Source organism: Streptomyces sp. SPB162 (assembly GCF_029504575.1).
Lineage (GTDB): Bacteria > Actinomycetota > Actinomycetes > Streptomycetales > Streptomycetaceae > Actinacidiphila.
Map to the genome: position 1 here is coordinate 4,707,977 of NZ_JAQFII010000001.1, position 115,343 is coordinate 4,823,319.

Sequence of the window (115,343 nt, forward strand, 5' to 3'; positions counted from 1 at the left end):
ACCGTGCCGCGGACAGCGGCCCCCAGCCCCTCGCCGTCCACGAGCAAGGCCCCGCCGCCGGTCCCGAAGAACTACCGGCTGGTCACGGAGGCCGCCAAGGGCTACTCCGTGCCCGTGCCGAAGGGTTGGCGGCGCTCGGTGGCGGACGGTGAGATCAACTACATCGATCCGACCGGGCTCGTGGGGCTCAAGGTCAGCGTCCTGGACTACGCCGGACCCGACCACCTGGCGCACTTCAAGTCCCTGGAGACCAAGGTGCGCGAGACCCTGGGCGGCTACCACCAGGAACGTATGCAGCCGACGGCCGTATTCGGACAGAACGCCGCCATATGGCAGTTCACGTTCAAAGGCAGTAAACGCGACTATCGGGCCATAGATCTGGGTTTTGGGAAGGAAGGCGAACGCGAGTACGCCATCTACCTCTCCGCTCCCAAGTCCCAATGGGACGAGTACAAGCCGGTGTTCGACAACGCGGTGGCCGGTTTCAGGCCGTCCGCGCAGTAAGCCGGGTTCGCTTCGAAGGCCTCCGGTCGGCGATGATGGGACTCACATCACCAGTGACCGCAGGGGAATTCATGGGCCAGGCGCAAGGCACCGACGGACGTCTCCTCGCCGACCGGTACCGGCTCGGCGAGGTCCTCGGCAAGGGCGGCATGGGAACAGTCTGGCGCGCGGAGGACGAAACCCTCGGCCGAACCGTCGCCGTCAAGGAGTTGCGCTTCCCCGGAAATGTCGACGAGGACGAGAAGCGCCGGCTGATCACCCGCACCCTGCGCGAGGCGAAGGCCACCGCGCGGATCCGCGGCACCGGCGCGGTCACCGTGTTCGATGTCGTCGAGGAGGACGACCGGCCGTGGATCGTCATGGAACTGGTCGAGGGCCGCTCGCTGTCCGACGCCATCCGTGAGGACGGCCCGCTGACTCCCCAGCGCGCGGCCGAGGTCGGCCTGGTGGTGCTGGACGTGCTGAAGGCCGCGCACAAGGAGGGCATCCTCCACCGCGACGTCAAGCCGTCCAACGTCCTCATCGCGGACGACGGCCGCGTGGTGCTCAGCGACTTCGGCATCGCGCAGATCGACGGCGACCCCTCCGTCACCTCGACCGGCATGCTCGTCGGTGCCCCCTCGTACATCTCGCCGGAACGCGCCCGCGGTCAGAAGCCGGGCCCGCCGGCGGACCTGTGGTCGCTCGGCGCCCTGCTGTACGCCTCGGTCGAGGGCCGGCCGCCCTACGACAAGGGCTCGGCCATCGCCACCCTGACCGCGGTCATGACCGAGCCGGTCGGCCCCATGGAGAACGCCGGCCCGCTCGCCGACGCCATCAACGGCCTGCTCATCAAGGACCCGGCGGAGCGGCTGGACGACGCGGGCGTACGCACCCTGCTCACCCGCGTCGTCGACGCGCCGCTGCGGCCGGTCGCCCCGGCGTCCGAAGACCTGGGGAACTCCGCGACGCGCGTCGTCACGCTGCCGCCGGACCCGCAGCCGACCCCGACCGACGCGCCCCCCGCCGCCCGCAAGGCCGCCGCCGACCAGGCCCGGGTCCGCAACGCCCTGCGCTCGATGCGCGGCGCGGCCGCGGCCGCCGGCTCCGCCACCGCGGCCACCGCCGCCAAGGCGGCGAAGGCGGCGAAGCCGAGACCGGCGGCCGAGCCGGGCGAGCCCGACACCGGGCCGAAGGCGCCGCGAGCGCCGATCACCGACGTCGTACCGCGCCGGGTACTGATCATCGCCGCCATCGCCGTCGCACTCGCCGTCCTCGGCACCGTGATCGGTTTCGCACTGGCCAACGCGGGCGACGGGGACCAGACGCCCGACTCCAAGCCCGGTGCCACGTCCTCCACTCCGGGCAAGGTGGGCGACGGCAAGGCGTCGCCCACCCCGTCGAAGGGCAGCACCGGCACGCCGAGCGGGCCGGCCTCGAGCAATCCGGGCGGCACCGGGGGGACGAGCACGGGCACCAGCGCGGGGACGAGCTCGGGCACCTCCGGGAACCCGCCGGCGGGCACGGGGAACAACGTGCCGGCCGGCTACAGGGTCGTGACCGCGGGCCACTTCTCCATAGCCCTTCCCGCGGGCTGGCACCAGACCGGCAGCGCGGGCAAGGACAGCCTCATATTCAGCGCTGACGGCGGCTTCCCGCGGGTCCAGATCGACTTCACCGACCAGCCGGGCAAGGACGCGGCCGCCGCCTGGTACGACATCGAGCCCTCGGTGGGCTCCAGCAGCAGCGGCTACCGCCTGCTGGGGATCGAGAAGGTCGACTTCAACGGCTACCGCACCGCGGCCGACTGGAACTTCCTGCGGACGGAGAAGGGCGGCCTCAAGGCCCGTGTCCTGAACCGCGGGTTCGTCGTCAACGACCACCAGGGTTTCGCCATCATGTTCTCCGCGCCCGCCGATCAGTGGGACTCGGCGGCCATCCAGCAGATGCGCGAGACGTTCTTCAACACCTTCAAACCGGGTAACTGATCTGCGCAGAGCGGGTCACGGGGCATGCCTCCGGCACGTATCGTGAAAACCGGCGGACTCTCCGCATCCAGATTGCATCCGGACCGGACCGGATCTGACGCTTTTGGGGAGGCGTCGTGGACGAATACGCGGGTCGCGTACTCGCCGACCGCTACCGCCTGCCCCGGCCGCCCGCGGACGAGTACGAACTGGTCGAGACGCGCGCCTTCGACACGTACAGCGGCCAGGAGGTACTGGTCCGCCAGGTGTTGCTGCCGGAGGTCGTCAGCGCGGAACTGATCAGTCCTGGACAGCATGAGGGCGACCTGGGCCACGGTGCCGACCGTATGAGCGACAGCGCCCAGCGGGCGCTGGACGCCGCGCGCGCCGCCGCCGCGATACCCGACCACCCACGCCTGGTGCAGGTCTTCGACATCTTCGTCGAGGACGGCAGCCTGTGGATCGCCAGCGAGCTGGTCAACGCGCGGCCGCTCGCGTCCTTACTCGTCGACAAGCGGCTCGGCCACTACCGCGCCGCCGAGATCGCCTCGGACGTGCTCGTCGCGCTGCGCGTCCTGCACGCCTACGGCTGGACCCACCGCAACGTCACCGCCGGCACCGTCCTGGTCTGCGACGACGGCCGCGCCATGCTGTCGGGGCTGGCGGCCGGCGCCGCGCAGGAGGCGCTGTGCGGCTACGACCCGGTCCCGGCGGAAGTGATGGCCGGAGGGAACAGCGCCGGCTGGGGCGGACCCGACTCCACGCTGGAGCAGGAGCGGGCCCGGCAGGCCCGTATCACCGTCGTCGGGCCGGTCACCGAGCGCTGGGCGCCGGAACAGGCCACCCCGGTCCATGAGAACTGGCAGCTCGCGCCGCCCGTCGGCCCCGCGGTCGACCTGTGGGCGCTGGGCACGCTGCTCTTCCGCAGCGTCCAGGGCCACCCGCCCTACCCCGAGGAGAGCGCCCCGGAGCTCGTCCAGATGGTCTGCGCGGAGCCGCCCGCCTTCGCCGAGGAGAGCGGGCCGCTGCGGCCCATCGTCGAGTCGCTGCTGCGCCCCGACCCCGAGGAGCGTCCGGAGTTCGACGAACTGGAGGGCTGGCTCCGCTCCTTGATCCGGTCCGCGCCCGAGCCCGACCTGGGGCTGCGTACGGTGCCGGTCCCGACGGATCCCCGCAAGCTGCCGATCGTCCGGCGCAGGGGCGAGCTGGTCCGCCGCCGCAGGTCCGCCGCGGCCGCCTCGGCCGACGGGCTGTCCGGTACGACCCACCGGCGCCACGCACGGGTCGCCCCGGCGCGGCAGGGCCGGACGAAGGAGCCGAAGGCTGCGAAACAGAAGGCGGCGAGGCAGCGCGGTCCGCGCAGCCTGGGCGCGCGGCTGCTCATCCTGGTGCTGCTCCTGCTGGTCGCGGTGATCGCGTACGCGCTGGTGATGATGCCCCGCAACACCACCGACGACGGCAGCGGGGGCGGTTCGGCCAACCGGACGGTCCCGGCCCGGATGCCGGGCTCCGGCTCGGACGACAAGACCGCCACCAAGGCCCCCACCACCGCGCCGAGCACGGCCCCGACGTCCGCGAAGCCGACACCCGGCAAGCAGCCCCCGGCGACGAGCCCCCAGCCGGACACGGACCTCGGCGGCGACTTCGCGCTGCGCACGGACGAGGCGGGATTCACGGTCGCCGTGCACACCGGCTGGCAGCGTCAGGGCAAGAACGCCCAGGACCAGGTCCGGTACACCGGCGGCGACTTCCAGCTGATCGTGGTCCCCGGCCGCGACACGGCCTCCGACGCGGGCAGCGACCCCATGGCGTACCAGGGGAACGAACCCGAGCTGGCGCCGTTCCGCGCCTCGCAGTGGGCCTCGGCCGGCGCGCTGCGGACGCTCGACGTGAACGGATCGCCCGCCGCCGAGGGCGAGTACAGCTGGCGGGACGCCAACGGCCACCAGGTCTACGCCCGCAATCTCGCGCTGCTCCAGGACGGCAAGTACCACCTGGTCCTGGTGATCGGCCCGGACGCCCAGCGGGCCGACGTCCAGCGCATCTTCGACAAGGCGGCGGAGACGTACCGCACCGACTGAGACCCGCCGCCGCCCGGTGCCGCGACAGGGCATGATGGGACCCATGGCGAGCGACGGGGGACATGGCGTGTCCCCCTACACGTCCGGCCTGCCGGGACCTGTCGCCGGCCGGTACCGGATCACCGGGCGGCTGGGCCGCGGCGGTATGGGCACCGTGTGGCGGGCGACCGACGAGCTGCTGGACCGGCAGGTCGCGGTCAAGGAGCTGCATTTCAACGAGGGCCTGTCCGACGGCGAGCAGCAGCTGTACCGGGACCGCGCGCTGCGCGAGGCCCGCAGCGTGGCGCAGATCCGGCACCCGCACGTGGTGGTCCTGCACGATGTGATCGAGCAGGACGGCCGTCCGTGGATCGTGATGGAGCTGATCGACGGCCACTCGCTCGCCGACGTGTTGGCCAAGGACGGTCCGGTGGAGCCACGCGAGGCGGCCCGGATCGGCGCCGCGGTGGCGGGCGCGCTGCACGCCGCGCACGAACGCGGGGTGCTGCACCGGGACATCAAGCCCGCCAACGTCCTGATCGAGCGGGAGACCGGACGGGTCGTGCTCACCGACTTCGGGATCGCGCGGGTGTCGGGATCGGTGACGCTGACCGAGACCGGGGTGTTCGTCGGTTCGCCCGAGTACACCTCGCCGGAGCGGATGTCGGGGGCGACGGCGGGCCCGGAGTCCGACCTGTGGTCGGTGGGCGTGCTGCTGTGCGCGTCCGTCGACGGGCACTCGCCGTTCCGCCGCGATTCGATCGGCGGCGTGCTGCACGCCGTCGTCTACGACGACATCCGCCCGCCCGCCAGCGCCGGCCCGCTGCTGCCGGTGGTCTCCGCCCTGCTGGAGCGCGACACCGGCCGCCGGATGGGCGCGGTGGCGGCGGAGCTGTGGCTGCGCACGTACGCCGAGACCGGCGAGGCGACCGGGACGGGACACGTCCCGACCGTCATCCGGGACACGGTGATACCGCCGGACCCCGGCCCCGAACCGGCTCAGGACCCGACCCCGCCGCTGACCCCCTCCCCGTTCCCCGTGGGCGCCCCCCGCGAGCGCGGGAAGTCCCGTAGGGGAGTGCTGGTGGGCGCGCTGCTCGCCCTGGTCCTGGGGGCCGGCGTGACCGCCGCCGTGCTGGCGATGAACGGTGACGACGGCAGCGCGGGCACCGCGGCGACGCCGCGACCGTCCTCGTCCTCGCCCGCTCCGTCGGCCGCGCACACCACGCGGACCGCCGCCCCGGTCCCGGCCGGATTCCGGACCGTCACCGACGCGTCGGGCTTCTCGGTGGTGCTCCCCAGCGGCTATGACCGGTCCGTCGATCCGCCGCGGATCTTCTACTACTCGCCCGGCAAGGAGTTCCGGTTCGGCGTCCGCAACGAGGTGCCGGACCCGAACGGCCCGGTGGCGGTGATGACGGCGCAGCACCGCGGGGGCGCGGCCGCGTACAAGGGGTATCGGGACGGCTTCGTCACCGAGACGACGAAGGACGGTGGGCCGGCCGCGCTCTGGGAGTTCACCTGGGACGGCTATCCGGGCGGCGGCGCGCGCCGCACGTTCGACCTGTGCTGGACGGAGAACGGGCGGCAGTACGACATCTGGGTCTCGTCGCCCGTGGAGAAGTCGGAGCAGGGCCGGCGCACCTTCGACACGGCACGGGACACGTTCACCCCGCGCTGAAGCAGCTGAGCAGTCGCTGAGCTGCGCAAATCAAGATCATGCCAGCGATTACTGGCTTAATTGTGCTCGTCAGGTGAAAAGTAGCTACTGATGGGTACCCAGCGGCGCGCATCAGCCGTAATCTCGCCGCTATGACGGACTCGCTCGGCACCACGCGCCCCACCGACGGCAACCCGGCGGCACCCACCACCGCCAGGGGAGCCCAGGACGTCGTCACCCCCGACCTCGTCGCGCGGTTGACGCGCGGCGTCATCGGCAGCGGCCGCACCAGCAACCACACCCCGCTCACCGGCGAGAAGCTCGCCGACCTCCCGGAGGCCACTCCCGACGAGGTCGCCACCGCCTTCGAGCGGGCCCGCGCCGCCCAGAGCGCCTGGGCGGCCACGCCGGTCCGGCAGCGTGCCGCCGTGCTGCTGCGCTTCCACGACCTGGTGCTCAGCCGGCAGAGCGAGGTCCTCGACCTCATCCAACTGGAGACCGGCAAGGCCAGGCTGCACGCCCACGAAGAGGTTCAGGCCGTCGTCATGTCCGCCCGCCACTACGGGCGCCGGGCCCCCGCGTACCTCAAGCCGAAGGGTCACGGCGGCGCCGTCCCCGTCCTGACCAAGGTGGTCGAGCTGCGCCAGCCCGCGCGGCGTCGTCGGTCAGATTGCCCCCTGGAACTACCCCTTCGAGCTGTCGGTCGGCGACGCGCTCCCCGCCTTCGCCGCGGGCAACGCCGTCGTCATGAAGCCCGACACCGAGACCGCGCTGACCGCCCTGTGGGCGCGCGAGCAGCTCATCGAGGCCGGGCTGCCGGCCGACGTGTGGCAGATCGTGATCGGCGAGGGCCCGGTCGTCGGCCCGGCCCTCGTCGAGCACGCCGACTACGTCTCCTTCACCGGCTCCACCCGCACGGGCCGCGAGGTCGCCCAGCGCGCCGCCGCCCGGCTGATCGGCGCCTCCCTCGAACTCGGCGGCAAGAACGCCATGCTCGTGCTGCGCGACGCCGACCTCGACAAGGCCGCCGAAGGCGCCGTACGCGCCTGCTTCGCCTCCGCGGGACAGCTCTGCGTCTCCATCGAGCGGCTCTTCGTCCACGAGTCCGTCGCCGACGCCTTCGTCGAGAAGTTCACCGCCCGCACCAAGGCGCTCAAGCTCGGCACGGCCCTCGCCTTCGGGGCCGGCATGGGATCGCTGGCCGGTGAACGCCAGTTGGAGACCGTCAGCCGGCACGTCGACGAGGCCCGCTCCAAGGGCGCCACCGTCCTCACCGGCGGCCAGGCCCGCCCGGACATCGGCCCCTACGTCTACGAGCCGACGATCCTGGACGGGGTCGAGGCGCCGATGTCGGTCTGCACCGAGGAGACCTTCGGTCCCGTCGTCTCCGTCTACCGCTTCCGTGACGAGGACGAGGCCGTGGAGCGCGCCAACGCGACCCCGTACGGGCTGAACTCCAGTGTCTGGACCAAGGACACCCGCCGCGGCGGACGCATCGCCGCGCGGCTGCGCTCCGGGACCGTCAACGTCAACGAGGGGTACGCCCCCGCGTACGGCAGCGTCCGGGCCCCGATGGGCGGCATGAAGGACTCGGGACTCGGCCGCCGGCACGGATCCGAGGGCATCCTCAAGTTCACCGAGGCGCAGACCGTCGCGACGCAGCGGCTGCTGCCGATGGCGCCGTCGTTGGGCATGGACGACGAGAAGTACGCCGCCCTCATGAGCCGTTCGCTGCGCGCGATGAAGGTGTTCCGGCTGCGCTGATCCAACCAGTACGGCCTGCGTGAGTGACGGCAGCTCGAAGGCAACATCCGCTACGGAGGAACCTGTGTCGCGTGACCTGCCCGGCTACGACTACGACGTCATCGTCATCGGCTCCGGCTTCGGCGGATCGGTGTCCGCCCTGCGCCTGACCGAGAAGGGGTACCGCGTCGGGGTACTCGAAGCCGGGCGCCGGTTCACGCGCGAGACGCTGCCCAAGAACTCCTGGGACGTCCGCAACTTCCTCTGGGCGCCCTCGCTCGGCCTCTACGGCATCCAGCGCATCCACCTGCTGAACAACGTCCTGGTGCTGGCGGGCGCGGGCGTCGGCGGCGGATCGCTGAACTACGCCAACACCCTCTACGTGCCGCCGAAGGCCTTCTTCGAGGACCGCCAGTGGGGCCACATCACCGACTGGCAGGCGGAACTCAAGCCGTACTACGACCAGGCCCAGCGCATGCTCGGCGTCCGGCTCAACCCCACGCTCACCCCCTCGGACGTGCACCTGAAGGCCGCCGCGGAGAAGATGGGCGTCGGGGACACCTTCCACATGGCGCCGGTCGGCGTCTTCTTCGGGGACGGCCAGGACGCCGACGGTGAGGCGAAGGCCGCGCCCGGCGGCGAGGTCGCCGACCCGTACTTCGGCGGCGCCGGACCGTCGCGGCGCGCCTGCACCGAGTGCGGTGAGTGCATGACCGGCTGCCGGCACGGCGCCAAGAACACCCTGAACGAGAACTACCTGCACCTCGCCGAGAAGGCCGGCGCCGTCATCCACCCCATGACGACCGTCGTCGGCCTCTCCGAGGACCCCGCGGGCGGCTACCGCGTCGCGACCGCGCCCACCGACAAGAAGCGCAAGGGCAAGCGGCGGGTGCTGCGCGCCCGGCAGATCGTCGTCGCCGCCGGCACGTACGGCACGCAGACGCTGCTGCACTCCATGCGCGACACGGGTGAGCTGCCCGGCATCTCGGCGAAGCTCGGTGAGCTGACCCGTACCAACTCCGAGGCCCTGGTCGGCGCCCAGACCGACAACCGCCGCTACCGCAAGGCGCACGGCGCGGCCAAGGTCGACTTCACCCGGGGCGTCGCGATCACGTCCTCGATCCACCCCGACGCCAACACCCACATCGAGCCGGTCCGTTACGGCAAGGGCTCCAACTCCATGGGCGCCCTCACGATCCTCCAGGTCCCGCACGGCACCCGTGCCCCCAAGGCGCTCGCCTACGCCGCGGCCTGCGTACGCCACCCGCTGCTCACGTTCCGCTCGCTGTCCAACCGCCGCTGGTCGGAGCGCACCATCATCGGCCTGGTCATGCAGTCGCTGGACAACTCGCTGACCACGTACCGCAAGCCCAAGGGTCTGGGCAAGGGCCTGCTCACCGCCAAGCAGGGCCACGGGGCGCCCAACCCCGTCTACCTTCCCGAGGGCGCCGAGGCCGCGCGGCTCATAGCCGAGGAGATCAACGGCTTCGCGGGCAGCAACGTGGGTGAGTTGATGGGGACGCCGCTGACCGCGCACTTCCTCGGCGGCTGCGCCATCGGCGAGGACGCCGAGCACGGCGTGATCGACCCGTACCACCGGCTCTACGGACACCCGGGCATCCACGTCGTGGACGGTGCCGCCGTCTCCGCCAACCTCGGGGTGAACCCCTCGCTGACGATCACCGCCCAGGCGGAGCGGGCGATGTCCTTCTGGCCCAACAACGGGGACGAGGACGTACGCCCCGCCCAGGGCGAGGCGTACGTGCGCCTGCCGGCGGTGGAGCCGCGGACCCCGGCCGTCCCGGAGAACGCCTTCGCGGCGCTGCGGCTGCCGCTGCTGCCCGTGCCGCCGATCCCGCCGAAGGCGATCTGAGCGGTTCGAGTGATGTGAGCGGTGTTATGACGTATGTCACGCCCGCTGCACTAAAGTTTCGCTGAGCGGTTCTCGCAGGAGTGATCTCGCAGAGCGGCCGGCTCCCAGCGTCCTGGGGGCCGACCGCCTCTTTGGAGTTGCGACCGGGTGGCTGTCCCCTGCCCTCCGGTCACGGAGCGCGGAGCGAGGTCCCACGGCCTGCCGCACGAACGGGCAGGCCTCATCGCTCCGCAGTGGCACCCCGCCCAGCTGCGTCTGGGCGGCATTCTGTCTGTCCACGCGTGGTTGTGGTCGACCGCCCCTGGCTGGCACGGACACCCCTTCCAACGAAAGGGTCCCGGGCCGGTCACGTGCCGTACGGGTGACGCCGCCCGAACGGGGGATCCGCGGGACCGTCCGCCGGGCTGTCCGCCGAGCCGCCGAGCGGACGTCACACGCGGCCGCGGCAGAGCTCCAGCAGGGTCATCGCGAGGGTCGTCCCGGGCCTGCCCAGCTCCTCGCTGAAGTGATGCAGCACCTCCATCTCGCGGGACAGGCTCACCCGCCGGCCGCCCGACGCGATACGGGCCCGCTGGATCTCCGCCGAGACGGCCATCCGCTCGGTGACCAGCGCGATGATCCGCGTGTCGAGATCGTCGATCCGGCCGCGCGCCCCCGTGATGAGGGCCACCGCCTCGTCCGTGCGCGCTCCGGTCTCGGCGGGTGCGGGGGCCGTGGCGGGTGCGGGTGCGGGTGCGGGGGCCGTGACGGGTGCGGAAGCCGTGACGGGTGCGAGGGCCGTGACGGGTGCGGAAGCCGTAACGGGTCCGGAAGCCGTAACGGGTGCGGGAGCCGTGAGGACTGCTGTCGCCGCCGCTGTGGTGTTGCTCATGGCCATGTCTCCTGTGGTGTGACGGGCCCCGCACCGGCTCGGAGACGACAGACGCCCCGGACCGAGAGGTCCGGGGCGCCTGGGGAAGTCGCTTGTCAGTAGCTCAAGCAGCACGACCATGGCAGCCGGACCAGCCGGTGCCATAGGTAAACGCGAAGATCGCGTAGTGCGTGTTCGAGGACATGCGGCCCAGTATGGCCACGGCCACGCCCGGTAGCCAGTCGGCGACCGGATGGTGAGACGGGGGAGCGTCCTCGGAGGAACGGTAGAATCGAGGTCCGACCCCTCGTACATAACGCCGGAAGGCCGCCCGTGGCATCAGCGACCCCAGCCGCCCCCGACCACACCCCGGACGCCGTCCTGGTTGTGGACTTCGGAGCGCAGTACGCCCAGCTCATCGCCCGACGCGTCCGGGAGGCCCGGGTCTACAGCGAGATCGTCCCCAGCACCATGCCGGTGGACGAGATGCTCGCGAAGAACCCGAAGGCGATCATCCTCTCCGGCGGCCCCTCGTCGGTCTACGCCGAGGGCGCCCCGTCGCTGGACAAGGCGATCTTCGAGGCCGGGGTCCCGGTCTTCGGCATGTGCTACGGCTTCCAGCTGATGGCGGTCGCGCTCGGTGGCACCGTCGACGACAACGGTGCCCGTGAGTACGGCCGGACCGCGCTGTCCGTCAGCAAGCCCGGTTCGACGCTCTTCGAGGGCACCCCCACCGAGCAGTCGGTGTGGATGTCACACGGCGACGCGTGCTCGGCGGCGCCCACCGGCTTCGCCGTCACCGCCTCCACCGACGTGGTCCCGGTCGCCGCCTTCGAGGACGACGAGCGCAAGCTGTACGGCGTCCAGTACCACCCCGAGGTGCTGCACTCCACGTACGGCCAGCAGATCCTGGAGCACTTCCTGTACCGCGGCGCGGGCATCGCGCCGGACTGGACGACGACGAACGTCGTCGAGGAGCAGGTCGCGGCGATCCGCGCCCAGGTCGGCACCAAGCGCGCGATCTGCGGGCTCTCGGGCGGCGTGGACTCCTCGGTGGCCGCGGCCATCGTGCAGAAGGCCATCGGCTCCCAGCTGACCTGCGTGTACGTCGACCACGGGCTGCAGCGCAAGGGCGAGTCGGAGCAGGTGGAGAAGGACTTCGTCGCGGCCACCGGCGTCCAGCTGAAGGTCGTCGACGCGGAGGAGCGCTTCCTGACCGCGCTCGCCGGCGTCAGCGACCCGGAGACCAAGCGGAAGATCATCGGCCGCGAGTTCATCCGCGTCTTCGAGCAGGCTCAGGCCGAGCTCGTCGCCGAGGCGGGCGCGGCCGGCGAGGACGTCGCTTTCCTGGTGCAGGGCACCCTGTACCCGGACATCGTCGAGTCCGGCGGCGGCACCGGCACCGCCAACATCAAGTCGCACCACAACGTGGGCGGTCTCCCGGACGACATCGAGTTCGAGCTGATCGAGCCGCTGCGCCAGCTGTTCAAGGACGAGGTCCGGATGGTCGGCCAGGAGCTGGGCCTGCCGGAGGAGATCGTCCAGCGCCAGCCGTTCCCCGGCCCCGGCCTCGGCATCCGCATCGTCGGCGAGGTCACCAAGGAGCGCCTGGACCTGCTGCGCGAGGCGGACTTCATCGCCCGCGAGGAACTGACCGCGGCCGGTCTCGACCGGGAGATCTGGCAGTGCCCGGTCGTCCTGCTCGCCGACGTCCGCTCGGTTGGCGTCCAGGGCGACGGCCGCACGTACGGTCACCCGATCGTGCTGCGCCCGGTCTCCTCGGAGGACGCGATGACCGCCGACTGGTCGCGCCTGCCGTACGACGTCCTCGCCAAGATCTCCACCCGCATCACGAACGAGGTCGCCGACGTCAACCGCGTCGTCCTGGACGTGACGAGCAAGCCCCCGGGCACCATCGAATGGGAGTGACACCCTCCCGGCGCACTTCGTGATCGCCAACGCCGCCGCTCATGACATCGAGCGGCGGCGTTGCCGTTCCCGCTGAGGGCCGCAGCGGTCTGTTCTTCTGGGCTACCGCGCGGTAGCTTCCGCTGCATGGCCGATTTCCTCCCGCAGCCCGCGCAAGGGCGCACGCCGCCGCAGCCGATACCCACCGAGCAGCTGCACTTCGCGCTGCCGCAGACGTTCGCCAGTACCGACGAGGAGCGGCAGCACCGTAAGGAGCGGCTGGTGGCCGCGCTCCGGCTGTTCGGGCGGTTCGGGTTCGAGGAGGGTGTGGCCGGGCACATCACCGCCCGCGACCCGGAGTTCACCGACCACTTCTGGGTCAACCCGTTCGGCATGAGCTTCAAGCTCATCACCGTCAGCGACCTGATCCTGGTCAACCACGCGGGCCAGGTCGTGGAGGGCCGCTACCACGTGAACCAGGCGGCCTTCGCGATCCACTCGCAGGTGCACCAGGCGCGCCCCGACGTGATCGCCGCCGCGCACAGCCACTCGACGTACGGGCGGGCGCTGTCCTCGCTCGGCGAACTGCTGGACCCGATCACCCAGGACGTCTGCGCGTTCTACGAGGACCACGCCCTGTTCGACGACTACACGGGCGTCGTGGTCGACGAGGAGGAGGGCCGCCGCATCGCGGAGGCCCTCGGCCCGCACAAGGCCGTCATCCTGCGCAACCACGGACTGCTGACGGTCGGCGACTCGGTCGACGCGGCGGCCTGGTGGTTCATCACGATGGAGCGCTCCTGCCAGGTCCAGCTGACGGCCCGGGCGGCCGGGAAGCCGGTGCTGATCGACCACGAGAGCGCCGTCCACACCCGTGGCCAGCTCGGCAACGACCTCGTCGCATGGATCAACTATCAGCCGCTCTACCAACAGATCTCCCGCAGCGAGCCCGAACTCTTCAACTGACCGCAGCCGCCCCACGCACTGGCCCGCCGGACCGACGTCCCGGCGGGCCAGTCGTATGTCGCCGCCCGGGGCGCCCTACCGCCCGGGGCGCGGAAGTGATCGGATGAAGGCTTATGCCTATTTGGGCAACGACGCCTGATTCGTGGACGGTTCGCATGATGCGCAGCCGACCCGACGGGCGCGGTCACGCAACGGGGGAAGCAGCGGATGGGCGAGTTCTCGGGGATCGACTCTCGGGCATTGAACGGCATGACCAGTTCGTTCACGACGGACAAGGACCGGCTGCGGGAGAGCGCGACGTGGATCAAGGCCGGCTTCGAGAAGCACGGTCTCGACGCCCAGCCGCTGATCGAGCTGCTGGCCATCTGCGGCTGGCTCGACGACCAGGTGCCGATGCTGACCCGGCGGTTCCATCTGGCCGTGGCGGCGGAACGCCCGTACCCGGGCGCCAAGAACGCTGCCGGTGTGCCGCTGGTGATGATTGACGAGAGCAGGGTCGGCGCGGCGGCCGAGGCGGTGAAGAACGGCAAGGCACTGGGCGAGAACGTCAAGAAGGCGCTGGGTGACGGTGACGCCATCCCCGCCGATCTGATGGCCGCCCTGGACCAGAACGCCGCCGACGGCGACTACGTCAAGGCGTTCTACACGGCGCTCGGCCCCGACAAGCTGGCCCTGCTCTCCAACAAACTGGGCGCCCCCTTCGGCGGCTACTACCACGACCACCCGAAGGAGCAGCGCCACGACCAGGACATCCTGGCGAAGACGCTCGGCACGTTCACCCAGCTCGCCTTCGACGGCCAGAGCGAGAAGGCCAAACAGTCCTCCTGGAACAAATGGCTCGACGGCTTCACCCCGGACTCCCTGCGTCCCGTCAGCCGCCTCGACTTCCTGATGCCCCTGCTCAAGGGCGGCACCCACGACAAGGACTTCCTGGTCACCCTCGGCAACCGGGTCTTCGACAAGAGCCGCAGCCCGGGGGAAACGGAGTTCATGCAGGGCCTGGGCACCACGGGCCCGGCAGGATCAGACCACTACACCCAACTCTTCGACGCCCTCGCCAAAAGCCCCGAAGCCGCAGGCGAATGGTTCGACCAGAACCACGACGCCATCCAGAAGATGATCTACAAGACCAGCGGCCGCGGCTTCCGTCTGAACGAGACGAAAAGCAGGGCCGAATCCTTCTTCAAGGTCGCTCACGTAGCCACCATCGAGTTGCGTACCACGAACGAGACCCTCGCGGAAAAGAACACCGCACGGCTACTCCTGGACAACTACCTGCACACGCAGGGCGCCAAGACGCAGGACAGCCATCCGATCTTCGGGACGGACCGGTTGTATTCGGAGATCATCGCTTCCTACTGGGAAGACCTTCGGTACGGCGTGACTTCTCTGTCTCAAGACGGATTCTGGCCGGACGATCTGGAAGCGAAAGACACGGACCACGGTAAGGACGGTTCTTCGTGGGACGCCGGCAAGTTCGCGGCGAGCCAGGATGCGAATCGCAAGGGGATTGAGGTCTCCCCGGATCTGTGGACAGCGCTCCTCGCGCAGAGCATCCGGGACCCTGTTGCCGCTGGCAGCGTTAGCGCTCTGTTCGATACCTATCACAACCAAGCCGCTGAAAAAATTACGCTAGCGGGAATTGAAGACGGCGGTCATAGCTTTGAAGTGATGAATCTTCAAGTGGGTATCATGGACAACGTGTACACCAAAGCCTTCAATGATGTAGCCGAAAGCCTGGAGGGTGCGTGCGACGCCTGGGCCGAAAAGGTTAATGAGGCCAGGAGCCAGATGATTGATGAAGCCACCGCAATCGGCACTAGCGGAGGGGGTGCCGTAGGGGCGATGGATGCCGCAAGGGGAGTCGGTCAGGATAGGGTGATCGGAATTCTGACGGATTGGTTTAAGGCGAGCGTCTCAGTCAAGCCGAGGAAAGCGCCCAGCAGCTCAGATCAGCCGGATGGCGGCCTGCTGGCGTCCATTAAGGGCGTTGACAACGCCAGGTTGAGATACAATTGGGTGTCCGCGTACAGGGACCGTTCGGGACTTCTTCTGCGGGATGGATTCGATCCGACCTTCGTTAAGAAGGTGACGATCACCTATGATGGAAAACCTCCGAAAGTGTATACAGGTAATCCGGCGGATTACATCAAGAGTCCAGCTCAGGACTTCCGTGCTGCTCTCAAAAAGAATGACTGGCACGCCAACGACGACTTCGTGAAGGCGTTGAGCCCGAGCCAGCGGGCAGCATTCGCCCAATGGGTGGAGGATCCCGCTATCGTTGATACGCTAGGGAGGAGTGGTTCCTTGGCGGAGATTGTGGGACAGAATGTCGTGCCGCGTTAGTATTGCGGACACTGCGGGCTGGCAGATCTGCGGATGGCAGAAATGAATCTGTCTAATTTGAAGAGATCTGTAGTATCTGCCAGGCAATCATGGCGACCTTGGTGTCGCTGCTTCGCATCAGCTGAACTTCCTGTAGATCACCGCCTGTGACCGGTAGCTTCAGAATGCTGCCCGTGCATTTCACTGAAGGTGCGACTCCTCCTGTATGCGCGCTATGGGTTGTTCGATAGACCCCGATTATCCCTGACCCCGCGCACGTCACTTCCAAGGTGTATTGGATTCCGTCAACCAACTGGGGCGTAATCAGGACGCCCGCTCCGGGGAGTGCCGGGCTGCTGCCGTGCGCTCTCTGGGCGCCCTTGGGTGCAGGCGTCAATGCATGCTCAGCGCGTTGGAGGAGCTCCTCCTGGGATTCCTTGGGCGTGGACGGGCTGGGCGCCGCCGTGGGATCCCGATCGTTGTCGGTGCCTGATGTGCAAGCTGCGGCGGAAAGGATGATCGTGGCGCCGAGCAAAGCTGCGATCAACCGCCGCCGGCACAGAATGCTCGGGCGGCGGCTTGTGGGAGAAACGGCGCTCATGTCAGTCCAATGCATTCTTGCGTCGGTCGAGCTGCTGCCACCGCAGGCGGTGGGGCGCCGTGCGGGCGCGAGGGCGGCACGCGTGGGGGCGGCTGGCTTCCGGTTCGAGGGCGGGCCCCCTGGGTGGAGGAACGTTCGACGGTATCGGAGTCGGGGGCCCCGATCGAGGGTGCCTGGGCGCGGTGCGTCGCGCGGCCGTTGCTGACGGTGAGGGAAATCCGGCTGCCGGCCGGTGAGTCGGAACGCTGGGGTGTACGTATCTGTCAGTGAGACAGTCGTCTGAGCAGAATCGTTTTTGGGAGAGGGTGGGGCATCATGCTGCGAACCTGGCGGGAGGCCGCGTCGCGCTATGCGCTCGTGCCGCTGCGGATCTTTCTCGGCGGTGACCTTCGTCTACGCGGCGCTCGACAAGCTCACCAGCTCGACGTTCCTGGACGCTTCCGCGCCGGGGTCGCTGGTCGGCACCTTGCACGCGGTGCGCGACAGTGCGGCGATCCCGGCGATGGTCGATCTCGCGCTCAAGGCGCCGCAGGGCTTCGGCTACGCCATCGCCTTCGGTGAGCTGGCCGTCGGCATCGGCACGCTCGTCGGTCTGTTCGGCAGGATCGCCGCGCTCGGCGGCGCGGCGATCTCGCTCAGCCTGTGGCTGACGGTCAGTTGGGCCACCGACCCGTACTACTACGGCAACGACCTGGTGTACCTGATGGCCTGGCTGCCGCTGATCCTCGCCGGGACCCCGCTGCTGTCCCTCGACGGTCTCATCGCCTCACGCCGCCGGCCCGCCGTCGTTCCGGCGCCCCCGGCGGACCACCCGAGTGACCACCGACGTCACCGCGGCGAAAGCCAGACCGCCCGCCGCTAGGGACACCGTCAGCTGGCGGGAGGGGTCCCAGCCGCCGGCGGCGTCCAGCAGGAACGCCGCCGCGATGCCCAACAGGACCAGTCCCATCACGAGGGACGCGGGCTCGAATCCATGCCGCTTCATCGGACCACCCTCAACTGACCCGCGCCCACCTCGACGTCGAGTTCGATCGTGCCCGTCGACGGGATGCCCGCGTCCGGTGCGAAGACCACCTGGCTGTGCGCGTCCGAGCTGATGTCCACGCCGTGGTTGACCTTGCCCGGCAGCTGCACCTCACCGAAGCCCATCGTGTAGTCGAGCCGCACGGTGGCGTTCCTCGGCAGCCGGATCTCCGCCCGGCCCGCGCCGACCTCCAGCCGGGTCGTGACGGTCCTGCCGCCGAGCGGCAGCGCGGTCAGATCGAGCAGGCCGTGCCCGCTGCCCTGCTCGTAGTCCGCCTGGAGATCGGAGGCGGCCACCGGCCGCCACTGCGTCGTCGCCCAGTCGGTGGACATCGTCTTGGGGACCGCGGCGGCCCCCACCAGCAGCGCGATCGTCAGTACGGCCCAGGTGGCCGTACCGCCCCTGGCCCGGCCGGTCCAGGCGCCGATGAAGAAGGCCAGGCCGAAGACGGCCAGCGCGCACGCCAGCCCGACCTCCAGGGCAGTGCCGAGCGGGTGCCCGTGCCAGGCCGCCGCCGTACCGACCGCCCCGGCCAGCAGCGCCCCGAAGAACGCCAGCACGCCCAGCCAGGACGGCTCCCGCCGGGTCGCGACCTTCCGGGCCCGCCAGGCCTTGCGGTCCTGCTTCTCGTACGGGCCGTCGTCCGGCCCCCACAGGTAACCCGTGGAGCTGCTCACGCCGGCTGAGAAGTCCTTCGTCAGCGGATCGCGCCACCACGACGGGGTCACGGGGCTCGGGGGCGCCTGCGCGGCGGGCGGGGCGTCGGCGGCCGGTCCGGCCGCCACCGCGCTCGCCTCGCCGTCGAGCTGGGCCCGGCGGCGCTGCTGCGACCAGTAGACGGCGCCCACCACGGCGGCCAGCAGCAGGATCGAGAACCCCTGGTCCGTGCCGTTGCCGAGCATCGACGCGTACAGCCCGCAGCCGACCAGCGCCACGAGCACGGCGGTCAGCGCCGTTCCCTCGACCCGGCCCGACAGCAGCCGGTGCGCCTCGCTCTGGTCCTCGCCCTCCTGCGGAATGACCAGCCAGGCCATGCCGTAGACGATGAGACCGATGCCGCCGGTGAGCGCCAGCACGGCGAGCACGATCCGGAAGATCACCGGGTCGAGGTCGAAGTAGCGGCCCGCGCCGTCGCACACGCCCGCGACCACCCGGCGGCGGCTGCGGACGATGCGGCGCCGGGCCGGCGGTTCCGGTGAGTCCGGAAGGTCCGGGGTGGTGGCCTCGGCCTCGAAGGCCGGCCTGCTGTCCTGCGTCATGCCCCCATGGTGGCGGTCCCGGCCGCCGTCCGGCACCGGGCGCAACCCTGGCCGATCCCTGAGCCTCCCCCCAGGGGACCGGCGGACCAGGGGACCGGGGGACCAGGGCCCTGGGGCCCGCCGGACGGGATTCCCGTCAGGGTGACCTCCGGGAGGAACCCTGATGCCCCCGGGCGCCCCGGCGTGTGACGATCGGGGTATGCCAGCCACCACCCCCGCTCCCGCGACGGGCGCGTCGTACCTCAAGCCGCCCGACCCGGCTGATCCGCCGGCGCGCAAGCTCTACCGCAGCTCCGAGGGCCGGATGATCGGCGGAGTGGCGCGCGGGCTCGCCGGGCACCTCGGGCTGCCGGTGTCGTGGGTGCGGGTGGTCTTCGTGGTCCTCGCGACGTTCAACGGCCTCGGCATCCTCCTCTACGCGCTCTTCTGGTTCTTCGTGCCGCTCGGCGTCGGCGGGGTGAGCGAGGCGAAGGAGCCGCGTGACGCCAAGTCCTGGCTGGCCGGACGGCGGCCCGACAAGGGCCAGATCCTCGCGCTCATCGCACTGTTCGTCGGTCTCGGCGTCCTCGTCAGCAACCTGAACCTCGGCGCCGCCAACGCCGCGATCTGGCCGCTGCTCGTCATCGGCCTGGGCGTCGCCCTGGTCTGGCGGCAGGCCGACAACGCCCGCCGCAGCCGCTGGGTCGAGATGAGCCAGGGCAAACGATTCTGGCCGATCGCCCGTGGCGCGGCCGGCGTGCTGCTCGTCGGGGCCGGGGTCACCGGCTTCCTCGTGGTGCGCAGTTCCGGCAGCCACCTCGGCGGCATCCTGCAGGCGGCGCTCGCCGTGCTGGTCGGTGTGGCACTGATCGCCGGACCGTACCTCGTGCGCCTGACCCAGGACCTGTCCGCCGAGCGGCTGATGCGCATCCGGGCCCAGGAGCGTGCCGAAGTCGCCGCGCACGTCCACGACTCCGTGCTGCACACCCTCACCCTCATCCAGCGCAACGCCGAGGACCCGCGCGAGGTGGCCCGCCTCGCCCGCGCCCAGGAACGCGAGCTGCGGGCCTGGCTGTACCGGCCGGAGGGCACCGGCAAGGAGGACGAGCCGACGAACCTCGCCGACGCCGTGCGCCAGGCCGCCGCCGAGGTCGAGGACGCCCACGGGGTGCCCGTCGAGGTCGTCTGCGTCGGTGACTGCCCGCTGGACGACAATCTGGTGGCGCAGATGGCAGCCGCACGCGAGGCAATGGTGAACGCGGCCAAGTACGGTGGCGACGAAGCGGTTCAGGTGTACGCCGAGGTCGAGGAGCGCAAGGTCTTCGTATCCGTCAGGGACCGGGGGCCCGGATTCGACCTCGACCAGGTGCCGGACGACCGCATGGGCGTGCGGCAGTCGATCATCGGCCGCATGCAGCGGAACGGCGGCGAGGCGCGTCTGCGCAGCGCACCGGGCGGGGGCACGGAAGTGGAACTCGAAATGGAGAGGGTGGCGTCATGACTGAGGACCGACGCGTAAGGGTCGTGCTCGTCGACGACCACCGGATGTTCAGGACCGGTGTGCAGGCCGAGATCGGTGAGACCGAACAAACGGGGGTCGAGGTCGTCGGCGAAGCCGCCGACGTGGACCAGGCCGTCACGGTGATCACCGCGACCCGCCCCGAGGTCGTCCTCCTGGACGTGCACCTCCCCGGCGGCGGCGGCGTCGAAGTGCTGCGCCGCTGCGCACCGCTCATGGGCGACGCGGAGCAGCCCGTCCGCTTCCTGGCGTTGTCGGTCTCCGACGCCGCCGACGACGTCATCGGCGTCATCCGGGGCGGCGCGCGCGGCTACGTCACCAAGACCATCACCGGCCCCGACCTGGTCAACTCCATCTTCCGGGTCTCCGACGGCGACGCCGTCTTCTCCCCGCGGCTGGCCGGCTTCGTCCTCGACGCCTTCGCCTCGACGGACGCCCCGCCGGTCGACGAGGACCTGGACCGCCTCACCCAGCGCGAACGCGAGGTGCTGCGGCTCATCGCGCGCGGCTACGCGTACAAGGAGATCGCCAAGCAGCTCTTCATCTCCGTGAAGACCGTGGAGTCCCATGTCTCGGCGGTCCTGAGGAAGCTGCAGCTCTCCAACCGGCACGAGCTCACGAGGTGGGCGACGGCACGGCGCCTGGTCTGAGGCTGCCCCCCGCTGAGGTCACGACGGCCGGCTCGCGCCCGAGAAGGGCATCTGGCTGATCGGGGCGATGCGGATCGGGGCGCCCGGGTGGGGGGCGTGGATCATCTGGCCGTTGCCGATGTAGAGGCCGACGTGGCTGATGCCGGAGTAGAAGAAGACCAGGTCGCCGGGTTGGAGTTGGGACTCGGAGACGCGTTGGCCGACGTTGATCTGGGTGTACGTGGTGCGGGGGAGTGAGACGCCCGCGGCTTTCCAGGCGGCTTGGGTGAGGCCGGAGCAGTCGTAGGAGGACGGTCCGGTGGCGCCCCAGACGTACGGGAGGCCGAGCGCGGTGTAGGCGAAGGCGACGGCCCGGGCGGCGCGGGCCGAGGGGGCGTGGATCTCGCCGGGGGCGATCGGGACGCGCGCGGTGGAGCGGTCCGCGTGTGCGGAGTTCGTCGATCCGGCGCCGTCGGTGCCGCCGGCGCCGGCGGTGCCGCTGTCGTCCACCGCGGCCCGCTGGGTGGCCGTGAGGCGGTCCAGCAGGGCCTGGGCGGCGTGCAGCTTGGTCTCGATGGTGCGCTTGTGCTCCGCGAGCTTCGTCTGGGCGTCGCTGAGGGCGGCGAGTTTGGCGTCGGCCGCCTCGTGCGTCGTGTTGATCTCCCGCTGCTGCTGCCCGAGGGTGCGCAGGATGACTGCCTCGCGGCCGCTCACCTGGTCGACGAGGGCGGCACGTTCGAGGTACGTGTCGGGGGTGGAGTCCAGCGCCAGCTGCATGGCCGGGTCGATGCCTCCTGAGCGGTACTGCGCGGCGGCGATGGCGCCGATCTGGTCGCGGGTCCTGTTGAGCCGGGCGGTCCTGCGCGCCATCTCGTCCTGCAGCTTGCTCACGTCGGCGCGGGCGTTGTCGGCCGCTTCCTTGGCGCCGTTGTACTGCTCGGTGGCCTGTTCCGCCTGTTCGTAAAGAGCGTCGACCTGGCTCTTCACCTCGCCGGGGCTGAGCTGCGGGTCGGCGTGGCCGGTCTCGCCGAAGGCGGTGACCGACGCGGCTCCCGCCATGGCGAGCGTGGCCGCGGTCCGTGCGGTGGTTCCGGTGAGTGAGCGCTGCTTGGGCTTTCTGTGCGACGCCACGCGGCCGTCACTCCTCTTTCGCCTTGGCTGGTACCCGCCTCCTGGGACCTCGATCCGGCGGCGTCCGCACGGGGAAGCGGAACGCCGCCGGACCTTCGGCGGGGGTGGCCGTGCTGTCGTGGTCCGACGGCAGTGGGGTTCGGCCACCTGGAGGAGGACGCTAAACCGGGGAAACGGTGGAGAACGGCGTAGAGCGGGACTGGTCTCAATCGGCCGTTGGGTGTGCGTCGTTGACCGGTGTTCGAGGGGTTACTTGGTCACTTGCGGAAGGGCCCTGATCGATGGGGCGGTTGCTACCGCTCGGGCGTCTCGGGCCTGCTACGAAGCGGGCGGGGCGTCCGGGGCTCGCGCGGCCACAGGGCCGTTCCGACCGCGTAGGCCACGGCGCACACGGCGGCGGCCCGCGACCGCCGGGCCCCAGGAGCTGCCGTCGGAGGGAGCGAACGCCGCGAACAGGACCAGGGCGCTCGCGCCGTACGCGGTCAACGGGATGTGGCGCGAACGCAGCTGGCGCAGGCCCGCCGGGCCCGCGGCGCAGGCGTCGACGATGAGGAGGTAGGTCAGCAGCAGGGCCGCGACGCACGACGCCAGCCAGACGGGCGGCGTGCTGAACGCGGCCAGGACGACGCAGCTGACGGCGAAGACCGTGTTGCGGTGCTGGGACAGCAGCACGGCCTTCCTGGCCGAGTACCGGACCGGGCGCCGGACCAGCGGCGGAGCCGCCCACCAGGCCAACGCGACGGCGGCGAGCGGCGGCAGCACGTGGCCCGGGGTGGGGGAAGCGGTGACGGCCGGATCGCAGGCCGCGAGGGCGAGGGCGATCCCGAGGCCGCGCACCGGCCAGACCGGGACCCGCGGGAGGGACGTGGCAGTGGTCTGTGTCGACGTGGCCGTGGTCTGCGTCATCGGGTCCTGCCCTGGATTCGGGTGCGGAGCAGCGGCGCGAGGGCCAGGTCGAGGCTCTTGCCCGCCGACTGTGCGACGACCGGGATCCCGCGTTCCCGCAGCGCGAACCGCATCGCCGCCCGGTCGGCGAGCCAGAGCCGCCGGGCGAGGTGCCCGACGGTGTCGCCGGGCGCGATGTACGGGGCGCCGGTCGGGATCTCGATGACGACCAGCGGGTTGCCGCGTTGCGCCAGATCGCCCAGCACCTCCAGGATCCGCTCGTCGGCGAGCTGGGTGATCGCGTAGACCAGGGCGCCGCGGGGCAGCGCGGGCGGCGGCAGCCGCCGGAGGGCGGGGACGTTGTAGCCGAGGTCCTTGCGGACCTCCAGCACGCTCTCGACGATGCGGTAGAAGTAGCCCCCGCCGGAGCCCGGTTGCAGCCAGCGCAGCGTGCCGCCGATCGACACCAGGCCGACCCGGTCGTGGCTGCGCAGATAGGCGCGGGTGAGGCCGGCCGCGGCGCGCACCGTCTCGTCGAGCCCCGAAGCCCCGGTCGCGGGGTCGATGAAGTCGACGAGCGCGTCGACCAGCACGACTGTGTCGGCGGTGCGTTCCGCGGCGAACTGGTTGATCTGGATGCTGCCGCGCCGGGTGGTCGAGGGCCAGTGGATGCGGCGCTGCCGTTCGCCCCAGATGTGCGGGCGCACCCCGACGACCTCGATGCCGTCGCCGTTCTGCCGGGCCGTGTGCTCCCCGATGCGGTCCGGCAGCCGGACCGGGATGGGCGTGAGGGAGGCCTGTGTGGGCACGGGGAAGACCTGGATCTCACCGAGTTCGGCCCGCACGGTGCGGCGCGCGAGGCCGCCGGTGTCGTAGAGGTCCACGTCGACGGTGCCCAGGCTCCAGCGGCCCCAGCGGCGGGCGGTGAGGGCGAGTTCGACGACCGGGCCGGTCACGGGTGAGCGAGGTCAGCTCGATGCCCGGTCCGAGGGTGATACCGGGGTCGAGCCAGCCCGCGGCGCCGTCGAAGTCGAGCCGGACGCGGACGACGATGTCCTCGTTCTCGAAGCAGCGGTCGGGTCCGGTCTCCACGGCGGCGGTCAGCCGGGTCGGACGGCCTTCCGCCGTCCCCCTCGTCGCCGCTCCCGGGCCGGCCAGCACGAGCAGGACGACCGGGCCGCACGCCAGTGCCAGCAGCCACGCGTGGCCGGTGAGCAGCGCGGCGGCTGCCGCGACGGCGGCCACCGTGAGCAGTCGCAGGGCGCGCTCGCCGACCCGCCAGCCGGGCGGCGGCGGGGCCGGCGGCTCGGCCGGTTCGGCGGCCTCGTCGGAGGTGGCGTCGGGCGGGCCGCCCAGCGCCCGCGCGATGTGCGCGGGGACGGCGGCCGGCCGGGCGACGGGCCGGCCCGCCGGCTGTCGGCCCGCGGTCACGGCCGCGCTGCCGGCCGCCGGAACGCGCTGTGCGTGCCGTCGGAGGCCCCGCCGTCGGCGCGCTTGTCGGCGGGCAGGGTCTGCGGCGCCGCCACCGACCGCGCGACTTCGGCGATGACGTCGTCGGCGTTGATCTGCCGCACCCACAACTCGGGCCGCAGCGTGACGCGGTGCGCGAGGGCGGGCACGACCAGGGCCTTCACGTCCTCGGGGGTGACGTAGTCGCGGCCGTCGAGTACCGCGCGGGCGCGGGCCAGCTGCACCAGCGCGAGACCGCCGCGCGGTGAGGCGCCGACCTGGATCTGCGGATGGGCGCGGGTCGCGCCGATGAGGGCGACGACGTACGCGATCAGATCGTCGTCGACCTCGACGCTCTCCAGGCTGGCCCGCATGGCGAGCACCTCGGCGGGCGTGCTGAGGGTGTCCAGCACGGCCTCGGGGGTGGCCCGGTCGAGGCGGGTGCGGAGCATCGACGCCTCGTCCGCGGGCGGGAGGTAGCCCATCCTGACGCGCAGCAGGAAGCGGTCCAGTTGGGCCTCGGGCAGGCTGTACGTGCCCTCGTACTCGATGGGGTTGGCGGTCGCGATGACGACGAACGGTTCGGGCAGCCGCCGGGTGACGCCGTCGACCGAGACCTGCGCCTCGGCCATCGCCTCCAGCAGCGCCGCCTGGGTTTTGGGGGGTGTGCGGTTGATCTCGTCGGCGAGCAGCAGGTGCGTGAAGAGCGGGCCGGGCCGGAAGACCATCTCGCCGCTGCGCTGGTCGTAGAAGGGCGCGCCCGACACGTCGGAGGGGAGGAGGTCGGGGGTGAACTGGATCCGGCGGAAGTCGAGTCCGAGCGCGGTGGCGAAGGAGCGGGCGAGCAGCGTCTTGCCGAGTCCCGGCAGGTCCTCGATGAGGATGTGGCCGCCGGCGAGGACACCCAGCATGACCAGTTCGAGGGAGTCGGGCTTGCCGACCACGGCGCGTTCGATCTCGCCGAGCACCCGGCGGGCACGCGCGCCGGCCTCGCGCGGGGTCAGGGACGGGGTTCCGGTGCCGGCGGCAGGAGCGACGGACCCGGCGCCGGCGGGATGGGTGTCGGCGGGCTGGGCGGGGAGTTGGGCGGCGGGGGGCTGAGCGGCGGTGGGTTGAGCAGTGGGCTGGGCCGGCTGAATGGTCGTCACGGTGCTCCTGGGAGGACGTTCGGCGGTTCAGTGGTTCCGATGGCGCGCGGTCCCCGTTACAGCTCGTCGAGGCGGTCGACGACGGCCCGCAGGACCTGCGGCGGAATGGTGCCCTGAGGGGCGGGATGACGGGGATCGATCCAGGGCCACAGCTCGGGGCCGACCACGACGGCGGCCCGTTCGGGCTGGGCGAGCAGCGAGATCCCGTGCCGTTCGGCGAGCCGGGCCGCGTACAGCCGCTGGATGCCGGGTCGCAGGGTGGCGGTGTAGCCGTTCTCGGCGGACATCCCCTGCGCCACCGCGCGGCCCCAGTCGCCCAGCCGGGGCGTCCTGCTGCCCAGCAGCCGGACCGGTTTGCGGTAGCCCTGGTCCTGGGAGTCGAAGCCGGTCGCGTAGCGGGCGGTGAGCAGGGCGACGGCCGTGAGGAGCACCGCGCCGGTGCCCGCGGCGGCGACCCCGCCGGCCAGGGCGAGGGCGGCCTCGGTGCCGGCCGCGAACGCGCCGAGCACCAGCAGTGTGTGGCGCGTGGAGCCGGGGGTCACCGGTCGCCCGCCGGGGCGCCTGCCGCAGTGCGGTCCGCGGCCGCGGCGGCCTGCTCCGCGGCGGCCAGTTGGGCCGCGATCGTGTCGAGGGCGGCGCCGGCCCGGCGCAGATGGCCGTCGTCCATCGGGTGGCTGGAGTAGCGCGCCTCCCGGAACAGCCGGGTCAGCTCCCCTGCCGCGGTCCCGGTCAGCGTTCCGCCGGCCACCGCGCGGAGCAGCAGGTCCGTCGGGCTGTCCGACGCGAGCCGGGCGATCCCGGACCGGCCGAGGGTGGTCTCCATCGCCGCGTAGCAGGCGATCACGGCGGCGCGCGCGTCCTCGCCGTGCAGGGCCCGTCGGCCGGAGTCGACGGCGCCGGCGAGCGCGCTCTCGGCCGGGTCGGGGCTGCCGGGGATCAGTCGGAGGCCGGGTCCGGCCTCGCGCGCCAGGTACCAGCGCAGCCAGCGGACGAGCGCGACGACGATGACGACCGCGGCCAGTACCGCGCCGACGACGAGCAGCAGATGGAACAGGTCGAAGGACGATCCGGTCGTCGCCCGTCCCGTGGAGGCCGAGGGCACCGGCGGCTGCTCGGTGACGGGCGGCCCGCTCGGCGCCGCGGTGGGGGACGGATCGTTCCGCGGATCGGCGCCGCTCGGATCGCTCCGATGGCTGAGCAGCACGGCGACCGGCACCAGCGCGGTGGCAGCGGTCAGCAGCGGAAGCGCCGCGTCCCTGAGCCGTTCGGCCAGCGGGTCGGGGCTGTCGACGTGCTGCACGGCCCGGCGGTAGCGCGCGGCGAGCAGCGCGCCGCCCACCACGCACGCCAGGGCCAGCAGTAGGAGGTAACCGCCGTGGTACGAGAGCGGGCCCGATCCCTCCTGCCCGTCGAACACCGATCGGCCGCCACCCGCTCGCAGCGCTCCGGCCGCGAGGACGAGACCGCCCACCACGGCGGTCGTGAGCAGGAGGACCGGCCGACCGGGGATTCGGGCCAAGGTGTCAGGCGAGACGCACGGCGCCGGCGAACGGCATCCAGCTCATCTTGCCGACCTCGACGACGGCACCTGTGTGCGGGGCGTGCACGATCTCGCCGTTGCCCAGGTAGATGGCCACGTGGCTGATGCCGGAGTAGAAGAACACCAGGTCACCGGGGCGCAGCTCGGACTGCGAGACGCGCTGGCCGTCGTTGATCTGGGTGTACGTGGTGCGGCTGATGCTGATGCCGGCCGAGCGGTACGCGGCCTGGGTGAGGCCCGAGCAGTCGTACGCGTTCGGGCCGGTGGCGCCGGAGACGTACGGCTTGCCGCGCTGGGCGAGGGCGAAGTTGATGGCCTGCGCGGCGCGGCCGCTGGCGGGGCCGTTGTACGTGTAGGACGCGCTGTTGCCGCTGCCGGACTGCTGGGTGTCCAGCTGCTTGACCTTCTTCTGCTCCTCGGCGGTGAGGCTGCTGAGCAGTTTCTGCGCGTCCGCGAGCTTGGCCGAGGCGTTCTTCTTCTCGGCGGCCAGCTTGGTCTGCGCGGCGGCGAGGTCGGCGACACTGGCGGCGGCCTTGGTGCGCTCGGTCGTCGCGGCCAGCTGCTGGGTGCGGAATTCCTTGATGGCCTCTTCCTGCGTGGCCGACACACGGTCCACGAGGTGGGACTGCTCGAGGAACTTCTCCGGGTTGTCGGAGAGCAGCAGGGCGGTGGTCTGGTCGACGCCGCCTTCGCGGTACTGGGCGGCGGCGAACTGGCCCAGGGTCTCGCGAGCCTCGTTCAGCTTCTGCGTCTTCTTCGCGACCTCGGCCAGCGCAAGATCGGCCTTCGCGCGCTGCTGGTCGGTCTTCTCCTTCGCCGCGTTGGCGTGCTCCGTGGCGACTTCGGCCTTTTCGCGAAGGTCGTCGATCTGCGCCTTGACCTCCGTGATGGAGGGCTTCGCGGGCGCGGCGCTCGCGGACTCGCTCAGCAGAGTCACAGTGGCCAGCGCCACCGTCGTCAGGCCCACCATGGCGCGGGGGCCGGTGGAGGCAAGTATTCGGGGGCGCGGTTTGCGGTGCGACGCCAAGGCAGACAATCCTTCCGTGGACCGCTTACCGGGTTAGCTGACGGGTTCGGGCTGTGGAAGGCTGCCCTACGGTGCTGGCGTCCGTTGTGCGGACGTTCGCCCCGATTCACCCCAAGTCTTGCGTGTGGGTCCCCGGTTCCGACCTCGTGGCCGGATTCAGCGGAGGCAGCTCGCCGTCGGCACGGCGCCGGCTTGGGAACGATCTGCCTAGCGGGTCACCGTAGCCAACTAGGGCGACTCTTGGGAAGTTTCCTTCGGAAGGTGAGCGAAATCGCTTCGGTACCTTACCTATTGTGACCGCCGACCCGGTGTCGGGCCGACGGTCCGCTTGACCGAGGGCCCGACGATCCCACCGATACGGGGAGAACGGATCATTCAGGACGAGAGCGTCAGGACGGGCGTGAGGCGCCATAAAAGGGCATCTGGGTGATCGGGGCGATCTTGACCACGGTGCCGGTGTGCGGAGCGTGGATCATGTTGCCGTCGCCTATGTAGAGGCCGACATGGCTGATGTCGTCGTAGAAGAAGATCAGGTCGCCGGGGCGCAGGTCTGACATCGCGACGCGGTCGCCCGTCTTCACCTGGTCCCACGTGGTGCGCGGCAGGGTGACGCCGGCCGCGTCCCAGGCCGCCTGGGTGAGCCCCGAGCAGTCGAACGAGTTCGGACCCGTCGCACCCCACACGTAGGGCTTGCCGAGCTGCTTGCGGGCGAAGGCGATGGCCTTCTCCGCCGCGGACGAGCTGGTGCTCGAACCGGATCCCCCGGTCCCGGTCCCGGTCCCGGTCCCGGTCCCCGAGCCCGCCCCGGTCTTCGCCTTCTCCTTGGCGGCGGCTTCCCTTGTGGCCTTCTCCTTGGCGGCGATCGCCGCGGCACGCTTGCGGTCGTCCTCCGCCTTCTTGGCCGCCGCTGCCGCCAGCCGCGCCTTCTCCTGCTCGGTGAGGGTGTTGAGGAGCTGCTGCGCCGCCGTCAGCTTCTCCTTGACGGTCTGCTTCTCCGTCTCCAGCTTCGTCCGTGACGCGTTCAGCGCGTCGAGGCCCTTCACCGCCTCGCTGCGCTTCGTCGTCGTCGTGGCCTGCTGGACACGGAAGTTCTCGACGGCTTCCTTCTGGTTGCTCGTCATCCGCTTCATCTGGTGCGTCTGGTCGAAGAACTCCTGCGGCGTGTCGGACAGCAGGAAGGTGCTCGTCGCGTCGACGCCGCCGCTGCGGTACTGGGCGGCCGCGTACTGGCCCAGGACGCGCCGCGCGTCGTTGAGCGACGCGGTCCGCTGCGCGACCTGGTTCAGCAGCGACTCGACCTTGGAGCTCTGCAGGTCGGCCTGCTCCTTCGCGCCGTTGTAGCGCTCGGTGGCGACCTCGGCGTCGTGGTTGAGCGCGTCGACCTTCGCCTGGACCTCTTCTATGGAGGGCGGCTGCGGCTGCATGGGCGCCGCGCTCGCGGTCTCGCCGAGCAGGGTGACGGTGGCCAGAGCCGCGGCCGTGAGGCCGACGGCCGCGCGGGGGCCGGCCGTGGTGAGCAGCCCCGCACGTATGCCGGGGCGGGGTTTGCGATGCGACGCCAAGGCAGGAAGCCCTTCCGTGAACCGCTTACCGGGTTAGCTGTCGGGTTCGGGCTGTCGGAAGGTCGCCCTACGGTCCTTGCGGGACGTCCCTCGTGGGATATCCCGTGCGGACCGATTCACCCCAGTGGTGCTCGTGGGTCCCCGGCTGCGGCCTCGCGGCCGCACTCAGCGGAGACGGTCCGTGACGGCGTGTTGCCGAAGGGGAGGACGGACCGTCTGGTCCGGCACGGTAGCCAACTCTCCTGTCCTGTGGGAAGAGCGGTGTCCGATAGGCCCGAAACCATTTCGTGATGTGCGCGCAAAGACCGGATGCGACAGCGGAGAGTGACGAAACTGTCGGAGTCGGTCAAGCGCGGTCCCCGCCCGTGGCGGACTCTCGCCAGCCGAGTACGAGGTGTCAGTGGGGGCGCCTAGACTCGGGAGGCGATGAGCAGCCTCTTTGACGACAGCTTCCTGGCCGACCTCCAGGCCCCCGACCACGCGTCGGAATCCGCCCCGCCGCCCCCGGAGCACGGCTCCGCGCACGGGCCGGACGACGCGGCGGACGACCTCTTCGGCGGGCGCTTCCACGAGCCCCCGCAAGGCGGCCGGGACGCGTACTACCGGGACGGGGCGGCCCGCCCCGTGGTCGACCCCGCCCAGCTCCTGGAGGGGCTGAACGAGCAGCAGCGCGCCGCCGTCGTGCACGCGGGCGGCCCGCTGCTCATCGTCGCGGGCGCCGGATCGGGCAATGACGCGGGTGCTGACGCACCGCATCGCGCACCTGCTGGGTACCCGGGGGGCACACCCGGGCGAGATCCTCGCGATCACCTTCACGAACAAGGCCGCGGGCGAGATGAAGGAACGCGTCGGCGATCTCGTCGGCGCGCGCGCCAACGCGATGTGGGTCATGACCTTCCACAGCGCGTGCGTGCGCATCCTGCGCCGCGAGAGCAAGAAGCTCGGCTTCACCTCCAGCTTCTCGATCTACGACGCCGCCGACTCCAAGCGGCTCATGGCGCTCGTCTGCCGGGACCTGGACCTCGACCCCAAGCAGTTCCCGCCGAAGGCGTTCAGCGCCAAGGTCTCGAACCTCAAGAACGAGCTGATCGACGAGGAGGACTACGCCCGGCAGGCGGAGAACCCCTTCGAGAAGCACGTCGCCGAGGCGTACGCGCTCTACCAGGCGAGGCTGCGCGAGGCCAACGCCCTGGACTTCGACGACATCATCATGACCACGGTGCACCTGCTCCAGGCGTTCCCGGACGTCTCCGAGCACTACCGGCGCCGCTTCCGCCACGTCCTCGTGGACGAGTACCAGGACACCAACCACGCCCAGTACACCCTGGTGCGCGAGCTGGTCGGTACCGGCGACCACACCGCCGAGCTGTGCGTGGTGGGTGACGCGGACCAGAGCATCTATGCCTTCCGCGGCGCGACCATCCGCAACATCCTCCAGTTCGAGGAGGACTACCCGCAGGCGACGACGATCCTGCTGGAGCAGAACTACCGCTCCACCCAGACGATCCTCACGGCCGCCAACGCCGTCATCGAGCGCAACGCGGGCCGCCGCGCCAAGAACCTGTGGACCGACGCCGGCGACGGCCCCGTCATCACGGGCTACGTCGCCGACCACGAGCACGACGAGGCGCAGTACATCGCCGAGGAGATCGACCGGCTGACGGACGCGGGCGACTCCCGCCCCGGAGACGTCGCCGTCTTCTACCGGACCAACGCCCAGTCGCGTGTCTTCGAAGAGGTCTTCATCCGCGTCGGGCTGCCCTACAAGGTCGTCGGCGGGGTGCGGTTCTACGAGCGCAAGGAGGTCCGCGACATCCTCGCGTACCTGCGCGTCCTGTCGAACCCCGAGGACACCGTCCCGCTCCGGCGGATCCTGAACGTGCCCAAGCGCGGCATCGGCGACCGGGCCGAGGCGATGATCGACGCTCTGTCGCTGCGCGAGAAGATCTCCTTCTCGCAGGCGCTGCGCCGGGTCGACGAGGCGTACGGCATGGCCGCCCGCTCCTCCAACGCGGTGAAGAAGTTCAACACGCTGCTGGAGGAGTTGCGCACCATCGTCGAGTCGGGCGCCGGTCCCGCGGTCGTTCTCGAAGCGGTGATGGAGCGGACGGGGTACCTGGCGGAGCTCCAGGCCTCCACGGACCCGCAGGACGAGACCCGCATCGAGAACCTGCAGGAACTCGCCGCCGTCGCCCTGGAGTTCGAGCAGGAGCGGGCGGCGGCGGAGGACGCGGAGCCCGGAACCCTCTCCGAGTTCCTGGAGCGTGTCGCGCTGGTCGCCGACTCGGACCAGATCCCGGACGACGAGGAGGGGGGCGGCGTCATAACGCTGATGACGCTGCACACCGCGAAGGGTCTGGAGTTTCCGGTGGTCTTCCTCACCGGCATGGAGGACGGGGTCTTCCCGCACATGCGGGCCCTGGGACAGGCCAAGGAGCTGGAGGAGGAACGGCGACTGGCGTACGTCGGCATCACGCGGGCGCGCGAGCGGCTCTACGTGACGCGGTCGACGATGCGCAGCGCCTGGGGCCAGCCCTCGTACAACCCGGCCTCGCGCTTCCTGGAGGAGATCCCGCCCACGCTGATCAACTGGAAGCGGACCGGCCCGCCGGCCGGTCCGGGTGCGGCGATGTCCGCGGCCGCGTCGTCGTTGTCGTCCTCGCGCGCGAAGGCGGGCCCGAAGGGCTTCGCGACGCGGCGTGCGACCGACCGTCCGGTGATCGCCCTGACGGTGGGGGACCGGGTGACGCACGACCAGTTCGGGCTCGGGACGGTCGTCGGGGTCAGCGGCAGCGGATCCGAGGCACAGGCGACCGTCGACTTCGGCGAGGAGAAGCCGAAGCGGCTGCTGCTGAGGTACGCGCCCGTCCAGAAGCTCTGACGCCCGGCGTGTCGGTCGGCCGGGCGGCTTCGCCGTCCCGGCCTTCCGCCTCAGCCGTCGGTGAGCTGGGTCAGCGGGGGTCGAGGCCGTGCGCGAGCAGCCACGGCAGCGGGTCGATCGGCGTCCCGCCGTGCGGCCGGACCTCCAGGTGCAGGTGCGGGCCCGTGGTGTTGCCGGTGTTGCCCGAGTACGCGATGACCTGGCCGGCCTTGACCTTGCCGGAGCGGATCTTGGTGCTGCTGAGGTGGCAGTACCAGGTCTCGGTGCCGTCGGCGGCGGTCACTATGGCCATGTTGCCGTAGGAGCTGTTCCACTGCGTGCGGATCGTGCCGTCGGTCACGGCCGACACGGGAGTTCCGGGATCGACCGGGAAGTCGATGCCGGTGTGCAGCGCCATCCAGTTCACACCGGACTGGCCGTAGTACGCGCTCAGTCCGCGCTGCGAGACCGGCAGCAGGAACTTCGGCCGCAGGGCCTCCTTGCGCGCCACCGCGTCGGCCTTCGCCTTCTTCGCGGCGGCCTCGCGGTCCTTGAGGTCGATCCGTTCCTGCGTACGGCTGGCGCGGGTGGCGAAGTCGTCCGCGTCGGAGGTGACTCCGGCGAGCTGCGTGTCGAGTTTCGAGACGGGCGCGTTGCCGGGCGCCTTGCCCGACGCTTCGGTCTTGGTCGACGCATGGGCGCCGGGCACGTCGGTGATGGCCGCGGCGGCGCAGGCCGCCACACCCATGACGGCGACGGACGGCACCGCGATGGTGAGCAGCGCGGAGCGCTTCGCAGGCCGCTTGCGGCGGCTGCCGGCGCCGCGCGGGGCCGACGGGACGAAGGCCACGTCGTCGGACTCGGGCACGGACTCGGGCACGGAGTCGTCGAGTTCGGCTTCGGCCTCGGGCTCGTGCCCGGGTGTGGAGTCGGGCTCGGGGTCGGGCTCCGGCTGCTCCGGCTCGTACGCGTACTCGGGGGTGTATGCGGCGGCCGCCTCGGCCGCCTCGTTCGTGTAACCGGTGCCGTACGTGTTCCCGTACGTGTCTCCGTACGAGTTCTCGTAGGCGTCCGTGTAGTGCGGTGCCACGGGCTCCGGCGCGTAACCGTGCTCGACGCCGCCGGTGTCCCACGAGGTCGTGTCGTAGGACGTCGTGTCGTACGTGCCGGTCGGATAGCTACCGGTGTCCTGACCTGGGGCGTTGTAGCCGTACGCCGGGTACTGGCCGGAGTCCCACTCCTGCTGCGGCTGCTGCGCCTGCGGCTGGGACTGCTCCGGGTACGTCGGATAGCTGCCCGTCTGCGCCTGCCAGAAGCCGCTCGCGTCGTAGCTGCCCGTCTCGAAGGCGGACGCGTCGTAGCCGTGCTGCGCCGGCTGCGGGACAAACGCGTAGCTGCCCGTGGCGCCCTGGTCCGGGGTGCCGGCCATCGCTCCGAAGAGCGCATCGCCGTCGGCGAAGGTAGTGCCGATGTTCTGGTACGAGCCCGTTGTATAGGGGTCGTAGCCGTAAGCACCGTAGTCGGGGGCGTACCCCGACGGGTGACGATCGTTCACCGCCTACTTCTCTTTCGCTTCGGCAGCAGGAGAATTAGCGGTGACTGTAGCCCCCTACCCCCGACGGCGACAATCTTCAGCGGGTTCGGGATCCGCACAATGCGTTGTGTTCGAATTGAATTCGACGGCTATGCCGCGTTCTCCACGCCCATCGCACGCTCCTCGCCGATCAGCGCCTGCCGGATCCCGGCCGCCACGGCGGCGTGCGCCGGCAGTGCGAGATGCCCGATTCCCGTGACTTGCACATTGTGTACCGCCAGGTCGGGGTGGTCGATGCGGGCGGTTTCCGCCGGGATCATCAATTGGTCCAGGTCGCTCCAGAAGGCGACGAAATGCGTGCGGCAGCCGGGGGCCGGTTCGGTCAATTCGCGCAGGAGGCCGGAACCCGGACGCATTTGCCGAACGATCGGGTGCGGCGCCAGCAGCGGAGCGATCCGTGTGCCGGAGTGCGGGGTTCCCAGCGTCACCAGCGTGCGGACCCGGGCGTCGCCGCCGAGCCGCTGTACGTAGTAGCGGGCGATCAGACCGCCCAGGCTGTGGCCGACGATGTCCAGCCGGCGCTGCCCCGTCTGTTCGCAGATCTGTTCGACGTGGCGGCCGAGCATCGCGGCGGCCGTACGGACGTCGCAGCTCAGCGGGGAGTAGTTCAGCGCCCGGACGTGCGTCCAGCCGTGCCTCCCCAGGGAGCGGCGCAGGAGGGTGAAGACCGAGCGGTTGTCGGCGAAGCCGTGCAGCAGGAGGACCGGAGGGTGCGCGGGGCCGGCGGTCCGCAGCCGCGTCGCGGCGGAACCCGCGGCGGTCCCCGCCGGCGGGTTCGCGAGGGACTCCGTGGGCGGGCCCGTGTCGGGGCCCGTCCCCGAGGCCGTCCCCGTCCCCGAGCCCGTCCCCGTCCCCGAGCCCGTAACCGGGTCCGGGCCCGTGTCCCTGGAGGGTCCGGTGCCGGGGCCGGAGGGGGGACGCTCGGGGAGGATGCCCGTTGGATAGAGCAGGAGATGGCCGGTCAGGATGACGAGCTCCAGCACGGCGGCCCGAACGACGGCTGTACTGCGTAGCCAGCGGCCCGTGGCGACGGATCCGAACGACTGGGCGCTCATGGCCCACCTCCCGTGCGGCACGACGGGAGACAGCTCCGTCCCCCGTGCGCCCTAGTCCCCCATGTCCGGAGAGCCGTCTTCCCAGCTCCCGCCTCTCCGGGTATGCATCGGGCCCGCGGGTCGACCTCCGGCGGAACGGAGGACGGCGGCAGGCCCAACGTGTTGCGAACGTGTCCCTTCGTGTGATTTCCCCCTCGCTCAGCACCGCGAAACTGTCAGGTACGGGATGCTGGAGATAACGTTCGTTCACACTCGGTCCCGCTTGTGGTCCCGCTCGGTCGGCGATGGCGCCGGCAATGTCATGGAGGCAGTGATGGGAGTGTCCGGTCCGATCCGCGTGGTGGTGGCCAAGCCGGGTCTCGACGGTCATGATCGCGGAGCCAAGGTCATCGCCAGGGCGCTGCGCGACGCCGGCATGGAGGTCATCTACACGGGCCTGCACCAGACGCCGGAGCAGGTGGTCGACACGGCGATCCAGGAGGACGCCGACGCGATCGGGCTCTCCATCCTCTCGGGAGCGCACATGACGCTCTTCGCGAAGGTCCTCGACCTGTTGAAGGATCGCGACGCCCTGGACATCAAGGTCTTCGGCGGCGGCATCATCCCCGAGGCGGACATCGCCCCGCTCAAGGAGCTCGGCGTCGCGGAGATCTTCACCCCCGGCACGCCGACCACCGACGCCGTCGCCTGGGTCCGGGCCAATGTCCGCCAGGGCGCCGAGGCCTGAACCGGTCGGAACCGGCCTGATCGGCGGCCCCGGCCGGCTCATCAGGCCGGTGGGGACGGGGCCTGCGGGTCCAGTTCCGCCAGCATCACGCACCGTAGGTGCAACGTGCTGACCAGCCGCTGGAACGCCTCCGCCCAGTAGCCGGCCGCGCCGGGCGATCCGTCGTCAGGCTCTTCCGTCACGGCGGTCAGGGCGGTGAGTCGATCGGCCTCCGCCGGGTCGAGACACCGTTCGGCCAGGCCCATCACCCCGCTGAAGCTCCACGGATAACTCCCGGCGTCCCGGGCGATGTCGAGAGCGTCGACCACGGCCCGGCCCAGCGGCCCGGCCCAGGGGACGGCGCAGACACCGAGCATCTGGAACGCCTCGGACAGGCCGTGGGTGGCGATGAAGCGGGCCACCCAGTCCGCGCGCTCCTCCTCCGGCAGGATCGACAGCAGCTTGGCCGGGTCGCCCACCGCGGCCACCGGTGACGCGGGCGCGGGCGGGGGTCCGAGCAGGGCGCGGGCCCACGCGGGGTCGCGCTGGCGCACCGCGGCCCGGCACCAGGCGGCGTGCAGATCGGGCTGCCAGTCGTCCGCCACGGGCAACGCGATGATCTCCTCGGGGCCGCGGCCGCCGAACCGGGCGGTCCAGGTGGCCAGCGGCGCCGCTTCCACCAGCTGACCGAACCACCAGGCGCGCTCTCCGCGGCCGTTCGGGGGATGCGGGGCGACACCGTCCCGTTCCATCGCGGCGTCGCACTCGTACGGCGCCTCCACCAGAACGCCGATTCCCGCCATGTTCTCCCCGGAACCCAGCGAGACGCAGCTGCGGGCCCGCTCGGCCATCCGGCCGGCCAGCGCGGAGCCGGGCAGCGCGGAGAGCAGCTCGGCCGCGGTCGCCCGGACGTTGCGGCTGCGGTCGGTCAGCGCCTGTTCCAGGAACGGCTCGTCGGCGGGCGACAGTCCCGCGCGCAGCGAGTCGAGGAACATCAACCGGTCTTCGGCCCGCTCGTCGCTCCAGGTCGACCGCAGCAGCGCGAGCGCGCCCTGCGCGTCCTGGCCGCGCAGCCGGGTCAGCAGGGCGACCCGCTCGGCGAACAGCCCCTCGTCCCACAGCCGCCGGATCGCCGCCGTGTCCCCGGCCGCCGGCTCCAGGCCCCTGACCCCGGCCCGCAGCGCGAACCGCCAGTCCGGGTTCAGCTCGGCCAGCCACAGCGCGCGGGGGCCTGCCAGCGCCAGGGCGTCGGTCCGCAGGTCGGTTCTGGCGCGGGCGGCGTCCAACAGGTCGGGCAGGACCGCGGGCGGTGCGGCGTAGCCGTGCCGGCCGGCCGCGGCGAGCCACTGCGGGAGCAGCTCGGCGAGGTTGGGGGCGGTGCCGCGCCTGCCGGACGAGCCACCGCCCGCCGAACGGTCCGCCAGCAGCAGTCCCAGCCGCCGGCGGGCCGCCTCGGGCAGCACCGGCCGCCCGTCCGGGGCGGCGGCCACCGGCCGCTCCCGCGCCGTGGCCGGCCGCAGGCCCGCACGGCGGCGCAGGGTGCCGATCGCCGCCGCGTCGAGCAGCTCGACCGCCGGGTCCAGGCCGGGGTGCCCGTCCACGGCCAGGGGCGGTCTGCGGCGGTCCGTGCCGAGCAGCGCGCTCCCGACCAAGTCGCTCCAGCCGGCGTTCATCATGGCTCCGCCTTTCCTCCTCGATCGGGTGCGGACGCGGCTCCACGTCCGCGTCCGGGACGGCCTACAACGGGACGGGGACGGCATCCGGGCCCCAGGCCGTGAGGGGGCGGACGCCGGTGTGGCCGAGCTCGGCGAAGAGCGTGACCGGGTAGCCGCCGGAGACGGCGGCGAGCCGCCAGGGGCCGCGCCCGGCGATCGGCAGCGCGTCCCGGCCGTCGGCGTCGGCGAGCTGCCAGCCGCCGGAATCGGTGCCCGGTATGGGGACGACGCCGGACAGGACGACCGGCCAGGCGTCGAGCCACGGATCGTCCGCGAGGGCGGCCCCGTACGCGGCGAGGGCCGTCCCGACCGGGACACCGGCGGGGACCGCGCCGGGTGCGGCCGGCCCGTGGCTCTCGCCGAGCACGGCGCGCAGCGGCCGGGCCGCGGGGTAGAAGGCGACCTCGGCGTCCAGGCTCAGGCCGACCGGGAGTGCCTGCTCCGGCGCCCGGCCCGCCGCGCCGAAGGCGAGGAGCATCGCGACCCGGCCCGATCCGGCGCCGTGCAGCCAGATCCGACGGGTGATCAGCCGGTCGTCCGACGTGTCGAGTTGCGAGAGCACCAGCCAGCGGTCGCGGACGGTGGGCCCGGCCAGCAGCTCCGCCGCGTCCGTGGTGAAGCCGACGCGGGAGCGCACCGTGGCGGCCAGCGGACCGGGCAGCCGTTCCTCGGCGAGGTAGCCCCGGGTGAGCAGATGGAGCAGCGAGGACTCCTCCAGCAGCCGCGAGGGCCAGTCACCGCCCCCCGCGGCGACCGCGCCCAACTCCCGCACGCGGGTGGCCAGCCCCGGCGCCTGCGCGTCCACCATCCGGGCCGCGATCTCGTCCCACCGCTGGTAGCCCTCCCGGTCGGCGCCCGCCAAACCGCCGCGCAGCAGGTCGGTCAGCCGCTGCTCCAACTCCGTCACACCCGCCGTCACGCGTTGGGCGCGCCGCTCGGCACGCCGCCGCGCGGCCTCCGGATCGGCGGGCTTCGCGGGCCCGGCCGCGGCGGCCCTGGTCCGTTCCTGCCGGCTGTCGAGCCACTCGGCCACCCACTCCGGCGCCTCCGCCGGCCCGACGGCCCCGCCTGATGACTCGGACCACAGGAGCAGCAGCCCGAGCGCGTGTTTGCAGGGGAACTTGCGACTCGGACAACTGCACTTGTAGCCGGGCCCTTTCGTGTCCACGACCGTCTGGTACGGCTTGCTGCCGCTGCCCGCGCACAGACCCCAGACCGCCGCCCGTGCCGTGCCCGTACCGGACCAGGACGCGGGCAGGGCGAGCCTGGTCCCGGCCTTCCGTGAGGCAGCGTCAGGAGCCAACGCCAGCACCTGATCCGTACTCCACCGTTCCTCCATGCCACGACCGTAGGTGCCGCCACTGACAACGCGTCCGACCTGCGGCTTCACCCGTTGTCAGTGGTGTGGTGCATGGTGGAAACAGCTGCGGGACCGAGGGGTTCCGCGGTAGTCGACAGGGGGATTCATGGCAGTCGTGCCCACCGACATCGAGGACGCTCCGGGTGCTCTGCGGCCGCACGCGGAGGAGGCCTTCGCCCACGAGCTGAAGGCCCTCGCGGCGGCCGACGACCGTCCGCGTCCCTACGGTTGGAATCTCTCGCCGTGGGCGGTGGCCCTGTACCTGCTGGGTGGGACCGTGCCCGGCGGAGGGACCGTCATCACGCCCAAGTACGTCGGTCCCCGGCGCATCGTCGAGGTCGCCGTCACCACCCTCGCCACCGATCGGGCGCTGCTGCTGCTCGGCGTGCCGGGCACCGCCAAGACCTGGGTGTCGGAACACCTCGCCGCCGCCGTCAGCGGCGACTCCACCCTCCTGGTCCAGGGCACGGCGGGCACGCCGGAGGAGGCCATCCGCTACGGCTGGAACTATGCGGAGCTGCTCACGAACGGGCCGAGTCGCAGGGCCCTGGTGGCCGGCCCCGTCATGCGGGCGATGGCCGAGGGCCGGATCGCCCGGGTCGAGGAGCTGACCCGGATACCGGCCGACGTGCAGGACAGCCTCATCACGATCCTGTCCGAGAAGACGCTGCCGATACCGGAGTTGGGCTCGGAGACCCAGGCCGTCCGCGGCTTCAACCTGATCGCCACCGCCAACGACCGCGACCGCGGTGTCAACGAGCTGTCCAGCGCGCTGCGCCGCCGGTTCAACACCGTCGTGCTGCCGCTGCCCGCCTCGGCGGAGGACGAGATCGACATCGTCACCCGCCGGGTCGACCAGCTCGGCCGCGGGCTCGACCTCCCGGCCGTCCCCGAGGGCGCCGACGAGATTCGCCGGGTCGTCACCGTCTTCCGCGAACTGCGCGGCGGCGTGACCGCCGACGGCCGGACGAAGGTGAAGTCGCCGTCGGGCACGCTGTCGACGGCCGAGGCGATCTCGGTGGTGACCAACGGCCTGGCGCTCGCGGCGCACTTCGGCGACGGCGTGCTGCGGGCGGGGGACATCGCGGCCGGGATCCTGGGCGCGGTCGTCCGTGATCCGGCCGCCGACCGGGTGATCTGGCAGGAGTACCTGGAGACGGTCGTGCGGGAGCGCGAGGGATGGAAGGACTTCTACCGGGCCTGCCGGGAGGCGAGCGCATGAGTGCGCCGACCGTCGTGGCACCTGTCGTGTCGTCCGCTGTGCCTCCAGCCGCCGGTCCTTCGGGGGTCGCGCTGCTGGGGGTGCGGCACCACGGGCCGGGCTCCGCGCGGGCGGTGCGCGCCGCACTCGACGCGTACCGGCCGCGAGCGGTGCTGATAGAGGGCCCGCCGGAGGCCGACGTGCTCGTCGGGCTCGCGGGCGAGGAGGGGATGCGGCCGCCCGTCGCACTGCTCGCGCACGTCCTGGACGACCCGGCGCGGGCCGCCTTCTGGCCCTTCGCGGAGTTCTCGCCGGAATGGGTGGCGATCCGGTGGGCCGCCGGGCACGGCGTACCGGTCACCTTCATCGACCTGCCCGCCGCCCACTCCCTCGCGCTCCGCACGGCGACGGATCAGCAGGGCGGAGGAGAGGAGGACGAGAAGGCCCAGGCGCTGCGCATCGACCCGCTGGCCGTCCTCGCCGAGGCCGCCGGGTACGACGACCCCGAGCGCTGGTGGGAGGACGCCGTCGAGCACCGGAGCAGCAGCGGCGAGGACCCGCTGGCGCCGTTCGCGGCGCTCGCCGAGGCGATGGGCGCGCTGCGCGAGCTGTACGGCGACGGCGGCGGCCAGGAGGACGACCCGGCGCGCGAGGCCCATATGCGGCTGCGTGTCCGGGACGCCCGGCGGACGCACGACCGCGTCGCGGTGGTCTGCGGGGCCTGGCACGTCCCGGCGCTGGCCCGGCCGGTGACCGTCACCGCCGACCGGCAGCTGCTGAAGGGGCTGCCCAAGGTGAGGGTCGAGATGACGTGGGTGCCGTGGACGCACCGCAGGCTCTCCCGGCACAGCGGCTACGGCGCGGGAATCGACTCGCCCGGCTGGTACGGCCATCTGTTCGCGGCGCGGGACCGGCCCGTCACCCGCTGGATGACCAAGGTCGCCGGGCTGCTCCGCGCCGAGGACCTGCCGGTGTCCTCCGCGCACGTCATCGAGGCCGTGCGGCTCGCGGACAGCCTCGCGTCCCTGCGCGGCCGCCCGCTCGCCGGGCTGAGCGAGACGACGGACGCGATACGGGCGGTGATGTGCGACGGCTCGGACGCACCGCTCGCCCTCATCAGGGACCGTCTCGTCGTCGGCGACGTCCTGGGCGAGGTCCCGGACGGCGCGCCCGCCGTGCCGCTGGCCAGGGACCTGGTCCGGGAGCAGCGCAGGCTCCGGCTGAAGCCCGAGGCGCTGGAACGCGACCTGGAACTGGACCTGCGCAAGGAGACCGACGCGGGCCGCAGCCGGCTGCTGCACCGGCTCCGGCTGCTGGGCGTCGACTGGGGTGAGCAGGTCAGTTCGCGTGGCGGGACGGGGACGTTCAAGGAGAGCTGGCGGCTGCGCTGGGAGCCGGAACTGGCGATCCGGGTCGCCGAGGCCGGGATCTGGGGCACGACGCTGCTCTCGGCGGCGACGGCGAAGGCCGAGGAAGCGGCGGTGCGTGCCACCGCGCTCGCCGACGTGACCGCGCTCGCCGAGCGCTGCCTGGTCGCGGGCCTTCCGGACGCACTGCCGGTGGTGATGCGGGTGCTGGCGGACCGGGGCCGCGCTGGAGACCGACGTCGGCCATCTCGCCCGGGCGCTGCCCGCTCTCGTCCGGTCCGCCCGCTACGGCGATGTGCGCGGTACGGACTCCGCGGCGCTCCACAAGGTCGCCGAGGGTCTGGCGGAACGGGTCTGCGTCGGGCTGCCGCCCGCCTGCGCGGGGCTGGACGCGGACGGCGCCGCCGAGATGCGCGGCCACGCCGAGGCGGCGCACCGGGCGATCGGCCTCCTGGGGGCCGACAGCCTCCTCGACCGGTGGGCGGTGATGCTGCGGGGCATCGCCGAGCGGGACGGGGCGATACCGGGGCTGCTGCGCGGCAGCGCCGCCCGCCTGCTGATGGACGACGGACGGCTCGACGAGGCGGCCGCCGCCCGGTTGATGGGGCTCGCCCTGTCGCCGGGGACACCGTCGGCCGAGGCCGCGGCGTGGCTGGAGGGCTTCCTCGCGGGCAGCGGCATGCTCCTCGTCCACGACGAGCGGCTGCTCGCCCTGGTCGACGGCTGGCTCGCGGCGGTCCCGGCCGCCGCGTTCGACGACGTGCTGCCGCTTCTGCGGCGCACGTTCAGCGAGTTCGAAAGCGGCGTCCGCCGCACCGTCGGCGAGTTGGTCGGCCGCGGTGCGGCGGGCCGGCCCGCGGTCTCCGCCGGGGACCGCGGTGCCGGGCTTCGGCCCGGACATCGACGAGGAGCGGGCGGCGGCGACGCTGCCGGTGCTGCGGCTTCTGCTGGGGCGCACGGAGGGACACACCCGCGATACAGGGCGGCAGACGACGGGGGAGAACGGATGACCGAGGACACGACTGCCGGCGGCACGCGGCAGGCGGGCCCCGCCGATGAGCGGACGCGCCGCTGGCGGCTGGTGCTCGGGGGAGGGGCCGCCGACGGTACGGGCCGCGAGCTCGCCGGACGGGACGCGGCGATGGACCGCACGCTCGGCGCGCTCTACGGGGGAGGCGGCGGCGCGGACGGCAAGGCCGGCCGGGCGGCAGGTCTCGGCGGCTCCGCACCGCAGGTCGCCCGCTGGCTCGGCGACATCCGCACGTACTTCCCGTCCTCCGTCGTCCAGGTGATGCAGCGGGACGCGATCGACCGGCTCGGGCTGTCGGCGATGCTGCTGGAGCCGGAGATGCTGGAGGCCGTGGAGGCCGACGTCCACCTGGTGGGCACGCTGCTGTCGCTGAACAAGGTGATGCCGGAGACGACGAAGGAGACGGCGCGGGCCGTGGTCCGCAAGGTCGTCGAGGACCTGGAGAAGAAGCTCGCCACCCGCACCCGCGCGACCCTGACCGGCGCCCTCGACCGGTCCGCGCGGATCAGCCGCCCCCGCCACCGCGACATCGACTGGAACCGCACCATCCGCGCCAATCTGCGGCACTACCTCCCCGAGCACGGCACGATCGTGCCCGAACGGCTGATCGGGTACGGCCGGGCGTCACAGGCGGTGAAGAAGGACGTGGTGCTCTGCATCGACCAGTCCGGGTCGATGGCCGCGTCCGTCGTCTACGCCTCCGTCTTCGGGGCGGTGCTGGCCTCGATGCGGAGCATCGACACCAAGCTGGTCGTCTTCGACACCGCGGTGGTCGACCTGACGGACCAGCTGGACGATCCGGTGGATGTGCTCTTCGGCACACAGCTCGGCGGCGGCACCGATATATCAACCGCGCCCTGGCGTACTGCCAGTCCTTGATCACCCGGCCGGCGGAGACCGTGGTCGTCCTCATCAGTGATCTCTACGAGGGCGGGATCCGCGACGAGATGCTCAAACGGGTGGCGGCCATGAAGAGCGCGGGAGTCCAATTCGTGGCCCTGCTGGCGCTGTCGGACGAGGGTGCGCCCTCCTACGACCGCGAGCACGCGGTCGCGCTGGCCGCGCTCGGAGCCCCCGCTTTCGCCTGCACACCCGACCTGTTCCCCGAGGTGATGGCCGCCGCGCTGGAGAAGCGGCCGCTCCCCGTACCAGAAGCCTGACGCGAGCCTGCCAATGCGCTCTGTGACCGTTCTCACCGCTGACATGTGACCTGCGATTTAGGGACCTACCGTCCACGGGGATAACCTGCGAGACGGACATGCCGCGTACTTCGGTGACCGTGTGCGCCCTCCTTGTGACCGCGTAGTCACGCTTCCCGTATCGGCACGTTCGCGTAGAAAACAAACCGCGATCACCAAGGACGGACGCGCGTGGACCTGTTCGAGTACCAGGCGAGGGATCTCTTCGCCAAGCACGGTGTACCGGTGCTGGCCGGTGAAGTCATCGAGACGCCCGAGGCGGCTCGTGAGGTGACCGAACGTCTGGGTGGCCGCGCGGTCGTCAAGGCGCAGGTCAAGGTCGGTGGCCGAGGCAAGGCCGGCGGCGTGAAGCTGGCCTCCGACCCCGCGGACGCGGTGGCGAAGGCCGACGCGATCCTCGGCATGGACATCAAGGGCCACACGGTCCACAAGGTGATGCTTGCCGAGACCGCGGACATCGCGGAGGAGTACTACGTCTCCTTCCTGCTGGACCGCACCAACCGCACCTTCCTCGCCATGGCGTCCGTGGAGGGCGGCGTGGAGATCGAGATCGTCGCGGAGGAGAACCCCGACGCGCTGGCCAAGATTCCGGTCGACGCCAACGAGGGCTGCACCCCGGAGAAGGCCGCCGAAATCGTCGCCGCGGCCAAGTTCCCGGCCGAGATCGCCGACCAGGTGGCCGACGTCCTGCAGAAGCTGTGGACCGTCTTCATCAAGGAGGACGCCCTCCTCGTCGAGGTCAACCCGCTGATCAAGTCCGGCGACGGCAAGATCATCGCGCTGGACGGCAAGGTCTCGCTGGACGAGAACGCCGAGTTCCGCCAGCCGGACCACGCGGCCCTTGAGGACAAGGACGCCGCCAACCCGCTGGAGGCCGCGGCCAAGGCGAAGAACCTCAACTACGTCAAGCTCGACGGTGAGGTCGGCATCATCGGCAACGGCGCGGGACTCGTCATGAGCACCCTCGACGTCGTCGCGTACGCCGGTGAGAAGCACGGCGGCGTCAAGCCCGCCAACTTCCTCGACATCGGTGGCGGCGCCTCCGCCGAGGTCATGGCGAACGGCCTGGAGATCATCCTCGGCGACCCGGACGTCAAGTCCGTGTTCGTCAACGTCTTCGGTGGCATCACCGCGTGCGACGAGGTCGCCAACGGCATCGTCCAGGCCCTGGAGCTGCTCAAGTCCAAGGGCGAGGTCGTCAGCAAGCCGCTCGTCGTCCGGCTGGACGGCAACAACGCGGAGCTGGGTCGCAAGATCCTGACCGACGCCAACCACCCGCTCGTGCAGCGTGTGGACACCATGGACGGCGCGGCCGACAAGGCCGCCGAGCTCGCGGCTGCGAAGTAAGGGACAAGGTCACCACACCATGGCTATTTTCCTGACCAAGGAAAGCAAGGTCATCGTCCAGGGGATGACCGGCGCCACGGGCATGAAGCACACCAAGCTCATGCTTGCGGACGGCACCAACATCGTTGGCGGCGTCAACCCGCGCAAGGCCGGCACGAACGTCGAGTTCGACGGCACCGAGGTGCCCGTGTTCGGTTCCGTCGCCGAGGCGATCGAGAAGACCGGTGCCGATGTCACCGTCATCTTCGTGCCGCCGAAGTTCGCGAAGGACGCCGTCGTCGAGGCGATCGACGCCGAGATCCCGCTGGCCGTCGTGATCACCGAGGGCATCACGGTGCACGACTCCGCCTCGTTCTGGGCGCACGCCGGCGCCAAGGGCAACAAGACCCGCATCATCGGCCCGAACTGCCCCGGTCTCATCACCCCGGGCCAGTCCAACGCCGGCATCATCCCGGGCGACATCACGAAGCCGGGCCGCATCGGCCTGGTCTCGAAGTCCGGCACGCTCACGTACCAGATGATGTACGAGCTGCGTGACCTCGGCTTCTCGTCCGCCGTCGGCATCGGTGGCGACCCGATCATCGGCACCACCCACATCGACGCGCTGGCCGCGTTCGAGGCGGACGCCGACACCGACCTGATCGTCATGATCGGTGAGATCGGTGGCGACGCCGAGGAGCGCGCCGCGGACTACATCAAGGCCCACGTGACGAAGCCGGTCGTCGGCTACGTCGCGGGCTTCACCGCCCCCGAGGGCAAGACCATGGGCCACGCGGGCGCCATCGTCTCCGGTTCGTCGGGCACCGCCCAGGCGAAGAAGGAGGCCCTGGAGGCCGCGGGCGTCCAGGTCGGCAAGACCCCGTCGGAGACGGCTCGCCTGGCGCGCGCCATCCTCGCCGGCTGACGTTCACCGTCACGTGTGACGACGCGGGTCCGTCCCTCTCGGGGGGCGGGCCCGCGTCCGCGTTGACGCCGGTGCTCAGCACGCCCTCAAGGGTGTTGCGAGAGTCCCTCCTGGCCCGCGACGCCTGGCCCGCGACGCCTGGCACGCACGCACCAGACGCCGCGGACCCCGCCCTGACGGGCGAACGCCGCTCCTTTCACAACACCCTTTAGGGCGCGGGGGGACCGCTCAGGGTGGGCACCGGTACGGCCCGTTGCGGGACGGCGGTGGGCGGCGCGGTCACCGGCGTCGGCTGCGCGTGGTGCGGCACTTCGCCGACGCGGTCGTACGTGACGACCAGCGCGGCTCCCGTCGCCCCGGCGATCACCGCGGTCAGCGCCACCGCGGCCAGTGTCCTGCGGTGCACGTTGCGTTCGCTCACGTCGCGCATCCGGGCCGCGGGGAGCTCACGGGGGGCGGCAGGCCTCGTCGCCGCTTCGGTCTCCGGCGTGCTGTCCGGTGCGGGGTCCGGAACGGGATCGGGCTCCGCGAGGATGTCGTACAGCCGCGCCGCCGCCTGGTCGCCCAGCTCCGGCAGCGCCGCGCTCAGCGCTCCCCGCGCCCGGGTGATCCGGTTGGCCATCGTGACCGTGCTCGCCTCGCTCTCGGCGGCGACCACGGGCAGATCGAGCCCCAACCCGTCGTAGAGCACGATGGCCTGCCGCTGGGCACGCGACAGCCGCAGCACCGCCACCCGCAACTTCCTGTCGTGTTCGGAGCCGGGGGACGACGCCCGCGCGACGGCCCGAGGACGCGTACGGTGCCCCGGCACCCACTGCTGCCAGGGCGCGAGCGCGTACGCGTACGCCGACGCCCGCACCCAACCGACCGGATCGGGATCCGAGGCGACCTCCGGCCACCGCTGCCACGCGTGGTCGAACGCGCGGCGCACCGCGCGCCACGCGAAGCCGGGATTCCCGGTGAGCAACTCCACCTGCCGCACGAGGCCGCGCACGCTGTGCGTGTACATGCTGTCGAAGGCGGCTTCGGGCACGGTGGCCAGGCTCTGCGCGGGCGACACGGGCGACGCCGTCGTCGATGCCGTGGGCGCCGTCGACGGCGTGGGTCCGATCGATCTGATGGATCTGATCGGTGTGGTCCGCGTTGGTCGCGGCGTCTTCACAGCGCCTCGGGCGGGAGGAGCCTCCTTCGCCGCCTTCCGCGCTGTCACGCGCCCGACCCCTGTACGCACGATTGTCTGGAAAGACGCATAACGTCATATTGAGCGACACGACGGTCAATTGTCTGTTACCCCGTCAATTCGGTGTGTTCTTGGCACCATGGGTCGTCGTGACCCATATGACAGACCGCCCTCCCGCCCTGCCCGAGCGTGCCGCGGACGCCCGCCGCGCATCCGCGGCGGCCGCCGCGTTCGGCGGTGGGGTGGTCGCGGCCGGCCTCGGTCTCGGAGCCCTCGCCGTCGTCGTCCTGATCCTGTGGATCACATCGCCGTTCCCGGACGCCGGACTCGACGGGGCGCTGTGTATCGCCGCCGACCTGTGGCTGCTCGCCCACGGCGCCGCCCTCGTGCGGACCGACACGCTGTCCGGGGTGCCGGCGCCGATCGGCGTCACGCCGCTGCTGCTCACGCTGTTGCCCGCGTGGCTGCTGTACCGGGCCGCGGGGGACGCGGTCGCTCCGGCGGAGAGCGAGGGCGACGGCGACGGCGACGGCGACGGCGACGGCGACGGCGACGGCGACAGGGGCGGGGGTGGGGCCGGGGCCGGGGCCGGGCAGGACGATTCCCCTGGGCGCGGCCGGATGGAGCCCCGGGTGGCGGCCGCCACCGCGGGCTGGATCGTCGCCGGGTACCTGGTGATCGGCGCCGCCGTCGTGCTCTACACCTCCTACGGACAGGTGCACAGCGATCCGCTCAGCGCCCTGCTCCATCTGCCGGTCGTCACCGTTCTCGCGGCCGGAGCCGGCGCGTGGTCCGGGTGCGGGCGGCCTGTGGTCACGCTTCCCCGGGCGGTACGGCGTCGGCTCGACGCACTCGCGCTGCCGCGTTGGCTGATCCTTCCGGCCGGCGGCCCACTGGTGGCCCTGCGTGCCGCCGCGGCGTCCACCGCCGTGCTCGTCGGCGGCGGGGCGGTGCTGGTCGGAGCCTCGCTCGTCTGGCAGGAACGATCGGTGGGACACTCGTTCGCGCAGCTCAGCACCTCGGTGTCGGGGCAGTGCGCGCTGCTGCTGGTCGCTCTCGCGCTGGTACCGAACCTGGCCGTGTGGGGCGCGTCGTACGCGCTCGGGCCCGGGTTCGCGGTCGGCGCCGTCGTGGCTCCCCTCGAGGCCGGGATGCCCACGCCCGGCGGACCCGGGGGACCCTCACCCCACGTGCTGCCGAACTTCCCCCTGCTGGCCGCGCTACCGGCGTCCGACGCGGTGCCGCTGCGCTGGGCGGTGCTGCTCCTTCCGGTGCTGGCGGGCGGCTGCGCCGCCTGGTTCGTCGGCCGCGGCGCCGCGGCGGGCTCCTGGCGCCCCGCCCGGACGGCGCTGGTCGCCGCCTCTGCCGCGGTCGGTTGCGGGGTTGCCACCGGGTTCCTCGCGGCCTGGTCGGCCGGCCCGATGGGCGCGGGCTCCCTCGCGGACGTCGGACCGACCTGGTGGGCGTCGGGCGGTGCGGCGCTGGCGTGGACGCTGCTCGTCGGGGTGACGGGGGCGATGGCGTTGCGGTGGTGGCACGTGCGGGTGCCGGCCCGGCCGATGGCGTGGCGAGAGCGCTGGGGGACGGCCCGGCGGGTCCTTCGGTGGCGGTGGGGACGGCCGCGGTGGTTCCGGTCGAAGCCGGCGGCTCAGGCGGCCGCAGCCGAGGTGACGGGAGCCCCGTCCGTGCCGCTGGTTCCGCCGTCACCGGAGTGACGGGGTCGGCGCTCGGGCCGCCCCGCCCCCCGGCCGGCGACTACCGGTCGTTCCCCACGAGGGAGCGCAGCGGTTTCGGAAGCAGGTCGGTGCAGGACTCGCTCGATGGAGTCGTCAGGGCGTCGCGCTTGCACGTGACGTAGTCGTTGTAGACGAACTGGAAGGCGAAGGTGGCGGCGACGATCGCCAGGGTGACGGCGCTCGTGATGATGCCGCTCCAGGCCGCTGCCGCGAAGGACCGCTGGGAGGCGGGAGCGGAAGGGGCGGGGCGGGGGTTGCCCGCACCGGACTCGGCGAGAGCCGCCGCCGCTTCGGCGCGGGCCGCGGCGCGGTCCTCGGGCTTCATGCGCAGGGCGCTGATGCCCCAGTAGAGGGCGAGGGCGCCGAGCAGCAGGGCGATCTCGGTCCACCGGAAGAGCGAGAAGATCAGCCCCCAACCGCCGCAGACCAGCGCGTAGCGGGAGCGGCGCTGGGCCGGGTCGGTGGGGTCGAAGCGCGGGCCGGTGGGCTGCGGCGGGGTTTCGGGGCCGCTGGGGCGGTTGCCGAACCCGTCCTGGCGGCCGGGCTGCTGATTGCTCCACTGGCCGCCCCAGCCGGGCGGCGGCGGAGGCGGCGGGGTGCTGTCGCCGTCCTCGGACGTCCCCTCGGGGCGCCGCGGCTGCCAGGGCTGCTCGGGGGCGCCTTCGGGCGGCGGGGCGAACGGGTTGTCCTGCTGTTCGCCCTCGGGCGCACGCAGCGCGATGGTGATCTGTCCGCTGCTCATGATTGGTTGCGCCATCCCCTTGCCGTCGACTCCTCATGTCGTATGCGTCACGCGCAGGGCGCGCGATGGACGTTCTTGCGGAAGACGCTACCTTCCGCGCGCTCCCCCGTCCCGTGGGGGGACCTTCGCGTGCCGGTATCGTTGCTGACGGTCGACGGCCTCGTAGGGTTCCCTGAATCGCGGGAGGCCGCCGGCTCGTACGATCCTCCAAATCCGCACGGTCTCGAGAGAGAGCCCCGCCAGTGGCTGCGCACACCCCGGCTCGTCTAGTCGTCCTCGTCTCCGGTTCCGGGACGAATCTGCAGGCGCTGCTCGATGTCATCGAGAGCGATCCCGCGTACGGGGCGCGGATCGTCGCGGTCGGCGCCGACCGGGACGGCATCGCGGGCCTGGAGCGCGCGAAGCGGGCCGGACTGCCGGTTTTCGTGGTGAAGGTGAAGGACTACGCCGACCGGGCGGGATGGGACCTCGCGCTCGCGGAGGCGACGGCGGAGCACCGGCCGGACCTGGTGGTCTCGGCCGGCTTCATGAAGATCGTGGGGAAGGAGTTCCTCGCGCGGTTCGGAGGACGGTTCGTCAATACGCATCCCGCGCTGCTGCCGAGCTTCCCGGGCGCCCACGGCGTCAGGGAGGCCCTCGCGTACGGCGCGAAGGTGACGGGCTGCACCGTGCACTTCGTCGACGACGGCGTCGATACCGGCCCGATCATCGCCCAGGGGGTGGTGGCCATCGGGCCGGATGACACGGAGGAAGCGCTCCATGAGCGCATCAAGGAAGTCGAGCGAGGGCTGCTCGTCGACGTCGTGGGGCGGCTGGCTCGCGACGGGTATCGCATTGAGGGACGAAAGGTAACGATTCCGGCATGAGCGCCGAAGGTACGAAGCGGCCGATCCGCCGCGCGCTGGTGAGTGTGTACGACAAGACCGGGCTGGAGGAGCTGGCGCGCGGACTGCACGAGGCGGGCGTCGAGCTGGTGTCGACCGGGTCGACCGCCGGGCGCATCGCCGCCGCCGGAGTGCCCGTCACGCCGGTCCAGGACGTCACCGGCTTCCCGGAGTGCCTGGACGGCCGGGTCAAGACCCTGCACCCCAAGCTGCACGCCGGGATCCTGGCGGACCTGCGGCTCGAGGACCACCAGCGGCAGCTGGCCGAGCTCGGCATCGAGCCGTTCGAGCTGGTCGTCGTGAACCTGTACCCGTTCAAGGAGACGGTCGCCTCGGGCGCGTCGCCCGACGAGTGCGTGGAGCAGATCGACATCGGTGGCCCGTCGATGGTCCGCGCCGCCGCCAAGAACCACCCGTCGGTCGCGGTCGTCACCAGCCCCGAGCGGTACGCGGACGTCATCGCGGCCGTCAAGGACGGCGGGTTCGACCTCACGCAGCGCAAGCGGCTGGCCGCCGAGGCGTTCCAGCACACCGCCTCGTACGACCTGGCCGTGGCGACCTGGTTCGCCGAGGGGTACGCGGCCGACGAGAGCCCGTTCCCGGACTTCACCGGCGTCTCCCTCACCCGGCAGCACGTGCTGCGCTACGGCGAGAACCCGCACCAGGCCGCCGCGCTCTACAGCGACGGCAGCGGAAAGGGCCTCGCGGGCGCCGAGCAGCTGCACGGCAAGGAGATGTCGTACAACAACTACACGGACACCGAGGCGGCGCGCCGGGCCGCGTACGACCACACGGAGCCGTGCGTCGCGATCATCAAGCACGCCAACCCGTGCGGGATCGCGGTCGGCGCGGACGTCGCGGAGGCGCACCGCAAGGCGCACGCCTGTGACCCGCTCTCGGCGTTCGGCGGGGTCATCGCGGTCAACCGCCCGGTGAGCGTGGAGCTCGCCGAGCAGGTCGCGGAGATCTTCACCGAGGTCATCGTCGCGCCCGCGTACGAGGACGGCGCCGTCGAGGTGCTGGCCCGCAAGAAGAACATCCGGGTGCTGCGCTGCGCGGACGCGCCGAGCGGCACCGGCGAACTCCGGCCGATCGAGGGCGGGGCGCTGGTCCAGGTCAAGGACCTGCTGCAGGCCCAGGGCGACGAGCCGGCCGACTGGACGCTGGCGACCGGCGAGGCGCTGGACGCGGACGAGCTGGCGGAGCTGGCCTTCGCCTGGCGCGCCTGCCGGGCCGTGAAGTCCAACGCGATCCTGCTCGCCAAGGGCGGCGCCAGCGTCGGCGTCGGCATGGGGCAGGTCAACCGGGTGGACTCGGCCAAGCTCGCGGTGGAGCGGGCGGGCGAGGAGCGGGCGCGGGGTTCGTACGCGGCCTCCGACGCCTTCTTCCCCTTCCCCGACGGGCTGGAGATCCTGCTGGCGGCGGGCGTCAAGGCCGTGGTCCAGCCGGGCGGTTCGGTCCGTGACGAGCTGGTCGTCGAGGCGGCGAAGAAGGCCGGCGTGACGATGTACCTCACCGGGACGCGGCACTTCTTCCACTGACCGGGGCAGTACGCGACCGCGGCCCGCACCCCCCGAGGGGGTGCGGGCCGCGGTCGCTGTACGGGTGCTCTACGGGCGCTTCACCACGACGCTGTGCATGATCTTGTCGGCGAAGGTCTGGTTCTTCTCGTCCCACAGCGGCCACAGGTAGCCGATGTAGCAGGCCATCCCGTCGAGGGCGTGGCACAGCCGGCGGACGAACGCCATGCCGAAGCCCAGCACCTGGCCGTCGGCCTCGCGCAGCAGGTGGATGCCGAGGATCTTCTTGCCCGGGGTCTGGCCGGTGGAGCCTTCCCGGTAGCAGAGCCACAGGCCGCCGAGAGTGCTCAGAAGGCCGCCGATGGCGATCAGCGCGAGGGAGCTGCCCGGCATGGAAGGCACGGGGCAGGTGTCGGCGTTGGCCGCGTCGCACGCCTTGACCGCGTCGACGAACACCTTGAGGAACTTCACGTAGCCGATGCCGAGCAGGATCATCGGCACGAGGCCGACGAAGAGGAAGTCCAGCAGCGACGCGCCGAGACGTGCGCCCCAGCTCGCCAGGGGCGGCATTCCCGGCGGCAGGCCGCCTTGCGGGTATCCGTACTGGCCCTGGTTCTGCTGCGGAAAAGCTTGCGGCTGCTGCGGGTAGCCGTACCCCTGCGGGGGCTGCGGCGGCTGCTGCGGCTGGTCGTAAGGATTGTTGGGGCCGGGCGGATAGCTCACGTGCGGTTTCCTCCGAGCGGGGACGTCGAGCGTGGGAACGCAGGGCACATCGTCCTGGTCGCGGTGGCGGCAGCGCAAGGCACGCGGTGCGGCGGAACGGTCACGACGTCAGGAGCGCGTCCTGGCGCGGCCACGGCGCCGCCACGACGCTGCCTTGAGACGGCCACGGCACCGGCGGATGACGGTCGGCGGCCGGGCGGATGACGGCCGGTGGCCCGTATCGGGCGGCCCGGATTCGTCGGCAGGACCCCCCATCCGGAAAGATGGGGGCCATGACCGCCCAGATTCTCGATGGCAAGGCCACCGCAGCCGCGATCAAGTCCGATCTCACGTCCCGCGTGGCGTCGCTCAAGGCCCGGGGCATCGTGCCCGGTCTTGGCACCCTGCTGGTCGGGGAGGATCCCGGCAGCAAGTGGTACGTCGCGGGCAAGCACCGCGACTGTGCGCAGGTCGGCATCGGCTCGATCCAGCGCGAACTGCCCGACACCGCCACCCAGGAGGAGATCGAGGCGGTCGTCCGGGAGTTGAACGCGAACCCGGAGTGCACGGGCTACATCGTCCAGCTGCCGCTGCCCAAGGGCATCGACACCAACCGGGTCCTGGAGCTGATGGACCCGGACAAGGACGCCGACGGCCTGCACCCGATGAGTCTGGGCCGCCTCGTGCTCAACGAGACCGGCCCGCTGCCCTGCACCCCGAACGGCATCGTCCAGCTGCTGCGCCACCACAAGGTGGAGCTCAACGGCGCGCACGTGGTCGTCGTCGGCCGCGGCATCACGGTGGGCCGCTCGATCGGCCTGCTGCTGACCCGCCGCAGCGAGAACGCCACCGTGACGCTGTGCCACACCGGTACCCGCGACCTCGGCGCGCTGCTGCGCCAGGCCGACATCATCGTGGCGGCGGCGGGGGTGGCGCACCTGGTCAAGCCGGAGGACGTCAAGCCCGGCGCGGCCGTGCTGGACGTCGGCGTCAGCCGGGACGGCGAGGGCAAGATCGTCGGCGATGTGGACCCGGGCGTGGCCGAGGTCGCCGCCTGGATCTCCCCGAACCCCGGCGGGGTCGGCCCGATGACCCGCGCGCTGCTGCTGGCCAACGTCGTCGAGGCCGCCGAGCGCGCCGCTGCGGGCCATGCCGGCTGAGCCGGAGCCCGGCGAGGTCGCGACGGGCGAGGTGGCGGCGGACGAGGCGGCCACCGGCCGCCACCACCGGTACGCCCTGTGGACACGTACCACCGCCCGCCCCGAGGGCGGCGGCCGGGCGGCGGGCCGGGACGCTTCGGCGCCGGCCCGGCAGTGGCCGATCCTGGTGGTGCTCGGCGGGGTGGCCCTCGGCCTGGTGCTGACCGCGGCCGACCACTTCCGGGCGGGCACGGTGCTCGTCGGGGCGGCGCTGCTCGTGGGCGCGGCGATGCGGTTCGCGCTGCCGTCGGTCGGGATGCTGGCCGTGCGCAGCCGCTTCACGGACGTCTTCACGTATCTGGTGCTCGGTACCGGCATCGTGCTGCTGGCGCTGATGGTGCAACCGGATCCGATCCTGGACGTCCCGTTCTTGGAGGACATCATCCGGTTCTCGGTGCGCTGACCTGGCGACCGGCCACCGGCCGCCCCGCATTCGGGCGGCGGTGACCGGGGCCACACGGTGGCGGGTCATCTGTCCCGCCGCGGCGCGATAGCCTGGCGGCGGGTCTCTTGATGCCGAGAGACCCACGTTCCGGGGCTAGGGACGCTGCCGGGGCGGCCAGATTTCCCGCAGGAAAAGGCCAGGAGAAGGCAATGACTCGCACCCCCGTCAACGTCACCGTCACCGGAGCGGCGGGCCAGATCGGCTACGCGCTGCTCTTCCGCATTGCGTCGGGCCATCTGCTCGGCTCGGACGTGCCGGTGAACCTCCGCCTCCTGGAGATCCCGCAGGGTCTCAAGGCCGCTGAGGGCACCGCCATGGAGCTCGACGACTGCGCGTTCCCGCTGCTGCGCGGTATCGAGATCACCGACGACCCGAACGTCGCCTTCGCCGGTGCGAACGTCGCCCTGCTCGTCGGCGCCCGCCCGCGCACGGCCGGTATGGAGCGCGGTGACCTGCTCTCCGCCAACGGCGGCATCTTCAAGCCGCAGGGCAAGGCGATCAACGACAACGCCGCGGACGACATCAAGGTCCTCGTCGTCGGCAACCCGGCCAACACCAACGCGCTCATCGCGCAGGCCGCGGCCCCGGACGTACCGGCCGAGCGCTTCACCGCGATGACCCGCCTGGACCACAACCGGGCGCTGTCGCAGCTGGCGAAGAAGACCGGCACCACGGTCTCCGACATCAAGCGCCTGACGATCTGGGGTAACCACTCGGCGACCCAGTACCCGGACATCTTCCACGCCGAGGTCTCCGGCAAGAACGCCGCCGAGGTCGTCAACGACGAGCAGTGGCTCGCCGACACCTTCATCCCGACCGTCGCCAAGCGCGGCGCCGCGATCATCGAGGCCCGTGGCGCCTCCTCGGCCGCCTCGGCCGCGAACGCCGCGATCGACCACGTGCACACCTGGGTCAACGGCACCGCGGGCGGCGACTGGACCTCGATGGGTATCGTCTCCGACGGTTCCTACGGCGTTCCGGCCGGTCTGATCTCGTCCTTCCCGGTCACCACCAAGGACGGCGCCTTCGAGATCGTCCAGGGCCTGGAGATCAACGAGTTCTCCCGCGCCCGCATCGACGCTTCGGTGAAGGAGCTCGAGGAGGAGCGCGACGCGGTCCGCGCCCTCGGCCTCATCTGAGACCCGCCCGCACGGCACGACGGCCCGCCGCCGGTCCCCAAGAGGGACCGGCGGCGGGCCGTTCGCATCCCAGGCCGGTGCATCGCACCGGAATATGGCGCGAGAACCCTTCGGGGGGCGCACGCGTCCTTTATCCTGGGAACTCCGGATTACGTTCAACTCGCGCAGTTCACACACGAGTTCGACGATCGGGGGGCGTATGTCCGTTCCCGTGCACCGCGACTCGCGCACGGAGGCCACCCGCCTGCTGTGCGCGGGTGTCTCTCTCGACGCGGACTTCCGAAGCCGGGTCATCCAGCAGCTCATCCAGCACGAGGAACGGCCCATCGCGCCGTCGCTGGGCGTCGACGCCGTCCCGGTCCTGGCGTCCCACGTCTCGGGCGTGCTGCGCAACGAGCTGTCCCGCCCCCGGTTCGCGGTCGCGGACGTCACGGGTGAGATCGACAGGACCGGACGGGTCGAGCGCGGCCGGGGGACTGGCGTCGGCCCTCGCCGTCGTCCAGGCCGTCGCCCAGCTGCTCGGATGAGGGGGCGGCATGAGCCATTGGGACGCTGACCGGCAGCAATGGGGGCGGGGCCCCCAGCCCGGACAGCCACCGCAGGAGCCCTACGAACCCCCGGTGTATCCGCCCGGGCAGCCCTACGAACCCCCGGTGTACCCGCCACCGCCGGGCCACCACCCGACGGCGAACGAGATGACGCACGACGCGACCCGGTACGAACCCGCGTACGAATCCGCGTTCGGCCCGCCGCCGGGGCTGCCACCGGGACCGCCGAGGGGCTGGTCGCGCGCGGCCGTGCTGACGGCCGTCGTCACGTCCGTGGTGCTGGCGGCCGGGCTCGGATTCGGCGGCTGGGCGCTGCTGCGCCACCACGACAAGGGCAATAGCGCCGCCACGACGTCGAGTTCCTCGCCCTGGGAGCAGTCGTCGAGCGACAGCACGTCGGGCGGCACGCCCGACACGGCCACCTCGACGGAGTCGGCGACGCCCTCGGACAGCCCGAGCAGCGACTCCAGCCCGAGCAGCGACTCCAGCCCGAGCGACGGGCCGAGCACGGCGCCGGCCGGTTTCGTCCGGACCTCCGACCCGGCCGGCTTCAGCCTGGACGTCCCCCAGGGCTGGCAGCAGCGCAGCACGGATGGTGACAGCGTCTTCTACAAGACGCCGGACGGCGCGAGCCTGATCCAGGTGTTCGCGCTGCGGGGCCCGGACACGACGCCGTACGAGTCGCTGGAGGCGACGGAGAAGACGGTGTCGAAGAACACCGGCTACGAGCGGATCCGGCTGCAGCAACTCGGTTCCACCGCCGGCAATCCGGCCGAACTCGAATACCGCTACCTCCGCACCGACGGCACCGTCCGCCACGTCGTCGTCCAGGCCTTCACCGACCCCGGCGCGGTCCAGTACGCCCTGCTGGTGGCCGGCCCCGACGGCGACTGGGCATCGCACCAGGAGGTCTTCCGCAACCTGCTGTCATCGTTCTGCACCACCGGCCACTGCTAGGCCGTGTCTGACACATACCGGCGTCCGCCCGGAGGGTGGGGCCCGGGGCGTCTGGTGCGTGCGATCGCACGGCGGAGGGTCGCCCCTGTACTGGACGTACCGGGGCGGGCCCGACAACTGGGGGCTCCTCCCAGCGGTAGCTGGGGGAGAGCGCGCGTGCCAGGCGTCCCGGGCCAGGCGGGATGTGTCAGACACGGCCTAGGTGTATTGACCCGCAGGGTTGTTCACTCGGCTGATGGGCGGGTTTCCGCCCAGTGCGGTGTGGCAGCGGTGGTGGTTGTAAGTGTGAAGGAAGTCTGTCAGGGCTGCGGTCCGTTCGTCGTTGGTGCGGTAGGGCTGCAGGTAGGCCCACTCGTCCAGAAGAGTGCGGTTGAAGCGTTCGACCTTGCCGTTGGTCTGCGGGCGGTAGGCGCGGGTGAGCTTGCCGCTCGCGCCGAGGTCGGCCAGGACCTTCTTCCAGGCCAGGCCCTTGCGGTAGCTCCAGGCGTTGTCGGTCAGGACGCGTTCGATCCGGTCGATTCCGTGCGAGTGGAAGAAGGCGGCCGCGCGGGCCAGGAAGCCCGCGCAGGTCGCGACTTTCTCGTCCGCGTGGATCTCGCTGTAGGCGAGGCGGGAGTGGTCGTCGACGGCGGAGTGGATGTAGTCGAAGCCCACACCGGTTTTGGTGGCCCGGGCGGCTTGCCGCCCCAGGGCCTTGTGGCCGCCGCCGTCGGGGATCCGGCCGAGTTTCTTGACGTCGACATGGATGAGTTCGCCGGGCCGGTCGCGTTCGTAGCGGCGGATCACGGTGCCGGTGGGCCTGTCGAGCCAGGCCAGGCGGTTGAGGCTGTGGCGGGCCAGGACGCGGTGCACGGTGGAGGCGGGCAGGCCCAGGAGCGGGCCGATCCGGGCGGGGCCCAGCTTGCGGGAACGTCGCAACTCGCAGACCTGGTTCTCGATCGCGGCCGGAGTCCGGTGCGGGGTGGAGTGAGGCCGGCTGGAACGGTCAAACAGTCCCGCATCCCCCTCAGCCCGCCACCGACGCACCCACTTGTGGGCAGTGGCCCGCGAGATCCCCATCTCGGCCGCAACATGCGCGACCGGACGGCCGGAACGGACACGTTCGATCAGCAGCCGCCTGCCGAAAACAGTCAGACGGGCATTACGGTGAGACACGAAGACCTCCGAGTGGTGCAGTCCTAGACAGCTCCACCACACCGGAGGTCTTCGCCATGTTCAAGACCCAAGGGTGTCAACAACGTCCGTGATCAATACACCTAGGCCGTGGTCCGGGTCCGGGTCCGGCGGGCACTTTGACATCGGCTTTGCCCACCGCCGCGTTCTCGCGATCTAGTGTGGGTGATTCGGGCCGGCGTGCCCACGCCCGTGGGCCGGTGAGACTCGCGGGAATGCTGAGATTCGGGGGAACACAGCGTGAGTGAGTTCGCGGGGGTCGACCCGCACCGGGTCCGCCTGTTGGCCGATCGGCTGCGGGATCTGGCGGACACGCTGGATCGCGAGGGGCCGAACATCAAGCAGCGGTTCAGCTCTTGGCAGGGAACCATCAACCAGGCCGTGCTCTCGCAGCAGACCACCCAGGTACGGGCCGACGCCCGCGACATGGCGCGCCGTGCGGACGAGGCACTGAACCTGCTGCACGGCACGCGACTCGTGGACCCGAACGACCCGCACAAGGACTGGATCAGTATCCCCTGGGACGTTTCCAAGATCAATGCGACCCAGGAGGCCCAGGAGGAGGCGCGCAACCTCAAATGGGCCATGGACAACCCGAAGGAGCCGAGCGCCCGCGCCATCATCAGCGAGACCTCCCAGTCACTGGCGGACCACCAGGACGACCCCGCCTACCTGCAAGCGTTCATGGCCGCCGGCGGCATGGACCAGGCCACGCGCGCGGCGGACATCCTGCACAAGCAGGACGGGACGCATGACGGCGTCGTGCTGAACAAGGACTCCGAGGCGATCCTCGCCCGCTTCGGCCAGGGGGTACAGGCAGCCACCTCGCTCGCCGCCCAGGGCAGGATCCAGCTACCGCCAGGCGCCCTGGCGAAGCTGACCAAGCCCGCCGACAGCGACATGTGGTCCGTCGGCATGCTCTTCAAGTACGGGCCGTCCGGCGACAAATGGGACCCGAAAGTGCTCTCCGACGTCGGCGGCGCGATGCTCGACTTCCGCGCGACACACGAGATGCGGCCCGCCTACGAGGGGCCTGGCAGTTACAACCCGATCGGTGGCACCTACGTCGGCGACCGGCACGCCTGGTACACCTCGCTGGGCCTGGGCGTCGACTACCGCGACGGCGGCTCGATGACGGACCACGCCTACAACATCCAGGGCATCGACGCCAACGACCCCTCCATCGCGCTCATGCAGCGCGTGAGCGAGAATCCGGACGCCTCACGGTTGATCCTCACCGGCCCGGACGGCGCGAACCACGCCAAGACCCTGGTCAGCTACAAATGGCACACTCCGGGCTCGTCCTTCGACGACGCCAAGTTCCCCGCCGCGGTCATCACCGCCGCGACGATGGACCGCGTGGGCCATCCGAAGGAGTCGACGGAGGCTGCCTCCAACATTGTCAACGCGGGGGCGGCCGAGTACGACCTGGAACAGGCTCGGAAGGATCTGGAGAAGGACAATTACGGGACTCCCACCGGAATCACCCGCGCCCTCTCGCAGGTCTTCTCGGCCTACGTGCCGGACTTCGCGTACTCGACGGACGGCAAGAACGGCGACGGGGCGTATGTGATCCAGCCGGGCCAGGACGGGACGTACCTGCTCCACGCCAGCCGGGACACGATGAAGAACTTCTTCAGCGAGATCATGCAGAACCACGACGACGGCAGCAACGTCGTGAACGCGATCAACGCCCAGGTCGCCATGACCTTCGCCCGCGGCTCGGACAATCCACAGGCCAAGGCGTTCCTGTCGAACCTCGCGGAATTGCGCGGCGAGGTGTCTGTGGCCGGACAGAAGGTGAAATACGACCCGGCCGCAAAGACGGACGCGGACCACATCAATGAGATCAAGTGGCTCAACGTGGTCGGCGGTTTCGTCGCCAGCGTTCCCACCAACAACATTCCGGCTGACTTCGTGAAGGCCGCGATCTGGGGCGGCCTGCCCATCGCCAGCGCCGCCTTCTCCACGAACAACGCCTCCACCGTGGACAGCAACGCGCAGGTCACCGTATTCGACGACTACGCGCAGATGCGGGTCTCGATCGTGCAGGGCCTCGTGGGCTCGAACAAGATCGAGCCGCCGAAGAACCACCCCGAGTGGGCGAGCGGCAACATCACCTTCCGGCCCGGCACCAATGACCAGCAGGAATTCGAGGGCTGGTGGACGGGTATCGCCCAGAGCCACCCCGAGATCGAGAACCTCTACAAAACCGATATGGGGAACGGGTTCGACCTGGGCGCCGGCCGTTTCAACTCCAACTGACGGCAAGCGGCCGCCCGTACGGTGTTTCCACCCTTTCTCCCTCACCGAGTTCCCGCCCCATTCCCCGAAATGCTCCCCGGAAAGGTGCTCCCGAATGAAACCACGCAGGTGGCTGGCCGGGCTCGCCGTGGCCGCTCTCGTCGGCACGGCCGGCGCCTGTGGGGGCGGTGGCGGTGGCGGGACCGACGACGAGTGGACCGCGCCCGCGCCGCGCCAGGCCGCCGCGGTCCTGGACTTCTCGGAGGGCGGCCGCGATGCCGCCCTGCGGGACGTGGCGTTCTACGGTTTCGGCGGAGTCACCGTCCCGGGCGGCATGACGACCGGCCCGGACGGGAGCGTCTACGTTCTCGGTGACAAGGCGGTCCGGCTCAAGCCCGATCGGACGGTGTCGACAGTCGCGGGGGTTACCAGGGCCGGCACCCGTACGTCCGGCATGGTCGCGCTGCCGGACGGCTCCCTGGTATTCGGCGACGCCGGCCAGGTGAAGAGGATGGCCCTGGACGGGACCGTGTCCGTGTTGGCCGGGGCCGCCGGGCCGGCCCGCACTCCGGGCGGCCCCGTGCCCACGTCGGCTCCCGCCGCCGGATTCCACTTCGCCGGGCCGAGCCCGTTCGGGGTCGGCCCCGACGGCACCATCCTGATCGGGGACCAGGACGTCCTGTGGGCGCTCAAGAGCGGCACCCTCGAACAGCTCTACCGCACCACCGGAAAGAGCAATGACGGCGGCCTCCTCCAGATCGGGCGGGACAGCGCGGTGGACGCGACCGGCACGGCCTATGTCTCCCCCGAGATCCCCGAGCGGGCCCACGGACGCCTCGGCGACGTGCTGGCCGTCCGCGCCGACGGCAGCCTGAGCAAGCCCCGACTGCCGAAGGCGATCGACGGGATACCGGGGGCGCCCCGCCGCCCTCAAGGTGCGGTGGCTGACCGGCGACGGTGCGGACGGGGTCTTCGCCCAGGTCTACGACGCGTCGGGCGACGACGGCGCGGTCCTGCATCTCCATTCCGGTACAGCCGATGTCATCGCGCACGAGAAATCCGGCAGCGAATCGACAAAGGCCTGCCGCATCCCGCACCCGGTGGACGCATCGCATCTTCCGTGCGCGCTCCCCGAGGCCATGACCTATCGGTCGGGCAGCCTCATTCTTGGCGGACTGGCGGACTACGTCCTGCAGATCCGCGTCGCGTGACGTCAACCGCGCGAATTTCACTGCGTGAAGAATCGGGAAGGAAATATCATGGGCATACCCGACGAGGACAAGCTCGGCACCCTCTGCCGCCAGGACATGAACAAGGTCGAGACCTCCGCCGCCGCCATCCGCGCCGCGATAAAGAAGGTCAATGACCTCATCGGACGCGAAACCTGGGTCGGAACCGCGGCGGACACCTGGGGTGCGGATTTCCAGGGCCGGATGGGCGCGCTGGGACGGCTCTTCGACTCCTATCCGGCGGAGGAGAACCGCCTGGTCACCGAGGCCCAGAAGAAGCAGGCCAAGTTGAGTGCTCCGAAACCCGCGGGCTGACGCCTTCGGTCGAGGTCGATGGGGGCCTTCCGGCGTTCCGGCGGCGCGGCTGGGTCCACCTCCGGTGGACTGGCCGGAGAGAGCGTGCGCTGTCGACGGGACTGCTCCGACGGCGGCCGATCAGCGGCCGGCGGCCCGGTCCGACAGCAGCGCGCACAGCGTGTCGAGGGCGCCGGTGAAGGCGTGTTCCGGGGGTGAGCCGAAGCCGACGACCAGGGCGCCGGGGCCGTCCGTCGGGCCGTTGTAGGCCTCGAGACCCGCCAGTGCGAGGCCGGCCCGGCTCGCGCGGGCGACGAGGTCGCTCGTCGCGGGCGATCCGGGCGGCAGTTCGAGGACGGCGTGCAGCCCGGCCGCGATGCCCGACACCCGCACCCGGGGGGCGTGCAGGGCCAGCGCCGTGACCAGCCGATCGCGGCGCCTGCGGTAGTGCAGCCGCATCCGCCGTACGTGGCGGTCGTACGCGCCCGAGCGGATCAGCTCGGCGAGGGTGAGCTGGTCCATGACGGGGGAGTGGCGGTCGGCGGACCGCTTCTCCTCCACCACCGCGTCCAGGAGGGCCGGCGGGAGGACGAGCCACGCGAGCCGTATGCCGGGCGCCAGGCTCTTGCTGCCGGTCCCGGCGTAGACGACCTGGCCGGGGGCGAGTCCCTGGAGGGCGCCGACCGGCTGGCGGTCGTAGCGGAACTCGCCGTCGTAGTCGTCCTCGATGACGGTCCCGCCGGTGGCGCGCGCCCACTCCACCACCGCCGTGCGCCGCTCGGGCGAGAGCGGCGAGCCGGCGGGGAACTGGTGCGCCGGCGTGAGCAGCACCGCGTCCGCCGCGGGGCGGTGGGGCGGGCCGAGCCCGTCGAGCCGGGCGCCGTCGCCGTCCACGGGCAGCTCGACGGTGGTGAGGCCCGCCGTGCGCAGGATGCGGCGGGTGTCGGGGAAGCCGAGCGCCTCGACGCCGATGCGGCGCGCGCCGCGGGCGCGCAGCGCGCGACCCAGCAGCCCGGTTCCCTGGACGAACCCCGAGCAGATCAGGATCAGTCCGGGATCGGCCCGCACCCCGCGCACCCGCGCCAGATACTCCGCGAGCGCCTCCCGCAGCTCGGGGCGCCCGCGCGGGTCCGAGTAGCCGAAGGCCTCGTTGGGGGCGGCGGCCATGGCGCGGCGGGCCGCCGCGAGCCAGGCGGCCCGCGGGAACGCCGACAGGTCGGAGGTGCCGGGCCGCAGGTCGTAGGCGTAACCGTCGGCGGCCGGACTCCCCAGCAGCCCCGGCTGCTCGGGCGCGGCCCGGTGGCGGGACGGGCGGGGCGGCGCCGGGCTCCCCGCCACCTGGGTGCCGGAGCCCTGGCGGGCGGCGAGCCAGCCTTCCGCGACCAGCTGGCCGTACGCGTCGGCGACCGTGTTCCGGGCCAGACCCAGGTCCTTGGCCAGCGCTCGCGACGACGGCAGCCGGGTGCCGGCGGCCAGCCGGCCGTCCCGCACCGCGTCGCGCAGCGCCCGCTCCAGCCCGACCCGCGCACCGGTGCCGGCGGCCAGGTCCAGATGGAGGTCGACGCCGGAAGTGGCCCAGTCGTTCATCTCCCAAGTGGACCATACGACGGGGCCACTGTCCGCTTAGCGTGGACGCATGACGACGACCGACCACACCCCCGTTCCCGCTCCCGCCCAGCGCATCAACCTGCCGTCAGTGGCTCCCGACGTCTACGAGGCGATCGTGGCGCTGAACAAGGCGGCCGCCCACGGCCTCGACCCGATGGTGGCAGAGCTCGTCAAGATCCGCGCCTCGCAGCTGAACAGCTGCGCCTTCTGCCTGGACATGCACGCGCGCGACGCGCGGGAGCTCGGCCTGTCCGAGCAGAAGCTCTTCGGCGTCGGCGTCTGGCGCGAGACGCCCCTTCTTCACCGCCCGCGAGCGCGCCGCCCTCGCCCTCACCGAGTCCGTCACCCGCCTCGGCGAACACGGCGTGCCGGACGACGTCTTCGACGAGGCCGCCCGCCAGTACGACGAGAACGAGCTCGCCCGGCTGATCGCCATGATCATCACGATCAACGCCTGGAACCGGGTCGGCGTCACCACCCGCCTCTCGCCCGCGGCCCGCTAAGCACTCTCGGACGGCGCGCCGCCCTCCCCGAAGCGGGCCAGGGCCAGTGCGCCGAGGACTGCCAGGGCGAAGCCCGCGAAGGCCAGGGGTGCCAGGCCCGGCCGGGTGCGGTCGCCCAGGGCGACCACCCCGACCAGGGCCGGCCCGACGGTCTCGCCGATGACCATTCCGGCGGTGGCGGCGGTCACCGAGCCGCGCTGCAGGGCCGAGGTCAGCAGCAGGAAGGCCGCCCCGCCGCCGACGAGCAGGGCGTAGGCGGCCGGATTGGCGAGCACGGCGCTCGGCGACAGGTCGTCGACCAGCCGCACCGCGACCTCGACGACCCCGAACCCGATCCCCGCGCCGAACCCCAGCGCGGCGGGCCGCGCCCGGTCGGGCAGCCGTCCGGCGAGCGCGCCGAGCCCGAGCACCGCGAACGCCGTGGCCAGCACGGCCCACCGCAGCGCGGTGCTGCCGACCCCGTCGCCCTCCCGCCCGGACGCGAGCCCCAGCATCCCCAGCCCGCCGCACACGGCGGCCACCGCGCACCACTCGGCACGTCCCAGCCGCGCCCCGAGCATCCGCGAGGCGGCGACCGCCGTGACGGCCAGGCTCGCCGCCAGCGCGGCGCCGACGGCGTAGATCGGCAGCACCCGCAGCGCCACGAGTTCGAGCGCGAACCCCGCGGTGTCGAGCCCGAGCCCGGCCACGTACCGCCACTGCCGCAGCGCCCGCGCCAGCAGCCGGGCATCCACCCCGGACCCGCTCCCAGGGGTGGCGGCCCGCGCCGCCACCGCCTGGAACACCGACGCCACACCGAAGCAAACGGCTGCGCCGAGCGCGCAGAGCATTCCCAGGACCATGCGCCGACCCTAGTGCTCTGGCCGGAAGGGTTTGCCTGGTTGGCGGCGTCCGGCGTGGTGCGTCGCACGGCGGAGGATCGTCCTCGTACCGGGCGTACTCGGACGACTGCGACCACGCAGCGAAGTGCCGTGCCGGGCGTCGCGAACCGGTGAACCTGTCCGGCCAGAGCACCGGGTCCCGAGCCGGCCGGCGCCGGACCTCAACCCGCGAGTACCGCTCGCAACTGCTCCAGACCCCAGTCCAGATCCTCCTTCGAGATCACCAGCGGCGGCGCCAGCCGGATCGTCGAGCCGTGGGTGTCCTTCACCAGGACCCGCCGGTCCATCAGCCGTTCCGAGACCTCGCGCCCCGTCCCGTGGCCGGCGGCGATGTCGATCCCGGCCCACAGGCCGCGCCCGCGCACGGCGTCGACCGGGCCCGAGCCGGTGAGGAGACCCAGCTCGTGGTGCAGGTGGTCGCCGAGTTCGGCGGCGCGCTGCTGGTACTCGCCGGTGCGCAGCATCGCGATGACCTCCAGCGCGACCGCGCAGGCCAGCGGGTTCCCACCGAAGGTGGACCCGTGCTCGCCGGGCCGGTGGACGCCGAGCACCGCCGCCGAGGAGACCACGGCCGAGACCGGCACCACCCCGCCCCCCAGCGCCTTCCCGAGGACGTACATGTCCGGCACGACGTCCTCGTGCTCGCACGCGAACGTGCGGCCGGTCCGCCCGAGCCCCGACTGGATCTCGTCGGCGATGAACAGGACGTCGCGCTCACGGGTGAGCGCCCGGACGCCCGCCAGGTAGCCCGGCGGCGGCACCAGTACCCCCGCCTCGCCCTGGATCGGTTCCAGCAGGACCGCGACCGTGTGCTCGTCGACGGCCGCCTCCAGCGCGGCGAGGTCGCCGTACGGAACGATCTCGAACCCGGGCGTGTAGGGCCCGAAGTCGGCTCGCGCCTCGGGGTCCGTGGAGAAGCTGACGATCGTCGTGGTGCGCCCGTGGAAGTTGTTGTCGGCGACGATGATCTTCGCGAGGCCGTCCGGGACGCCCTTGACGCGGTACCCCCACTTGCGGGCGGTCTTGACGGCCGTCTCGACCGCCTCGGCGCCGGTGTTCATCGGCAGCACCATCTCCATGCCGCACAGCTCGGAGAGCTGCGTACAGAAGTCGGCGAACCGGTCGTGGTGGAAGGCGCGCGAGGTCAGCGTCACCCGTTCGAGCTGGGCCCTGGCGGCGTCGAGCAGGCGCCGGTTGCCGTGGCCGAAGTTGAGGGCCGAGTAGCCGGCCAGCATGTCCAGGTACCGGCGGCCCTCGACGTCCGTCATCCACGCGCCTTCCGCGGTGGCGACGACGACCGGCAGCGGGTGGTAGTTGTGGGCGCTGTGGGCCTCCGCGGCGGCGATGGCGGCGGCCGTGCCGCCGGCCGTGCCGGCAGCTGTGCTGGTGTCCGAAGTCGTCACGTACGTGCTCCGTTCGTGGTGCGTCGGGAGTTGTCGCCTCGGGGCGGGGTGACGCCCCTTTCTATCGTCGGTCGGCCACGGGGCGATGAAACCTTGCGGCACCGGCTGTTCGGGGCGGACGCTCCCGGCCGTGCCAGGGAGGGGGCGACCGCGGTCGGGCGACCTGAGAGAATGGCGGCATGGCCAACGACCGCCCGCCCGTCACCCACCACCACCCTCAGCCGACGGGCTTCGCCCCGCCCCTCACACCGCGGGCCCTCTCCGGTATCCAGCCCACCGCAGGCTCCTTTCACCTGGGGAACTACCTGGGTGCGATCCGCCAGTACGTGGCGCTCCAGGAGACCCACGACGCGTTCTACATGGTCGTGGACCTGCACGCCATCACGGTTCCGCAGGACCCCGCCGAGCTGCGGTCCAACACGCGCCTCGCGGCGGCGCAGCTGCTGGCGGCGGGCCTGGACCCGGACCGCTGCACGCTCTTCATCCAGAGCCACGTGCCGGAGCACGCGCAGCTCGGCTGGGTGATGAACTGCCTGACCGGCTTCGGCGAGGCCGGCCGGATGACGCAGTTCAAGGACAAGTCGGCGAAGCAGGGGTCGGACCGGGCGACCGTCGGCCTGTTCACGTACCCGATCCTGCAGGTCGCGGACATCCTGCTGTACCAGGCGAACGCCGTGCCGGTCGGCGAGGACCAGCGCCAGCACGTCGAGTTGACCCGCGACCTCGCGGAGCGCTTCAACGGACGCTACGGCCAGACCTTCACCGTCCCGGCGCCGCACATCGTCAAGGAGACCGGGAAGATCTACGACCTCCAGGACCCGACGGCGAAGATGAGCAAGTCGGCGTCGTCCCCGAAGGGCCTGATCAACCTCCTCGACGAGCCGAAGGTCTCGGCGAAGAAGTTCAAGAGCGCCGTCACCGACACGGACACCGTGGTGCGCTTCGACGAGAAGGAGAAGCCGGGGGTCAGCAACCTCCTCACCATTTACTCCACCCTCACCGGTACCGGAATCCCGGAACTGGAGCAGCGGTACGCCGGCAAGGGCTACGGTGCGCTGAAGACGGATCTGGCCGATCGGTTTGTGGAGTGGGTCACACCGTTCCGGGAGCGCACGCAGGAATACCTGGGCGACCCCGAGACGTTGGACGCTGTTCTGGCGAAGGGCGCCGAGAAGGCGCGCGCGGTGGCCGCCGAGACGCTGGCCAGCGCGTATGACCGGATCGGTTTCCTGCCCGCGAAGCACTGAAACGCACCGGAGCACCGGTGCGGCGCCCTACCGGTGAGGACGGGTGGGGGCGGTGCCAGAGTCCTAGGTCCCGCCCGAGTGTGTCCGACGACGCTCGCGGCGCGAGCCGCGCACGCGTCACACTGAGAGCAGACCGAACAGCGCCCGCGAGGCGCCCGTGATCAGGGGAAGAGGGGTGAACGCAGTGGGGACGAGCACGATCGGAGTCTCGATCGCGGTCCCGGAGCCCTACGGGCGCCTGCTCCAGGAGGCGCGTGCGGGCTTCGGCGACCCGGCCGCGTACGCCATCCCCACGCACGTCACGCTGCTGCCGCCGACCGAGATCGACTCGGCCGACCTCCCCGCGCTCCGCCGCCACCTCGCGAAGGTCGCGGCGGCCGGCAGGCCGTTCCTGATGAGGCTGGACGGCACGGACACCTTCCGCCCGCTCTCCCCGGTGGTCTACGTCCACCTGGCCGAGGGCACCGACGAGTGCACGGAGCTGCAGGCCGACGTGCGCTCGGGCCCCGTCGAGCGCGAGCTGCAGTTCCCGTACCACCCGCACGTGACCGTCGCCCACGGCATCGCCGACGAGGCGATGGACCGGGCCCATGCCGCGCTGGCGGACTTCACCGCGACCTGGACGGCCACCGGGTTCGCCCTCTACGAGCAGGGCGGGGACGGGGTCTGGCGCAAGATGCGCGAGTACCCGTTCGGCGTCGACACCTGCGGTGTCGTCCCGCAGCAGCAGGGTGCCCGCGCCACCACGACGCCCCGCTGACGGACCTGCGCACCCCGTGAGCCGGCCCCTTGGGCCGGATCCCGCCGCCGGCCCCTCACACCGGCAGCTTCCTGAAGAGCGCGCGTGGCACGTGCCGCAGCGCCGACATGACGAAGCGCAGCGCGCCGGGCACCCACACCGTCTCCGCGTGCCGCCGCAGGCCCGTCTCGATGGCCTCGGCGACCGCCTCGGGAGTGGTGGCCAGCGGCGCCTCCGGCAGCCCCGCCGTCATCTTCGTGCGGACGAAGCCGGGCCTGACGATCATGACGTGCACGCCCGAGCCGTGCAGGGAGTCGCCGAGGCCCTGTGCGAAGGCGTCGAGGCCCGCCTTGCTCGAGCCGTAGATGAAGTTGCTCCGCCGGGCCCGTTCACCGGCCACCGACGACAGCACGACCAGCGAGCCGTGCCCCTGCCGCCGCAGCGCGCCCGCGCACACCAGGGACGCGGAGACCGCCCCCGTGTAGTTGACCTGCGCGACCTGGACGGCGGAGAGCGGCTCCTGCTCGTCGCGGGCCTGGTCACCGAGCACGCCGAAGGCCAGCAGCACCATGTCGATGTCCCCTTCCACGAACAGCTTGCCGAGCACCTCCTCGTGGGACCCGGTGTCCAGCGCGTCGAACGGCACCGCCCGCGCGTCCGCGCCCAGCGACCGCAGGTGTTCGGCGGCGGCGTCGAGGGCGGGGGAGGGGCGGCCCGCCAGGTGGACGGTCCTGGTGCGGCGGCCGATGAGGCGGCGGGCGGTGGCGAGTGCGATCTCGGAGGTGCCGCCGAGGATCAGCAGGGACTGGGGGGTGCCGAAGGCGTCTTTCACGGGGGTGGGACTCCAGAGCACTAGAGGGCGAGGCGGCGGGCCAGGTCCGAGGTGAAGACCCCGCGGGGGTCGAGGTCGGCGCGCAGCTGCCGGAAGGCGTCGAGGCGCGGGTACATGGCGGGCAGCAGTTCGGGGCGGAGCCGGGAGTCCTTCGCGAGGTAGACGCGGCCGTCGGCGGCGGCGACCTCGTCGTCCAGGACGTCGAGGAAGGCGGCCAGGCCCGGCATGGCCGCGGGGATGTCGAGGGCGAGCGTCCAGCCGGCCATCGGGAACGAGAGCCACCCCGGGTCGGCCTCGCCGAACCGCTTGAGGACGGCGAGGAACGACGGGACGCCGCGGCGGCTGATCTGGCTCACGATGCGGCGCAGCGCGTCCTCCCGGCCGTCGCCGACGACGAACTGGTACTGGACGAAGCCGCTGCGCCCGTAGATCCGGTTCCAGTCCGGCACCCCGTCGAGCGGGTGGAAGAACGTCGAGATCTTCTGCAGCTCGCCCCGCCGTTCGCGGGGCGCCTTGTGGTACCAGAGGGCGTTGAACAGCCCGACGCTGCCGCGCCCGAGCACCCCTTCCGGCATGACGTCAGGGGCGCCCGGCAGCCGGCGCGGCCGGAAGTCGAGCGGCGCGCGGCGGGCGCGGGGCGGCAGGGCGTCGAGGGGGGCGTGGTCGCCGCGGGTCAGGACGGCCCGGCCGGTCTTCGCGCCGCGGGCGAGCAGGTCGATCCAGGCGACCGAGTAGCGGTAGCGGTGGTCGCCGGCGGTGAGCCGGGCCATCAGGTCGTCGAGGTCGGTGGCCCGTTCGGTGTCGACGCTCATCAGCGAGGTCTCCACGGGCAGCAGCTGGATCGTCGCGGCGAGCACGATGCCGGTCAGGCCCATGCCGCCGGCCGTCGCCCAGAACAGCTCCGGCTCGTCCTCGGGCGTGACGAGGCGGGTGCCGCCGTCCGCCGTCAGCAGCTCGATGGCACGCACGTGGCGGGTGAACGACCCCGACAGGTGGTGGTTCTTGCCGTGGATGTCCGTGCCGATGGCTCCGCCGACCGTGACGTACCGGGTCCCCGGGCTGACGGGCACGAACCAGCCGAGCGGCAGCAGGATCTGCATCAGCCGGTGCAGGCTCACCCCGGCGTCACAGACCACCAGGCCGTTGACGGCGTCGATCTCGTGGATCCGGTCCAGGCCCGTCATGTCGAGGACGGCACCGCCGGCGTTCTGGGCGGCGTCGCCGTACGCCCGGCCGAGCCCGCGGGCGATGGCGCCGCGGCCCCCGCAGTCCCGGACCGCCTCGGCCGCCTCCTCGTAGGTGCGCGGGCGGAAGACGTGGGCGGTGGTGGGCGCGGTGCGGCCCCAGCCGGAGACGGGGGTGGTCAGGGCGGAGGGTGCGGGCATGAGCGTGACGTTATCGCCCGGAAGGTGTGTATTGCCCCTGTATGCCAGGTCTCTCACTGGAACGGGTGAGTGGGGGTGAGCCGGGAGTCGATAACGGGCATATTACCTCATTGTCCCTTTTGTTTTGGAGGGGGCGTGCCACGAAAGAAGGAGAACCGCCGGTGCGAACTTCGGACTCCGCGGCGTCACGTGCGTCGGAAGTGGACCGCCAACTGCTCACCGCGCTGCGCCGATGCGGCGACGGGCCGCCGGTCGCGCGCGCCGCGCGGGCGCTGTCCTGGAGCGGCGAGCACGCCGCGCTGTGGATCGCCGCCGGGCTCACCGGCGCCTGCGCGGACCGGGCGCGCCGACGTGCCTGGCTGCGGGCCACCGTCCTCGTCGGAGCCGCGCACGTCGCGAGCATGGGCGTCAAGCGGGTCGTCCGCCGGCCGCGCCCGTACCTGCCGGCCGCGCGGCCCCTGGTGAGCACCACGGGCCGGCACAGTTTCCCCAGCTCCCACGCGGCGTCGTCGGCGGCCGCGGCCGTCGCCTTCGGCGCGCTGCTGCCGGGCCCGTTCCGCCTGTTCAGCCCCTTCCCCCCGCTGGCCGCCGGGGTGTGCGCGTCACGGCTGGTCGCGGGCGTGCACTACCCGAGCGACGTCGCCGCGGGCGCCGCGCTGGGCGCCGCCACCGCCCGGCTGGGCCGGGCCTGGTCGCTGCGGGGCGGAGGAACCCATGGCTGAGCCCACCTCGGCGGTGTTCGACGACGTACCGCGTCCGGCGAGCGCCGTCCCGGTCCCGGTCCCCGTCCCCGTCCCCGTCGTCGGGATGCGCCGTGTCGGGCTGCTCCGCACCGTGGCGGGCCTTCCCGGCGGCCTGGTCAGAACGGCCCGGCCGCGGCAGTGGGTCAAGAACGGCCTGGTGCTCGCCGCGCCGGTCGCCGCCGGGCGGCTGCTGTCGCGCCACGGACTGATCCAGCTCGGCATCGTGTTCGTGCTCTTCACCGCCTGCGCGTCCGCCGTCTACCTGATCAACGACGCACGTGACGCCGAGGCCGACCGGGCCCACCCCGTCAAATGCGCCCGCCCCGTCGCCAGCGGCCGGCTCCCGGTGCCGGCCGCCTACACGGCGGGCGCGCTGCTCGGGGTCCTCGCGCCGGTGGGCGCGTACGTGCTGTGCAACGCGGCGACCGCCGGGCTGCTCGCCGCGTACCTCGTCATGCAGCTCGCGTACTGCCTGCGGCTCAAGCACGTCCTCGTGGTGGACCTCGTGGTCGTCACCACCGGCTTCCTCATGCGCGCCATGGCCGGCGGCTTCGCCCTCGACATCGCCCTGTCCCGCTGGTTCCTGATCACCTCGGGTTTCGGCGCGCTCTTCATGGTCGCCGCCAAGCGCTACTCCGAACTGGTCCTGATGTCGGGCACCGACCGCGAGGCCGGTGCCTCGCGCTCCCTGCTGTCCGCGTACACCACCGGCTACCTGCGGTTCGTCTGGCAGCTCGCGGCCGGGGTCGCGGTCCTCGCGTACGGGATGTGGGCGATGGAGACCGGTGGCGCCGCCGCCGGCTCGCTGCCCTGGCGGCAGCTGTCCATGATCCCGTTCATCCTGTCCGTGCTCCGCTACGCCGTCTTCGCCGACGCGGGCGCGGCCGGAGCGCCGGAGGACGTGGTGCTGCGCGACCGCCCGATGCTCGTCATCGCCCTGGGCTGGGCGGCGCTCTACGCCCTCGCGGTGGCCGAGCTGTGACCTACCGGGCCGAGCTGTGACGCACCGGCATGGTGTCGGGTCCGCCCTGCGCTCCGAGATCCTCGGCTTCGCGCTGGCCGGCGCCGCCGCCTACGCCGTCGACCTCGGCCTGTTCGTCTGGCTGCGCGGACCGGGCGGCTTCGGGCCGCTCACCGCCAAGGCGCTGTCGTTCCTCGCCGGTTGCACGGTCGCCTACGCCGGCAACGCGCTGGGTACCTACCGCGGCCGCCCACCCGCCGTCGGCCGCGCCCGCCAGTACGTCGTCTTCTTCGCGTTCAACGTCGCGGGCGCGGTGGTGCAGCTCCTGTGCCTGGCCGTGTCGCACTACGCGCTCGGGCTCACCACCCCGCGCGCGGACGTGGTCTCGGGCGCGGGCATCGGGATGGCGCTGGCCACAGCGCTGCGCTTCTGGGGGACGCGGACCTTCGTCTTCGGACGTCCGGGACCGGCCGCGTCCCCGGCCGACCGGCCGCACCCCCGACCCCGCCACCGCGCCGGGAGTGCGAACCCTGACGGAGGGTAGGCAACCGACATGGAGTGGACCACATGGAGTGGCTGACGAAACTGCCGTGGATCGGCCCGTGGATCGCCCGGCTGATGCGCACCCACGCCTGGCGTTCGTTCGAGCACCTCCAGAAGGTGCACTGGAGCCGGCTGGCCGCGGCCGTCACCTTCACCAGCTTCCTGGCCCTCTTCCCGCTGATCACCGTCGCCGCGGCGATCGGCGCGGCCCTGCTCTCCGACCGGCAACTCCAGGACATCCAGAAGAAGGTCTCGGAACAGGTCCCCGGCATCGCCGACCAGCTCAACATCGACGGTCTCGTCGCCAACGCCGGCACCGTCGGCCTCATCGCCGGCGCCCTGCTCCTCTTCACCGGCTTCGGCTGGGTCGCCTCGCTCCGCGACTGCCTGCGCGCGGTCTGGGAGAAGGACGACGAGGACGAGAACCCGTTCAAGAGCCGGCTCAGGGACGCCGGGATCCTGCTCGGCCTCGGCGCCGCCGCCATCGTCTCGCTGGCCTCCTCCGCGTTCGCCACCGCCGCCGTCGGCTGGGCCGCCGACCACCTCGGCGTCGAGGACAGCACCGTCGGCCAGTTCTTCCTCACCGCCGCGGGCTTCTGCATCGCGGTCGTCGCGGACTTCGTGCTCCTGGTCGTCCTGCTCACCCTGCTGCCCGGCGTCGAACCCCCGCGCCACCGGGTGGTCGTCGCGGGGGCCTCGTCGGGGCCGTCGGCTTCGAGATCCTCAAGCTGGTCCTCAGCAGCTACCTGCAGAACGTGGCCGCCAAGAGCATGTACGGCGCCTTCGGCGTCCCCGTCGCGCTGCTGCTCTGGTTCAACTTCATGGCCAAACTGCTCCTCTTCTGCGCCGCCTGGACCGCAGTCCCTTCCAAAACCGCGACGGCGGAAGCCGAGCAGCCGGCAACCGACCCGACCCCCACCGAGGACCACCCGGCAACCGTCCGCCCCGCCTGACCCCCAACAGAAGGTCCGCGGTCCGCAGGTCTGACCCCGGGGCCATCCCCGCCCCCGTCAGTCGGTGGCTTCGTCGCGGGGCTTGCGGCGGGAGGGGCGGGGGTCGGGCAGGGTGGGGGCGGTGGTTCGGCGGCGGCGTAGGAGGAGGACGGCGCCGGCGACGAGGGCCAGGGCGCCTGCGGCGATTCCGGCGTAGGTCCAGATGCCGTTCGAGCTGGACGTGCTGGTGACGGCCGCCTGGGCGGGGCCCTTAGTGTCCGGGTCGGGGGCGTTCGCCTGGGCGGCGCTCCGCGTCGGGACCAGGGTGCCGACCGGCTGCACGGTGGAGGCGGCCTTGAAGCCCCAGTCCAGCAGCGCGGCCGTCTCCTTGTAGACCTCGTTGGGGCGTGCGGCCGGGTGCATCACGGTGACGAGCAAGGTGCGACCGTCTCGCTCGGCCGCGCCGGTGAAGGTATTGCCCGCGTTGGTGGTGAAACCGTTCTTCACCCCGATCAGGCCGGGATAGCGGCTGACACCCATGCCGGTCAGCAGGCGGTCGGTGTTCTGTATGCCGAAGGAGGAGCGGGTCTTCGACGGCTTGCCCGTCTTCAGGTCCTTGTACTCGCCGGGGAACTGGGCGCTGGCCGTCCCGCAGTACTCGCGGAAGTCCGCGTTCTTCAGCCCCGATCGGGCGAAGAGCGTGAGGTCGTAGGCGCTGCTGACCTGGCCCGGCATGTCGTAGCCGTCGGGCGACACGACATGGGTGTCGTCGGCCTGCAACTCCTTGGCCTGCGCGTTCATTTCCTGCACGGTCTTGTCGACGCCGCCGTTCATCGTGGCGAGGACGTGCACCGCGTCGTTGCCCGAGTGCAGGAAGACCCCGAGCCACAGGTCGTGGACCGTGTAGCTGAGCTTCTCCTTGATGCCGACGAGGCTGCTGCCCTCGCCCATGCCGCGCAGGTCGGAGTCGGCGACCGTGTGCACCTCGGTCTTCTGGAATTTCGGCAGCACGGTGTCGGCGAAGAGCATCTTGAGCGTGCTGGCGGGAGCCAGTTTCCAGTGCGCGTTGTGGGCGGCGAGCACCTCGCCGGTCTTCGCGTCGGCCACGATCCACGAACGGGCGGTCAGGTTCGGCACCGCCGGGCTCCCGGCCTCCGGCTGCACCTGGGTGCCGGGCACCCCGAGCCGTTCGCCGCCGACCTTCGACATGGCGGCGGGAGGCACCGGTTCCTTCGTTCTCTCGTCCGCGTGGGCGGGCGAGGCGAGCAGCGGGCCGGACGCCAGGGTGGCGGCGCACAGGGCCAGCAGGGAACGGCGGAAGGCGGGTGCAGGCTTGGACACCAGCAGAACGTACAGGCCTGGTGGCGGAACGCGCGCCCCCCGTTTGTCCCGCGGACGCGTGAGGATTCGCACGCCCGGGAGGCGGAACCAACCGGACCCCGTCGGCCGTTGCCGTGCGGGAGTCCCCATACTGGGATGTATGAAGCTCAACCGCCCCGTCTCCTGGTTCCTGATCGCCTTCGGTGTGTGGTCCTGGATCGTCTGGACCACCTTCGTGAAGAACCTGTGGAAGGACGCGAGCGGGCTCGCGTTCGACGACGGCTCCCCGACCGCGTACTTCTGGGTGCACCTGACGCTCGCGATCACCTCGTTCCTGCTGGGAACGGCGATCGGCGCGCTCGGGTTGCGGTCGCTGCGGGTCCTGAAGCGGGAAGCCGCCGCCGGGACGCCGGTCGAACCGCAGCGCTCCGACACGGCAGCCGTTTAGTGATCGTCGTCTTCGTCCTGGGCGCACTGGCCGTCCTGGCGCTGTTCGTCGCCCTGCACCGGTACCTGTGGCGACGCCTGGTTCGCGACGTGTCGGCGCCCGGCGGCTGGTACCGGCGCGTCGGGACGGTGCTCGCCTTCGTCCTCCCGCTGACCAGCCTGGGCGCGCTGCTCGGTGGCCGTGAACTGCCGCTCGCGGGCGAACGGTGGCTGGCCTGGCCGGGCTACCTGTGGCTCGCGGTGCTGATCTATCTGACGTTCGCGCTGCTGGTGGGCGAGGCGGTACGACCGCTGCTGCGGCGTGCGCTCGACCGCCGGGCGGCGGCCCGGACGGATGAAGTGGTTCCGGAAGCGGTCACGGTCCCGGTGGAGGTTCCGCCGGCAGCTCCGCGCCCGGCGCCGACCGCCGCGACCGCCGAGCCCGCCGCCGCTCCCGCCGCGACCGACGAGCCCGCCGCCGGTGCCACCCGGCGGCAGTTCGTCGCCCGCACCGTCGCCGCCGCCTCCGTCGCCGTGGCGGCCGGGACCGTCGGGTACGGCACCTACGGCGTCCTGCGCGGCCCCCGGCTGAAGAACGTGACGATCCCCCTCGCGAAGCTGCCCGCGCGGGCGGACGGTTACCGGATCGCGGTGGTCAGCGACATCCACCTCGGACCGATCCTGGGCCGGGCGCACACCCAACGCATCGTCGACACGATCAACGGCGCCCGCCCCGACCTGGTGGCGATCGTCGGCGACCTGGTCGACGGGACCGTGGCGGATCTCGGACCGGCCGCCGAGCCGCTGGCCGGACTGCGGGCCCGGGACGGCTCGTACTTCGTCACCGGCAACCACGAGTACTTCTCGGGCGCGGCCCCGTGGGTCGACTTCGTCCGCGAACTGGGCGTGCACCCGCTGGAGAACGCCCGGGTCGAGCTGCCCGGCTTCGACCTCGCGGGCGTCAACGACATCTCCGGCGCCGACCACCACGCCGCGCCCGACTACGGCAGGGCGCTCGGCGACCGGGACCGCACCCGGGCCGCCGTCCTGCTGGCGCACCAGCCGGTGATGATCCACGAAGCGGTCAAGCACGGCGTGGACCTGCAGCTCTCGGGACACACGCACGGCGGCCAGCTCTGGCCGGGCAACTACATCGCCGAGCTGGCGAACCCCACCGTGGCGGGTCTCGACCGGTACGGCGACACCCAGTTGTACGTGACGCGCGGCGCGGGCGCCTGGGGTCCGCCGGTACGGGTCGGGGCGCCGTCCGACATCACGATCGTGAAGCTGGTGTCACTGCGCGCGTGAGGCCTTCTTCGCGGCGCGCTTCGCCGCCCGCTTGGCCGGGACCTTGGCGACGGGCTCAGCGGCCGTGGCAGTGTCCTGGGGCGCTTCCGCGCCGCCCCCCGACGACTTCTGGGACGAGATGAACGTCGGCAGGATGAAGTCGTGGATGAGCCCCTTGGCGTCCCTGACCAGCGGACGGAACACCCGGTAGCGCGAGAGGCTGACGACCTTCGCCACCAGCGGGGTGCACCGCTTGACGAAGTTCCGGGTGCGCTCGGTGTCGTCGGTGCGGTCGAAGACCCAGTACAGCACCACGATCATCAGGTGCAGCCAGAGCAGGTCCGGGAGGAGTTCGGCGAGTTCGGCGTCGAGCTTGGGGGCCAGGTCCGAGCCGTTCAGCACCTCGTCGAAGATGGCGACGGCGGTGGCGCGCGCCGGGTGCGACTCGTTCGAGAACGGGCTGAGCGGGCTGTCCGGATCGGCCGCCGTGCGGAAGAACTGCGAGGCGAACTCGTGGTACGGCGCCGCGCAGTCCACCCACGAGGTGAGGGCGATCTCCAGGCGCTTGGAGAAGTCGGTGACGCCGGCCATCTTGGCGTGGGTGTCGACCGCGTGCTCGTGCGTCATCCGGTCGTAGAAGCCCTGGATCAGGAACTCCTTCGACGCGAAGTAGTAGTAGGCGTTGCCGACCGACACCCCGGCCTCGGTCGCGATCGCCCGCATCGTCGTCTTGTTGTAGCCGCGTTCCTGGAACATCCGCATCGCGGTGTCCAGGATGAGCGCCCGGGTCAGCTCGCTCTTGTCGGTCTTCGGACGCGCCCGGCCGCCCGGCAGTTCGGCGGCCGGCGCGACGTCGTCGGACGGGCTACGGTCAGTTTCTTCCACAGGGGTGAGCCTAACCGCCGTGCCCGCACGCATCGCCGCAGTCCTCGTGGGCCGGCAGCGGCGCCCCGGGCGGCCGGCCGGTGCCCGGATTCCGGGCCCGTTCCCAGTCCGTTCCGGGCGGCGCCCAGGCGGTGCGGGCGGGGCCCCAGTCGGTCTGGCGCCAGGCGTTCCGGGCTCCGCCGCGGTGGCCGCCGTTCGGGCCGGGCGCCGGCCGGCGGCCGTTCGGGGGGACGTCCCAACCGGCGTACGGAGTGGCCGCGGCCCGGTACTTCGCGGCCGCCAGGACCGCGGCCCGCGCGAGCGGCGCCCCGACCGGGGTGCTGAAGCGGTGGGCCATCGGACGGTACTCGGCGAGCGCCCACAGGACGACGATCCAGGCGGCGTCGCCCGTGTAGAGCTGCCCCTGGTCGCCGATGACGGTGATGCGGCTGAGGGTAGAGGCGTGGTCGAGGTCCGGGTACCGGCCGCGCGCCTCGGGGGAGCAGGCCGGGACGAGGTCCAGCGGGACGAGCCGGCGCTGGCGTCCGAGCCAGCCCCGCACGAACGAGCAGAGCCGGCAGTCGGCGTCGTACAGGACGGTCAGCCGGCGGACCGGGACGCGGGCGTCCCGGTAGGCCGGTGCGGGTGCTGCCACTTCCGCGGGTGCTTCCGGTGCTTCCGGTGCTGCGGGTTCTGTGACTTCCGCGGGTTCCGCGGGGCGGGCGGCGTCGGCGGCCATGGTGGTCAGAGCGCCGGGGTGGCGGGGGTGGTCCAGCCCTGTGGCGGCACCGGCGGCACCTGCTCCTTCTCCATGATGCCCCGGCGGCGCATCTTGTTGAGGATGAAGACGTTGCCGAGGTGCAGGACACCGAGGACGAGCAGGACGACCCCGAGCTTGACCGACAGCACCTCGAAGAGGCCCCGGGCGTCCTCGACCGCGTCGGCCGCCTTGAGGTAGAGGGCGACGAACCCGAAGTTGACGAGGTAGAAACCGACCACCAGGAGGTGGTTGACGGCCTCGGCGAGCTTCTCGTTGCCGTGCAGCACGTCGGCGAGGAAGATCCGCCCGTTGCTGCTGAGGGTGCGCGCGACCCAGATGGTCAGACCGATGCTGATGAGCAGGTAGACGACGTACGCGACGACCGTGAGGTCCATGGTCCATCCCTTTGAACGTGTTCAAAACTTCTGACAGGCCTGACTGTAGACCCATTTTTGAACGTGTTCAACCATGGGCGGCGGGGAACGAAAAACGCCGGGCGGGCCTGATGTCTCAGGCCCGCCCGGCGTTCCGGGAAAAGGTGGGTCGGTCGCGTCAGTCGCGCGAGTGGCTCAGCTCCAGGTCGAGGTCGTCCCCGCCGTCGCCGTCCTCGCCGCCGCCCACCGTGACCGTGGCGGGGAAGGGCGGGTAGCCCATCGTCAGCAGCGTGTAGCGGCCCGGGTAGAGGTTGGCGAAGGCGTAGCCACCGTCCTGACCCGTGTGGATGACGCCGACCTCCTTGCCGTCCGCGTCCTGCAGGACGACCCGCGCGTCGTCGACGGGATCGCCCTGCGCCGTGCGCACCGTGCCCGAGAGGGTGCCGGTGCCGCTGAGCCGCAGATCGCACTCCACGGGGCGGTCGTTCGTCATGACGCTCGCCGTCTGCGGCTGGTGCCCGTCAGCGTTGGCGACCAGCACGTACGAGCCGCTGCCGGGCGTCGGCAGGCTGAACGATCCGTCGTCGTCCGCCGTGATCCGGCCGACCTGGCGGCCGTCGGCGGCGATGAGGGTGAGCTCGGAGCGCGGGATCGGCAGTCCGAAGGCCCCGCGGACGGTGCCGCGCACGGACGGGCCGCCGGCCTTCGTCAGGGGGATGACGACACCCGACGCCGGAGCGTCGTCGTCCTCCGGCGCGCCCTCGACCGCCAGGTGCGGCAGCCGCTTGTCGAGCCAGCCCGGCAGCCACCAGTTGGCGTTGCCGAACAGGTGCATCAGCGAGGGGACGAGGACCGTCCGCAGGATGAACGCGTCGAGCGCGACCGCCCCCGCCAGCCCGATGCCGAACATCGCCAGCACGCGCTGCCCGCTGAGCACGAAGGCGCCGAAGACGCAGATCATGATGACGGCGGCGGAGTTGATCACCCGGCTGGTCTCGGCCAGGCCGACGCGTACCGCCCGCGCGTTGTCCTTGGTGTGCGTCCACTCCTCGTGCATCCGGCTGACCAGGAAGACCTGGTAGTCCATGGAGAGGCCGAAGAGCAGCGACAGCATGATGACGGGGAGGAACGCCTCGATCGGGCCCGCGCGTCCGGCGCCCAGCGCGTCACCGCCCCAGCCCCACTGGAAGACCGCGACCAGCAGTCCGAAGGACGCGGCGGCCGCGATCAGGTTCATCACGGCGGCGGTGAGCGGTACGACGATGCTGCGGAAGGCCACCATCAGCAGGACGAAGCCCAGCGCGATGATCACGGCGATGAAGAGCGGGAGCTTGCCCATCAGCACCGAGGCGAAGTCCTTGAACATCGCCGTCTGGCCGCCGACGTACGCCTGCATCGTGCTGCCCTGCTCGGCAGCCGGTACGACGTCCTCGCGCAGGTGGTCGATCAGGTCCGACGTCGACTTGTCCTGCGGCGAGCTGTTCGGCACCGCTTGGATGACGGCGACCTCGGCGCCCGGCTGCATCGGCATCGCGGCGGCGAAGGTGATGCCCTTGGTCGCGTTGAGCTTGCCGACCAGGGTCTGCACCGCTGCCTTGTCGGTGTCCGACTTCACCTCCGCGAGGATGGTCAGCGGGCCGTTGAAGCCGGCGCCGAAACCGCCCGCGAGCAGGTCGTACGCCTTGCGGGTGGTCGTCGTGTCCGGGTTGTTGCCCTGGTCGGACGAGCCGAGGCGCAGGGAGAGCATCGGGATGGCCAGCACCGCCATGACCGCGACCGCGACCAGCGAGAGCACCCGCGGGTGCCGCTCCAGGAAGCCGGACCAGCGGGCCGCGGCACCGGTGGAGTGCTCCGGCTCGGGGCCGTTCGCGGCCAGCTTGCGGCGCTGGCGGCGCGACAGCACGCGCATGCCGAGGACGCCGAGCATCGCGGGCAGCAGCGTGATGGCCGCGGCGACGCTCAGGACGACGGTCAACGCGGACGCGATGGCGACCCCGTTGAGGAAGCTCAGACCCATCGCGAACATGCCGAGCAGGGCGATGCAGACGGTGCCGCCCGCGAACAGCACGGCGCGGCCCGAGGTGTTGACCGCTGTGACGGCGGCCTCCTCCGGCGTCTTCCCGCGCAGCACGCCCTTGCGGTGCCGGGTGACGATGAACAGCGCGTAGTCGATGCCGACGCCCAGGCCGACGAGCATCGCCAGCATCGGGGACACGTCGGCGATGGCCATGCCGTGGCTGAGCAGGATGATCGCCGACGAGGCGGTGAAGATCGCGAAGAGCGCGGTGATGATCGGCAGCAGCATCCCGAACAGCGAGCCGAAGGCGAGGAAGAGGACCACGGCCGCGGCCGCGATGCCCACGAGCTCGCTCAGGCCCTGCGGCGGCTCCTCGGCCATCTGCACGGCCTGACCGCCGGCCTCGACCTGCAGGCCGTCGCCCGAGGCGTCGTGCACGATGTCGATGAGCTTCTTCACCTCCTCCTTGTCCAGCTCGTTGCCGAGCTTGGTGAAGGTGACGGTGGCGTAGGCGGTCCTGCCGTCCTTGCTGATCTTCGCCGCGCCCTCGGGCGCGTACGGGCTCGCGATCGCGCCGACGTCCGCGACCCCGCTCTTGATCTTCTGCAGGGCGGCGGTCATCTTCTGCTGGACCGCGCTGTCACGTACCGAACCCTGGTCGACGTGCCACACGACGTTGTCGGACTCGCCGGCCTGGTCGGGGAACGCCTTGTCCATCAGCTTCAGGACCTGGGCGGACTCGGTGCCCGGCAGCTCGAAGACGTTGGCGTAGTCGCTCCCGGCCGCGGTACTGCTGGCGCCGAAGCCGGCCACCACCGCCACCCACAACCCGATCACCAACCACTTGCGCCTAAAGCACCAACGTGCCAATGAGGCCACGGTCCCAGCTCCTTCACTCGCTGCCGACGGTCGCTGCCGGGCAGGAATTCCCCCGCAGTCTGCTCAGCCTCCGTGCCGGGGCCGGGCCGTCACAAGGTGAATCGGGATCTCTCAGGGAACTCCCAAGTTGTCTCCAGTGGGTCTGTGGGCCATCACTGCCGATACTTGAGCCATGGAGAACCCCGAGAGGCCGGCCACCGTACTGATCGTGGAGGACGAGCCGGGCATCGCGGACATTCTCCGAATTACCCTGAAATACCATGGCTTCACGGTGTGTACCGCGGCCACCGGCCGACAGGCCGTCATCGCCGCCCGCGAGTACCGGCCCGATCTGGTGCTCCTCGACGTGATGCTGCCGGACGGCAACGGCTGGGAGGTCTGCCGCACGCTGCGCGCCGAACGCGACGACCTCGCGGTGATCTTCGTGACCGCCCGGGACGCGCCGCGCGACGTCGTCGGCGGCCTCGCGCTGGGCGGCGACGACTACATCACCAAGCCGTTCGGCGTGGACGAGGTCGTCGCCCGGGTGCACGCCGTGCTCCGCAGGACCCGGCGCGAACCGGAGCCGGCCGACCCCGTACTGCGCCACGGGGACCTGGAGATGGACGAGACGACGTACAGCGTCCGCCGCGCGGGCGAGCCGGTCGATCTGACCCCGACCGAGTACAACCTGCTGCGGCACCTGCTGCGCAACGCCGGGCGGATCGTCACCAAGGAGCAACTGCTCCAGCACGTCTGGCAGTACGACACCGTCGTCGAGTCGACCGTCGTCGAGACCTACATCAGCTACCTGCGGCGAAAGCTCGACCGGCTCGGACCGCCGCTCATCGAGACCCGGCGCGGCATCGGCTACGGGCTGCGGGCACTGACATGAGGTTCGGGTTCGGGACGTTCGGGCTCGGCACGCGCGTCAGTGGCGTTCGTGAAAGCGGGAGGGCCGAGTTCGGCAGGTACGACAGCGGTTCCGGATCCGGTTCCGGACCGAGGCGCTGCTTCTGGCCGCGCCCCCGCTCGCTGCGCGGGCGCTTCACGATGGCCAACGTCACCTTCCTGGCCATCGGGCTGGTGATGGCGGGCGCGGCCAGCCTCATCGGCATGTACACCATGCTGATCGGCGAGATAGACGACTCGTTGAAGACCTCCCAGAGGGCGATGTCCTCCACGCCGTTCACCAGCGGCGGCCTGCAGCAGCTGTGCACGATGGCCGGCATGCTGCAGACCGCCAAGGGCGGCAAGGTCGTCGCCCAGGCCTTCGACCAGGACCTGTTCCTGGTGCTCGACTCCCACGGCCGGATCTCCACGGTGTGCGAGGGCGACGTGGCCAACCTCAACGAGGAGCGCCGCAGTCTCGCCTCGGCACTGCCGGACGTGAAGGCGCTCGCGTCGTCCGGCGACGCCGCGACCGTGCACAGCGCCGGCAGCTACTACCGGGTGGTGGTCTCCCGCCTCGGTGACGGCACCATGGTCGTCAAGGGGATGCGGCTCAACGGGGTGCGGCGGGCGGTCGGCCACCTCCTCATCGTCGAGGTCATCGACAGCGTCGTGCTGCTGGGCCTGCTCGCCATGGGCTCGCTGACCGCCGCCCGCCGGCGGCTGCAACCGCTGGAGGACATGGTCGAGACGGCGTCCGCCATCTCCGAGGGCGACCTCTCCCGGCGGATCGCCACCGCCTCGCACGGCAGCACCGAGGTCGAGCAGCTCAGCGCCGCCCTCAACGCCATGCTCCAGCAGATCGAGACGGCGCTCACCAGCAGCGAGCGGGCCACCGCCCAGCTCCGCCAGTTCCTCGCCGACGCCTCCCACGAGCTGCGCACGCCGCTCGCCTCCGTCCGCGGCTACCTCCAGCTCTACGAGAAGGGGATGCTCGACCCCGACGAGAAGGACCGCGCCCTGACCAGGGTGTCCGCCGAGGCGATGCGGATGAGCCGCCTCGTCGACGAACTCCTCGCCCTCGCCCGGCTGGAGGACCGGCCGGCGCTCGCGCCGCGTCCCGTCGACCTGACGCAGCTGGTCAGGGACGGTATAGCCGATCTCGCCATGCAGCAGCCGCAGCGGCCCATCGCGCTGATCCTGCCGGGCTGCGTGGAAGTGCTGGGGGACGAGGCGCAGTTGCGGCAGATCCTGGGGAACCTGCTCAGCAACGTCCGGGTGCACACTCCGGCGGAGTCCCCGCTGACCGTGGAGGTCGTCCGCCGGGACGAGGACGTCCTGCTGCGGATCACCGACTCCGGCCCCGGCCTGTCGCCGCAGGACGCGGCCCGCGCCTTCGACCGCTTCTTCCGCGCCGACCCCGACCGGGCCAGGGACACCGGCGGCGCCGGCCTCGGCATGTCGATCGTCCAGGCCGCGGTCGACGCGCACCACGGATCGGTTCGCCTCGACACGGCCCCGGGCACGGGGCTCACGGTCCGCGTCACCCTCCCGGCGGTCCGTCCGGCCGAACTCGCCCTGGAGAGCGGCGACGCGGCCGCGCGCTGAAAACCCGGCCGCTCAGACCGGTCCGGCGGCCGCGGGGACCGGTGGCTCGGCCGCCGCACGCTCTCCGACCTGCTGCGCCGAATCCTGTTTGCGGCGGGAGACGTTCAGGGCTTGCGTTAGAGCCCCCTCCAACCCGTACGTTCGATGCCATGCCAACGACGAATGAGAAGTCCGCGCCCGACACGGCCGACGCCCCCTCCGAGCGCTACGCGCGCGGCCTCGCCGTGCTGCAGAAGATCGCCGGCACCGAGCGGCCCGCCGTGCTCGACGCGCTCGCCGGGATCGCCCCCGACCTGGGACGGTTCACCGTCGAGTTCGGCTACGGCGACATCATCTCCCGCCCCGGCCTGACGCTCCCGCAGCGCCAGTTGGCCACCATCTCGGCGCTCGCCGCGATGGGCAACGCGGCCCCGCAGCTGCGCTTCCACGTCGACGGGGCGCTCAATGTCGGCATCAGCCGGCGGGAGATCGTGGAGACGTTCATCCACGCCGGCGTCTACGCGGGCTTCCCGGCCGCCCTCAACGCCCTCACCATCGCCCGCGAGGTCTTCGCCGCACGCAAGGAGGCCGGCGACGCCGACGCCGGGCCCATTGCGCCGGCCACCCCCAGCGAGCCGGGCACCACCCGCTACGAGCGCGGAGCGGAAGCGCTGGCCCGCATCGACGGCCACGCCGGCGAAGCGGTCGTCGCCTCGCTCCAGGACATCGCCCCCGACCTGGCCCGGTACCTGATCGAGTTCGCCTTCGGCGACGTCTACTCCCGCCCGGGACTCGACCTCAAGTCCCGCGAACTGGCCACCATCGCCATGTGCACCGCCCTCGGCACGGCGGCCCCGCAACTCCGCGTCCACCTCCACGGGTTCCTCAACGTGGGCGGTACCGAGGACGAGGCCGTCGAGATCATCACCCAAATGGCGGGCTACGCGGGCTTCCCCGCCGCCCTCAACGGCATCACCGCCGCCCGCGCCGTCTTCGACGAGCGCGCGCAATCCCGGTAGCGGGGCTGAACGCGACAGGTGGCGGGGTCAGGCGACGATCATTCGGGTTCCGTTGAACTGTCGCTGATCCAGGTACTCGAGCCACTCGGCGTAGCGTGCCTCGGCCGGCGGGATCGAGCGGTCGTATCACGCGGCCCGGTGTCCCGATGTATCGCCGGCCACGAGCAGTACGGCGTGCGGGGCGCCCGCTGGGTCGACCCCCTCGGAAGAGTGAACCGCCCGCCGGAAGCGGACACGGCGGCGGCCCGGGCGGAAGGCCTTTGCCGTTCCGTCCGGGCCGCCACCCCGTGGGGGGCAGGTGGGTCAGCCGTTGGTGACGGCCGTGTCGTCGATCAGGAAGCTGGTGGCCGCGGAGGAGTCCTCGGCGCCCAGGAACTTGACGGTGACCGTCTTGCCCTTGAAGGCGGACAGGTCGAGGGTGCGCTGGACGTAGCCGCTCGGGGTGGTGTTGGAGTACGTCGCCAGCGTGGTCGTCGTGGTGCCGGAGACGACCTGGGCCTTCAGCGTGTCGTAGGCCGTGGAGCCCGTCTCCTTGGTGGTGATGCCGAGCCAGAAGCTGAGCTTCGGCGCCGCGGCGGTGGCCGGGATGGTCACCGACTGGGAGAGGGTGTCGGTGTGGGTGGTGCCGTAGCCGTTGAGCCAGGCGTAGTACGAGCCGCCGTGGGGGGCGGCGCCGGTCTCATTGGTGATGACGCCGGTGCTCTGGGCCCAGGTGGTCGCACCCGACTCGAAGCCGGGGTTGGCCAGCAGGTTGGTGCCGTCCGGCGGCGGGGTGGTGCCGGTTCCACCGCAGGTGGTGGAGGTCGCGGCGACGGCTGCCGCCGTCCAGGCCTTCTCGACCGCGGCGCACTGCGTGCTGCTGCCGCCGAACAGGTCCTTCGCCGCCTTGATGCTCGCGGTGCGGGCGCCGGGGTAGTCGGTGGCGGCCGTCATGTACGTGGACAGCGCGCGGTACCAGATCTTGCCCGTGTCGGCGTTGCCGATGCCCGTGACGGCCGGAGCGCCGTTGCAGGTCGGGCTGTTGCCGTACGAGGAGGAGCCGGAGCCGACGGCCAGCAGGTAGAAGAAGTGGTTGCCGACGCCCGACGAGTAGTGCGGGTCGAGGTTCTTGGTGCCGGTGGTCCAGCAGGACTGCGAGACGCCGTCCTTCTTCGGGTCGTCCATGTACCGCAGCGGCGAGGAGCCGATCTTCTCGCCGATGAGGTAGTCGGGCTTGTCAGCCGGGCTGTTGGCGTTGAACTCGACCAGGGTGCCGAAGATGTCGCTGGTGGACTCGTTGAGGCCGCCCGCGTCGCCGAAGTAGTTCAGGCCCGCCGTCGCGGCGGTGACGCCGTGGCTCATCTCGTGGCCGGCCACGTCGAGCTCGGTGAAGGGCTTGTCGCCCGCGGCGCCGTCGCCGTAGATCATGGAGAAGCTGTCGTCGTCCCAGCCCGCGTTGGCGTAGTTGACGCCGTAGTGGACGAAGGAGCGGGCGCCGACACCGTTGTTCTTGATGCCGTTGCGGCCGTGGACGTTCTTGTAGTAGTCCCACGTGGCCTGGATGCCGTAGTGCGCGTCGACCGCGACCGTGGCGCGGTCGGTGAGGGCGCCGTTGCCCCAGACGTTGTCGGTGTCCGTGAACGCGGCGCCGAAGCCGGCGGGCGGCGAGTCATTGGTGGCCGTCTTGTTCTGGGCGTCCCGCGTCTCACCGTTGCCGCGGGTCGGGTCCAGCAGCTGGTAGCCGCCGCTGACACTGGTGGTGCCCAGCGTCACGTCGCCGACCTGGTAGCCGTGGCCGGTGCCCGAGGCCGCGGCGCCCGCGACGGAGGCGGCGGGGGCCGTCGCCTGGGTCTGGCCCGCGACGACGGTGCTGATGAAACTGTTCCACGACTGGCCGGTGGCGCCGGTCCGCGCGTTCACCAGGACGTGCAGGTGGCTCGGCGACTGGTCGGGCGCGGTGCCGTTGATGACGACCTGCCAGACCAGCGCGGGCTTGGCCGAGGTGGCGTCGACGACCAGCTTGGCGGTGCTGCCGCGCTTGACACCCTTGAACTTCTTGGCGGCCGTGGCGATGGCCTGCTTGGCGGTGATCTTCGGCGTGACCGACAGGTTCAGCGGCGCCGCCAGCGTCAGGGACGCGTCGCGGGCGGTGCCGTCGGGAGCCGAGTGGACGACGACGTCGCCGCCCAGGACCGGCAGGCCCTGGTAGGTCCGGTCGAGGTGGACGTGACGGGAGCCGTCGGCGTCGACGGTCACGTCGCGTGACGTGAACACGTCGTGTGCGCCGGCCCGCACCAGCTGCGGGTGGGCGGCCACGGCGGAGTTCGCGTCACGCAGTGCCTGAGCTTCGCTCGCCGTCGGCGGGATGGGCCGGGGGTTCTTCGCGGCGCTGGCGGGGGTGCCCGCCCCGGCTATCAGAAGCCCGCTGACCGCGAGGGTGAGGGTGCTGGCGAGTACGGATCGTTTCATGGCCACGGAGCATGGCGGTGGCCGCTGACCCGCGGCAACGGAGTCCCAACTCTGTTTAATTGCGGGAGTTGCAACAACGCGTTAAACCGTGTCCCACAAGCTGTGTGAGGTCTGTGAACCATAAATCTTTGGGTAAGACTGTTCACGGCGTGATGCCGATCACCGGAGGTTTCCCTCCCGGTCGCTAGCATGTGGCCTCCCCCCACCCGGCACGCAGGACGGACGACCCTCCCCTGTGACCTACAGACCGCTGCCACCAGAAATAGCCGACGCGCTGCGCACCGGCCCCTTCGAAGCCGCCCTCGACGCCGCCGTCCGGGCCAGCGGGCTCAGCATGGAACGCATCCGGCACCGGCTCGACACCCGGGGCGTCCAGGTGAGCGTCACCACGCTCAGTTACTGGCGCCGCGGCCGCAGCCGGCCGGAGCGCCCCCAGTCCCGGCAGGCCGTTCGCCTGCTGGAAGAGCTGCTCGCCCTTCCCTCCGACTCCCTGGTCTCCCTGCTCGGTCCGCAACGCCCGCGCGGCCGCTGGGTCAACCGCCCGCCCGTCAACCTCGACGCCGCCCGGCTCTGGCAGGAGTACGAGAGCCTGCCCGGACTGCTCGGCGAGATGGGCTCCACCGACGACGGCCTCGCCCGGCTCGCGGTGCACGACCGCTACGAGATCGACGCGAACGGCTGCGAGACGACCTGGACGACGACCCTCGTCCTGCGGGCCGAGCGCGACCGGGTGGACCGCTGCATGATCATCACCCGCGGCGACGACCCCAAGCGGGAGCTGCCCGTCCTCACCGGGGTGCGCAACGCCCGGCCCGGCCGGGTCCGCATCGACGGCTCGGTGCCGCTGGTCGTCGCCGAGCTGCTGCTGGAGCGGGAACTCGCCAAGGGCGAGACCGAGGTCGTCGAGTACACCTACCAGATGCCGAGCGCGGGCGCCCGCACCACCGAGTGCGGACGCGGCTTCCCGGTGCCCATCCGGCTCTACACCCTCGAGGTGCAGTTCCATCCGGACACCGTGCCGTTCCGCAGCCACCGCTGCGTCGGCACCAACGCGGGCGGCCAGCTGCCCGCGGTCGAACCCGTCTGGATCAGCGCCTCGGGGCGGGCGCTGTTCTCCGTCGAGGACCCGCAGCCCGGCTTCCAGGCGCTGCGCTGGGAGTGGGAATAGCCGAAGGCCCCCGTCCGCAGCGGCGGACGAGGGCCTTCACCTGCGGGACGCCCTAGAAGCGACGCGTGATCAGCGCGCGCTTCACTTCCTGGATGGCCTTCGTGACCTCGATGCCACGCGGGCACGCGTCGGTGCAGTTGAACGTCGTGCGGCAGCGCCAGACGCCGTCCTTGTCGTTCAGGATCTCCAGCCGCTGCTCACCGCCCTCGTCGCGCGAGTCGAAGATGAAGCGGTGCGCGTTGACGATCGCGGCCGGGCCGAAGTACTGGCCGTCGTTCCAGAACACCGGGCAGGACGACGTGCACGCCGCGCACAGGATGCACTTGGTGGTGTCGTCGAAGCGCTCGCGGTCCTCGGCGGACTGCAGGCGCTCACGCGTCGGCTCGTTGCCCTTGGTGATCAGGAAGGGCATGACGTCGCGGTAGGCCTGGAAGAACGGGTCCATGTCGACGATCAGGTCCTTCAGGACCGTCAGGCCCTTGATGGGCTCGACCGTGATCGGCTTCTCCGGGTTGAGGTCCTTGATCAGCGTCTTGCACGCCAGCCGGTTGCGGCCGTTGATGCGCATGGCGTCCGAGCCGCAGATGCCGTGGGCGCAGGAACGCCGGAAGGTCAGCGTGCCGTCGAGCTCCCACTTGATCTTGTGGAGGGCGTCCAGGACGCGCTCCTTGGGATCGATCGGGAACTGGTAGTCGACCCACTCGACCGCGTCGGAGACCTCCGGGTTGAACCGGCGGACCCGCATCGTGATCGTGATCAGGTGGCCCGCGCCGGCCTCGGCGGCGTCCAGGGCATCTGAATGCTTGTCGAGCGTCGGGGTGCTCATCAGTACTTACGCTCCATCGGCTGGTAGCGGGTCACCACGACCGGCTTGTAGTCGAGACGGATCGACTCGTTGCCGGCGGAGTCCGTCTCGCGGTACGCCATGGTGTGCCGCTGGAAGTTGACGTCGTCGCGGGTGGGGTAGTCCTCGCGGTAGTGACCGCCGCGGGACTCCTTGCGCGCCAGCGCGGACACGGCCATGACCTCGGCCAGGTCGAGCAGGTTGCCCAGCTCGATGGCTTCCAGCAGGTCGGTGTTGAAGCGCTTGCCCTTGTCCTGGACGGACACGTTCTTGTAGCGCTCGCGCAGGGCGCCGATCGTCTCGACGGCCGTCTTGATCGTCTGCTCGGTGCGGAACACCATCACGTTGGTGTCCATGCACTCCTGCAGCTCCTTGCGGATGTCCGCGACCCGCTCGGTGCCGGTGTTGTTGCGCAGGCCCTCGACCTGGGCGACGACCCGGGAGGCCGGGTCCTCCGGCAGCTCGACGTGGTCCGTGGTCGCCGAATACTCGGCGGCCGCGATGCCGGACCGGCGCCCGAAGACGTTGATGTCGAGCAGCGAGTTGGTGCCCAGTCGGTTGGCGCCGTGCACCGAGACGCAGGCGACCTCGCCCGCGGCGTACAGGCCCGGGACGACGGTGGTGTTGTCGCTCAGCACCTCGCCCTGGACGTTGGTCGGGATGCCGCCCATGGCGTAGTGCGCGGTCGGCTGGATCGGGATCGGGTCCGTGTAGGGCTCGATGCCGAGGTACGTCCGCGCGAACTCGGTGATGTCGGGCAGCTTGGCGTCCAGCTGCTCCGGCGGGAGGTGCGTGAGGTCGAGGTAGACGTGGTCGCCCTCGGGACCGCAGCCGCGGCCCTCACGGATCTCGGTGTAGATGGAGCGCGAGACGACGTCGCGGGAGGCGAGGTCCTTCATGACGGGCGCGTACTTCTCCATGAAGCGCTCACCGTCCTTGTTGCGGAGGATGCCGCCCTCGCCGCGGGCGCCCTCGGTGAGGAGGATGCCCATGCGCCAGATGCCCGTCGGGTGGAACTGGAAGAACTCCATGTCCTCCAGCGGCAGCCCGCGCCGGTACGCGACGGCCTGGCCGTCACCGGTCAGGGTGTGCGCGTTGGAGGTCACCTTGAAGAACTTGCCGGTGCCGCCGGAGGCGAAGATGACGGCCTTCGCCTGGAAGACGTGGATCTCGCCGGTGGCCAGCTCGTACGCGACGACGCCGGCGGTCCGCTGGACGCCGTCGACCTCGGTGAGGAGCAGGTCCAGGACGTAGAACTCGTTGAAGAACTCCACGCCCTCCTTGACGCAGTTCTGGTACAGCGTCTGGAGGATCATGTGGCCGGTGCGGTCCGACGCGTAGCAGGCGCGGCGCACGGCGGCCTCGCCGTGGCTGCGGGTGTGCCCGCCGAACCGACGCTGGTCGATCTTGCCCTCGGGCGTCCGGTTGAAGGGCAGGCCCATCTTCTCGAGGTCGAGGACCGCGTCGATGGCCTCCTTCGCCAGGATCTCGGCGGCGTCCTGGTCGACCAGGTAGTCGCCGCCCTTGACCGTGTCGAAGGTGTGCCACTCCCAGTTGTCCTCCTCGACGTTCGCGAGGGCGGCGGCCATGCCGCCCTGGGCGGCGCCGGTGTGGGAGCGGGTCGGGTAGAGCTTCGTCAGAACGGCGGTGCGGCTGCGCTTCGTCGACTCGATGGCCGCGCGCATACCGGCGCCGCCGGCGCCGACGATGACGGTGTCGTACTTGTGGATCTGCATGGGGTTGTTTCCCTGTCCGTCCCTGGCCTAGCGGATGTTCGGGTCGAAGGTGAAGATCACCAGCGTGCCGAGCACGATCGTGAACGCCGTTGCGGTGAACAGCAGCGTCTTCAGCCAGAACCGGGTGTTCGCCTGCTCGGCGTAGTCGTTGATGACGGTGCGCAGGCCGTTGCCGCCGTGCAGCATGGCCAGCCACAGCATGACCAGGTCCCAGCCCTGCCAGAACGGCGAGGCCCAGCGGCCGGCCACGAAGGCGAAGCCGACCTTGGTCACGCCGCCGTCGAGGACCAGCTGGATCAGCAGGTGGCCCAGCACCAGGACGACGAGCACGACGCCGGACAGGCGCATGAACAGCCAGCCGTACAGCTCGAAGTTGGTGCGGGCGGCCCCCGGCGAGCGCAGCGTGCGCTTGGTGCGGGCGCGCGGTGCCTCGATGAGCGGCGCCGGGTTGTCCGGGCCGACCGAGGTGCTGGAGGAGCTGAGCTCCACGGAGTCGGTAGTCATGCTCAGCTCCCGAACAGAATGCGTGCGGCGTGCCCGAGGACGGGAATGATGGCCATGACCATCAGCACGATCCAGACGCCGAGGACGGACCACAGCATCTGCTTCTGGTACTTCGGGCCCTTGGACCAGAAGTCGACGGCGATGATGCGCAGCCCGTTGAGAGCGTGGAAGAGGATGGCCGCGACGAGGCCGTACTCCAGCAGGCTGACAGGCCATGTCTTATAGGTCGCGACGACCTTGTCGTAGTCCTCGGGGGAGACGCGCACGAGTGCGGTGTCGAGGACATGGACGAACAGGAAGAAGAAAATGAGGACACCGGTGACTCGATGAGCCACCCATGACCACATGCCTTCCCGGCCGCGGTACAGCGTTCCTGCCGGCACGGAAAACCCTCCGGGAGCGGTTTGGAGCCAGCCGGCTTCGGTGTCGGACGGGCCCGGCCGGGTACGGTCCACCGGCCCTGGCCATCGTAGCGACGCGTTGTCGGCTCCGTACGCCCGGGTGGGCCAGGTGTGATTGATCCCGCACGACTGGGTGAACGTCCGGGGGGACCCACGGGTGAACGGGCGGACGGATGTGCGGGCCGGAGCCCGGCGTGCGTACGGGTGCGGACGCCTGTGGAGCCGGGGTTCGGGCGGCCTAGCGCCGCAGTTCCGCGGCGCTCCGGTCGTTGGAGCGTTCGCGAACCAGCCGGGCGAGCCGCGCGCGGGTGATGCGCCGCAGCTCGTCGGCGGTGACGACGCGCTCCTCGTCCTCGTCGTTCGCCAGCCGGACGCGGATCCCGGTCAGCACCTGGTTGAGGAGGCTGCTCGGGTCGTCGCCCTCCAGGGCGATGACGAAGACGTTGCCGAACTTGTTCTCGTACGCGGCCTGCGCGGCGCTCAGCGCGGTGTGTGTGGCGAGGCCGCCGCGGTGCGGCAGCGGGGTGGCCGCCTCGCAGGCCAGCGCCTCGGAGAGGTCGCCGGGGGTCAGGTCGTAGGCCGCTTCGTCGGCTGCCGCGAGTAGGGCTTCAAGATCGGGGTACGGGCGGTGCAGGGCCATCCGGCGGGCCCAGCGGTGGCTTCCGCAGCAGTCGCGCAGGGCGGCTTCCGCCGTGCCGAAGGGGGCCTCGTTGAGCCGGGAGAGCCCGGCGGCGGTGTCGGGCCCCAGAGCCGGAGAGTCGGGGAACAGCGCTGAACTCCTGTCGGGAAGCGGGGAAGCGGTACACGTTAGTGGTGGGTGTTCGACTCCGACCGGCGGGTGAGTGGATTTCACCCGAACGGGATCGAAATATGTCATGGAGTGGACGACAGAACGGGGATGATCCGCCATAACGTCCGGTATGGGGAAAATCTGGACAGGGTTGGCACTGTCGCTCACCGCACTCGCACCGGCCGTCGGCACGCCCAACGACGCACCCGCCCCCCGGACACTGCCGGTCATCCCGGCGGTGCGGGATTTCCGCCCGGCCGGGAACGGCGTCTTCCACATCGGTCCCGGCACCCGGGTGCGCGCCGCTCGCGGCAGCGCCGTCGAGGACGAGGCGCGGCTGCTCGCCGGACAGCTGCAGGTCCCCTTCGGGTTCGACGACGCCAAGGACGACGGGGACGGACCGGCCGGAGCGGGCGACATCACGCTGCGGCTCAACGGCTCGCGAGCCGAGGCCGTGCAGGGGACCGCGAAGAACGCCGGCACGGTGAAGGAGTCGTACGTCCTCACCGCGCGGAACGGGCAGGTCGACATCGACGCGCCCACCGACGCGGGGGCGTTCTACGGCACCCGTACCCTCCTGCAGACGTTGCGGGCCGACGGCGGGATGCCCGAGGGCGTCGTCCGGGACACCCCGGACCGGCCGCAGCGCGGCCTGACGCTCGACATCGCGCGCAAGTACTTCACGCGCCAGTGGATCGAGGACCGGATCCGGGAGCTGGGCGACCTCAAGCTCAACCAGCTGCACCTGCACTTCAGCGACGACCAGGGCTTCCGCATCGAGAGCAGCAGCCACCCCGAGATCGTCTCGCGGCAGCACCTCAGCAAGGCGGACGTCACCGCGATCATCAACCTCGCCGCGCAGCGCCACATCACCGTCATCCCGGAGATCGACAGCCCCGGGCACCTCGGCGCCGTCATCGACGCCCATCCGGACCTGCAGCTGCGCAACGCCTCCGGCAGGGCGCTGCCCGGCGCCGTCGACATCTCGAACCCGGCCGCCGCCCGCCTGGTCGACGATCTGACCCGCGAGTTCGCGGCCCTCTTCCCCGGTCCGTTCTGGCACCTGGGCGGCGACGAGTACCAGGCCCTGGTCGTCGACGACCCGGAGAGCTCGTACCCGCAACTCGTCCGGCCCGGCGAGACCGTCGAGGACGCGGCGACCCGTTGGCTCAACGACCGTGCGGCGCTGGTGCGCAAGCTCGGGAAGACGTCCAAGGCGTGGAACGACGGGTTCATCACCACGCCGCGCGTCGCGCCCGACGCGGACCGCCAGGTCGAGTACTGGACGGGCAAGGAGCTGGGCGCCCGCGATCCGCAGGAGTACCTCGACGAGGGCCGCAAGGTCGTCAACCTCAACGACGAGTACCTCTACTACGTGCTCGGCGAGCCGAACGACTTCACCTATCCGACCGGCGAGCGCATCTACCGGGAGTGGACCCCCGCCGTCCTGCGCGGCACCCGTCCGGTGGACGCCGCGAAGTCGGGGCCCGACCGGGTGCTGGGCGGCCGGTTCGCCGTCTGGTGCGACCAGGCGGGCGCGCAGACGCAGGACGAGGTGGCGCGCGGGATCCGGCTGCCGCTGAACGCGCTGTCGCAGAAGCTCTGGGACCCGGCGACGCCGACGCGTTCCTGGCCCGACTTCACGGCTCTGGCCGACACGGTGGGCTGACGGCGGCGGGTGGCGGCGGGCACCATCGGTGGGGGCGGGAGTTGAGACGGCCGGGGGCCGCCTCCCCCCACAGGAGCGTCCCCGGCCGCCGTCTACTACAGCGTCGCGGGCGCCGGAAGTGTCACCACGGCGATGGGGCAGGATGGTGCGCGTGTTCGAGGGGGGAGCGAACGGTGGATCTGGGGAGCGCGGTCAGCGCCGCGCAGGAAGGCGACGACGCGGCGTTCCGGGTGCTGTACCGGGCGGTGCAGCCGCAACTGCTGCAGTACGTCCGGACCCTGGTCGGACCGGCGGAGGCCGAGGACGTGGCGTCGGAGGCGTGGCTGCAGATCGCCCGTGACCTGCCGCACTTCCGCGGGGAGGGAGAGGCGGTGCGCGGCTGGGCGGCCCGGATCGCCCGCAACCGGGCGCTCGACCACCTGCGGGCCCGCAGCCGGCGGCCGGTCACCGGGGCCGGCGTGGACGTCCTCCTGCACCTGCCCTCGCACACGGACACCGCGGGCGAGGCGCTGGACGCGGTGGCCACCGATCGCGCGCTCGCGGCCATCGCGACGCTGCCGCGCGAACAGGCGGAGGCGGTCCTGCTACGGGTCGTCATGGGGCTGGACGCCGGCAGCGCGGCGCAGGTGCTGGGCAGGCGCGCCGGCTCGGTGCGGATGGCCACCCACCGGGGGCTGCGGCGGCTCGCCGAGCTGCTGGACGACGAGGGCCGCCCCGCGGGTGTGACGATTTCCGCGGCGAAGACGCTTTGAGGATATGAGATGACGGAGAACCGGCGGTGCGACGGGCATCGTGACGACGACTGGCTCGACGAGGAGGCCGCGGAGCGGCTGCTGCGCGGCGAGTCCGTCCTGTCCGGCGGCGCGGCGGCCGCCCGGCTGACCCGGCTGCTGACCGCGGCCGCGCTGCCGACCACGGCTGATCAGGCGCGCGAGGAGGCGGCCGTCGCCGCTTTCCGGACGTGCTTCGAGGCGGGTCGGCGGGCGGGCGGTTCCCCGGGCGTCCCGGAGGAACGGCCCGCGGACGCCGACTTCCTGTCGGTGGTACGGCTGGGCCGGCCGGTCACGCTGCCGGGCGCGGCTCTGCCGGCCGGGGCCGGGCGGACCGGAAGGGCGCCGAAGGCGCTGAAGGCATCGGTCGGCACGTTGGTGGTCGCCCTGGCGCTGTGTGCCGCGGCACTCGTCGCCGGCCCCGGCATCCTGCCGACGCCGTTCGACGGCGACGACGTCGGGTCCGCGCCGGTGCGCGGCGGCCCCCCGCGTTCCGCCACGCCGGACGGCGCCGGCACCGCGGGCCCGAACGGCGGGTCCACGCCGCTCACCGGCGGGACGGCCGACGCGCCGCCCGGAACGGGCGCGCCGTCGCAGCCGGGGCGCGGGGCGACGGCGTCCCCCGGCCGTCCGGCCCCGCCCGCGAGCCCGTCCGCGACGCCGCAGGCCTCCCACCCGCCCGCGTCCAAGGGGACGCGCGGGGAACGCGACCGGCAGAACGCGGGGTTGTGCCGCGCCTACATCAAGGCGGGCGGACGCGTGGACGCCGCGTCGTCCGCGCGGCTCGTGGCGGCGGCGGGCAGCCGGCGGGACATACCGAAGTACTGCGCGCGGGTGCTGGCCACCGCGTACCTGTCCGGATCCGGCACCGCCGGAGACGGCACCGGTGGCACCGGTGGCGGTGGTAACGACGGTGCCGGTGGCAGCGGCAGGTCCGGTGGCGCAGACGGCGGTCACGGCCAGGGCGACGGTTGGCACGACGAGGCTGCGGCGACCGTATTCCCCGCCTTCCGGGTCGTCTGACCTGCGGGCTCGGGGTGCCCGGTGACACTTTCCAGCTGGTTGACGCTTTAAGTAATGGGTCGACTGGTCATCGGCCCCGAGGACCCCGGTGCTCCCCGCGCCGGCGGTCCGCGCCAGGGCGCGGCCGGGTGCGTTTCCCCCTACCCGGCCGCGCCCGCGGAGGCGTTGCCACCCGGTGGCCGAAAGTGGCGGGTGGCGGTCCGCGGCGGTCCGTGGCGGGTCCCGGCGGACGGCCGATAACTCCCGGCCGGATGTCAGTGCCTTGGTGCAGACTCGGTAGGGAGAGCAAAACCGGGGGAGGTACGCCATGTTGGCAGGACTGTACGAGATCGACTGGGCGGCTATGGGGCACGCCTACGGATCGGCGGAGGAGGTTCCCGAGCTCCTGCGGGGGCTGGCCTCGGCGGACGCGGGGGAGCGGGAGGCCGCCCTGGACGCGATGTACGGGGCCGTTCATCACCAGGGCGATGTGTACGACTCGACGCTCGCCTGCATTCCCTTTCTCTTCGAGCTGGTGGCGGATCCGTCGGTGCGGGACCGCGGCCGCATCGTCGTGCTGCTGACCAGCATCGGGGGCGGTGACGAGGTCGCGGAGGAGTACCTGGACGAGATCGTGATCGAGGGCGGCGGCCCGGCCGGGGGGTTCGGCGACGCGATGGACACCCTGGACGGGGAGGACATCCTCGGCCTGCTGGACGCCGAGGGCGCGGCCGGCGACACCGCCGGCTGGAAGTTCGGGGAGGCGACGGAGGCTTCCGCCTGGCGCGCCAACTACGCGATGGCCGTCACGGCGGTGCGGGCTCAGGCGGAGGTCTTCACCGAGCTCGTCGCGGACCCCGATCCCGAGGTGCGGCGCGCGGTCCCGGTGGCGCTCGGGGCGCTGCACGGGGAGACCGAGCGGATACTCGACGTCCTGCGCGACCGGCTGCCGGTGGAGCGGGACACGGAGACCCGGCTGGCCCTCGTCGAGGCCGTCGGCACTCTCGCGCTGCGGCGGGGCGGCCCCGCCGCCGAGGCGGCCGACTGGCTGGTCCGGCTCGCGGGGAGCCACGCCGGAGACCTGGCCGACCGGGCGTCCGATGCCCCGTCGCCCTCCGCGGACCCCGGCCTGCGGCTGGCCGCGCTCGCCCAACTCGCCCGCTGCGCGCCCGAGCGGCTCCCGGCCGACACCGTGCCGACCGCCATCGCCCTGCTCCGGGCAGTGCGCGGCGAGAAGCCGAGCACCCGGTCCCCGCAGGAGGTGCCCGCCGAGCGCCAGAAGCCCGCCACCTTCGTCGGCCATCTGCGGGAGCTGCGCGAGCAGGCCGAGGCCGGCCGCTCCGCGCCCTGGGCCGCCGACCTCCTGCGCACGCTGCACACCGCGCTCGACGACCGGGTCGAGGACCGCGTCGCGCTCGTCATCGACCAGTTGCGCAGCCCGGACTGGGGCCGGCGCATCGACGCCGTGTGGATGAGCGGCGGCCTGGTGCGTGGCTGGCGCGGCGAGTACGGGGAGCTGGTCGCCCTGCTCGGGCAGCAGCTCGCCGACCCCGAGGACCGGCTGCGCGACGGCGCCGCCTCCGTGCTGGAGAACCTGTACGGGCTGGCCGCACCCGCGGCCGACGCCCTCGCCGAGGCGGTCGCGGCGGATCCCGGGAGCTGGGTCCAGGAGTGGTCGCAGGGCCGGCCGAGCCTCGGCGGCATGGTCAAGACCCTCGCCCGGCTCGGTGACCCGCGGTGCCTGCCCGCGCTGGCCTCGGCCCTCGACCGGCCGGACATCCCCCAGGACCTGGGGTACGCCATCGAGCACCTGGGCGCGGCGGCGGCCCCGCTGGCACCGCTGCTGCGCCGAAGACTCGCCGAGGTGACGCTGAACGACGAGGAGGCCTACGACCAGGCCGAGCCGCTGCTCCGGGGGGTGGCCGCGATCGGCGCCGCCGAGTCGTTCCCCGAGGTGCTGCGGATCCTGCGCGGCGCGCCCGCCGCCCGCCGGGACTGGCTGCTGTGCTCGGCGATCCGCGCGCTCGCCCGGTTCGGACCGGCGGCGAGCGACGCGCTGCCCGACCTGCGCGCGCTGGTGGCCGACCCCGGCTCCTGTATCGCGCTGGAGGCCGCGTCCGCGCTCTGGGCGATCGAGCGGAACACCGCGGCCCTGCCGGTGCTGCTCGCGCACCTGGACAGCGACAGCCCGCACACCCGGCGTTCGGCGGCCGAGGCGCTCGGCGAGCTGGGCCCCGCGGCCGCCGCTGCGGCACCGCGGCTGCGGGAGCTGCTCGCGGACCCCGCGGTGTGGATGCGGGTGGACGCCGCGGTCGCGCTGTGGCGGGTCTCCGGCGAGGCCGGGCCTGTGCTGCCCGTCCTGCGGTCCGCCTGGTCGGAGAACGTGCACACCCGCGCGGTCATCGCGGGCTGTCTCGCGGAGCTGGGTCCGGCCGCGGCCGCGGCCGTCCCGCTGCTGCGTGACGAGCTGGCAGCCGTCCGCCGGCACAACAACGAGGGCGACCACTACGGCACGCTCGACGTGTGCGCGGACGAACTGCTGCTCCGGGCATGCGGACGGGCCCTGTCCCGGATATCCGGAGCAGGGCCCGTCACGAACGGCGACAGCTAAGGGCCGTCCTGGTCACCAGTAGACGACGACCTTGTCGCCGGCCTTGACCTGGTCGAAGAGGGAGGCGATGGCGGCCTTGTCGCGTACGTTCACACAGCCGTGGGAGGCCCCGGCGTAGCCGCGGGCCGCGAAGTCCGACGAGTAGTGCACGGCCTGGCCGCCACTGAAGAACATCGCGTACGGCATGGACGAGTGGTAAATGGTCGAGACGTGGTCACGGCTCTTGAAGTCCACCTTGAACTGGCCCTCGCGGGTCGGGGTGTACTGCGAGCCGAAGCGCACGTCCATCGTGGTCTGCACCTTGCCGTTGATCACCCAGGAGAGCGACCGGCTGGTCTTGCTGATGCACAGCACGCGACCGGTCATGCAGCGCGGGTCGAGCTTGGTACTGGCCGGCTGGGTGGTGGGCGGGTACATCGCCGCGTGCGTCGGCTGCTTGGTGACGCTGCGCAGCTTGCTCCAGGTCTGCGCGGAGACGTTGCCGGTCATCGGCAGGTCGTAGCGCTCCTGGAAGTCGTTCACGGCGTTCGCGGTGACCGAGCCGTAGGTGCCGGTGGGCGTGCGGCTGAACAGGTTGAGCTGGCCGAGGCGGGCCTGCAGCTCGCGAACCTGTGTGCCGGTGGAGCCCTGCTTCATGACGGCGGGCACGACCGGGGGCTTGGACGTGGTCGCGGAAGCGCTGGGGGTGGTGGAGGGCGAGGCCGACGTAGAGGTCGAGGTCGAGGGGGACGGTGAGTCACTCGGGCTCGCGGAGTCGGTGGGACTCGCGGTCGTCGACGCGGCCGGCGTCGGCTTGGCGCCCGAGGTGGGCTTGTCCTGCGGACCGCAGCCCACCAGGGGCCGCCGCCGCCAGAGCCGCGACCACGATCGCTATCGGAGTTCTCTTCGTACGCAAGACAGTCACCCTTTGCCCCCCAGAATCTGCAGTTACCCGGTTGGACACTCATCCCGCCCGTGCAGTTGCACGGATCCGCGGCAAGACTGTTCCGTGACATACGAGAGACCAGACCGTGAGGAAGCTCGGAGGCGTGAGCCATGGCGCGCGAGACGGACACCGCCCGGACGGACACCGCCCGGTCCACCGAGAGTGGACTGCCCATCGAGCCGGTCTACGGGCCCGGGGCGCTCGACGGCTGGGACCCCGCGGAGAAGCTGGGTGAGCCGGGCTCGTACCCGTTCACCCGGGGCGTCTATCCGTCGATGTACACCGGCCGCCCCTGGACCATGCGGCAGTACGCCGGCTTCGGCACGGCCACCGAGTCCAACGCCCGCTACCGGCAGCTGATCGCCAACGGCACGATGGGCCTGTCCGTCGCCTTCGACCTGCCGACGCAGATGGGCCACGACTCGGACGCGCCGATCTCGAGCGGCGAGGTGGGCAAGGTCGGCGTCGCCATCGACTCCGTCGAGGACATGAAGGTGCTGTTCGGCGGCATTCCGCTGGACAAGGTCTCCACGTCCATGACGATCAACGCCCCCGCCGCGCTCCTGCTGCTGATGTACCAACTCCTCGGCGAGGAGCAGGGCATCCCGGCCGACCGGCTCACCGGCACCATCCAGAACGACGTGCTCAAGGAGTACATCGCGCGCGGCACGTACATCTTCCCGCCGAAGCCGTCGCTGCGGCTGATCGCGGACATCTTCAAGTACTGCCGCACCGAGATCCCGAAGTGGAACACGATCTCGATCTCCGGCTACCACATGGCCGAGGCCGGCGCCTCGCCCGCTCAGGAGATCGCCTTCACGCTGGCCGACGGCATCGAGTACGTCCGCACCGCCGTCGCCGCGGGCATGGACGTGGACGACTTCGCGCCCCGCCTGTCCTTCTTCTTCGTCTCGCGCACGACCATCCTCGAAGAGGTCGCGAAGTTCCGGGCCGCCCGCCGGATCTGGGCGCGCGTGATGCGGGACGAGTTCGGCGCCAAGGACCCCAAGTCGCAGATGCTGCGCTTCCACACCCAGACCGCCGGCGTGCAGCTCACCGCGCAGCAGCCCGAGGTCAACCTCGTCCGGGTGGCCGTCCAGGGCCTGGCCGCGGTGCTCGGCGGGACGCAGTCGCTGCACACCAACTCCTTCGACGAGGCCATCGCGCTGCCCACCGACAAGTCGGCCCGCCTCGCGCTGCGCACCCAGCAGGTGCTCGCCTACGAGACGGACGTGACCGCGACCGTCGACCCGTTCGCGGGCTCGTACGTGGTGGAGAGGATGACCGACGAGGTCGAGGCCCTCGCGCTGGATCTGATGCGCCGGGTCGAGGACCTGGGCGGCGCCGTCAGCGCGATCGAATACGGCTTCCAGAAGGGCGAGATCGAGCGCAGTGCCTACCGCATCGCCCTGGAGCAGGATTCCGGCGAGCGCGTCGTGGTCGGCATGAACCGCTTCCAGCTCGACGAGGAGGACCCGTACGACCCGCTGCGCGTCGATCCGGCCATCGAGGCCCAGCAGGCCGCGCGGCTGGCGACGCTGCGCGCGACCCGGGACCAGGACGCCGTCGACACCGCGCTCACGGCGCTGCGGCAGGCGGCCCGGGGCACGGCGAACGTCCTGTACCCGATGAAGGACGCGCTGCGCGCGCGGGCCACGGTCGGCGAGGTCTGCAACGCGCTGCGCGAGGTGTGGGGGACGTACGTGCCGACCGACGCGTTCTGAGCGGGTCGTACCGGCGGCTGTCAGAGCATGTGGAGCTGGGTGATGAGCATCGCCAGGACGATGCACAGCGCCCATCCGGCGATGTGCTCGACGATCTTCCTGCTCTCCTGGGGCCCGCCGGTACCGGTGTGCGCCGCTGCGATGTCCGCCATAGCCAGTCCTGTCGTCCGAGATGGTCCGCGATGAAAGCCCCCGCAGCTGTTCAGGATGCGGGGGTTCGTCGGCTGATGTACAGGGGAGAAATCACCTTTATGGCCGATCGTGACCCAATTCACCGCAGGGTCGGCCGGTGAAGCGGGCAAGATACGCCGTCACGTCGGCCGGCTCCCGCGTGGCCAGCCCGATGTAGCCGTCGGGCCGGACGAGGAAGAGCCCGTCTCCGTAGACCGCGTGCGCGCCGCTCGTGCCGTGCTCCGGGCTGTCGTCGATCCGGTGCGCGTGCACCAGGTCCGCGGGGATCCCGGGCGGCAGTCGCGCCGCGGTCCCGAGGGCGAGCAGCGTGAAGTGCGGGCCGCGGAGGAGGTCGAAGAGTCGGCCGCCGCCGGCCAGCGGCGCGTCCGGCGCCCGGTCGCCGGCGCGCGGCGCCGCGTCGGGCAGCGTTCCGCCGGGGAGCGCGTCGGGCCTGAGTTCGCGGGTGAGTGGCCCGTCGCGGTAGTGCAGCTCCAGGCCGTGGGTGTCGGTGCCGCGCTGCCGGGCGGCGGTGTCGTCGCCGTCCCGGGTCGCGCCGTGCAGCCGGGTGCTGATCCCCAGGACGTCGGCGGCGATCGGCAGCCGCTCCTCCTCGTAGCTGTCGAGGAGCCCCGCGTCCGCCCCGTGCCGCAGCACCTGGCCGAGCTTCCAGCCCAGGTTGTACGCGTCCTGGACGCTGGTGTTCAGGCCCTGCCCGCCGGCCGGCGAGTGGATGTGCGCGGCGTCACCGGCGAGGAACACCCGGCCGACGCGGAAGCGGTCGGCCATGGCCGCGCTGGGGTGGAAGACCGACGACCAGAGCACCTCGCGCACCTGCCCGCCGCCGATCGGTGTCCGGGCGTCGATCAGCCGGCGGATGCCTTCGACGGAGCCGTCCGGCTCGGTGCCGGTCTCCGTGTACTGGGCCAGCAGCTGGAAGTGGTCGGTGCCGGCCAGCGGACAGAGCATCACGGTGCCGCCCTCCGCCTTGGGCCAGACGTGCCAGTGCTCGCGGTCGATCCCGCCGAGCAGCAGGTCGGCGATGAGGATCGGGTGCGGGTCGATGGTCTCGCCCGTCATGCCGACGCCGAGCGCCCGGCGGCCGGCGGAGCGTCCGCCGTCGGCGGCGACCAGATAGCGGGCCCGTACCGTGCCGGTCGAACCGTCGGGAAGGGCGAGCGCCGCGTCGACGCCGTCGTCGTCCTGGGTGATGCCGGTGAGCGCGGTACCGAACTCGACGCCGCCGCCGAGCTCCCGCAGCCGTTCGTGGAGGATCTCCTGGGTCCGCCACTGGGTCAGCATCCATACCTCGCCGTAAGGGGCCCGCGGCGTGGGCGCGAAGCGTTCCAGCAGATCCCACTCGCCGACCCGCCGGTCGCCCTGCCAGCTCATCATCAGCGGGTACGGGCCGCCCGACGCGAGGACGGCGTCGATCACGCCGAGGTCGTCGAGGACCTCCAGGGTGCGCGGCTGTAAGCCCTTGCCGCGCGAGCCCGGGAACAGCCGGTCCGACTGCTCGACGAGGCGGGCCGATATCCCCCGGCGGGCCAGGTCGACCGCGAGCGCCAGACCGGTGGGACCTGCTCCGGCGATGAGGACGTCCACGTCGTGGACGCTGTTGAGTGCCATGCGGACAGAGCGTACCGATCGGGATCGGTTGCCAAGGGCCTTTGCCAGAGGGGTAGTTGAAGCAAAAGGTCAAGGTTCGGTCAGCGGACGGGAGCTTTCGGGACCATCGTCAGAAAGCGCTTGAGCCGCGGCGCCAGCGGACGCTCCACGAAACGGTGCAGGAGCCACGCCAGCACCAGCATCGATCCGGCGGTGAGGGCCAGCACGGCGTAGGGCGACAGGTGCCACCGCTGGTGCAGCTGGAAGATGACGACCCAGCCCAGGTGTTCGTGGACCAGGTAGAAGGGATACGTCAGGATCCCCGCCGTGGTCAGCCACCGCCAGTCGACGGCCGCGACCCGGGGCAGCAGGGTGACCGCCGCCACCGCCGCGAAGCCCAGCGTCACGATGACGATGATCACCGTCTCGGAGCGGTGCTGGAAGACGTGCGCGGCGTGCGCGTTCGGTAGCAGGCCCTTGACCGCGTAGTGCTGGCCGAAGAGCCAGCCCACCGCGACCACACCCCAGGAGAGCGGGTCGTGGCCGAAGCGGTACACCAGGTAGATCCCGATGCCGCCGATGAAGAACGGCGCGTACTCCGGCATCAGCACGGTCTTGAGGAACGCCCCGCCCGACGCGTCCGCGAGCACCGCGCCGATCGTCCACAGCCCGCAGAACGCCAGCACCCGGCGGCGGGTGGCCCCGGGGAGCACGACGGCCAGCGCGAAGAGCAGGTAGAAGCGCAGCTCCGCCCAGAGCGTCCAGCACACCCCCAACACCCGGTCGGCCCCGACCGGCATCTGCAGCATCGTCATGTTGGTGAGCAGGTCGCTCGGTGAGACGGTCTTACCAGACCACGCCGGGCAGCGCGAAGACGGCGGTGACCAGCAGCACGGCCGCCCAGTAGGCCGGGTACAGCCGGGTGGCGCGGGAGACCGCGAAGCTCTTGAGGGTGCGCCCCCAGCCGCTCATGCAGATGACGAAGCCGCTGATCACGAAGAAGATCTGGACGCCGAGTGGCCCGTACACGGCGACCTTCGACAGCTCGGGGAAGACCAGCGCGGGCGTCTGGCCCCACGCCTTCCAGGCATCCCCGCCACGCCCCGCGTAATGGTAGAAGCACACCATCAGCGCGGCCACGAGGCGCAGCCCGTCGAGCGCCCGCAGCCGCCCCCGCCGCGGCGCGGCGGCCACCGCGTCCGGCGCGGCGTCCGGCGCCGGGTCCTGGGCGGTCACCCGCTGGAGTTGCAGACTCATCCGATGGCAGCCTTCTTCAAGGCGCGTGCGCGGCGGGCGACGCGACGGAGCATGGGGTTGCGGGGCAGGAACGCGAGCTGCGTCGGGACCGCTCCCGGCAGCGCCAGCGAGGCGAGCCGGCGGCGCTTGAAGTACCGCCAGGTGCGCGCGTTCAGATGGTGCGACAGATACGCGACGGTCTCCTCGCGCAGCTCCGGGTACAGCTGGGCCCGCATGCAGAACCCGACGGCGCGCAGCAGCGGCGTGAGGTCCCCGGCGATCCGCTCGGGGGCCGGCGGGGACCAGGTGCGGACGGCTTTCGCGTCGTCGAGGTCCGGCAGCAGGGCGTCGACGATGGTGACCGGCACGCGGTTGCTGTTCTGATAGGGCGCCAGCCGCTCCAGCAACATCTCCGTGCCCGTACGCGCCACCGGTATCCCGTAGAACGCCGAGGCGGTGAGCAGCGCCGTCGAGTAGCAGCCGGCCACCAGCGCCGGACGCGCCCGCTGGTACAGCACCTCGGCGAGCACGGGGGAGTCGAGCACGGTCAGTTCCACCCCGAGCGCGGCCGCCTCCCGCTCCAGCGGTTCCGACCAGTGCGCGGGGGCGACGGGGTGCGGCTTGAAGACGATCCGCCGGTGCCCCAGGGCCGCCGCACCGCGCAGCATCCGCAGGTGCAGCTCCTCCTCCTCGGCGGCGGTGAGGATCCCCAGCGCGGACAGGTACTGGCCGAGCAGCAGGGCCGCGTCCTCCGGGATCGAGGACAGATCGACCCCCTCGTTCCCGTCGCTCGCGTCGGCGAGCTCCGCCAGCACCTTGGTGAACTCCGCGGCGGGCACGATCAGCGGTTCGACGCCGTACTCCGTCAGCAGCAGCGGGCGCAGACCGGTCACGAGGTCGAGGTGGAGCAGTCGGTTGATGCGGGAGGACACCAGCGGTTCGAGCTTGTCGCGGGTCGGACCGTACGACATGAGGCCGTCCGCGTACACGTCGATCGTCGCGGCCGGGAAGAGCTGCACCAGGGCGGCGGCGGGCTTGACCTGGATCGACTCGACGATCAGTTCCACGTCGTCGTCCCCGAGGTCCCACAGGCTCCGCAGGTACCGCTCCCACATCGGGACGTCCTCCGGGCGCGGTGACCAGTCGCCGGGGTGCATGGGCGAGATCGTCTCGTTCCACGACAGCACCGCGTCGAACCGGTCGCGCAGTGCCCCGAAGCCGGGCGCCTCGTCGACGGCCGGCGTGGTCTCGGGAACGGCGGCGTTGTTGCTGATCAGCAGCAGTCGGCGGTCCGCGGGGCCGAACAGCCCCGCGTCCAGGGCCGCCGCGATGGTGGCCGCGCCGTACAGCGTCGACGCCACGTGTATCTGGGTGCGTGCGCGGGCCATCAGGCGGCCACCGTCCCGGTCGAGGAGGCGAGCCGCCTTCGCAGGCGGCGCAGCGGGACGCTGCGGTCGACGCCCATCGAGTCCAGCGCCTCCGTGAGGAGGTCCTGCGGCATCCGCTTCAGGGCGGCGGCGCTCATCGTCTTCAACTGGCGCGCGACCTGCGGCTCGAAGCGTTCGATGGAGTTGAGGTGGTGGGCGATGATCGCGCAGTAGGTCCGGACGGCCTTGGGCAGGAAGCGGTCCGCGTCCCGGTCGGCGGCGGTCTCCTCGAGCACCTGGTCGAAGGAGCGGATGAAGTCCAACTGCCGTACGTCACCGATCTGGGTGAGCGAGGTGGCGACGCCGCGCCGGTAGAAGACCCCGAGCAGGCCCACCACCGCGAAGGACGCCGCCTCCCGGTGCAGCCGCCAGATCCACGGCCGGTCCTCGGCGGTCCGCAGGCCGTCCGGGAAGTGCAGCAGGCCCGCGTCGGCGAGCCGGCGGTGGTAGATCCCGGCCCAGGCGAAGGGGTAGTCGACGGAGGTCGCCCGCTCGGCGGGCAGGATCGCCTCGCGCGGGTTCAGCACCACCCCGCGGCGACCGTGCGGGACACGGGTGATGACCCGGACCCGCTCGGTGCACTGCACGTGGTCGGTACGGACGAAGTCGGTGCCCAGTTCCTCGATGGACGACAGCAGTTGCGACAGGTAGCCGGGGGCCAGCCAGTCGTCGCCGTCGAGGAAGGTTGAGGAATTCGCCGCGTGCGGCGTCGATTCCGGTGTTGCGGGCGGTGGCCAGACCGCCGTTGGTCTCGCGCGCCACGAGAACGGAGCCGGGAAGGGTGCGTGTCGCCCGTTCCAGGATTTTCGGTGTGTCATCCGTCGAACGATCGTCGACCAGGATGAATTCGAAATCCGGGCGGGAGTTCGCACGAAGACTTTGGAGCATGTCGGGTGCGAATGCCTGCACGTTGTAAAACGGCACAATGACGGAGAGCTTGACCACCTGCTGAACATTAGGGGCCGGCCGGATTCTGCGGCCGACATCCCGTGGACCCTCAGGTGAACGCCGCATGACGGGACCGTGAAGCAGGCGCCCCTTGAGCCCGGTTGGTCAATTCGCGGCACGCTGTTTACCGTCCGTTGGCTCAACGTTGGATCGTTGCTCGGAACGGATTCCTAACGTCTGCGTCGTGCAGAAAAGTTCTTCTGATCCGCTGCGGATCACCGTTCTCGCCGATTCGGACACCCGATGGAAATGGGGTGCGCTGACGGCGCGCCGTATATCGTCCGATGTCCGGCTCGATGCCCGTCTGCTCCGCGGCCGGGCCACTCCGACGAGCCGCCAGCTCGCGGAGATCGGTATCCCCGCGGAGACGATGCGGGAAGTCACCGCCGCCGAGTTCCTGAGCGAGGCCGCCCGCGGCCGTGCCGCCGACGGCGGCTGCGACGTCATCGTGCTCGCGTGCGTCGGCGGCACCGTCCAGGCCATGCTGCACGGTCTGGCCCGCGCCTGGGAGGGCACCGGGCGCCGCCCGGTGGTCGTCACCGGATACGTCGGCGTGGTCTACGAGAAGCTCGCCGACGGTCTGCTGCTGCGGGCCGGCGCCGATGTGGTGCTGGCCAACAGCGCGCACGACGCCCGGCGCTTCCGCGACACCTACACGGGTGTCGGCGCGGACACCGCGGGGATCGTCGAGACGGCGCTGCCGTTTTTGGAGGGCGCGCCCTACCGGACGTCCGAGGACCGGCCGTTCACCGTCACCTTCGCCGTGCAGCCGTCCGCGCCGGAGGGCCGGGCCGACCGCACATACCTGGCGCGCCGCGCCGTGGAGCACGCCCGGCGGCACCCGGATCGCGAGGTGCTGGTGAAGCTGCGCAGCAAGCCCGGCGAGCACACCACGCACATCGAGGAGCACCCGTACCAGAAGCTCGTCGCCAAGCTCGGGCCGCCCGACAACCTGCGGCTGGTCTACGGGCACATGGGCGAGGTGCTGGACAGGACCGACCTCCTGGTGACCGTCAGCTCCACCGCGGCCCTGGAATCCCTGCACCGCTCCATCCCCACCGCCGTCCTCACGGATCTCGGCATCCGCGAGTCCCTCGGCAACCACCACTTCCTCGGATCGGGCTGCTTCGCCTCATGGGACCAGCTCGACGAGGGCCGCGTTCCGCGGGCCGATCCCGCGTGGCTCGCCGCCCAGGGCGTGGCGTCCGACAACCCGTTCGGGGCCCTGCGCGAGCGCGTCGGCGCCCTCGCCGCGGCCGATGAACTGCCGCCGCCCGCGCCCTACTACACCCTGCTGACCGCCCCCGGCTACCTGCCGGGCGTGCTGGCCCGGCACGGCCTCGACGCCAAGGGCGAGCCACTGCCCGGCGCGGTCGCCGAGCGCGAGCCGGGCGCCCTGCGCCGCGTGCTGCGGGACGTCGCGCGCAACACCGCACGCACCGCCTACCGGCAGGGCGTGCAGCGTGTCGCGCCCGTCATCCGCCGCTGGGGCCAGCTGTGACGAACCAACCGACCGGAGTCCTCGTGACCACCCCGATGTCCACACCCGCACGCGTCCTCGCCGTCATCCCCGCCCGGGGCGGCTCCAAGGGCGTGCCCGGCAAGAACCTCGCGCCCGTCGGCGGCGTCCCGCTGGTGACCCGGGCGGTCCAGGCCTGCCTGGCGGCGCGGCTGGTGACCGACGTGGCCGTGTCCACCGACGACCCCGCCATCGCCGAGGCGGCACGTGCCGCCGGCGCCGAAGTCGTCCTGCGGCCCGCGGACATCGCGGGCGACACGGCGACCAGCGAGGCCGCCGTCCTGCACGCGATGGACGCCTACGAGGCGATACGCGGCGGTGTCGGCAGCGTCGGCAGTCTCGTCGATGTAGTACTGCTCGTGCAGTGCACCAGCCCCTTCCTCACCGGCGAGGAGGTCGACGGCGTCGCCGCCGCCGTCATCGAGGGCGGCGCGGACACCGCGCACACCGTCGCCCCCTTCCACGGCTTCGTCTGGCGCGAGGGCGACCACGAGGACGGCGCCCACGGCGTCAACCACGACAAGGCCACCCGCCCGCGCCGCCAGGACCGCCCCCAGGACCTGCTGGAGACCGGCGCCGCCTACGCCATGCGCGCCCCCGGCTTCCGCGCCGCGGGCCACCGGTTCTTCGGCCGCACCGCGCTGGTGCGCACCGAGCCGGCCCGCGTCCTGGAGATCGACGAGCCGGACGACCTCGACCGCGCCCGCGCGCTGGCGCCGCTCCTCGACGCCGGCTCCACCCCCACCCTCGACGACATCGACGCGGTGGTACTCGACTTCGACGGCACCCAGACCGACGACACGGTGCTGGTCGACGCCGACGGACGGGAGACCGTCGCGGTGCACCGCGGCGACGGGCTCGGCATCGCGGCACTGCGCCGCGCCGGGCTGCCCGTACTGATCCTGTCCTCGGAGACCAACCCGGTCGTCGCGGCACGGGCCAGGAAGCTCCAGGTGCCCGTGCTCCACGGCATCGCCCGCAAGGACCACGCGCTCAAGCAGTGGTGCGACGAGCAGGCGATCGCCCCCGAGCGGGTCCTGTACGTCGGCAACGACGTCAACGACCTCCCCTGCTTCGCGCTCGCCGGCTGGCCCGTCGCCGTGGCCAACGCCCACGACGTCGTCCGGGCCTCGGCCCGCTCCATCACCTCCACCCCTGGCGGCCGCGGCGCGATCCGCGAGATCGCCGGGTGGATCCTCGGGCCCTCCCTGGCCACCCCACTCACCGACCCTCCTTTCCCTCCCCTCACAGCACTCCCCTCAGCACCTCTTTCTGCAAAGGACCTCTCCCAGTGACCAGCACCCCCGCGAACCTCCGTCCGGTCGGCTCCCGCTTCATCGGCACCGGACAGCCCGTCTACGTCACCGGCGAGATCGGCATCAACCACAACGGTGACCTGGAGAACGCCTTCGCGCTCATCGACGCCGCGGTCGCGGCCGGCTGTGACGCGGTGAAGTTCCAGAAGCGCACGCCGGAGGTCTGCACCCCGCGTGACCAGTGGGAGATCGAGCGCGACACCCCCTGGGGCCGCATGACGTACATCGACTACCGGCACCGCGTCGAGTTCGACGAGAACGACTACAACGCCATCTCCGACTACTGCCGCAAGCGCGGCATCGACTGGTTCGCGTCCCCGTGGGACGTCGAGTCCGTCGCGTTCCTGGAGAAGTTCGACCTCCCGGCCCACAAGGTCGCCTCCGCCTGCCTCACCGACGACGACCTGCTGCGCGCGCTGCGCGCCACCGGCCGGACGATCATCCTCTCCACCGGCATGTCGACCCCGAAGCAGATCCGGCACGCCGTCGAGGTGCTCGGCAGCGACAACATCGTGATGTGCCACGCCACCTCGACGTACCCGGCCAAGCACGAAGAGCTCAACCTCCGCATGATCAACACCCTGCAGGCCGAGTACCCGAACGTGCCCGTCGGCTACTCGGGCCACGAGGTCGGCCTCCAGACGACGCTGGCCGCCGTCGCGCTCGGCGCGGTCTTCATCGAGCGCCACATCACCCTCGACCGCGCCATGTGGGGCTCCGACCAGGCCGCCTCCGTCGAGTCCCAGGGCCTGGAGCGTCTCGTCCGCGACATCCGCATCATCGAGACCTCGCTCGGCGACGGCGTCAAGAAGGTCTACGAGGGCGAGCTCGGCCCGATGAAGAAGCTCCGCCGCGTCCCCGGCGTCGTCGCCGAGTCCGAGGCCGCCGGCACGGACCGCGCCACCGCGTCCGTCTGACGACAGCGCCCCACCCGCCCCCATGACTCGAGGGCACCGCGCACCACGCGAACCATGACATCGAGGAGTACCGGGATGACCGCGCCCGCATTCGGCCGGGGACCGCTCGCACTGGTCGAGTCCCCTGTCCAGCTCCTCAACGTCCTGGAGTGGTCGCACATACACCCCCCGACCGCGGCCGCCGCACCGCGTCCCGGGGCGGCTCCGGCCGTCCCGGGCGGCGGCCCGGTCACCGGACCGCTCACCGTCGTGGTGCTCTCGCCCCGCGACCCGATGAGCCGCGGGCAGCTGCGCCGGATGGCGGAGCTCGCCCGGGACGACGGCGTGCAAGTCCGCTGGTTCGAGGCCCGCTCCAACCGCCTCGGCCTGCTGCGTACCGCCCTGACCCTGGCGCCGCTGCTGCTGCGCGTGCGGCACCTCGTCATCGGCGATCCGTTCTCCCGGCTGGTGCAGGTGCTGCTGCCGCTGTGCCGGGCACGGGAGATCACCGTGGTCGACGACGGCACCGCGACCATGGAGTTCACCGAGATCCTGGGCAGCGGCGGCCGCCTGGTGCGCTGGCACCGCGCCGGCCGGCGGTCGCCCGTCGACGCGGCCTTCGCCGTCTTCGCCTCGGCCGCCCGCCGTCGGCTGACCCCCGGCCGCCGCCGCACCGTCGAACTCTTCAGCGCGATGCCCGCGACGCCGCCGGCCGGGATGGCGCTGCGCGCCAACCGGTTCGCGTGGACGCGGTCGCGCTTCGGTCCGCCGCGCATCAGCGCCGGCACCGACATCATCGGCACGTCCCTCGTCGAGACCGGCGTCGTCGACCTCGACCGCTACCTCGCGGCGGTCGCCGGCCTCGCCGAGACCCACGGCGCCACCCGCTACTTCGCGCACCGCCGCGAGGACACGGCCAAGCTGCACCGGCTCGCCGTCGAGACCGGGCTGGAGATCGTCCGCCCGGACCTGCCACTGGAACTCGTCGCCCGCCGGGGGCCCATCGGGCACACCGTGCTCAGCTTCCCCTCCACGGTCGTCCACACGCTGCCGCTCGCGCTGGCCGGGACGGGGGTGAAGGTCGTCGTCCGCGACATCGACGACGGCTGGCTCACCCACACCGCCTCACCCCGCGCGCAAGGCTTCCTCTCCGGCATCACCGGCACGGCCAGGGACCTGCACGGCCTGACGTCGGCGACCGCGTCGGCCTGACCTCAGCCACGGCGACGGCGTGACGCGGGTGACGGCGTGACGCGGGTGGCGGCGTGACGCGGGCGACGGCGACCGCCTGACCCAGCGACGGCGACAGCGTGACGCGGGCGACAGCGTGACGCGGGTGGCGGCGACCGCCTGACTCAGCGACGGCGACAGCGTGACGTGGGCCACCGCGGCGGCGTGATGTCGGCCACAACCCGGTGTCCGCGACGGCGTGACGCTCGCGGGACTCTCCACAGCCGCGCGCCCCTCGAAACTCCGAGGTCCCGGCGGCCCCACCGGTCCGAGCCCGTCGGCCACCCGAGCGGCGTGAGCCCGCGCGCTTCGAGTGGGCCGCGACACGCGGCCCCTACGCTGCCGGCCGCAGGCCGAACCGTTGCCTCGCGATCGTTCGGTCGTTGAGCGAGGATGGGAGGGGTGGTGCAGGCCCAACAGGCCGTGTTACCCCCCGGAGGGATTGGGTATGCGCCGATCGGGTGATTTCTTCTCCTCCAACAGGAATGAATTTCTCTCGATCAACGCTGGAGGATCTCTCATGGGGCCTACGCTGTCGGAGGTGAACGACTCACCCGCAGTGCCATCGAGCGCGCTGCCCGCCGGGCTGCGCGCCGAACTGATCGCGTTCCACCGGGACTTCGGCCTCCGCCCCATGACGGGCCGGGGGCTCGGCAGGGCTGCCGCCGAGGCCTACACGGCCCGGCTGGAGCAGGACGGACTACGGCCGTGGGCACTGCCCGGCGGAGCCGGAACCGTCTGCGACATCGGCGCCACCGACCCGACGCGCCCGCGCCTCGCGCTCCACAGCGACATCGACGCGGTGCTGCTCGGCGCCGGTCTGGCGCTCGCCGCGCTGGAACGTGAGGGCAGGCTGCCCCGCCCCGTGCGGCTGATCCTGCGGCCCGCGGACGCGACGGTGCAGGCGGCTTCGGGCGGAGCCCTCGGCGCCATCGAGGCGCAGGTGCTGGAGGGCGTCGACCGGATCCTGGCCGTGCACGGCGACCCGTCCATCGACGCCGGAGGCCTCGGCCTGCGGCAGGGCCCGATCACCGCGGCCGTCGGCCGCCTGGTGCTGAAGCTGGACGGCGCGGGCGGCCACAGCGCCCGCCCGCACCTGACAACCGACCTGGTGATGGCCACCGCGAAGATGGCCACCGAGCTGCCGGCGGTGCTGGCCCGCAGGATGGACCCGCGCTCGGGCGTCCGGGTCGTGTGGGACCGCATCGAGGCCGGTCACGCCTGCAACGTGATCCCGCAGCACGCGGAGCTGGAGGGCACCGTCCGCTTCCTGGACCTGGCGGCCTGGCGCGACGCGCCCGACCTGGTGCACGAGGTGATCGACCAGGTGGCCGGCATGTACCGGGCGAAGTGCGAGATCCAGTACCAGCGTGTCGTCCCGCCGGTCGTCAACGAGGTGGGGTCGACCGAACTGCTGCGGGAGGCGATGACGCTGAGCCGTGGCGCGCACGCCGTCGAGGACACCGGCCAGAGCCTCGGCGCCGAGGACTTCGCCTGGTACCTGGAGCACGTGCCGGGAGCGCTCGCCAGACTCGGCGTCCGACCCGCCCTCGGGCCGCCGCGACACGGCGCCCATCCGGGTGAACCGGTGGGCTCCGAGGACCCGGTCGTGATCGGCGCGGAGCTGTTCACAGGTGCTGCGCTGCTGGTCTGACGGTGGGTGGCAGAGTGCACACGAGTGGTTCACCTGGCCGAAATGCGTCGATCCGATAACAGGTCTTCATTCAGGCTTTACCTGACATCTACGCGCGTTAAGCTCCCGCTTAGCCAGCGCCGGACGGGGCGCTTTCGAATGAAGGGGACCCTCGTGCGCCGGGTTACCAAGATCGTTGCCGCGGGTGTAGCTTCCGCGGCCCTCGCCCTCACCGCCACCGCGTGTGGCAGCAGCAGCTCCGACGACAGCAAGGACAAGGGCGTAGGCATCGCCTACGACGTCGGCGGCCGAGGCGACCACTCCTTCAACGACTCCGCCGCGAAGGGCCTGGACAAGGCCAAGGCGGAATTCAAGGTGGGCAGCAAGGAGCTCACCGCGAAGAACACCGACACCGAGGCGGACCGCGAGCAGAAGCTCAACGACCTCGCCGGTGCGGGCTACAACCCGGTCATCGGTGTCGGCTTCGCCTACGCCGACTCGGTGAAGGCCGTCTCGAAGAAGTTCCCGAAGACGACCTTCGCGATCGTCGACTCCGTGGTCGACGGCGCGAACATCGACAGCATCAACTTCACCGAGGAGCAGAGCTCCTACCTGGCGGGTGTCGCCGCCGCGCTGAAGACCAAGACCAACAAGATCGGCTTCATCGGCGGTGTGGACACCACGCTGATCAAGAAGTTCGCGGGCGGTTTCCAGCAGGGCGTCAAGGACACCAAGCCGTCGGCCACCGTCGACATCGAGTACATCACCCAGGGTGGCGACTTCTCCGGCTTCGCGAAGCCGGCTGAGGGCAAGGCCAAGGCCAAGGGCATGCTCGACCGCGGCATCGACGTGATCTACGCCGCCGCGGGCAGCTCCGGCGCCGGCGCCATCGAGGCCGTCGCGGCCAAGAAGGGCACCTGGGCGATCGGCGTCGACGGCGACCAGTACCAGGACAAGGGTCTGGCGCAGTACAAGACCTCGATCCTGACCTCCGCCGTCAAGAACGTCGACGGTGCGGTCTACGAGGTCATCAAGAGCGTCAAGGACGGCAAGCCGCTGGTCGGCACGCACGTCTACAACCTCTCCGCGGGCGGCGTCGGCCTGGCCACCTCCGGTGGCTACATCGACGACATCAAGGCCCAGATCGACGCGGCCACGAAGAAGATCACCGACGGTACGCTGAAGGTCAACACGACTCCGACCGGCTGATCACCGACGCGAGGCCCGGCAAGGGAGCGTGACGTTCCCGGCCGGGCCTCGCGGTCTGTGCGGCCACCGTGCCGCAAGTAACCCGCGACAACTGTGGATCTGGCGCCGCTACGCGCGTAGAGTCCGATCCTCGCGATACGTTCGCCCCCATCGCTCCGCTCTGCCCCGCGAGGAGAGTGCGTCATCAACGCGTCCAGCAGTCCCCCCGCCGTCGAACTCCGCGGCATCACGAAACGCTTCCCTGGCGTCGTCGCCAACCGGGACATCGACATCACCGTGCTCCGTGGCACCGTCCACGCCCTGGTCGGCGAGAACGGCGCGGGCAAGTCGACCCTCATGAAGATCCTTTACGGGATGCAGCGCCCCGACGAGGGGACCATCACCCTCGACGGCACGAAGGCCGACCTGCACACCCCGGCCGACGCCATCCGGCTCGGCATCGGGATGGTGCACCAGCACTTCA

Annotated in this window: 88 protein-coding genes, 10 pseudogenes and 2 riboswitches (2 of these 100 running past the window's edge); of the genes and pseudogenes, 56 read left to right on the forward strand and 42 right to left on the reverse strand. The window is 71.6% G+C overall.

Annotated elements, in window-relative coordinates; genetic code table 11:
- The 6 genes and pseudogenes from M2266_RS21680 to M2266_RS21705 all read left to right on the forward strand — a co-directional run.
- Positions 1–504, forward strand: partial view of a serine/threonine-protein kinase gene (locus M2266_RS21680; protein ID WP_277439668.1) — the 3' end only. 1,140 nt of this gene lie to the left of the window's left edge; the window shows 504 of its 1,644 coding nt (coding positions 1,141–1,644); the start codon falls outside the window, past its left edge; its stop codon occupies positions 502–504.
- 71 nt (positions 505–575) lie between these two features.
- The gene (locus M2266_RS21685; RefSeq protein ID WP_277439669.1) at positions 576–2,471 is read left to right on the forward strand and encodes a serine/threonine-protein kinase; all 1,896 of its coding nucleotides are present in this window, start codon (positions 576–578) and stop codon (positions 2,469–2,471) included.
- Positions 2,472–2,587: 116 nt separating this feature from the next.
- The gene (locus M2266_RS21690; RefSeq protein WP_277439670.1) at positions 2,588–4,531 is read left to right on the forward strand and encodes a protein tyrosine kinase; all 1,944 of its coding nucleotides are present in this window, start codon (positions 2,588–2,590) and stop codon (positions 4,529–4,531) included.
- A gap of 43 nt (positions 4,532–4,574) precedes the next feature.
- On the forward strand, positions 4,575–6,191 hold the full coding sequence (locus M2266_RS21695; RefSeq protein WP_277439671.1) for a serine/threonine-protein kinase: 1,617 nt from the start codon (positions 4,575–4,577) through the stop codon (positions 6,189–6,191).
- 131 nt (positions 6,192–6,322) lie between these two features.
- Positions 6,323–7,934, forward strand: a pseudogene (locus M2266_RS21700) (succinic semialdehyde dehydrogenase).
- 64 nt (positions 7,935–7,998) lie between these two features.
- Positions 7,999–9,786 carry a GMC family oxidoreductase gene (locus tag M2266_RS21705; protein ID WP_277439672.1) on the forward strand — a complete coding sequence of 596 codons (1,788 nt, stop codon included), beginning with the start codon at positions 7,999–8,001 and terminating at the stop codon, positions 9,784–9,786.
- A gap of 430 nt (positions 9,787–10,216) precedes the next feature.
- Here the strand turns inward: M2266_RS21705 and M2266_RS21710 are convergent, their stop codons facing one another.
- Entirely contained in the window at positions 10,217–10,657 is a 441-nt protein-coding gene (locus M2266_RS21710) for a chorismate mutase (protein ID WP_277439673.1), read from the reverse strand.
- 312 nt (positions 10,658–10,969) lie between these two features.
- Here M2266_RS21710 and guaA point away from each other — a divergent pair, with 312 nt between their 5' ends.
- From guaA to M2266_RS21730, 4 genes and pseudogenes are all read left to right on the forward strand, one after another.
- Positions 10,970–12,565: a glutamine-hydrolyzing GMP synthase gene (gene guaA / locus M2266_RS21715; RefSeq protein ID WP_277439674.1), complete on the forward strand. Its 1,596-nt coding sequence runs from the start codon at positions 10,970–10,972 to the stop codon at positions 12,563–12,565.
- Positions 12,566–12,691: 126 nt separating this feature from the next.
- Positions 12,692–13,510 (forward strand): class II aldolase/adducin family protein, encoded by an 819-nt coding sequence (locus M2266_RS21720; protein ID WP_277439675.1) that lies wholly within the window; start codon positions 12,692–12,694, stop codon positions 13,508–13,510.
- Between the two features lie 207 nt (positions 13,511–13,717).
- Complete coding sequence (locus tag M2266_RS21725; protein WP_277439676.1) at positions 13,718–15,856, forward strand: hypothetical protein; 2,139 nt, start codon at positions 13,718–13,720, stop codon at positions 15,854–15,856.
- 895 nt (positions 15,857–16,751) lie between these two features.
- Positions 16,752–17,298 (forward strand): annotated as a pseudogene (locus M2266_RS21730) (DoxX family protein).
- Between the two features lie 119 nt (positions 17,299–17,417).
- Here the strand turns inward: M2266_RS21730 and M2266_RS21735 are convergent.
- Entirely contained in the window at positions 17,418–18,719 is a 1,302-nt protein-coding gene (locus tag M2266_RS21735; protein ID WP_277439677.1) for a PspC domain-containing protein, read from the reverse strand.
- Positions 18,720–18,918: 199 nt separating this feature from the next.
- Between M2266_RS21735 and M2266_RS21740 the strand changes: the two genes are divergently transcribed.
- Both M2266_RS21740 and M2266_RS21745 read left to right on the forward strand, forming a co-directional pair.
- Positions 18,919–20,199, forward strand: coding sequence for an ATP-binding protein (locus tag M2266_RS21740; RefSeq protein WP_277439678.1), 1,281 nt, complete (start codon positions 18,919–18,921; stop codon positions 20,197–20,199).
- Positions 20,196–20,867 carry a response regulator transcription factor gene (locus M2266_RS21745; protein WP_277439679.1) on the forward strand — a complete coding sequence of 224 codons (672 nt, stop codon included), beginning with the start codon at positions 20,196–20,198 and terminating at the stop codon, positions 20,865–20,867. The genes M2266_RS21740 and M2266_RS21745 overlap by 4 nt, the downstream gene beginning before the upstream one ends.
- Positions 20,868–20,885: 18 nt before the next feature.
- Here M2266_RS21745 and M2266_RS21750 read toward each other — a convergent pair whose 3' ends face one another.
- The 9 genes from M2266_RS21750 to M2266_RS21790 all read right to left on the reverse strand — a co-directional run bounded on the left by M2266_RS21750 (position 20,886) and on the right by M2266_RS21790 (position 29,588).
- The gene (locus M2266_RS21750; RefSeq protein WP_277439680.1) at positions 20,886–21,977 is read right to left on the reverse strand and encodes a C40 family peptidase; all 1,092 of its coding nucleotides are present in this window, start codon (positions 21,975–21,977) and stop codon (positions 20,886–20,888) included.
- A 318-nt stretch (positions 21,978–22,295) separates the two neighbouring features.
- The gene (locus tag M2266_RS21755) at positions 22,296–22,883 is read right to left on the reverse strand and encodes a hypothetical protein (RefSeq protein WP_277439681.1); all 588 of its coding nucleotides are present in this window, start codon (positions 22,881–22,883) and stop codon (positions 22,296–22,298) included.
- On the reverse strand, positions 22,880–23,746 hold the full coding sequence (locus tag M2266_RS21760; RefSeq protein WP_346780951.1) for a DUF58 domain-containing protein: 867 nt from the start codon (positions 23,744–23,746) through the stop codon (positions 22,880–22,882). Before M2266_RS21760 ends, M2266_RS21755 begins: the two co-directional genes overlap by 4 nt.
- The gene (locus M2266_RS21765) at positions 23,688–24,293 is read right to left on the reverse strand and encodes a hypothetical protein (protein ID WP_277439682.1); all 606 of its coding nucleotides are present in this window, start codon (positions 24,291–24,293) and stop codon (positions 23,688–23,690) included. Before M2266_RS21765 ends, M2266_RS21760 begins: the two co-directional genes overlap by 59 nt.
- The gene (locus tag M2266_RS21770; RefSeq protein WP_277441294.1) at positions 24,290–25,315 is read right to left on the reverse strand and encodes a MoxR family ATPase; all 1,026 of its coding nucleotides are present in this window, start codon (positions 25,313–25,315) and stop codon (positions 24,290–24,292) included. Before M2266_RS21770 ends, M2266_RS21765 begins: the two co-directional genes overlap by 4 nt.
- Positions 25,316–25,515: 200 nt before the next feature.
- Positions 25,516–26,001 carry a hypothetical protein gene (locus tag M2266_RS21775; RefSeq protein ID WP_277439683.1) on the reverse strand — a complete coding sequence of 162 codons (486 nt, stop codon included), beginning with the start codon at positions 25,999–26,001 and terminating at the stop codon, positions 25,516–25,518.
- Positions 25,998–26,978 carry a DUF4129 domain-containing protein gene (locus M2266_RS21780; RefSeq protein ID WP_277439684.1) on the reverse strand — a complete coding sequence of 327 codons (981 nt, stop codon included), beginning with the start codon at positions 26,976–26,978 and terminating at the stop codon, positions 25,998–26,000. Before M2266_RS21780 ends, M2266_RS21775 begins: the two co-directional genes overlap by 4 nt.
- 4 nt (positions 26,979–26,982) lie before the next feature.
- Entirely contained in the window at positions 26,983–28,026 is a 1,044-nt protein-coding gene (locus tag M2266_RS21785; protein ID WP_277439685.1) for an NlpC/P60 family protein, read from the reverse strand.
- 6 nt (positions 28,027–28,032) lie between these two features.
- A riboswitch (cyclic di-AMP (ydaO/yuaA leader) is annotated at positions 28,033–28,198 on the reverse strand.
- A gap of 217 nt (positions 28,199–28,415) precedes the next feature.
- A complete protein-coding gene (locus M2266_RS21790) occupies positions 28,416–29,588 on the reverse strand; it encodes a C40 family peptidase (RefSeq protein WP_277439686.1) in 1,173 nt (390 codons plus the stop codon).
- Between the two features lie 6 nt (positions 29,589–29,594).
- Positions 29,595–29,769: riboswitch (cyclic di-AMP (ydaO/yuaA leader) on the reverse strand.
- Between the two features lie 245 nt (positions 29,770–30,014).
- Here M2266_RS21790 and pcrA point away from each other — a divergent pair.
- A pseudogene (gene pcrA, locus M2266_RS21795) lies at positions 30,015–32,469 on the forward strand (DNA helicase PcrA).
- Positions 32,470–32,539: 70 nt separating this feature from the next.
- On the opposite strand, the gene M2266_RS21800 reads toward pcrA, so the two are convergent.
- Together M2266_RS21800 and M2266_RS21805 are read right to left on the reverse strand one after the other, a co-directional pair.
- Positions 32,540–34,003, reverse strand: a complete 1,464-nt coding sequence (locus tag M2266_RS21800; RefSeq protein ID WP_277439687.1) for a M23 family metallopeptidase — start codon at positions 34,001–34,003, stop codon at positions 32,540–32,542.
- A 128-nt stretch (positions 34,004–34,131) separates the two neighbouring features.
- On the reverse strand, positions 34,132–35,097 hold the full coding sequence (locus M2266_RS21805) for an alpha/beta fold hydrolase (RefSeq protein ID WP_277439688.1): 966 nt from the start codon (positions 35,095–35,097) through the stop codon (positions 34,132–34,134).
- Positions 35,098–35,410: 313 nt separating this feature from the next.
- On the opposite strand from M2266_RS21805, the gene M2266_RS21810 reads away from it, so the two are divergent.
- Positions 35,411–35,824: a cobalamin B12-binding domain-containing protein gene (locus tag M2266_RS21810; protein WP_138352976.1), complete on the forward strand. Its 414-nt coding sequence runs from the start codon at positions 35,411–35,413 to the stop codon at positions 35,822–35,824.
- Positions 35,825–35,865: 41 nt separating this feature from the next.
- Here the strand turns inward: M2266_RS21810 and M2266_RS21815 are convergent, their stop codons facing one another.
- Both M2266_RS21815 and M2266_RS21820 read right to left on the reverse strand, forming a co-directional pair.
- Positions 35,866–37,479: a DUF5691 domain-containing protein gene (locus M2266_RS21815; protein WP_277439689.1), complete on the reverse strand. Its 1,614-nt coding sequence runs from the start codon at positions 37,477–37,479 to the stop codon at positions 35,866–35,868.
- A gap of 61 nt (positions 37,480–37,540) precedes the next feature.
- Positions 37,541–38,857, reverse strand: a complete 1,317-nt coding sequence (locus tag M2266_RS21820) for an SWIM zinc finger family protein (RefSeq protein ID WP_277439690.1) — start codon at positions 38,855–38,857, stop codon at positions 37,541–37,543.
- Between the two features lie 127 nt (positions 38,858–38,984).
- Between M2266_RS21820 and M2266_RS21825 the strand changes: the two genes are divergently transcribed.
- From M2266_RS21825 to sucD, 5 genes and pseudogenes are all read left to right on the forward strand, one after another.
- Complete coding sequence (locus tag M2266_RS21825; protein ID WP_277439691.1) at positions 38,985–40,100, forward strand: AAA family ATPase; 1,116 nt, start codon at positions 38,985–38,987, stop codon at positions 40,098–40,100.
- Positions 40,097–42,456 (forward strand): annotated as a pseudogene (locus tag M2266_RS21830) (DUF5682 family protein). Before M2266_RS21825 ends, M2266_RS21830 begins: the two are co-directional and overlap by 4 nt.
- Positions 42,453–43,636: pseudogene (locus tag M2266_RS21835) on the forward strand (VWA domain-containing protein). The pseudogenes M2266_RS21830 and M2266_RS21835 overlap by 4 nt, the downstream one beginning before the upstream one ends.
- 210 nt (positions 43,637–43,846) lie before the next feature.
- Positions 43,847–45,022 carry an ADP-forming succinate--CoA ligase subunit beta gene (gene sucC, locus M2266_RS21840; protein ID WP_138352981.1) on the forward strand — a complete coding sequence of 392 codons (1,176 nt, stop codon included), beginning with the start codon at positions 43,847–43,849 and terminating at the stop codon, positions 45,020–45,022.
- A 19-nt stretch (positions 45,023–45,041) separates the two neighbouring features.
- A complete protein-coding gene (gene sucD / locus M2266_RS21845) occupies positions 45,042–45,926 on the forward strand; it encodes a succinate--CoA ligase subunit alpha (protein ID WP_138352982.1) in 885 nt (294 codons plus the stop codon).
- A 208-nt stretch (positions 45,927–46,134) separates the two neighbouring features.
- Here the strand turns inward: sucD and M2266_RS21850 are convergent, their stop codons facing one another.
- On the reverse strand, positions 46,135–46,935 hold the full coding sequence (locus tag M2266_RS21850) for an RNA polymerase subunit sigma-70 (RefSeq protein ID WP_277439692.1): 801 nt from the start codon (positions 46,933–46,935) through the stop codon (positions 46,135–46,137).
- On the opposite strand from M2266_RS21850, the gene M2266_RS21855 reads away from it, so the two are divergent.
- Both M2266_RS21855 and M2266_RS21860 read left to right on the forward strand, forming a co-directional pair.
- Entirely contained in the window at positions 46,928–47,179 is a 252-nt protein-coding gene (locus M2266_RS21855) for a hypothetical protein (protein ID WP_277439693.1), read from the forward strand. The genes M2266_RS21850 and M2266_RS21855 overlap by 8 nt on opposite strands.
- A gap of 85 nt (positions 47,180–47,264) precedes the next feature.
- Positions 47,265–48,821 (forward strand): DUF6350 family protein, encoded by a 1,557-nt coding sequence (locus M2266_RS21860; protein WP_277441295.1) that lies wholly within the window; start codon positions 47,265–47,267, stop codon positions 48,819–48,821.
- 40 nt (positions 48,822–48,861) lie between these two features.
- Here M2266_RS21860 and M2266_RS21865 read toward each other — a convergent pair whose 3' ends face one another.
- Positions 48,862–49,584: a hypothetical protein gene (locus tag M2266_RS21865; protein WP_277439694.1), complete on the reverse strand. Its 723-nt coding sequence runs from the start codon at positions 49,582–49,584 to the stop codon at positions 48,862–48,864.
- A 242-nt stretch (positions 49,585–49,826) separates the two neighbouring features.
- Between M2266_RS21865 and purN the strand changes: the two genes are divergently transcribed.
- Positions 49,827–50,450, forward strand: coding sequence for a phosphoribosylglycinamide formyltransferase (purN, locus tag M2266_RS21870; RefSeq protein WP_277439695.1), 624 nt, complete (start codon positions 49,827–49,829; stop codon positions 50,448–50,450).
- Positions 50,447–52,009, forward strand: a complete 1,563-nt coding sequence (gene purH, locus M2266_RS21875; protein WP_277439696.1) for a bifunctional phosphoribosylaminoimidazolecarboxamide formyltransferase/IMP cyclohydrolase — start codon at positions 50,447–50,449, stop codon at positions 52,007–52,009. The genes purN and purH overlap by 4 nt, the downstream gene beginning before the upstream one ends.
- A gap of 69 nt (positions 52,010–52,078) precedes the next feature.
- Here purH and M2266_RS21880 read toward each other — a convergent pair whose 3' ends face one another.
- Positions 52,079–52,711 (reverse strand): RDD family protein, encoded by a 633-nt coding sequence (locus M2266_RS21880; RefSeq protein WP_277439697.1) that lies wholly within the window; start codon positions 52,709–52,711, stop codon positions 52,079–52,081.
- Positions 52,712–52,983: 272 nt separating this feature from the next.
- Between M2266_RS21880 and M2266_RS21885 the strand changes: the two genes are divergently transcribed.
- From M2266_RS21885 to M2266_RS21905, 5 genes are all read left to right on the forward strand, one after another.
- Positions 52,984–53,850, forward strand: coding sequence for a bifunctional methylenetetrahydrofolate dehydrogenase/methenyltetrahydrofolate cyclohydrolase (locus tag M2266_RS21885; protein WP_277439698.1), 867 nt, complete (start codon positions 52,984–52,986; stop codon positions 53,848–53,850).
- A complete protein-coding gene (locus M2266_RS21890) occupies positions 53,840–54,292 on the forward strand; it encodes a DUF3017 domain-containing protein (RefSeq protein ID WP_277439699.1) in 453 nt (150 codons plus the stop codon). The genes M2266_RS21885 and M2266_RS21890 overlap by 11 nt, the downstream gene beginning before the upstream one ends.
- 191 nt (positions 54,293–54,483) lie before the next feature.
- The gene (locus M2266_RS21895; RefSeq protein WP_277439700.1) at positions 54,484–55,473 is read left to right on the forward strand and encodes a malate dehydrogenase; all 990 of its coding nucleotides are present in this window, start codon (positions 54,484–54,486) and stop codon (positions 55,471–55,473) included.
- Positions 55,474–55,672: 199 nt separating this feature from the next.
- Positions 55,673–56,029, forward strand: a complete 357-nt coding sequence (locus M2266_RS21900) for a hypothetical protein (protein ID WP_277441433.1) — start codon at positions 55,673–55,675, stop codon at positions 56,027–56,029.
- Positions 56,010–56,978, forward strand: coding sequence for a hypothetical protein (locus tag M2266_RS21905; protein WP_277439701.1), 969 nt, complete (start codon positions 56,010–56,012; stop codon positions 56,976–56,978). The genes M2266_RS21900 and M2266_RS21905 overlap by 20 nt, the downstream gene beginning before the upstream one ends.
- 198 nt (positions 56,979–57,176) lie before the next feature.
- On the opposite strand, the gene M2266_RS21910 is transcribed toward M2266_RS21905, so the two are convergent.
- Positions 57,177–58,133, reverse strand: coding sequence for an IS481 family transposase (locus tag M2266_RS21910; RefSeq protein WP_277439702.1), 957 nt, complete (start codon positions 58,131–58,133; stop codon positions 57,177–57,179).
- Positions 58,134–58,391: 258 nt separating this feature from the next.
- Between M2266_RS21910 and M2266_RS21915 the strand changes: the two genes are divergently transcribed.
- From M2266_RS21915 to M2266_RS21925, 3 genes are all read left to right on the forward strand, one after another.
- Positions 58,392–60,416 carry a hypothetical protein gene (locus M2266_RS21915; RefSeq protein WP_277439703.1) on the forward strand — a complete coding sequence of 675 codons (2,025 nt, stop codon included), beginning with the start codon at positions 58,392–58,394 and terminating at the stop codon, positions 60,414–60,416.
- 914 nt (positions 60,417–61,330) lie between these two features.
- On the forward strand, positions 61,331–61,606 hold the full coding sequence (locus tag M2266_RS21920) for a hypothetical protein (protein WP_277439704.1): 276 nt from the start codon (positions 61,331–61,333) through the stop codon (positions 61,604–61,606).
- A 48-nt stretch (positions 61,607–61,654) separates the two neighbouring features.
- Complete coding sequence (locus tag M2266_RS21925; protein ID WP_277439705.1) at positions 61,655–61,939, forward strand: hypothetical protein; 285 nt, start codon at positions 61,655–61,657, stop codon at positions 61,937–61,939.
- A gap of 120 nt (positions 61,940–62,059) precedes the next feature.
- Here M2266_RS21925 and M2266_RS21930 read toward each other — a convergent pair whose 3' ends face one another.
- Positions 62,060–63,505 (reverse strand): PLP-dependent aminotransferase family protein, encoded by a 1,446-nt coding sequence (locus tag M2266_RS21930; protein WP_277439706.1) that lies wholly within the window; start codon positions 63,503–63,505, stop codon positions 62,060–62,062.
- Positions 63,506–63,554: 49 nt separating this feature from the next.
- Between M2266_RS21930 and M2266_RS21935 the strand changes: the two are divergent.
- Positions 63,555–64,029 (forward strand): annotated as a pseudogene (locus M2266_RS21935) (carboxymuconolactone decarboxylase family protein).
- Here M2266_RS21935 and M2266_RS21940 read toward each other — a convergent pair.
- A complete protein-coding gene (locus M2266_RS21940) occupies positions 64,026–64,871 on the reverse strand; it encodes a hypothetical protein (RefSeq protein WP_277439707.1) in 846 nt (281 codons plus the stop codon). The pseudogene M2266_RS21935 and the gene M2266_RS21940 overlap by 4 nt on opposite strands.
- A gap of 200 nt (positions 64,872–65,071) precedes the next feature.
- On the reverse strand, positions 65,072–66,313 hold the full coding sequence (gene rocD / locus M2266_RS21945; RefSeq protein ID WP_277439708.1) for an ornithine--oxo-acid transaminase: 1,242 nt from the start codon (positions 66,311–66,313) through the stop codon (positions 65,072–65,074).
- 179 nt (positions 66,314–66,492) lie between these two features.
- On the opposite strand from rocD, the gene trpS reads away from it, so the two are divergent.
- A complete protein-coding gene (gene trpS, locus M2266_RS21950) occupies positions 66,493–67,560 on the forward strand; it encodes a tryptophan--tRNA ligase (protein WP_277439709.1) in 1,068 nt (355 codons plus the stop codon).
- A 184-nt stretch (positions 67,561–67,744) separates the two neighbouring features.
- Complete coding sequence (locus M2266_RS21955) at positions 67,745–68,320, forward strand: 2'-5' RNA ligase family protein (RefSeq protein WP_277439710.1); 576 nt, start codon at positions 67,745–67,747, stop codon at positions 68,318–68,320.
- 55 nt (positions 68,321–68,375) lie between these two features.
- On the opposite strand, the gene M2266_RS21960 is transcribed toward M2266_RS21955, so the two are convergent.
- Positions 68,376–69,131, reverse strand: a complete 756-nt coding sequence (locus M2266_RS21960) for a decaprenylphospho-beta-D-erythro-pentofuranosid-2-ulose 2-reductase (RefSeq protein ID WP_277439711.1) — start codon at positions 69,129–69,131, stop codon at positions 68,376–68,378.
- A 20-nt stretch (positions 69,132–69,151) separates the two neighbouring features.
- Positions 69,152–70,516, reverse strand: coding sequence for an FAD-binding oxidoreductase (locus M2266_RS21965; RefSeq protein ID WP_277439712.1), 1,365 nt, complete (start codon positions 70,514–70,516; stop codon positions 69,152–69,154).
- A gap of 161 nt (positions 70,517–70,677) precedes the next feature.
- On the opposite strand from M2266_RS21965, the gene M2266_RS21970 reads away from it, so the two are divergent.
- The 4 genes and pseudogenes from M2266_RS21970 (at position 70,678) to M2266_RS21985 (ending at position 73,716) form a co-directional block, all read left to right on the forward strand.
- Positions 70,678–71,238, forward strand: a complete 561-nt coding sequence (locus M2266_RS21970; RefSeq protein ID WP_277439713.1) for a phosphatase PAP2 family protein — start codon at positions 70,678–70,680, stop codon at positions 71,236–71,238.
- Between the two features lie 85 nt (positions 71,239–71,323).
- Positions 71,324–72,241, forward strand: coding sequence for a decaprenyl-phosphate phosphoribosyltransferase (locus M2266_RS21975; RefSeq protein ID WP_277441296.1), 918 nt, complete (start codon positions 71,324–71,326; stop codon positions 72,239–72,241).
- 16 nt (positions 72,242–72,257) lie between these two features.
- Positions 72,258–72,764 carry a GtrA family protein gene (locus M2266_RS21980; RefSeq protein ID WP_277439714.1) on the forward strand — a complete coding sequence of 169 codons (507 nt, stop codon included), beginning with the start codon at positions 72,258–72,260 and terminating at the stop codon, positions 72,762–72,764.
- A gap of 23 nt (positions 72,765–72,787) precedes the next feature.
- Positions 72,788–73,716, forward strand: a pseudogene (locus M2266_RS21985) (YihY/virulence factor BrkB family protein).
- A gap of 57 nt (positions 73,717–73,773) precedes the next feature.
- Here the strand turns inward: M2266_RS21985 and M2266_RS21990 are convergent.
- Positions 73,774–75,036 (reverse strand): D-alanyl-D-alanine carboxypeptidase, encoded by a 1,263-nt coding sequence (locus tag M2266_RS21990; protein ID WP_346780919.1) that lies wholly within the window; start codon positions 75,034–75,036, stop codon positions 73,774–73,776.
- A 139-nt stretch (positions 75,037–75,175) separates the two neighbouring features.
- Between M2266_RS21990 and M2266_RS21995 the strand changes: the two genes are divergently transcribed.
- Both M2266_RS21995 and M2266_RS22000 read left to right on the forward strand, forming a co-directional pair.
- Entirely contained in the window at positions 75,176–75,463 is a 288-nt protein-coding gene (locus tag M2266_RS21995) for a hypothetical protein (protein ID WP_277439716.1), read from the forward strand.
- Positions 75,463–76,749: a metallophosphoesterase gene (locus M2266_RS22000; protein ID WP_277439717.1), complete on the forward strand. Its 1,287-nt coding sequence runs from the start codon at positions 75,463–75,465 to the stop codon at positions 76,747–76,749. Before M2266_RS21995 ends, M2266_RS22000 begins: the two co-directional genes overlap by 1 nt.
- Here M2266_RS22000 and M2266_RS22005 read toward each other — a convergent pair.
- From M2266_RS22005 to M2266_RS22020, 4 genes and pseudogenes are all read right to left on the reverse strand, one after another.
- Entirely contained in the window at positions 76,735–77,613 is an 879-nt protein-coding gene (locus M2266_RS22005; protein ID WP_277439718.1) for a TetR family transcriptional regulator, read from the reverse strand. The two genes, M2266_RS22000 and M2266_RS22005, sit on opposite strands and share 15 nt — an antisense overlap.
- Before the next feature lie 256 nt (positions 77,614–77,869).
- A pseudogene (locus tag M2266_RS22010) lies at positions 77,870–78,247 on the reverse strand (DCC1-like thiol-disulfide oxidoreductase family protein); the annotation flags it as partial.
- An 89-nt stretch (positions 78,248–78,336) separates the two neighbouring features.
- Positions 78,337–78,747 carry a hypothetical protein gene (locus M2266_RS22015; protein WP_277439719.1) on the reverse strand — a complete coding sequence of 137 codons (411 nt, stop codon included), beginning with the start codon at positions 78,745–78,747 and terminating at the stop codon, positions 78,337–78,339.
- Between the two features lie 157 nt (positions 78,748–78,904).
- The gene (locus M2266_RS22020) at positions 78,905–81,613 is read right to left on the reverse strand and encodes an MMPL family transporter (RefSeq protein WP_277441297.1); all 2,709 of its coding nucleotides are present in this window, start codon (positions 81,611–81,613) and stop codon (positions 78,905–78,907) included.
- Positions 81,614–81,794: 181 nt separating this feature from the next.
- Between M2266_RS22020 and M2266_RS22025 the strand changes: the two genes are divergently transcribed.
- From M2266_RS22025 to M2266_RS22035, 3 genes are all read left to right on the forward strand, one after another.
- A complete protein-coding gene (locus M2266_RS22025) occupies positions 81,795–82,496 on the forward strand; it encodes a response regulator transcription factor (protein ID WP_277439720.1) in 702 nt (233 codons plus the stop codon).
- A 158-nt stretch (positions 82,497–82,654) separates the two neighbouring features.
- Positions 82,655–84,100, forward strand: coding sequence for a HAMP domain-containing sensor histidine kinase (locus tag M2266_RS22030; RefSeq protein ID WP_277439721.1), 1,446 nt, complete (start codon positions 82,655–82,657; stop codon positions 84,098–84,100).
- Between the two features lie 149 nt (positions 84,101–84,249).
- Positions 84,250–85,098, forward strand: coding sequence for a carboxymuconolactone decarboxylase family protein (locus tag M2266_RS22035; protein WP_277439722.1), 849 nt, complete (start codon positions 84,250–84,252; stop codon positions 85,096–85,098).
- Between the two features lie 303 nt (positions 85,099–85,401).
- Here the strand turns inward: M2266_RS22035 and M2266_RS22040 are convergent, their stop codons facing one another.
- Positions 85,402–87,546 (reverse strand): M4 family metallopeptidase, encoded by a 2,145-nt coding sequence (locus M2266_RS22040; RefSeq protein ID WP_277439723.1) that lies wholly within the window; start codon positions 87,544–87,546, stop codon positions 85,402–85,404.
- Between the two features lie 235 nt (positions 87,547–87,781).
- Here M2266_RS22040 and M2266_RS22045 point away from each other — a divergent pair, with 235 nt between their 5' ends.
- On the forward strand, positions 87,782–88,714 hold the full coding sequence (locus M2266_RS22045) for a hypothetical protein (protein ID WP_277439724.1): 933 nt from the start codon (positions 87,782–87,784) through the stop codon (positions 88,712–88,714).
- 52 nt (positions 88,715–88,766) lie between these two features.
- Here M2266_RS22045 and M2266_RS22050 read toward each other — a convergent pair whose 3' ends face one another.
- From M2266_RS22050 to M2266_RS22070, 5 genes are all read right to left on the reverse strand, one after another.
- The gene (locus M2266_RS22050) at positions 88,767–89,540 is read right to left on the reverse strand and encodes a succinate dehydrogenase iron-sulfur subunit (protein WP_277439725.1); all 774 of its coding nucleotides are present in this window, start codon (positions 89,538–89,540) and stop codon (positions 88,767–88,769) included.
- A complete protein-coding gene (sdhA, locus tag M2266_RS22055) occupies positions 89,540–91,294 on the reverse strand; it encodes a succinate dehydrogenase flavoprotein subunit (RefSeq protein WP_277439726.1) in 1,755 nt (584 codons plus the stop codon). Before sdhA ends, M2266_RS22050 begins: the two co-directional genes overlap by 1 nt.
- 27 nt (positions 91,295–91,321) lie before the next feature.
- Entirely contained in the window at positions 91,322–91,798 is a 477-nt protein-coding gene (locus M2266_RS22060; RefSeq protein ID WP_277439727.1) for a succinate dehydrogenase hydrophobic membrane anchor subunit, read from the reverse strand.
- A gap of 2 nt (positions 91,799–91,800) precedes the next feature.
- Entirely contained in the window at positions 91,801–92,181 is a 381-nt protein-coding gene (sdhC, locus tag M2266_RS22065) for a succinate dehydrogenase, cytochrome b556 subunit (RefSeq protein ID WP_277439728.1), read from the reverse strand.
- 256 nt (positions 92,182–92,437) lie between these two features.
- On the reverse strand, positions 92,438–92,947 hold the full coding sequence (locus tag M2266_RS22070) for a 2-oxo-4-hydroxy-4-carboxy-5-ureidoimidazoline decarboxylase (protein WP_346780952.1): 510 nt from the start codon (positions 92,945–92,947) through the stop codon (positions 92,438–92,440).
- A gap of 172 nt (positions 92,948–93,119) precedes the next feature.
- Here M2266_RS22070 and M2266_RS22075 point away from each other — a divergent pair, with 172 nt between their 5' ends.
- The 4 genes from M2266_RS22075 to M2266_RS22090 all read left to right on the forward strand — a co-directional run bounded on the left by M2266_RS22075 (position 93,120) and on the right by M2266_RS22090 (position 99,041).
- Positions 93,120–94,658 (forward strand): glycoside hydrolase family 20 protein, encoded by a 1,539-nt coding sequence (locus M2266_RS22075; RefSeq protein WP_277439730.1) that lies wholly within the window; start codon positions 93,120–93,122, stop codon positions 94,656–94,658.
- 173 nt (positions 94,659–94,831) lie between these two features.
- Positions 94,832–95,410, forward strand: a complete 579-nt coding sequence (locus M2266_RS22080) for an RNA polymerase sigma factor (RefSeq protein ID WP_346780920.1) — start codon at positions 94,832–94,834, stop codon at positions 95,408–95,410.
- A 9-nt stretch (positions 95,411–95,419) separates the two neighbouring features.
- Positions 95,420–96,451, forward strand: a complete 1,032-nt coding sequence (locus M2266_RS22085) for a hypothetical protein (RefSeq protein WP_277439731.1) — start codon at positions 95,420–95,422, stop codon at positions 96,449–96,451.
- Positions 96,452–96,758: 307 nt separating this feature from the next.
- A complete protein-coding gene (locus M2266_RS22090) occupies positions 96,759–99,041 on the forward strand; it encodes a HEAT repeat domain-containing protein (protein WP_277439732.1) in 2,283 nt (760 codons plus the stop codon).
- Positions 99,042–99,053: 12 nt separating this feature from the next.
- Here M2266_RS22090 and M2266_RS22095 read toward each other — a convergent pair whose 3' ends face one another.
- Both M2266_RS22095 and M2266_RS22100 read right to left on the reverse strand, forming a co-directional pair.
- Positions 99,054–99,689, reverse strand: coding sequence for a L,D-transpeptidase family protein (locus M2266_RS22095; protein WP_277439733.1), 636 nt, complete (start codon positions 99,687–99,689; stop codon positions 99,054–99,056).
- A gap of 88 nt (positions 99,690–99,777) precedes the next feature.
- Positions 99,778–99,936, reverse strand: coding sequence for a hypothetical protein (locus tag M2266_RS22100; RefSeq protein ID WP_277439734.1), 159 nt, complete (start codon positions 99,934–99,936; stop codon positions 99,778–99,780).
- Positions 99,937–100,076: 140 nt separating this feature from the next.
- Between M2266_RS22100 and M2266_RS22105 the strand changes: the two genes are divergently transcribed.
- Positions 100,077–101,690 carry a methylmalonyl-CoA mutase family protein gene (locus M2266_RS22105; protein ID WP_277439735.1) on the forward strand — a complete coding sequence of 538 codons (1,614 nt, stop codon included), beginning with the start codon at positions 100,077–100,079 and terminating at the stop codon, positions 101,688–101,690.
- 20 nt (positions 101,691–101,710) lie between these two features.
- Here M2266_RS22105 and M2266_RS22110 read toward each other — a convergent pair whose 3' ends face one another.
- From M2266_RS22110 to M2266_RS22130, 5 genes and pseudogenes are all read right to left on the reverse strand, one after another.
- On the reverse strand, positions 101,711–101,842 hold the full coding sequence (locus M2266_RS22110) for an SCO1431 family membrane protein (RefSeq protein ID WP_277439736.1): 132 nt from the start codon (positions 101,840–101,842) through the stop codon (positions 101,711–101,713).
- Positions 101,843–101,939: 97 nt separating this feature from the next.
- Positions 101,940–103,487 (reverse strand): FAD-dependent monooxygenase, encoded by a 1,548-nt coding sequence (locus M2266_RS22115; protein ID WP_277439737.1) that lies wholly within the window; start codon positions 103,485–103,487, stop codon positions 101,940–101,942.
- An 80-nt stretch (positions 103,488–103,567) separates the two neighbouring features.
- Positions 103,568–104,723, reverse strand: a pseudogene (locus tag M2266_RS22120) (acyltransferase).
- Positions 104,720–106,090, reverse strand: coding sequence for a polysialyltransferase family glycosyltransferase (locus M2266_RS22125; protein WP_277439738.1), 1,371 nt, complete (start codon positions 106,088–106,090; stop codon positions 104,720–104,722). The pseudogene M2266_RS22120 and the gene M2266_RS22125 overlap by 4 nt, the downstream one beginning before the upstream one ends.
- Positions 106,090–107,074, reverse strand: a pseudogene (locus M2266_RS22130) (glycosyltransferase family 2 protein). Before M2266_RS22130 ends, M2266_RS22125 begins: the two are co-directional and overlap by 1 nt.
- Before the next feature lie 187 nt (positions 107,075–107,261).
- On the opposite strand from M2266_RS22130, the gene M2266_RS22135 reads away from it, so the two are divergent.
- From M2266_RS22135 to M2266_RS22165, 7 genes are all read left to right on the forward strand, one after another.
- On the forward strand, positions 107,262–108,578 hold the full coding sequence (locus tag M2266_RS22135) for a DUF6716 putative glycosyltransferase (protein WP_277439739.1): 1,317 nt from the start codon (positions 107,262–107,264) through the stop codon (positions 108,576–108,578).
- A 35-nt stretch (positions 108,579–108,613) separates the two neighbouring features.
- Positions 108,614–109,891: an acylneuraminate cytidylyltransferase gene (locus tag M2266_RS22140; RefSeq protein ID WP_277441298.1), complete on the forward strand. Its 1,278-nt coding sequence runs from the start codon at positions 108,614–108,616 to the stop codon at positions 109,889–109,891.
- On the forward strand, positions 109,888–110,829 hold the full coding sequence (locus M2266_RS22145) for an N-acetylneuraminate synthase family protein (RefSeq protein WP_277439740.1): 942 nt from the start codon (positions 109,888–109,890) through the stop codon (positions 110,827–110,829). The genes M2266_RS22140 and M2266_RS22145 overlap by 4 nt, the downstream gene beginning before the upstream one ends.
- A gap of 75 nt (positions 110,830–110,904) precedes the next feature.
- Positions 110,905–112,020, forward strand: coding sequence for a hypothetical protein (locus tag M2266_RS22150; RefSeq protein WP_277439741.1), 1,116 nt, complete (start codon positions 110,905–110,907; stop codon positions 112,018–112,020).
- Between the two features lie 538 nt (positions 112,021–112,558).
- Positions 112,559–113,692, forward strand: coding sequence for an amidohydrolase (locus M2266_RS22155; RefSeq protein ID WP_277439742.1), 1,134 nt, complete (start codon positions 112,559–112,561; stop codon positions 113,690–113,692).
- 153 nt (positions 113,693–113,845) lie between these two features.
- Positions 113,846–114,880, forward strand: coding sequence for a BMP family ABC transporter substrate-binding protein (locus M2266_RS22160; protein WP_277439743.1), 1,035 nt, complete (start codon positions 113,846–113,848; stop codon positions 114,878–114,880).
- A 183-nt stretch (positions 114,881–115,063) separates the two neighbouring features.
- Positions 115,064–115,343: the start of an ABC transporter ATP-binding protein gene (locus M2266_RS22165; RefSeq protein WP_346780953.1), read on the forward strand. Its footprint extends 1,334 nt past the window's final position; 280 of the gene's 1,614 nt are visible here — the first part of the coding sequence; it begins with the start codon at positions 115,064–115,066; the stop codon falls past the right edge of the window.

Excerpts from the sequence above, each read along its gene's own strand:
- M2266_RS21685 (WP_277439669.1), top strand. The coding sequence starts at position 576 with ATGGGCCAGGCGCAAGGCACCGACGGACGTCTCCTCGCCGACCGGTAC.
- M2266_RS21695 (WP_277439671.1), top strand. The coding sequence starts at position 4,575 with ATGGCGAGCGACGGGGGACATGGCGTGTCCCCCTACACGTCCGGCCTG.
- M2266_RS21710 (WP_277439673.1), bottom strand. The coding sequence starts at position 10,657 with ATGAGCAACACCACAGCGGCGGCGACAGCAGTCCTCACGGCTCCCGCA.
- M2266_RS21720 (WP_277439675.1), top strand. The coding sequence starts at position 12,692 with ATGGCCGATTTCCTCCCGCAGCCCGCGCAAGGGCGCACGCCGCCGCAG.
- M2266_RS21725 (WP_277439676.1), top strand. The coding sequence starts at position 13,718 with ATGGGCGAGTTCTCGGGGATCGACTCTCGGGCATTGAACGGCATGACC.
- M2266_RS21735 (WP_277439677.1), bottom strand. The coding sequence starts at position 18,719 with ATGACGCAGGACAGCAGGCCGGCCTTCGAGGCCGAGGCCACCACCCCG.
- M2266_RS21740 (WP_277439678.1), top strand. The coding sequence starts at position 18,919 with ATGCCAGCCACCACCCCCGCTCCCGCGACGGGCGCGTCGTACCTCAAG.
- M2266_RS21745 (WP_277439679.1), top strand. The coding sequence starts at position 20,196 with ATGACTGAGGACCGACGCGTAAGGGTCGTGCTCGTCGACGACCACCGG.
- M2266_RS21755 (WP_277439681.1), bottom strand. The coding sequence starts at position 22,883 with ATGACGCAGACCACGGCCACGTCGACACAGACCACTGCCACGTCCCTC.
- M2266_RS21805 (WP_277439688.1), bottom strand. The coding sequence starts at position 35,097 with ATGAGCGCCCAGTCGTTCGGATCCGTCGCCACGGGCCGCTGGCTACGC.
- M2266_RS21810 (WP_138352976.1), top strand. The coding sequence starts at position 35,411 with ATGGGAGTGTCCGGTCCGATCCGCGTGGTGGTGGCCAAGCCGGGTCTC.
- M2266_RS21815 (WP_277439689.1), bottom strand. The coding sequence starts at position 37,479 with ATGATGAACGCCGGCTGGAGCGACTTGGTCGGGAGCGCGCTGCTCGGC.
- M2266_RS21820 (WP_277439690.1), bottom strand. The coding sequence starts at position 38,857 with ATGGAGGAACGGTGGAGTACGGATCAGGTGCTGGCGTTGGCTCCTGAC.
- M2266_RS21825 (WP_277439691.1), top strand. The coding sequence starts at position 38,985 with ATGGCAGTCGTGCCCACCGACATCGAGGACGCTCCGGGTGCTCTGCGG.
- sucD (WP_138352982.1), top strand. The coding sequence starts at position 45,042 with ATGGCTATTTTCCTGACCAAGGAAAGCAAGGTCATCGTCCAGGGGATG.
- M2266_RS21850 (WP_277439692.1), bottom strand. The coding sequence starts at position 46,935 with ATGTACACGCACAGCGTGCGCGGCCTCGTGCGGCAGGTGGAGTTGCTC.
- M2266_RS21860 (WP_277441295.1), top strand. The coding sequence starts at position 47,265 with ATGACAGACCGCCCTCCCGCCCTGCCCGAGCGTGCCGCGGACGCCCGC.
- M2266_RS21865 (WP_277439694.1), bottom strand. The coding sequence starts at position 49,584 with ATGAGCAGCGGACAGATCACCATCGCGCTGCGTGCGCCCGAGGGCGAA.
- purH (WP_277439696.1), top strand. The coding sequence starts at position 50,447 with ATGAGCGCCGAAGGTACGAAGCGGCCGATCCGCCGCGCGCTGGTGAGT.
- M2266_RS21885 (WP_277439698.1), top strand. The coding sequence starts at position 52,984 with ATGACCGCCCAGATTCTCGATGGCAAGGCCACCGCAGCCGCGATCAAG.
- M2266_RS21890 (WP_277439699.1), top strand. The coding sequence starts at position 53,840 with ATGCCGGCTGAGCCGGAGCCCGGCGAGGTCGCGACGGGCGAGGTGGCG.
- M2266_RS21895 (WP_277439700.1), top strand. The coding sequence starts at position 54,484 with ATGACTCGCACCCCCGTCAACGTCACCGTCACCGGAGCGGCGGGCCAG.
- M2266_RS21900 (WP_277441433.1), top strand. The coding sequence starts at position 55,673 with ATGTCCGTTCCCGTGCACCGCGACTCGCGCACGGAGGCCACCCGCCTG.
- M2266_RS21905 (WP_277439701.1), top strand. The coding sequence starts at position 56,010 with ATGAGCCATTGGGACGCTGACCGGCAGCAATGGGGGCGGGGCCCCCAG.
- M2266_RS21925 (WP_277439705.1), top strand. The coding sequence starts at position 61,655 with ATGGGCATACCCGACGAGGACAAGCTCGGCACCCTCTGCCGCCAGGAC.
- M2266_RS21930 (WP_277439706.1), bottom strand. The coding sequence starts at position 63,505 with ATGAACGACTGGGCCACTTCCGGCGTCGACCTCCATCTGGACCTGGCC.
- M2266_RS21940 (WP_277439707.1), bottom strand. The coding sequence starts at position 64,871 with ATGGTCCTGGGAATGCTCTGCGCGCTCGGCGCAGCCGTTTGCTTCGGT.
- trpS (WP_277439709.1), top strand. The coding sequence starts at position 66,493 with ATGGCCAACGACCGCCCGCCCGTCACCCACCACCACCCTCAGCCGACG.
- M2266_RS21965 (WP_277439712.1), bottom strand. The coding sequence starts at position 70,516 with ATGCCCGCACCCTCCGCCCTGACCACCCCCGTCTCCGGCTGGGGCCGC.
- M2266_RS21975 (WP_277441296.1), top strand. The coding sequence starts at position 71,324 with ATGCGCCGTGTCGGGCTGCTCCGCACCGTGGCGGGCCTTCCCGGCGGC.
- M2266_RS21995 (WP_277439716.1), top strand. The coding sequence starts at position 75,176 with ATGAAGCTCAACCGCCCCGTCTCCTGGTTCCTGATCGCCTTCGGTGTG.
- M2266_RS22015 (WP_277439719.1), bottom strand. The coding sequence starts at position 78,747 with ATGGACCTCACGGTCGTCGCGTACGTCGTCTACCTGCTCATCAGCATC.
- M2266_RS22025 (WP_277439720.1), top strand. The coding sequence starts at position 81,795 with ATGGAGAACCCCGAGAGGCCGGCCACCGTACTGATCGTGGAGGACGAG.
- M2266_RS22030 (WP_277439721.1), top strand. The coding sequence starts at position 82,655 with ATGGCCAACGTCACCTTCCTGGCCATCGGGCTGGTGATGGCGGGCGCG.
- M2266_RS22035 (WP_277439722.1), top strand. The coding sequence starts at position 84,250 with ATGCCAACGACGAATGAGAAGTCCGCGCCCGACACGGCCGACGCCCCC.
- M2266_RS22040 (WP_277439723.1), bottom strand. The coding sequence starts at position 87,546 with ATGAAACGATCCGTACTCGCCAGCACCCTCACCCTCGCGGTCAGCGGG.
- M2266_RS22050 (WP_277439725.1), bottom strand. The coding sequence starts at position 89,540 with ATGAGCACCCCGACGCTCGACAAGCATTCAGATGCCCTGGACGCCGCC.
- sdhA (WP_277439726.1), bottom strand. The coding sequence starts at position 91,294 with ATGCAGATCCACAAGTACGACACCGTCATCGTCGGCGCCGGCGGCGCC.
- M2266_RS22060 (WP_277439727.1), bottom strand. The coding sequence starts at position 91,798 with ATGACTACCGACTCCGTGGAGCTCAGCTCCTCCAGCACCTCGGTCGGC.
- M2266_RS22075 (WP_277439730.1), top strand. The coding sequence starts at position 93,120 with ATGGGGAAAATCTGGACAGGGTTGGCACTGTCGCTCACCGCACTCGCA.
- M2266_RS22085 (WP_277439731.1), top strand. The coding sequence starts at position 95,420 with ATGACGGAGAACCGGCGGTGCGACGGGCATCGTGACGACGACTGGCTC.
- M2266_RS22090 (WP_277439732.1), top strand. The coding sequence starts at position 96,759 with ATGTTGGCAGGACTGTACGAGATCGACTGGGCGGCTATGGGGCACGCC.
- M2266_RS22105 (WP_277439735.1), top strand. The coding sequence starts at position 100,077 with ATGGCGCGCGAGACGGACACCGCCCGGACGGACACCGCCCGGTCCACC.
- M2266_RS22110 (WP_277439736.1), bottom strand. The coding sequence starts at position 101,842 with ATGGCGGACATCGCAGCGGCGCACACCGGTACCGGCGGGCCCCAGGAG.
- M2266_RS22115 (WP_277439737.1), bottom strand. The coding sequence starts at position 103,487 with ATGGCACTCAACAGCGTCCACGACGTGGACGTCCTCATCGCCGGAGCA.
- M2266_RS22125 (WP_277439738.1), bottom strand. The coding sequence starts at position 106,090 with ATGGCCCGCGCACGCACCCAGATACACGTGGCGTCGACGCTGTACGGC.
- M2266_RS22140 (WP_277441298.1), top strand. The coding sequence starts at position 108,614 with ATGTCCACACCCGCACGCGTCCTCGCCGTCATCCCCGCCCGGGGCGGC.
- M2266_RS22150 (WP_277439741.1), top strand. The coding sequence starts at position 110,905 with ATGACCGCGCCCGCATTCGGCCGGGGACCGCTCGCACTGGTCGAGTCC.
- M2266_RS22155 (WP_277439742.1), top strand. The coding sequence starts at position 112,559 with ATGGGGCCTACGCTGTCGGAGGTGAACGACTCACCCGCAGTGCCATCG.